This is a genomic window from Erythrobacter sp. QSSC1-22B, assembly GCF_001678665.1.
GTDB lineage: Bacteria > Pseudomonadota > Alphaproteobacteria > Sphingomonadales > Sphingomonadaceae > Qipengyuania.
Genome location: NZ_LZRP01000002.1, coordinates 340,064 through 434,651, shown reverse-complemented (window position 1 = coordinate 434,651; position 94,588 = coordinate 340,064). Strand labels below are relative to the sequence as shown.

At 64.8% G+C, this 94,588-nt stretch carries 106 protein-coding genes and 1 tRNA gene; 50 read left to right on the top strand and 57 right to left on the bottom strand.

Annotated features, from left to right (window positions below):
* From A9995_RS05965 to A9995_RS05930, 7 genes are all read right to left on the bottom strand, one after another.
* The coding region (locus A9995_RS05965; RefSeq protein WP_199797218.1) for a glutathione S-transferase N-terminal domain-containing protein at positions 1-219 on the bottom strand (219 nt) is incomplete at its 3' end.
* Between the two features lie 225 nt (positions 220-444).
* Entirely contained in the window at positions 445-1,089 is a 645-nt protein-coding gene (locus A9995_RS05960) for a dioxygenase (protein ID WP_067610283.1), read from the bottom strand.
* A gap of 595 nt (positions 1,090-1,684) precedes the next feature.
* Complete coding sequence (locus A9995_RS17525; protein ID WP_082992504.1) at positions 1,685-2,569, bottom strand: DMT family transporter; 885 nt, start codon at positions 2,567-2,569, stop codon at positions 1,685-1,687.
* Positions 2,570-2,937: 368 nt separating this feature from the next.
* Entirely contained in the window at positions 2,938-3,282 is a 345-nt protein-coding gene (locus tag A9995_RS17205; protein ID WP_233998110.1) for a peroxiredoxin, read from the bottom strand.
* Between the two features lie 228 nt (positions 3,283-3,510).
* Positions 3,511-4,227 (bottom strand): MOSC domain-containing protein, encoded by a 717-nt coding sequence (locus tag A9995_RS05940; protein WP_067610276.1) that lies wholly within the window; start codon positions 4,225-4,227, stop codon positions 3,511-3,513.
* Positions 4,224-4,928 (bottom strand): glutamine amidotransferase, encoded by a 705-nt coding sequence (locus A9995_RS05935; RefSeq protein WP_067610273.1) that lies wholly within the window; start codon positions 4,926-4,928, stop codon positions 4,224-4,226. The genes A9995_RS05940 and A9995_RS05935 overlap by 4 nt, the downstream gene beginning before the upstream one ends.
* 26 nt (positions 4,929-4,954) lie before the next feature.
* Positions 4,955-5,191: a thioredoxin family protein gene (locus A9995_RS05930; RefSeq protein ID WP_067610390.1), complete on the bottom strand. Its 237-nt coding sequence runs from the start codon at positions 5,189-5,191 to the stop codon at positions 4,955-4,957.
* 115 nt (positions 5,192-5,306) lie between these two features.
* On the opposite strand from A9995_RS05930, the gene A9995_RS05925 reads away from it, so the two are divergent.
* Positions 5,307-6,746, top strand: a complete 1,440-nt coding sequence (locus A9995_RS05925) for a PLP-dependent aminotransferase family protein (RefSeq protein ID WP_067610271.1) — start codon at positions 5,307-5,309, stop codon at positions 6,744-6,746.
* 55 nt (positions 6,747-6,801) lie between these two features.
* On the opposite strand, the gene A9995_RS05920 is transcribed toward A9995_RS05925, so the two are convergent.
* Positions 6,802-8,310: a PLP-dependent aminotransferase family protein gene (locus A9995_RS05920; protein WP_145916820.1), complete on the bottom strand. Its 1,509-nt coding sequence runs from the start codon at positions 8,308-8,310 to the stop codon at positions 6,802-6,804.
* Between A9995_RS05920 and A9995_RS05915 the strand changes: the two genes are divergently transcribed.
* On the top strand, positions 8,309-8,983 hold the full coding sequence (locus A9995_RS05915; RefSeq protein WP_067610268.1) for a YitT family protein: 675 nt from the start codon (positions 8,309-8,311) through the stop codon (positions 8,981-8,983). The genes A9995_RS05920 and A9995_RS05915 overlap by 2 nt on opposite strands.
* On the opposite strand, the gene A9995_RS05910 is transcribed toward A9995_RS05915, so the two are convergent.
* Positions 8,984-9,060: transfer RNA gene (locus tag A9995_RS05910), tRNA-Arg, on the bottom strand.
* 305 nt (positions 9,061-9,365) lie between these two features.
* On the opposite strand from A9995_RS05910, the gene A9995_RS05900 reads away from it, so the two are divergent.
* The 10 genes from A9995_RS05900 to A9995_RS05855 all read left to right on the top strand — a co-directional run bounded on the left by A9995_RS05900 (position 9,366) and on the right by A9995_RS05855 (position 18,833).
* Positions 9,366-9,797, top strand: a complete 432-nt coding sequence (locus A9995_RS05900) for a hypothetical protein (RefSeq protein WP_233998101.1) — start codon at positions 9,366-9,368, stop codon at positions 9,795-9,797.
* A gap of 80 nt (positions 9,798-9,877) precedes the next feature.
* A complete protein-coding gene (locus tag A9995_RS05895; protein ID WP_067610266.1) occupies positions 9,878-10,396 on the top strand; it encodes an MmcB family DNA repair protein in 519 nt (172 codons plus the stop codon).
* An 88-nt stretch (positions 10,397-10,484) separates the two neighbouring features.
* A complete protein-coding gene (locus A9995_RS05890; RefSeq protein ID WP_067610264.1) occupies positions 10,485-11,201 on the top strand; it encodes a sterol desaturase family protein in 717 nt (238 codons plus the stop codon).
* On the top strand, positions 11,198-11,647 hold the full coding sequence (locus A9995_RS05885; RefSeq protein WP_145916819.1) for a DUF2141 domain-containing protein: 450 nt from the start codon (positions 11,198-11,200) through the stop codon (positions 11,645-11,647). The genes A9995_RS05890 and A9995_RS05885 overlap by 4 nt, the downstream gene beginning before the upstream one ends.
* Before the next feature lie 119 nt (positions 11,648-11,766).
* On the top strand, positions 11,767-13,629 hold the full coding sequence (locus tag A9995_RS05880) for a hypothetical protein (RefSeq protein ID WP_067610263.1): 1,863 nt from the start codon (positions 11,767-11,769) through the stop codon (positions 13,627-13,629).
* A gap of 53 nt (positions 13,630-13,682) precedes the next feature.
* Positions 13,683-14,810 (top strand): phosphatase domain-containing protein, encoded by a 1,128-nt coding sequence (locus A9995_RS05875; RefSeq protein ID WP_067610261.1) that lies wholly within the window; start codon positions 13,683-13,685, stop codon positions 14,808-14,810.
* A gap of 5 nt (positions 14,811-14,815) precedes the next feature.
* The gene (locus tag A9995_RS05870) at positions 14,816-15,733 is read left to right on the top strand and encodes an alpha/beta hydrolase (protein ID WP_082992521.1); all 918 of its coding nucleotides are present in this window, start codon (positions 14,816-14,818) and stop codon (positions 15,731-15,733) included.
* A gap of 10 nt (positions 15,734-15,743) precedes the next feature.
* On the top strand, positions 15,744-17,111 hold the full coding sequence (locus A9995_RS05865; RefSeq protein ID WP_067610258.1) for a M48 family metalloprotease: 1,368 nt from the start codon (positions 15,744-15,746) through the stop codon (positions 17,109-17,111).
* Positions 17,112-17,130: 19 nt separating this feature from the next.
* Positions 17,131-17,823, top strand: a complete 693-nt coding sequence (locus A9995_RS05860; protein WP_067610256.1) for a DsbA family protein — start codon at positions 17,131-17,133, stop codon at positions 17,821-17,823.
* Positions 17,820-18,833: a hypothetical protein gene (locus tag A9995_RS05855; protein WP_199797217.1), complete on the top strand. Its 1,014-nt coding sequence runs from the start codon at positions 17,820-17,822 to the stop codon at positions 18,831-18,833. Before A9995_RS05860 ends, A9995_RS05855 begins: the two co-directional genes overlap by 4 nt.
* On the opposite strand, the gene A9995_RS05850 is transcribed toward A9995_RS05855, so the two are convergent.
* The gene (locus A9995_RS05850) at positions 18,830-19,390 is read right to left on the bottom strand and encodes an HD domain-containing protein (protein WP_369815807.1); all 561 of its coding nucleotides are present in this window, start codon (positions 19,388-19,390) and stop codon (positions 18,830-18,832) included. The two genes, A9995_RS05855 and A9995_RS05850, sit on opposite strands and share 4 nt — an antisense overlap.
* A gap of 140 nt (positions 19,391-19,530) precedes the next feature.
* Here A9995_RS05850 and A9995_RS05845 point away from each other — a divergent pair, with 140 nt between their 5' ends.
* The 7 genes from A9995_RS05845 (at position 19,531) to A9995_RS05825 (ending at position 26,801) form a co-directional block, all read left to right on the top strand.
* On the top strand, positions 19,531-20,736 hold the full coding sequence (locus tag A9995_RS05845) for a sensor histidine kinase (protein WP_067610253.1): 1,206 nt from the start codon (positions 19,531-19,533) through the stop codon (positions 20,734-20,736).
* A 6-nt stretch (positions 20,737-20,742) separates the two neighbouring features.
* Positions 20,743-21,540, top strand: coding sequence for a LytTR family DNA-binding domain-containing protein (locus tag A9995_RS05840; protein ID WP_067610247.1), 798 nt, complete (start codon positions 20,743-20,745; stop codon positions 21,538-21,540).
* 666 nt (positions 21,541-22,206) lie between these two features.
* Complete coding sequence (gene rsgA / locus A9995_RS05835) at positions 22,207-23,037, top strand: ribosome small subunit-dependent GTPase A (RefSeq protein WP_067610382.1); 831 nt, start codon at positions 22,207-22,209, stop codon at positions 23,035-23,037.
* A gap of 65 nt (positions 23,038-23,102) precedes the next feature.
* Positions 23,103-23,231, top strand: a complete 129-nt coding sequence (locus tag A9995_RS17520; protein ID WP_255360151.1) for a hypothetical protein — start codon at positions 23,103-23,105, stop codon at positions 23,229-23,231.
* A gap of 847 nt (positions 23,232-24,078) precedes the next feature.
* Positions 24,079-24,588 carry a hypothetical protein gene (locus A9995_RS16555; RefSeq protein WP_145916818.1) on the top strand — a complete coding sequence of 170 codons (510 nt, stop codon included), beginning with the start codon at positions 24,079-24,081 and terminating at the stop codon, positions 24,586-24,588.
* A gap of 640 nt (positions 24,589-25,228) precedes the next feature.
* A complete protein-coding gene (gene nadC / locus A9995_RS05830; protein WP_067610245.1) occupies positions 25,229-26,092 on the top strand; it encodes a carboxylating nicotinate-nucleotide diphosphorylase in 864 nt (287 codons plus the stop codon).
* 10 nt (positions 26,093-26,102) lie between these two features.
* Positions 26,103-26,801, top strand: a complete 699-nt coding sequence (locus tag A9995_RS05825; RefSeq protein WP_067610243.1) for a ribonuclease T — start codon at positions 26,103-26,105, stop codon at positions 26,799-26,801.
* Here A9995_RS05825 and A9995_RS05820 read toward each other — a convergent pair whose 3' ends face one another.
* Together A9995_RS05820 and A9995_RS05815 are read right to left on the bottom strand one after the other, a co-directional pair.
* On the bottom strand, positions 26,802-27,230 hold the full coding sequence (locus A9995_RS05820; protein WP_067610241.1) for a nucleoside deaminase: 429 nt from the start codon (positions 27,228-27,230) through the stop codon (positions 26,802-26,804). It abuts the gene before it with no gap.
* Between the two features lie 64 nt (positions 27,231-27,294).
* Positions 27,295-27,543 (bottom strand): hypothetical protein, encoded by a 249-nt coding sequence (locus A9995_RS05815; RefSeq protein ID WP_199797216.1) that lies wholly within the window; start codon positions 27,541-27,543, stop codon positions 27,295-27,297.
* A 177-nt stretch (positions 27,544-27,720) separates the two neighbouring features.
* On the opposite strand from A9995_RS05815, the gene rpmB reads away from it, so the two are divergent.
* Complete coding sequence (rpmB, locus tag A9995_RS05810) at positions 27,721-28,020, top strand: 50S ribosomal protein L28 (RefSeq protein ID WP_067610237.1); 300 nt, start codon at positions 27,721-27,723, stop codon at positions 28,018-28,020.
* A gap of 83 nt (positions 28,021-28,103) precedes the next feature.
* Here rpmB and A9995_RS05805 read toward each other — a convergent pair whose 3' ends face one another.
* Genes A9995_RS05805 through xseA form a run of 4 tightly spaced genes read right to left on the bottom strand, consistent with a single transcriptional unit; the run spans position 28,104 to position 31,722 of the window.
* Positions 28,104-29,054: an esterase-like activity of phytase family protein gene (locus A9995_RS05805; RefSeq protein ID WP_145916817.1), complete on the bottom strand. Its 951-nt coding sequence runs from the start codon at positions 29,052-29,054 to the stop codon at positions 28,104-28,106.
* Between the two features lie 38 nt (positions 29,055-29,092).
* Positions 29,093-30,016 (bottom strand): M23 family metallopeptidase, encoded by a 924-nt coding sequence (locus A9995_RS05800; protein ID WP_067610234.1) that lies wholly within the window; start codon positions 30,014-30,016, stop codon positions 29,093-29,095.
* Positions 30,013-30,219 (bottom strand): DUF2093 domain-containing protein, encoded by a 207-nt coding sequence (locus tag A9995_RS05795; RefSeq protein ID WP_067610233.1) that lies wholly within the window; start codon positions 30,217-30,219, stop codon positions 30,013-30,015. The genes A9995_RS05800 and A9995_RS05795 overlap by 4 nt, the downstream gene beginning before the upstream one ends.
* A gap of 24 nt (positions 30,220-30,243) precedes the next feature.
* Entirely contained in the window at positions 30,244-31,722 is a 1,479-nt protein-coding gene (gene xseA, locus A9995_RS05790) for an exodeoxyribonuclease VII large subunit (RefSeq protein ID WP_067610230.1), read from the bottom strand.
* On the opposite strand from xseA, the gene purD reads away from it, so the two are divergent.
* The gene (gene purD / locus A9995_RS05785; protein WP_067610228.1) at positions 31,721-33,019 is read left to right on the top strand and encodes a phosphoribosylamine--glycine ligase; all 1,299 of its coding nucleotides are present in this window, start codon (positions 31,721-31,723) and stop codon (positions 33,017-33,019) included. The genes xseA and purD overlap by 2 nt on opposite strands.
* An 18-nt stretch (positions 33,020-33,037) precedes the next feature.
* Here the strand turns inward: purD and A9995_RS05780 are convergent, their stop codons facing one another.
* Positions 33,038-34,048 carry an adenosine kinase gene (locus tag A9995_RS05780; RefSeq protein ID WP_067610226.1) on the bottom strand — a complete coding sequence of 337 codons (1,011 nt, stop codon included), beginning with the start codon at positions 34,046-34,048 and terminating at the stop codon, positions 33,038-33,040.
* Positions 34,049-34,155: 107 nt separating this feature from the next.
* Between A9995_RS05780 and A9995_RS05775 the strand changes: the two genes are divergently transcribed.
* Both A9995_RS05775 and A9995_RS05770 read left to right on the top strand, forming a co-directional pair.
* Positions 34,156-34,839, top strand: coding sequence for an EI24 domain-containing protein (locus tag A9995_RS05775; RefSeq protein ID WP_067610221.1), 684 nt, complete (start codon positions 34,156-34,158; stop codon positions 34,837-34,839).
* Positions 34,832-35,266 (top strand): hypothetical protein, encoded by a 435-nt coding sequence (locus A9995_RS05770; RefSeq protein WP_067610220.1) that lies wholly within the window; start codon positions 34,832-34,834, stop codon positions 35,264-35,266. Before A9995_RS05775 ends, A9995_RS05770 begins: the two co-directional genes overlap by 8 nt.
* A gap of 22 nt (positions 35,267-35,288) precedes the next feature.
* Here the strand turns inward: A9995_RS05770 and A9995_RS05765 are convergent, their stop codons facing one another.
* The 10 genes from A9995_RS05765 to A9995_RS05720 form a co-directional block, all read right to left on the bottom strand.
* On the bottom strand, positions 35,289-35,645 hold the full coding sequence (locus A9995_RS05765; protein WP_067610219.1) for an iron-sulfur cluster assembly accessory protein: 357 nt from the start codon (positions 35,643-35,645) through the stop codon (positions 35,289-35,291).
* Positions 35,645-36,163, bottom strand: coding sequence for an SUF system Fe-S cluster assembly protein (locus A9995_RS05760; RefSeq protein ID WP_067610218.1), 519 nt, complete (start codon positions 36,161-36,163; stop codon positions 35,645-35,647). Before A9995_RS05760 ends, A9995_RS05765 begins: the two co-directional genes overlap by 1 nt.
* Before the next feature lie 10 nt (positions 36,164-36,173).
* On the bottom strand, positions 36,174-37,412 hold the full coding sequence (locus tag A9995_RS05755) for an aminotransferase class V-fold PLP-dependent enzyme (RefSeq protein WP_067610217.1): 1,239 nt from the start codon (positions 37,410-37,412) through the stop codon (positions 36,174-36,176).
* A complete protein-coding gene (locus A9995_RS05750; protein ID WP_067610215.1) occupies positions 37,409-38,176 on the bottom strand; it encodes a SufD family Fe-S cluster assembly protein in 768 nt (255 codons plus the stop codon). Before A9995_RS05750 ends, A9995_RS05755 begins: the two co-directional genes overlap by 4 nt.
* Positions 38,173-38,919, bottom strand: coding sequence for a Fe-S cluster assembly ATPase SufC (gene sufC / locus A9995_RS05745; RefSeq protein WP_067610207.1), 747 nt, complete (start codon positions 38,917-38,919; stop codon positions 38,173-38,175). Before sufC ends, A9995_RS05750 begins: the two co-directional genes overlap by 4 nt.
* Positions 38,920-38,968: 49 nt before the next feature.
* Complete coding sequence (locus A9995_RS05740) at positions 38,969-39,442, bottom strand: DUF559 domain-containing protein (protein WP_067610205.1); 474 nt, start codon at positions 39,440-39,442, stop codon at positions 38,969-38,971.
* Entirely contained in the window at positions 39,439-40,938 is a 1,500-nt protein-coding gene (gene sufB / locus A9995_RS05735; RefSeq protein ID WP_369815805.1) for a Fe-S cluster assembly protein SufB, read from the bottom strand. The genes A9995_RS05740 and sufB overlap by 4 nt, the downstream gene beginning before the upstream one ends.
* Positions 40,938-41,408, bottom strand: a complete 471-nt coding sequence (locus tag A9995_RS05730; RefSeq protein ID WP_067610203.1) for an SUF system Fe-S cluster assembly regulator — start codon at positions 41,406-41,408, stop codon at positions 40,938-40,940. Before A9995_RS05730 ends, sufB begins: the two co-directional genes overlap by 1 nt.
* Before the next feature lie 69 nt (positions 41,409-41,477).
* Positions 41,478-42,428 carry a helix-turn-helix domain-containing protein gene (locus A9995_RS05725; protein WP_067610201.1) on the bottom strand — a complete coding sequence of 317 codons (951 nt, stop codon included), beginning with the start codon at positions 42,426-42,428 and terminating at the stop codon, positions 41,478-41,480.
* 10 nt (positions 42,429-42,438) lie between these two features.
* Positions 42,439-44,148: a DUF885 family protein gene (locus tag A9995_RS05720; protein ID WP_233998100.1), complete on the bottom strand. Its 1,710-nt coding sequence runs from the start codon at positions 44,146-44,148 to the stop codon at positions 42,439-42,441.
* 461 nt (positions 44,149-44,609) lie between these two features.
* Between A9995_RS05720 and A9995_RS05715 the strand changes: the two genes are divergently transcribed.
* The 3 genes from A9995_RS05715 (at position 44,610) to A9995_RS05705 (ending at position 49,309) form a co-directional block, all read left to right on the top strand.
* Positions 44,610-45,650 (top strand): quinone-dependent dihydroorotate dehydrogenase, encoded by a 1,041-nt coding sequence (locus tag A9995_RS05715; RefSeq protein ID WP_067610197.1) that lies wholly within the window; start codon positions 44,610-44,612, stop codon positions 45,648-45,650.
* Positions 45,651-45,660: 10 nt separating this feature from the next.
* Positions 45,661-47,403 (top strand): gamma-glutamyltransferase, encoded by a 1,743-nt coding sequence (ggt, locus tag A9995_RS05710; protein ID WP_067610195.1) that lies wholly within the window; start codon positions 45,661-45,663, stop codon positions 47,401-47,403.
* A 103-nt stretch (positions 47,404-47,506) separates the two neighbouring features.
* Complete coding sequence (locus A9995_RS05705) at positions 47,507-49,309, top strand: long-chain fatty acid--CoA ligase (RefSeq protein WP_067610193.1); 1,803 nt, start codon at positions 47,507-47,509, stop codon at positions 49,307-49,309.
* 11 nt (positions 49,310-49,320) lie between these two features.
* On the opposite strand, the gene A9995_RS05700 is transcribed toward A9995_RS05705, so the two are convergent.
* The 4 genes from A9995_RS05700 to A9995_RS05685 all read right to left on the bottom strand — a co-directional run bounded on the left by A9995_RS05700 (position 49,321) and on the right by A9995_RS05685 (position 51,728).
* Positions 49,321-49,848: a hypothetical protein gene (locus tag A9995_RS05700; protein WP_067610191.1), complete on the bottom strand. Its 528-nt coding sequence runs from the start codon at positions 49,846-49,848 to the stop codon at positions 49,321-49,323.
* A 168-nt stretch (positions 49,849-50,016) separates the two neighbouring features.
* Complete coding sequence (locus A9995_RS05695) at positions 50,017-50,199, bottom strand: CsbD family protein (RefSeq protein ID WP_067610189.1); 183 nt, start codon at positions 50,197-50,199, stop codon at positions 50,017-50,019.
* A gap of 145 nt (positions 50,200-50,344) precedes the next feature.
* Positions 50,345-51,334, bottom strand: a complete 990-nt coding sequence (thiS, locus tag A9995_RS05690; protein WP_082992503.1) for a sulfur carrier protein ThiS — start codon at positions 51,332-51,334, stop codon at positions 50,345-50,347.
* Between the two features lie 19 nt (positions 51,335-51,353).
* Positions 51,354-51,728, bottom strand: a complete 375-nt coding sequence (locus A9995_RS05685) for a MerC domain-containing protein (protein ID WP_067610187.1) — start codon at positions 51,726-51,728, stop codon at positions 51,354-51,356.
* A gap of 141 nt (positions 51,729-51,869) precedes the next feature.
* Here A9995_RS05685 and A9995_RS05680 point away from each other — a divergent pair, with 141 nt between their 5' ends.
* From A9995_RS05680 to rpsI, 3 genes are all read left to right on the top strand, one after another.
* The gene (locus A9995_RS05680) at positions 51,870-52,904 is read left to right on the top strand and encodes a COX15/CtaA family protein (RefSeq protein ID WP_067610185.1); all 1,035 of its coding nucleotides are present in this window, start codon (positions 51,870-51,872) and stop codon (positions 52,902-52,904) included.
* A 162-nt stretch (positions 52,905-53,066) separates the two neighbouring features.
* Positions 53,067-53,546 (top strand): 50S ribosomal protein L13, encoded by a 480-nt coding sequence (rplM, locus tag A9995_RS05675; protein ID WP_067610183.1) that lies wholly within the window; start codon positions 53,067-53,069, stop codon positions 53,544-53,546.
* A gap of 218 nt (positions 53,547-53,764) precedes the next feature.
* Positions 53,765-54,235 (top strand): 30S ribosomal protein S9, encoded by a 471-nt coding sequence (gene rpsI / locus A9995_RS05670; RefSeq protein WP_233998108.1) that lies wholly within the window; start codon positions 53,765-53,767, stop codon positions 54,233-54,235.
* Positions 54,236-54,365: 130 nt separating this feature from the next.
* On the opposite strand, the gene A9995_RS05665 is transcribed toward rpsI, so the two are convergent.
* From A9995_RS05665 to A9995_RS05655, 3 genes are read right to left on the bottom strand one after another with little or no spacing between them, the layout of a single operon-like run.
* A complete protein-coding gene (locus A9995_RS05665; RefSeq protein WP_067610182.1) occupies positions 54,366-55,226 on the bottom strand; it encodes a metallophosphoesterase in 861 nt (286 codons plus the stop codon).
* Positions 55,216-56,070: a diacylglycerol kinase family protein gene (locus tag A9995_RS05660; RefSeq protein ID WP_067610181.1), complete on the bottom strand. Its 855-nt coding sequence runs from the start codon at positions 56,068-56,070 to the stop codon at positions 55,216-55,218. The genes A9995_RS05665 and A9995_RS05660 overlap by 11 nt, the downstream gene beginning before the upstream one ends.
* A 55-nt stretch (positions 56,071-56,125) precedes the next feature.
* Entirely contained in the window at positions 56,126-56,392 is a 267-nt protein-coding gene (locus A9995_RS05655) for a hypothetical protein (protein ID WP_067610179.1), read from the bottom strand.
* A gap of 188 nt (positions 56,393-56,580) precedes the next feature.
* Here A9995_RS05655 and A9995_RS05650 point away from each other — a divergent pair, with 188 nt between their 5' ends.
* Positions 56,581-56,874, top strand: coding sequence for a UrcA family protein (locus tag A9995_RS05650; protein ID WP_067610176.1), 294 nt, complete (start codon positions 56,581-56,583; stop codon positions 56,872-56,874).
* 103 nt (positions 56,875-56,977) lie between these two features.
* Here the strand turns inward: A9995_RS05650 and A9995_RS05645 are convergent, their stop codons facing one another.
* The 3 genes from A9995_RS05645 to A9995_RS05635 form a co-directional block, all read right to left on the bottom strand.
* Entirely contained in the window at positions 56,978-57,715 is a 738-nt protein-coding gene (locus A9995_RS05645; protein WP_067610174.1) for a LytTR family DNA-binding domain-containing protein, read from the bottom strand.
* Positions 57,708-58,958 carry a sensor histidine kinase gene (locus A9995_RS05640; protein ID WP_233998099.1) on the bottom strand — a complete coding sequence of 417 codons (1,251 nt, stop codon included), beginning with the start codon at positions 58,956-58,958 and terminating at the stop codon, positions 57,708-57,710. The genes A9995_RS05645 and A9995_RS05640 overlap by 8 nt, the downstream gene beginning before the upstream one ends.
* 96 nt (positions 58,959-59,054) lie before the next feature.
* Positions 59,055-60,566: a fumarate hydratase gene (locus tag A9995_RS05635; protein WP_082992519.1), complete on the bottom strand. Its 1,512-nt coding sequence runs from the start codon at positions 60,564-60,566 to the stop codon at positions 59,055-59,057.
* A gap of 167 nt (positions 60,567-60,733) precedes the next feature.
* Between A9995_RS05635 and A9995_RS05630 the strand changes: the two genes are divergently transcribed.
* The 5 genes from A9995_RS05630 (at position 60,734) to A9995_RS05610 (ending at position 66,009) form a co-directional block, all read left to right on the top strand.
* Entirely contained in the window at positions 60,734-61,336 is a 603-nt protein-coding gene (locus A9995_RS05630) for a protein-L-isoaspartate O-methyltransferase (protein WP_067610172.1), read from the top strand.
* Complete coding sequence (locus A9995_RS05625) at positions 61,336-62,826, top strand: TolC family outer membrane protein (protein ID WP_067610171.1); 1,491 nt, start codon at positions 61,336-61,338, stop codon at positions 62,824-62,826. The genes A9995_RS05630 and A9995_RS05625 overlap by 1 nt, the downstream gene beginning before the upstream one ends.
* Positions 62,827-62,898: 72 nt before the next feature.
* A complete protein-coding gene (locus A9995_RS05620; RefSeq protein WP_067610170.1) occupies positions 62,899-63,402 on the top strand; it encodes a DUF2497 domain-containing protein in 504 nt (167 codons plus the stop codon).
* Positions 63,403-63,458: 56 nt separating this feature from the next.
* On the top strand, positions 63,459-65,627 hold the full coding sequence (locus A9995_RS05615; protein WP_067610168.1) for a S9 family peptidase: 2,169 nt from the start codon (positions 63,459-63,461) through the stop codon (positions 65,625-65,627).
* A complete protein-coding gene (locus A9995_RS05610) occupies positions 65,620-66,009 on the top strand; it encodes a ferredoxin (RefSeq protein WP_067610166.1) in 390 nt (129 codons plus the stop codon). Before A9995_RS05615 ends, A9995_RS05610 begins: the two co-directional genes overlap by 8 nt.
* 6 nt (positions 66,010-66,015) lie before the next feature.
* Here A9995_RS05610 and A9995_RS05605 read toward each other — a convergent pair whose 3' ends face one another.
* A complete protein-coding gene (locus A9995_RS05605) occupies positions 66,016-66,300 on the bottom strand; it encodes a hypothetical protein (protein WP_067610372.1) in 285 nt (94 codons plus the stop codon).
* A 143-nt stretch (positions 66,301-66,443) separates the two neighbouring features.
* Here A9995_RS05605 and A9995_RS05600 point away from each other — a divergent pair, with 143 nt between their 5' ends.
* Genes A9995_RS05600 through xth form a run of 3 tightly spaced genes read left to right on the top strand, consistent with a single transcriptional unit; the run spans position 66,444 to position 68,048 of the window.
* Positions 66,444-66,875 (top strand): CBS domain-containing protein, encoded by a 432-nt coding sequence (locus A9995_RS05600; protein ID WP_067610164.1) that lies wholly within the window; start codon positions 66,444-66,446, stop codon positions 66,873-66,875.
* 31 nt (positions 66,876-66,906) lie between these two features.
* On the top strand, positions 66,907-67,236 hold the full coding sequence (locus tag A9995_RS05595) for an iron-sulfur cluster assembly accessory protein (protein ID WP_067610160.1): 330 nt from the start codon (positions 66,907-66,909) through the stop codon (positions 67,234-67,236).
* Positions 67,237-67,274: 38 nt separating this feature from the next.
* Positions 67,275-68,048, top strand: coding sequence for an exodeoxyribonuclease III (xth, locus tag A9995_RS05590; protein ID WP_067610158.1), 774 nt, complete (start codon positions 67,275-67,277; stop codon positions 68,046-68,048).
* Between the two features lie 30 nt (positions 68,049-68,078).
* On the opposite strand, the gene A9995_RS05585 is transcribed toward xth, so the two are convergent.
* The 9 genes from A9995_RS05585 to A9995_RS05545 form a co-directional block, all read right to left on the bottom strand.
* A complete protein-coding gene (locus A9995_RS05585) occupies positions 68,079-68,735 on the bottom strand; it encodes a cell wall hydrolase (RefSeq protein WP_233998098.1) in 657 nt (218 codons plus the stop codon).
* Positions 68,736-68,950: 215 nt separating this feature from the next.
* Entirely contained in the window at positions 68,951-69,286 is a 336-nt protein-coding gene (locus A9995_RS05580) for a DUF1491 family protein (RefSeq protein ID WP_067610154.1), read from the bottom strand.
* Positions 69,287-69,289: 3 nt separating this feature from the next.
* Positions 69,290-69,742, bottom strand: a complete 453-nt coding sequence (locus tag A9995_RS05575; RefSeq protein WP_067610369.1) for a PaaI family thioesterase — start codon at positions 69,740-69,742, stop codon at positions 69,290-69,292.
* 40 nt (positions 69,743-69,782) lie between these two features.
* Positions 69,783-70,349, bottom strand: a complete 567-nt coding sequence (gene hpf / locus A9995_RS05570) for a ribosome hibernation-promoting factor, HPF/YfiA family (protein ID WP_067610152.1) — start codon at positions 70,347-70,349, stop codon at positions 69,783-69,785.
* A 75-nt stretch (positions 70,350-70,424) separates the two neighbouring features.
* The gene (dnaQ, locus tag A9995_RS05565; RefSeq protein WP_067610150.1) at positions 70,425-71,120 is read right to left on the bottom strand and encodes a DNA polymerase III subunit epsilon; all 696 of its coding nucleotides are present in this window, start codon (positions 71,118-71,120) and stop codon (positions 70,425-70,427) included.
* 49 nt (positions 71,121-71,169) lie between these two features.
* Positions 71,170-71,778, bottom strand: coding sequence for a dephospho-CoA kinase (coaE, locus tag A9995_RS05560; protein WP_067610148.1), 609 nt, complete (start codon positions 71,776-71,778; stop codon positions 71,170-71,172).
* Positions 71,775-72,632, bottom strand: coding sequence for a shikimate dehydrogenase (locus tag A9995_RS05555; RefSeq protein ID WP_067610146.1), 858 nt, complete (start codon positions 72,630-72,632; stop codon positions 71,775-71,777). The genes coaE and A9995_RS05555 overlap by 4 nt, the downstream gene beginning before the upstream one ends.
* Entirely contained in the window at positions 72,629-73,261 is a 633-nt protein-coding gene (locus tag A9995_RS05550) for a nucleoside triphosphate pyrophosphatase (protein WP_233998097.1), read from the bottom strand. Before A9995_RS05550 ends, A9995_RS05555 begins: the two co-directional genes overlap by 4 nt.
* A complete protein-coding gene (locus A9995_RS05545; protein WP_067610144.1) occupies positions 73,258-74,103 on the bottom strand; it encodes a pyruvate, water dikinase regulatory protein in 846 nt (281 codons plus the stop codon). The genes A9995_RS05550 and A9995_RS05545 overlap by 4 nt, the downstream gene beginning before the upstream one ends.
* Positions 74,104-74,419: 316 nt before the next feature.
* On the opposite strand from A9995_RS05545, the gene hemE reads away from it, so the two are divergent.
* The 4 genes from hemE (at position 74,420) to A9995_RS05525 (ending at position 77,896) form a co-directional block, all read left to right on the top strand.
* Positions 74,420-75,436, top strand: a complete 1,017-nt coding sequence (gene hemE / locus A9995_RS05540; protein ID WP_067610142.1) for a uroporphyrinogen decarboxylase — start codon at positions 74,420-74,422, stop codon at positions 75,434-75,436.
* A gap of 33 nt (positions 75,437-75,469) precedes the next feature.
* The gene (locus tag A9995_RS05535; protein WP_067610139.1) at positions 75,470-75,913 is read left to right on the top strand and encodes a CopD family protein; all 444 of its coding nucleotides are present in this window, start codon (positions 75,470-75,472) and stop codon (positions 75,911-75,913) included.
* Positions 75,914-76,116: 203 nt separating this feature from the next.
* A complete protein-coding gene (gene rho, locus A9995_RS05530; protein ID WP_067610137.1) occupies positions 76,117-77,382 on the top strand; it encodes a transcription termination factor Rho in 1,266 nt (421 codons plus the stop codon).
* A gap of 100 nt (positions 77,383-77,482) precedes the next feature.
* Positions 77,483-77,896, top strand: a complete 414-nt coding sequence (locus A9995_RS05525; protein WP_067610135.1) for a BLUF domain-containing protein — start codon at positions 77,483-77,485, stop codon at positions 77,894-77,896.
* On the opposite strand, the gene A9995_RS05520 is transcribed toward A9995_RS05525, so the two are convergent.
* From A9995_RS05520 to A9995_RS05510, 3 genes are read right to left on the bottom strand one after another with little or no spacing between them, the layout of a single operon-like run.
* Entirely contained in the window at positions 77,893-78,291 is a 399-nt protein-coding gene (locus A9995_RS05520; RefSeq protein ID WP_067610134.1) for a nuclear transport factor 2 family protein, read from the bottom strand. The two genes, A9995_RS05525 and A9995_RS05520, sit on opposite strands and share 4 nt — an antisense overlap.
* The gene (locus tag A9995_RS05515) at positions 78,288-79,877 is read right to left on the bottom strand and encodes an FMN-binding glutamate synthase family protein (protein WP_067610131.1); all 1,590 of its coding nucleotides are present in this window, start codon (positions 79,875-79,877) and stop codon (positions 78,288-78,290) included. The genes A9995_RS05520 and A9995_RS05515 overlap by 4 nt, the downstream gene beginning before the upstream one ends.
* Before the next feature lie 13 nt (positions 79,878-79,890).
* A complete protein-coding gene (locus A9995_RS05510; RefSeq protein ID WP_067610129.1) occupies positions 79,891-80,589 on the bottom strand; it encodes a dienelactone hydrolase family protein in 699 nt (232 codons plus the stop codon).
* A gap of 93 nt (positions 80,590-80,682) precedes the next feature.
* On the opposite strand from A9995_RS05510, the gene A9995_RS05505 reads away from it, so the two are divergent.
* Genes A9995_RS05505 through A9995_RS05480 form a run of 6 tightly spaced genes read left to right on the top strand, consistent with a single transcriptional unit; the run spans position 80,683 to position 86,545 of the window.
* Complete coding sequence (locus tag A9995_RS05505; protein WP_067610128.1) at positions 80,683-80,949, top strand: DUF6489 family protein; 267 nt, start codon at positions 80,683-80,685, stop codon at positions 80,947-80,949.
* Between the two features lie 14 nt (positions 80,950-80,963).
* Positions 80,964-82,244 (top strand): tRNA uridine-5-carboxymethylaminomethyl(34) synthesis GTPase MnmE, encoded by a 1,281-nt coding sequence (gene mnmE / locus A9995_RS05500; RefSeq protein WP_067610124.1) that lies wholly within the window; start codon positions 80,964-80,966, stop codon positions 82,242-82,244.
* Between the two features lie 59 nt (positions 82,245-82,303).
* Complete coding sequence (gene mnmG / locus A9995_RS05495) at positions 82,304-84,160, top strand: tRNA uridine-5-carboxymethylaminomethyl(34) synthesis enzyme MnmG (RefSeq protein WP_067610121.1); 1,857 nt, start codon at positions 82,304-82,306, stop codon at positions 84,158-84,160.
* Positions 84,161-84,213: 53 nt separating this feature from the next.
* Positions 84,214-84,786: a 16S rRNA (guanine(527)-N(7))-methyltransferase RsmG gene (gene rsmG / locus A9995_RS05490; RefSeq protein ID WP_233998096.1), complete on the top strand. Its 573-nt coding sequence runs from the start codon at positions 84,214-84,216 to the stop codon at positions 84,784-84,786.
* Positions 84,783-85,574 carry a ParA family protein gene (locus A9995_RS05485; protein ID WP_067610117.1) on the top strand — a complete coding sequence of 264 codons (792 nt, stop codon included), beginning with the start codon at positions 84,783-84,785 and terminating at the stop codon, positions 85,572-85,574. The genes rsmG and A9995_RS05485 overlap by 4 nt, the downstream gene beginning before the upstream one ends.
* Complete coding sequence (locus tag A9995_RS05480; protein ID WP_067610115.1) at positions 85,571-86,545, top strand: ParB/RepB/Spo0J family partition protein; 975 nt, start codon at positions 85,571-85,573, stop codon at positions 86,543-86,545. The genes A9995_RS05485 and A9995_RS05480 overlap by 4 nt, the downstream gene beginning before the upstream one ends.
* A gap of 176 nt (positions 86,546-86,721) precedes the next feature.
* On the opposite strand, the gene A9995_RS17325 is transcribed toward A9995_RS05480, so the two are convergent.
* The 3 genes from A9995_RS17325 to A9995_RS05465 form a co-directional block, all read right to left on the bottom strand.
* Positions 86,722-86,982 carry a glycine zipper domain-containing protein gene (locus A9995_RS17325; protein WP_067610113.1) on the bottom strand — a complete coding sequence of 87 codons (261 nt, stop codon included), beginning with the start codon at positions 86,980-86,982 and terminating at the stop codon, positions 86,722-86,724.
* A gap of 242 nt (positions 86,983-87,224) precedes the next feature.
* On the bottom strand, positions 87,225-87,554 hold the full coding sequence (locus tag A9995_RS05470) for a hypothetical protein (protein ID WP_067610111.1): 330 nt from the start codon (positions 87,552-87,554) through the stop codon (positions 87,225-87,227).
* Between the two features lie 124 nt (positions 87,555-87,678).
* Complete coding sequence (locus A9995_RS05465) at positions 87,679-88,161, bottom strand: GAF domain-containing protein (RefSeq protein ID WP_067610109.1); 483 nt, start codon at positions 88,159-88,161, stop codon at positions 87,679-87,681.
* A gap of 65 nt (positions 88,162-88,226) precedes the next feature.
* On the opposite strand from A9995_RS05465, the gene A9995_RS05460 reads away from it, so the two are divergent.
* Complete coding sequence (locus A9995_RS05460) at positions 88,227-89,705, top strand: sorbosone dehydrogenase family protein (RefSeq protein WP_067610107.1); 1,479 nt, start codon at positions 88,227-88,229, stop codon at positions 89,703-89,705.
* A 3-nt stretch (positions 89,706-89,708) separates the two neighbouring features.
* Here the strand turns inward: A9995_RS05460 and A9995_RS05455 are convergent, their stop codons facing one another.
* Entirely contained in the window at positions 89,709-91,448 is a 1,740-nt protein-coding gene (locus A9995_RS05455; RefSeq protein WP_067610105.1) for an acyl-CoA dehydrogenase, read from the bottom strand.
* 51 nt (positions 91,449-91,499) lie between these two features.
* Between A9995_RS05455 and A9995_RS05450 the strand changes: the two genes are divergently transcribed.
* Positions 91,500-92,432, top strand: coding sequence for an L-threonylcarbamoyladenylate synthase (locus tag A9995_RS05450; RefSeq protein ID WP_067610103.1), 933 nt, complete (start codon positions 91,500-91,502; stop codon positions 92,430-92,432).
* Between the two features lie 12 nt (positions 92,433-92,444).
* Here A9995_RS05450 and A9995_RS05445 read toward each other — a convergent pair whose 3' ends face one another.
* The 3 genes from A9995_RS05445 to A9995_RS05435 all read right to left on the bottom strand — a co-directional run bounded on the left by A9995_RS05445 (position 92,445) and on the right by A9995_RS05435 (position 94,380).
* Positions 92,445-92,777: a hypothetical protein gene (locus tag A9995_RS05445; RefSeq protein ID WP_067610102.1), complete on the bottom strand. Its 333-nt coding sequence runs from the start codon at positions 92,775-92,777 to the stop codon at positions 92,445-92,447.
* A 62-nt stretch (positions 92,778-92,839) separates the two neighbouring features.
* Positions 92,840-93,643 carry a head GIN domain-containing protein gene (locus tag A9995_RS05440; RefSeq protein ID WP_233998095.1) on the bottom strand — a complete coding sequence of 268 codons (804 nt, stop codon included), beginning with the start codon at positions 93,641-93,643 and terminating at the stop codon, positions 92,840-92,842.
* 200 nt (positions 93,644-93,843) lie between these two features.
* The gene (locus tag A9995_RS05435; RefSeq protein WP_067610100.1) at positions 93,844-94,380 is read right to left on the bottom strand and encodes a CarD family transcriptional regulator; all 537 of its coding nucleotides are present in this window, start codon (positions 94,378-94,380) and stop codon (positions 93,844-93,846) included.
* Positions 94,381-94,588 lie beyond the last annotated feature (208 nt).

The following is a 94,588-nucleotide window of genomic DNA, read 5'->3' as shown; positions in this document are numbered from 1 at the left end:
GGCCAGGTAGACGAGAATGGCTTGAGAGTCGCGCAGCAGAACATCGCCATCGACCAGCACGGGTATCTCCCCGAACGGGTTCCGAGCTATGAAGTCCTTGGTCCTGTGCTCGCCGTCAAGGAAGGCAACTGGGCGCAGAGTGTAGGGTTGTCCGATCAGCGCGAGGAATAGACGGACCTTGTAGCAATTTCCGGACAGTTCGAGATCATAGAGTTGCATAAATCAAACCCCTTTTTTGGATTGTCCCGAACGATCGGTACATAGCTTCTGCGTGGATGTCGAGGGCATTTCAAAGGCAAAGGGCCCTTCTGGTAAACTGACTGCGATTTCAGGAAATCGGCCGGAAACGCCGGCAGCAAGGCTGCACAGGCTTGCCGGCGTCGCGCCAACATCGTGCCGAACCATGACCAATGAGGTTCCGGATCAGAAGCAGCGCGTCGAGGATCAGAGGGCGTGTTCGACGTTCCTGTCTTGGAGGGCGCCCAGCTGCTCGCGCCCGCCAAACCCGAACACGTCCATGGCAAGGACGCCGTAAGTCGTGCTCTGGTGCAGTCGCAGGCTGCCGAGGGGGGAATCGCCCGCCCCCAGCGCGACGAACAGCGGGTGAATATGATCCATTGTAGGATGATTTCGCCGTCCAGATGGGCCGGTGTTGACCGCCCGGAGCACGGCATCCACATCGCCTTCCCTAATCTTTCGAGCAATCCATTCCGCAAAGTCGCTGACCCAACCTTCGCGCGGAGCATTTAGGCGGAAACCGCTACGAAAAAATTCTGAAAGTTTGTGCGTCAGGTTACCCGATCCGATAATCAGCACATTCTTCTCCCGCAAAGATGCCAGCATCTCACCCAACTGGAAATGCCAGCGCGGGCTTTCACGCATGCTGATGGAAACCTGGACCACCGGAATATCGGCTGCCGGATAGATCAGGTGCAGCGGTATCCATGCGCCATGGTCGAAACCGCGGTTCTCCTGCAAGCCAGCTTCGAAGCCATTTTCATGTGCGAGTTCGACGATCTCGGCTGCGAGAGCAGAGCTACCCGGCGCCGGGTATGGCACATCGATGCCGCCGGGGGGCGTCCACCCCATCACCCTATTCTGTTGAAAAACTCTGAAGGCCACTCTGTCGGATCATAATCGAACCCTTAACGCCGTACGAACGGCAAGAAGCTGCCCGTTAAGATAAAGCGCTTCACGTCGGCGACGGGACGATCGCCCCCGAGATTGAGGCGGTGCTGCCGCTCGCCGACGGTGCGGAGGCCCATCGTCGCATCGAGGCCCCGGGGCTCACGCACAAGTTTGTCCGCGACCATCAATCCTGATTTGTCGTCCCCCGGAGTTCAAACATGCCTCATGCTCGCGACAGTACCGTCAACCTCGCGTACGACGTGATGGCGAAGGCTCACCGTTACTCGTCATCGTCGGCACCTCCGCCGATCGGGGCCTCTGGAGCCAGGTTCGTGGAACGCTCGCCGGCCAGTTTCGTACGATCGCCGTTGACATTCGCGATTACGGGCAAAGCAGCCTCGCGACCGAGCCCCAAGGGGCAAATAAGATCTTATTTGCGAGAAGCGACATTTTCGAAGCGCAGGTTGAGAGAACCGCGCCAACGGCCGGTTTCGGCATGCGCGCCGCAGGCATGAAGGGCATCGTTCACAGCAAAAGTGGCTATCGAAATAAGGTGCTAATGTGCGGGGGTTTTGATCCGCGCGCGGGTTCCTACCGCGACGGCTATGATGACAAACGCACCGAACGTGATTACCTCGCCGTCCCAGGTCTCGCCGAATAGCGTCGTCGCAAAGCCGATCGTCAAGAACAGCTGGAGCAGTTGCACCTGCGAGGCCCGGGCAATCCCGGCTAGAGCCAGTCCGCGGTAAAAGGCGAAGAACCCTACGAGTTGAGAGATCACGGCGAGATAGGCGAAGGCTGCAAGGGCGGGAATCGGTGTGCCCAGCGGAGGCGAGGGCACCAGGAAGCCAAGAGGTATAAGGATGGGTAGGCTCACCACGAGGGCCCAGCAAGCGACGGACCAGCCCTTAAGCGTACGTGCAGCCAGTCCCCCATAGGCGTATCCTATCGCTGCCGCGATGATGGCAAGCAGCAGCCAGACGTGCCCGAAGGCCAGCCCTTCTTCTGCCTGCCGCAGCACAAACACGAGTGTCAGTACGGTGCCCGCGACCGCCGCAGCCCAGAACACCAAGGATGGTCGCTCGTTGCCTATTACGACGCCGCAGACGGCTGTAGCCAGAGGCAAAAGGCCAACAACGACCGCCCCGTGACTGGCCGACACGCTCTGCATGCCTAGAGTTGTAAAGAATGGAAATCCAAACACGGTCCCCATGGCACAGGCGGCTATATATGCCCATTGCCCTCCTTGGGGGCGAGAGGGCCTGAAGGCTACGAGGATGGTCGTGGCAAGTGCGGCGGCCACGAGGACGCGCCAAAGCGCGACCTGTGCCGGTTCGAGCGCTGTGATCGCCAAACGCGTCATCGGCAGTGTGAGGCTGAACGCGAGCACGCCAAGGAATGTCAGGCCAAGCCCGGGAATGAGGTCTCGCCGCGTCGTCACCGAGGCGAGTCCAGAACAAACTCGCGTACGAAGCCGCGCACGTCAAGTTCAGCTTCGGGTCCGACGAGGGGTGCGAGCCCAACGAACTGCCGTAGCCCTACCTGACCTGCAGTTCCGGTTTCTGGCAGGACCACCCGCTCCAACAGGTCACCGAGAGCGTGTTCTATACTAAGCTTGATCTGGGTTGCATCGTCCCATGCTTCCAAGGCCAGAGCCACGTTGCATCGTGGCACTAGGTCGATATCGTTCACAAATAAGCCCCTACCGTCGCGAAGACGGTCGATGTAGTTCCGGTGAAGGACGCGGAAGACTTCCACTTCCAGCTGTTCGTTGAAACGCAATTCGACGCTGCACAGAGATCAAGGGCATCAGTCAGCTTGCCGTAACCAATCTACAACCTCGTCGGCGCTTTGATCCGGCGGGAAAACTGGATAGAAAACATGCTCGATTGCGCCGCCACGCGCGATGAGCGTGAGACGCTTGATAAGCTCCATTCCCGCGACTTCGAATGTTGGAAGATCGAGGGCTTGGGCAAAACGAAGGTTCTGGTCGCTGAGAACTTCGAACGGAAGGTGCAATCGTGTCACCATCTCGCGTTGATAGTCTGAAGACTGCGTGCTGATCCCGAACACGCCCGCTCCAAGTGCCTTAAGTTCGGCGCGATGGTTTCGAAAGGAACAGGATTGCGGCGTGCAACCGCATGCACCGGGAATGGCGTCCCACCATCTGATAGTGGCTTATCTGGCATCCCGGTCATGGGGTAGCAATAGATGATGGTGCGGCCCGGTGGTAAATCGTGCAACCCGACCAAGCGGCCAGCGGTCGATGGGAGGCATATGGTCGGCAAAACCCTCCCTTGGAGTCCATCGCAAGCTCCGTCATCAATGGGAAGTGGCAAGTTCGCAGGAAGGTCGGTCAAAGAATTCAAATCGAGCCCCCTTTCATGGTTCGTCAATAGCTGGCTCAGCGCCAGCGGAGTCCCCTTTGAGCCGCCGCGACCAATCCTCGACGGTCCGGGTTTCCAGGCGCCGTTCCGCATAGTGCCGCCAGTTCTCGGGTAGATGGGCGAGCGCCGCCATCGCGGCGAGTTCGTCATGGTTGAGGGGATCGACATAAAGCGTGCGCCACAAACGGCGGAGCGGCCATTCCGGCGAGCGGCGATCGATGAGACGCAATTCGTCGCCAGGCGCGACGCTGCCTTCTTCCAACACCCTATAATACCAGCCGGTGCGGCCCGTCTTCTGCACCCGTATCGCCATGTCGGGAACGCCAAACCGGGCGTTGAGCTTCCAGCAGGGCTGACGCCCCTGCGACACCTCGATCAGGGCATCGCCGAGCCCGAAGATATCGCCGATCGCGACCTTGGCCTCGTCCAGGCCGGTAGTGGACATGTTTTCTCCGAACGCTCCAGGCCGGGCAAGGAGAGGAACATCGCCGATCTCCTCGCGCCAGAACGGATAATGCTCGAACGGATAGTGGTGAACGGCCTTGTCCGGTCCGCCATGGTGTTTTCTGTCACCCTGGGCGTCGCCTTCAAGGCCTTCCCGGCCCAGCAACAGTCGCCCGTCGACGCAATGCTTGTCGATGCCGCTCGGCGCGCCCCGATCGCCGAGCGGCGCGACCTGACCGATCAGCAGATGATCGAGGTGGACGGTCATCGCTCGAGTCCATCCAGCCATTCAGAGAACATGCGCCGTGCTGCCTCGCGAAGCGCGGGACCGACGCGAGCACAATCGTCGCGCAGGTTGCGCGGATCAATACCGGCGGCGGCAAGCTCGACAGTATGGCCGATGAACCAGCGTTCCAGACCGGTGCAAGCGTTGACCTCGGGGTGGAACTGAACGGCGAGAATGTTGGAACCAAGCGCGAATGCCTGATTTCGGCAATGCGGCGTCGCCGCGAGAGCCTCCGCCCCTTCCGGCATTGCGAAAGTGTCGCCATGCCAGTGCAGCACCGGCACGTCACTCAAATGACGCAGCGGGCTTTTGCGTCCGGACTCGGTTAACGAAAGTTCTGAAAAGCCGATCTCCTTTTCGGCCATCGGAGAGACTCCTGCGTCCAGCGCGATTGCAATCTGTTGCGCACCAAGACAGATGCCAAGAGTCGGACGATTCTCGGCAAGACGGGTTCGCAAAAGATTGATTTCCTCGGCGAGGAACGGATAGGCACTCGTCTCATAAACACCGATCGGCCCCCCGAGCACGATAAGCAATTCAGTCAGGAGCGGGTCGAGCGTCCAGAGATCATGCACGCCCACATCGTAATAGTGGATCTTGTAACCGGCGCTCGCCAAAACGGCTTCAAAGGTGCCCAGATCCTCGAAATCAATGTGCCGTATCGCAACTGCCGTTTTCAGCAAAAGTCTTTCCCCGCCTTGGCACCCGGTCAGCGCAGCGCCGACAAATCGGCACCGTGATTGATGTGATAGGCCGCTCCGTCGATAACCATGGCGGGAACGGACTTGACACCCGCTTTCTCGGCTTCACCGATGCGGCCTTTATCCTCGCCGAGGTGGACCACTTCGACATCGTACTTGCCGGCATCCAGTGCCTCCGCGAAGCGGCGCTCCGCATCGACGCAGACCGGGCAACCTGCGTGGTAGAAAATTGCTTTCTTGGCCATCTCGAATACTCCTTCATTCCTCCGCCGCAGCGGGATCGCTGCAAGGCGCACACTATGAAATACCCGTCATCCGGCCTATTAAAAAGAGCCAGTTATAAGAATCATGGTAGGCCGGATGGGCAAGGGCAGCAAAATCACTATCGAATTGTCGGAGGACGGCGGACAGCCGGTCTTCATCAATCTTGCGTCTTCCATCATACGCGATATCGAGCGTGGTCGGTTGAAACCTGGAGACGCCCTGCCGGGCACGCGATCGCTCGCCAAGAGTTTGAAACTCAACCGTAACACCGTCGATGCGGCCTATCAGGAGCTGACGCTGCAGGGCTGGCTTGTCGCCAAGCCGTCGCGAGGAACCTTCGTTGCCGACGATCTTTCTGAATCCAAACCATCGTACGGCAAGAGACATATCCGCGCCCCGGCCGATAGCGGTGCATCAGAAGCGACGACACGGCCACTACTGCACCTTTCCGATGGTCTTCCGGACCCAAGGATCATGCCGGGTGTTGAACTCGCGCGCGCCTTTCGCCGGGCGCTAATATCGCCCTCCTTTCTCTCCGGCTCCGGCTATGGCGATCCCCGCGGAAGCATCGCTCTGAGGACGTCTCTTGCCGACTATCTGATGCAGGAACGCGGATTGACCGCCGCTCCGGAGAATGTGCTGGTGACGCGCGGCAGCCAGATGGCGCTCTTTCTGGCTGCCGGTGCCGTTCTCGAACCGGGTCAGGCGATCGCGGTCGAGGAGCCCGGCTATCCGCTCGCCTGGTCCGCTTTCCGCGCAGCCGGTGCGCGAGTGATCGGCGTACCGGTCGGCGCTCAGGGTCTGGATGTCGAGCATCTCGCCCGCCTCGCCGAACGCGAGCCAGCCCTCAAGGCTGTTTATCTCACGCCGCATCATCAATACCCGACGACAGTAACACTGGGTGCGGGCCGGCGTCTTAGGCTCCTGCAAATCGCCCGTCAGCACGGCTTGGCAATTCTTGAAGACGATTACGACCACGAATGCCGTTTCGAGGGCCGCCCGGTATTGCCCCTCGCGGCGCGCGCCGATCCCGAACTGTCCGTCGTCTATGTCGGCTCCCTATCCAAGCTGCTCGCCCCGGCCGTGCGGATTGGCTATGCGGTGGCAAAGCCAGCTCTCCTTGAGCGAATGGCGGATCATCGTGAGGCGATCGACCGACAAGGTGATCTCCCGCTGGAACAGGCGCTGGCCAATCTGATCGACGACGGCGAACTGCGCCGCCATGCTCGCAAAGCCAGAAGAATTTACAAGGCGCGGCGCGATTTCCTTGCCGTCGAACTCGACCAGCAGCTCGGCGAAGCGGTTTCGTTCGACATCCCAGCCGGCGGCTTGGCGATCTGGTTGAGGCTGGGCGACGATCTCAGCGCCGAAACGTGGGCGGGCAAAGCGGCGCAGGCCGGCCTGGCGGTCGCACCGGGAACGCGCTTCGTGCTCGATACAGCGATCGCCCCCGAAGCCTTTCGCGTGGGCTATGCCAGTCTGGATGATACCGATCTGCGTCGGGCGGTTACATTGCTCAGACAAACTCGGCCTTGAACCCGCTTTATCCGCGCCCTTGCTTGATGTCCCACTCGGTCACTCCGCGGGCTGATCAATAGAAGTCCGCGACATCTCTTGACCTATTTCGATAGTTGGGTCGTCCGGTGGAATGGTCGGGGCGGTAGACATTGGCGAGAATGGAGACGGCGCGGGCCATCTCCTTTCCTGGTAGGGTGAAGGGAAGCCGAATAAACCGCTCGAACGCTCCGCCAATCCCGAAGCGCGGTCCGGCTGCCAGATGCAAGCCCAGCTCTCCGCACTTATCGCCAAGCCCTGTGGCGATCGGCCGAGGCAATTCGGCCCACAAAGAGAGCCCTCCCTCCGGCCGATGGGCCCGCCAGCTCGGTAGCGCATCTCTCACAATCCCTAGCAGGTAATCGCAGCGGCCGCGCAACAGCGTGCGGCGCGCGTCCAGCGCTCCACCGTCGTCGAGTAGTAACTCCGCGGCCGCGAGCTGCTCGAGTATCGGTACACCGAGATCGAGCGAAGCGCGGGCCTCTACCAGCTTTTTGATCAGATCGGGATGCGCTCTGATCCAGCCAATCCTCAGTCCGCCCCAGAAACTCTTGCTCATCGATCCAAGTCTAACAATGTGATGCGCATCTTGCGGTTTCGGGAAACCTGGCTCGTTGCCCAGCCACAGATCCCGCATCGTTTCATCATAAACGATGATCGTGTCGCTCCCTGTCGCTTGGGTCGTCAGACGTTGGCGGGTAGTAGCCTGCATCACCAGACCCGTGGGATTATGGTGGTCTGCGATGATATAGGCCAGCCTGGGCGCTTCACCGCGCATCGCCGCCATGATCGCTTCGTCGTCCCATCCCGATGGCGTCAGGGGCACCGGCAGCGGACGACAGCCTGCTGCAAGGATGGCGTCGATGGCATTCGGATAAGTGGGATGGTCGATGAGCACGCGGTCGAGGGGACGCACGAATGTTCGAAGCAACAACGCCAGGCCGTTCTGTGCGCCGTGGGTTGCCATCACATGGTTGCAGGAGGTGGCGAGTCCTTCACGGCGATAACGCTCCGCCACCGCTTCACGGAACTCTCGGCAACCCAAAGGTTCGTAGCCATGTCCCGGGAAATACGCGGGCAGCGCGGCGAGCGCCTTGGCGTAAGCGGCGTGAACCTGCGGTCCGGCGGGCATGGTGGCGGTCGCAAAGTCGATCACCCCGCTTTCCCGGTCGTGGGTCAGCAGGGCGCCGCCGCGCGACGATGCCGAAGGCAGCGCAGTCAGCGCGCCCGAGCGTTCATGCTTTTGCACAAAGCCGTCATTTTCGAGCTGCGCGAACGCCGCGCTGACCGTGGTACGGCTGATCCCCAGCGCTTTCGCGAGGCTGCGCTCGCCTGGCAATCGCACCGCAAGCGGCAGGCGGCCATCGAGGATGAGCAGACGCAACCCCACCGCCAGAGCTTGGTAAGCCGGGCCTACAGTCGCCTGTCGCCAAGAGCCGAGACGCCGCAACAGGGAAGATGCGCTGATGATGCGTGTAGCCATGAGGCCAGCATCGTCTAACTGGCTATGGAATTCAATGCCAGAAGGAAGCATTCGCAGGTGCATGATCCGGCGGCTTATCCAGCTCTATCTTGGCCTCATCGCCTATGGCCTTTCACTCGCTCTGATGGTGCGCGCTGATCTCGGACTCGATCCATGGGACGTCTTTCATCAGGGATTGGCCCAGCACAGCGCCTTGAGCTTTGGGATGATCGTCAACGCAGTCGGCGTTCTCGTCTTGCTGCTATGGATTCCGCTGCGTGAGAAACCTGGGATTGGAACGATCAGCAACGTAATCGTCATCGGTACGGTCGCCGATATTTGTCTCGCGCTTTTGCCGCCGATGAGTTCGCTGCCGCTGCGTCTGTCGATGCTGGTTTTCGCTATAATACTCAATGGCGCGGCGAGCGGCGCCTATATTGGCGCGGGACTGGGTCCGGGACCCCGGGACGGACTGATGACCGGCCTTGTCAAGCGGACCGGCTGGGCTGTGCGATGGGTCCGCGGTGGAATCGAGGCGATCGTGCTCGCGGGGGGCTGGCTGCTCGGCGGGACCGTAGGATTGGGGACTGTCGTATATGCACTCGCGATCGGACCATTGATACAATTCTTCCTGCCGATCTTGACCGTCGGTAAGGGCGCGTCATCGTCGTCACGAAACGCGGCCGATCAGGCAGCATGTCCGGACAACACACCGCGTCGCTTCTGTAGCTGTGCAACGTGTGAGGACAAAGAATAATGGTGCACCCGACTGGATTCGAACCAGTGGCCTTCGCCTTCGGAGGGCGACGCTCTATCCAGCTGAGCTACGGGTGCATACCTTGGTGCAACTGCTTACGTGGTGCTTACGTGAGGAATATCAGCTTTCCAAGCACTTCGGACCGATCATAGTAAGTCGTTGTTTATTCTTCCTCTTTCGTCGTTCCTTTTTCAACACCCACCCTTGACATCAGCCTTCGGAGGGCAGCGCTCTATCCAGCTGAGCTACGGGTGCATGCTGGCCAGACGGTGGAGCGGCGCTCTAGCAAAGCGTATCCGCTCGCGCCAGCGCTTATCGCGGGGTTACCCCGCGGTCAGCGTTAGCGATTTGGCAAGCTTGCGGGGCTAGCCCTGCAAGGGTGATGAACGCGCTCCGCCATGAATTCGACCTCGCCCACGCCACCATGCTGCCGCCGCTCGGCGACGCAGGACAGGCGGCGGTGCAGGGACCGCCCGCCGACGAGCTCGCCCAGCATCTCGCTGCGCGCTGGGATGCGCTGCACGACGCCGCCGATGCGGTGGCGCAGCTTGCCCAGCTGGCCCACGAAAACCCCGTCGGCGCGATCGCCTCGCTTCCGGCGCGCGCGGCACAAACCGGGGGCTGGCGCTGCGATGCGGTGGCCAACGGGATCGACGACCTGACGCTGGTGATGCAGACCGGCCTGCGCGCGTTGATCGCCGCCGCCGACGAGGGGCGCGACACCACCGCCGCGGCGCTGACGCTGTGGCGCGAATTCCACGTCGCGCGGCAGGCGATCTGCGCCTTCGTCGAGCCCGAGCTGGCCGCCGCCTAAGCGCCCGGCTGAAGGGCCCGTAGCCGCGGGCCAGCTCCCGCGAGCTTGACGAAGTTGCCTTTTTGTTCCAGCGCTGCGGCATGGCCGAATCGCTTGCCCCCGCACTCACCCGCTCGCCAACCCCCGCCCTCGACACCGAGGCCGCGACCGCCAAATCGGTGTGTCGCGGAATCGCGCGGCTGTTCGCGCGCAACGACATCTGGTGCCTGCCCGAAATGCCGCTGCGCAATGGCCGGCACGCCGATCTGATGGGGGTCGACCCCAAGGGCCGCGTGATCATCGTCGAGATCAAGGTCCAGCGCGGCGATCTGCTGGGCGATGGCAAATGGCCCGATTATCTCGACCATTGCGACCGCTTCTACTGGGGGGTGCCACCCGCGCTGGATCGCGGACCGCTCGAGAGCGCGGATTACCGCCCCGATTGCTGCGGGATCATCGTTGCCGATGGCTATGACGCCGAAATCCTGCGCCCCGCCCCGCTGAACCCGCTTGCCGCAGCACGGCGCAAGGTCGAGGTCGAACGGCTGGCGCGCGCCGCGCTGCGACGTCTGACCGTGGGGGGTGATCCCGATTGCGCGCCCTGGGGCCAGAGCGAGTAGCCGCAGCGAAGGGGCTCCGTGAGCAACCGGCTCGGGCACCACTAAACCCTGTCCTGCCCGGGTGGATTGCGGCATAGGCGGGGCCGCCATGCTCGCCGCCATCCTTCTCTCCACCGTCGCAATGACGCTGATCGTCGCGCTGCGCTATCTCGCGACCAGCGGGTTCTTCGCCTGGGTGACCACACGGCGGATGCCCGAATACCACGCCAAGCTCGGCCCGCAGATGCGCCGCGAGATCCTCTGGTCGCTGGCATCGGCGGCGATCTACGGGATTCCTGCCGGGATAGTCGGCTGGGGCTGGCAGGAGCGCGGCTGGACGCAGATCTACAGCGGCTCGCAGGACCTGCCGCTGTGGTACCTGCCGCTCTCGGTGCTGCTCTATCTGTTCGCGCACGACACCTGGTTCTATTGGTCGCACCGCTGGATGCACCGTCCGCGGCTGTTCCGCTCGATGCACGCGGTCCACCACGCCAGCCGTCCGCCGACCGCCTGGGCGGCGATGAGCTTCCACCCCTACGAGGCGCTGACCGGGGCCTTCGTGATACCGCTGCTGGTGTTCGTGATCCCGATCCATGTCGCCATGCTGGGCCTCGTGCTCGGGATCATGACGGTGATGGGGGTGACCAATCACATGGGCTGGGAGATGTTTCCGCGCCGGCTGGTTCATTCGGGGTTCGGAGGTTGGCTGATAACCGCCAGCCACCATCAGCGGCATCACGAAGAATACCGCTGCAATTACGGGCTCTATTTCCGCTTCTGGGACAGGGTCTGCGGCACCGACAAGGGTTTGAGCAACGCCATATGAAAATTGCCGGTATCCTGCTTGTGCTGCCGATGGCAGCGCTGGCCAGCGCCGCGGGACATCCCCACTCGGGGACCGATGTCACCGTCACCGTCACTCAGGTGCGCAGCGCCAACGGGCTGGTTCGCGCCTGTATGACCGGCGATCCGGCGCGCTTTCCGCAGTGTCGCACGGGGACGCTATCGTATCGCGCAGTGGTCGATGCGCATCCGGGCCAGGTCACCGTGACCTTCCCCGATGTCGCCCCGGGGCGCTATGCGATCGCGCTGCTCCACGACGAAAACGGCAATGGCAAGGCCGATCGCGCGCTGGGCATGATGCCCAAGGAAGGCTTCGGCTTCTCGCGCGATGCCAAGGTCCGGATGGGGCCGCCGCGCTTCGATGAAGCGGTCTTCGAGGTCGCCGATAGCCCCAAGTCGATGGCCATCAAGATGCGCTACATGCTCTGACTGCCCGCCGCGGGACAATGGCGCCCGACGGTTAGCGATATGTTTACCACGGCCCGTCACAACCGAAGCTGCAGACCACCCATGCCTTCAAGGCAAGCTTTTCAGGGGCAGCAGCGACGATGGACAGGCTAGGCGGTATTTTCGGCTCGCGCGGAGCGTATGACGACGAGCCCGACTATTCCGGTCCCGACTTTTCGGGCGAGGATACGTCCGGCCCCGACTTCCATGACGATGAGGATACCATCGATGCGTCGCCGCCCTCGCCCGTCGGGCAGGACGAGCGCCGCATGCAGGTGCGCGCCTACAACCACTGGGCAAGCCTGCTGGCCGATCGCAATTTTCCCTCGATCGAGGATCTCGATCCCGCCTCGCTGAAGGACTTCGGGCCCTATTCGGTGCTGCTCGATTTCACCCAGGGGGTAGACGATCCAGCGATCCAGTATCTGGGCGAGCAACTGGCGCAGGAATGCAGCGCCCAGGATGCGCGCCATGCGATCGACGCGGTCTCCGAAATCCCCGCGCGCTCGCTGCTGAGCCGCATCACCGACCATTACATGCAGATCCTCGCCAATCAGGCGCCGATCGGTTTCGAGGCCGAATTCGTCAACCAGCGCGGCGCCACCGCGCTCTATCGCGGCATCCTGCTGCCCTATTCGAGCGACGACGAGACGATCGATTTCATCTTCGGGGTGATCAACTGGAAGGAAGTCGCCGACCAGCAGACCGCCGACGAATTGCTGCTCGAGATCGGCCAGGCGCTCCAGGCCGACGCCGCGGCGGATGCCGAGGACGATGACGCCGAGGAAGAACGCCACACGATCGCGCATGACGTGCTCGTCCTGAAACAACCGGTCCTGTTGCATCGCGAAGCCGACCAACTGCCCGTTCCCGCGTTCGGTGGCGCTGCCGCCAGCGACTGGCCCACGCAGGAGTGGGACGACGAAGAGGGCGAGGATGAGGATGAGGGTCCGGCCCAGAGCGAATGGAACCGCACCGCCATCGGCGAAACCGCGCGGGACTACGGTCTCGACGATGATTACGACGAACCCGAGCCCGAGGATGTCGATGACGTCGTCGATCCGCTTGCCGACGACAGCGTCGGGGTCGGGCTGTCCGCGCTGATCGGACGCGGGACCAAGCCGCGCCCGACGCTCGAAATGCCCTCGGCCTATCCCGGGGAAGACGAGTCTGCGGTGCCGCAGGCCTACGAGCCCGAAGAGCCGCAACCCGAAGTCAGCTTCGTCCCAGCTGCACCGCTTCCCACCGCCAGCGATTCTGCGGGAGATGGCAATTCCGATAGCGCCGCATTCGCCACCGATCACGGCGACGACGAACCTGAATCGGCGCCCGCGACCACGCCCGAGAGTCCGGGCGAGGCCGCAGGTCTCTACGACTGCCTCGCCGAAGCGCGCGAACTGGCGCTGGTCGCGAGCTCGAGCGAGGACCGCAGCCGCGATGCGCTCTACCGCGCGGTCGGCCGCGCCTATGATTTCAGCATCGAGGCGGTCGCCGATCCCGAGGGCTTCCAGGAGCTCGTCGCCGACAGCGGGCTCAAGGTCCAGGAACGCGCGCCGATGACCCCGGTGGTCAAGCTCGTGTTCGGCGCCGATTACGACAAGACCCGGGTGACCGAATACGCCGCGGTGCTGAGCCATGCGCATCGCCTGCAGGTGGAGCGCGGTTCACTCGCGCGCTATCTCGGCGAGGCCGAGGGCGGGCTCAAGGGCGTGGTCCAGGCCGAACGCCGCGCGCGCCGCGAGGAAGCGGGCGAGAAGGTCGACGACGCCGCAAGCGTGCGCGAATCGCTGGCCAAGAAGCTGCGCGCGATCGAACCGCTCGCCTTCGACGACCTCGCCCCCGAAGGCTGCGAGTTCGCGCTGGTGATGGTCCGCCGCACCGAGGAGGGCGAATTGCTGGTGGTGGGCGAGATTCCCGAGGATGTCCCGCTGCTCGAACGCGCCGCGCGCAAGCTGCTGGGCTGAACGATCCGAGGTCGGGGCTATCCAGCCGCGAATCGCCAAGCTAGCGCGCTGCGATGGCCCTGTTTCCGACCAAACCCGTCCGCATCCAGCCCTATTTCGGCTATCGCAACCGCCACCGGCTGATGATCTCGGCCCGCGCGCTGCGTGCTCCGCGGCCCGGCTTCGAGCGAAGCGGCCGCCTGCGCGCGGTGCGCACCATGCTGGCGCAATTCGCCTCGCACGAAGTGGCCGACCTGCCGGTCGAGCTGGAGCTCCAGCATCGCGACGGGCGTCGCTTCCAACACCGGGGCGTGACCGATCACGAGGGCTTCGTTCATTTCGACGTGCCGCTCGAGCCCGCATGGGAGCTCAATGCGAACAGCCAGTGGGAGGTGGTCACCTTCCGCTGGAACAATGGCGAAGGCCGGCAAAGCGTCGAGGGGCACATTCTGGCGCCGGGCAGCCATGCATCGCTCGGCGTCATCTCCGATATCGACGACACCATCATCGAGACCGGGATCACCGGGAGTTGGCGCAAGATCGCGCGCAACTGGCGCCGGGTGGTGATGGAACTGCCCGACGACCGGCTGCTCGTCCCCGGCGCGGATGTGTTCTACAACGCGCTGGGTGGCGGCGCCGTGCTCGACGCCGGCGAGACGCATACCGGCGACCGGCTGGCCGCGACGCACCATCCCTTCTTCTATGTCTCCTCGAGCCCGTGGAACCTGTTCTCCTATCTGGTCGCCTTCCAGAAGAGCCGTGGCCTGCCGCTAGGCCCGCTGATGCTGCGCGACTGGGGACTGAATCGCGAAACCTTCGGCAGCGGCAGCCACGGCGCGCACAAGATCGCGGCGATCGCCGGCATCATCGAGACCTATGAGTCGATGCAGTTCGCGCTGATCGGCGATGATTCGCAGGGCGATCTGACCGCCTTTGCCGATGTGGTCGCAAGCCATCCCGGGCGGGTGCGCGCGGTCTTCATCCGCCGCGCGGGCGACCCGCTCAGCCCCGAGGAGCTGGCCGCGCGGGCGGTGATCGAGGCAGCGAGCGTCCCGCTGTGGCTGGGCGACTGCTTTACGGCCGGACAGCAGTTCCTGGACGCAATCGGCCTTTCGCACGATGGCGAGGCCGAGCGCATCGTCGAGGTCGTCGAGAAGCCGAACCATGGTGCGCCCGCCGCGCAGCGACAGGCGGAGGCGTGACCCGCATGGTGGCATGGACGCTGAGCGGGATCGCGGCGCTGCTGGCGCTGGCAGGGATCGGCTTCTGGATCGCGCTGCAGGTCAACAGCGTGGCGGTGCTCGACACGGTCGACCGGGTAACGGGGGGCGATCCCGGGGTGGAGCGTGTCGCCCACGTGCGGCTGGGCGAGGCGCCGACGCAGACGCTCTCGCTCTATCGCGCGCGCCAGACCGCCGAGCCCGCACCGGTGCTGTTGTTCGTCCATGGCGGCAGCTGGGACTGGGGCGATCCGAAGGATTACGGCTTCGTCGCCCGCTCGCTCGCGCCCGAGGGCTTCGTCGTCGCGCTGGCGGGCTATCGGCTGGGCGAGGAAGGACGCTATCCCGCCATGCTCGAGGACACCGCGCAAGCGATTCGCTGGCTGCGCGACAATGCCGCGCGCCATGGCGGCGATCCCGAGCGGATCTATCTCGCGGGTCATTCGGCGGGCGCCTACAATGTCGTCCAGGTGGCGCTCGAACCGCGCTGGCTTGCCGCCGAGGGCGTATCGACGGCGGCGATTCGCGGGGTCGTCGGCATGGCCGGGCCCTACGACTTCTTCCCCTTCGACAAGGATTCGACCCGTGCGGCCTTCGGCGACGCAACGGACCCCGAAGCCACCCAGCCGATCAACCATGTCCGTCCCGACGCTCCGCCGATGCTGCTTTTGACCGGGACCGAGGACACGACGGTCAAGCCGCGCAACACGCGCGCGCTTGCGGCGGCTCTCGAGCAGGCCGGGGTTCCGGTCGAAACGCGGTACTATGACGGGTTGGACCACAGCGATGTGCTGGTCATGCTTGCCAGCCCGTGGCGGCGCAAGCCTGAGGTCCGCGACGACATCCTGAGGTTTCTCGCGCGCGTCGAGCAGGCTTCAGTTCCGGTTCAGGGCGAAACCCGCTAGCAGGGTCGCAATGCGCCTTCTCGCCCACGTCTTTGCCTTTTGCGCGCTGCTGGCCCTCGGGGTCCAGCCGATCGCTGCGCAATCGATCCTGCGCGATGCCGAGACCGAGGATTTCCTCAAGGAAATCTCCGCGCCGCTGGTCGAGGTTGCCGGTCTCGAACCCGGCAATGTCGATATCGTCCTCATCAACGACCCCTCGATCAACGCCTTCGTAACCGCGGGCCAGACGGTCTATCTGCACAGCGGACTGATCGACGCCGCCGACACCGCCAACGAGGTCCAGGGCGTGATTGCGCACGAGCTGGGCCACATCACCGGTGGCCATGTCAGCCGCCGGGGCGAGGGAATGGCGGCGGCGAACCGCATCTCGATCCTTTCGCTGATCGCCGGGCTGGGCGCCGCGCTCGCCGGGGCGGGCGATGCCGCGATGGGGGTGATGATGGCGGGCCAGCGCGCCGCGCTCGGCGCGGCCCTGGCCTACAACCGCGGCGAGGAATCCTCCGCCGATGCCGCGGGCGCGCAATATCTTTCCGACGCGGGGATCTCGGGGCGCGGTTCGATCGCCTTCTTCAAGAAGCTGCAGAACCAGGAGTTTCGCTACGGCTACAGCCAGAGCGGCGAGGCCGCATTCACCCGCACCCACCCGCTTTCGGGCGACCGGATCGCCCGGTTGCGCGACACCTATCAGGCCGATCCGGCTTGGGAAGCGCCCGACAATGCGCGGGTCGAGCAGCGCTTCCGGCGGATCAAGGCCAAGCTCTCGGGCTATCTCGAGGAGCCGCGGCGGACGCTCAACAGCTTTCCCGCGAGCGATACCAGCGTCCCCGCGCGCTATGCCCGCGCCTATGCCTATCACAAGGACGCCCGCGTCGAGCTGGCGCTGGCGGAAACCGCAAGCCTGATCGCTCAGGACCCCGACGACCCCTACTTTCTCGAACTGCGCGGCCAGGTGCTGCTCGAATCGGGTCGCGCCGACGAAGCGCTGGTGTCGCTTCGACGCGCGACCGAAATGACCCGCGCCGAACCGCTGATCGCTTCCCTGTTCGGCCACGCGCTGATCGCGACCGAGAACAAGGAAAATTACGCCGAGGCCGAAGAGGTGCTGCGCGCCGCGGTTGCGCGCGATCGCTACAATCCCTTCGCCTGGTACCAGTTGGGCGTGGTCTATGCCGCGCGCGGCGATTTGCCACGGGCCCGGCTCGCCAGCGCCGAACAGCAGGTGATGAACCGCGAATATGCGATGGCGCTGCGCAGCGCGCAGGCCGCCGAGGCAGGGTTGCCCGAAAACACCCCGGACTGGTTGCGGGCGCAGGATATCGGGATGCAGGCTCGCGCGCTGATCGAGCAGCAAAGCGACCGCAATGGCGGACGACGCTGACGTTTCGGGGGCACGAGCAATGAAAAACCATCTTCTTACTGCGCTGCTGGCGCTGGTGTTCGGCTTTGCGGGCGCGGCGGCGTGGTCGTTCAGCGGGTTGGGCCATGCACAGACCCGCGACTATCTGGTCGCCAACCCCGAAGTGCTTCCCGAAATGGCCGGGGCGCTGCAGCAGCGCGAGACCGAGGGGCGGCTGGCCGAGGTCGCGGACGAAGTCGAGACGCCCTTCCCCGGCGCGGTGCTGGGCAATCCGCAGGGCAGCCGCACGCTGGTCAAGTTCACCGATTACGGCTGCACCTATTGCCGCGCCGCCGAAGCCGATGTCCAGAAGCTGATCGCCGGGGACCCCGAGCTGCGCGTGGTGGTGCGCGAATGGCCAATCTTCGACGGCAGCGAGGGCGCGGCGCGGATGGCACTCGCCGCAGCGAATCAGGGCAAATATCCGCAATTCTACGCCGCGATGTTCGAGCTGGGTCCGCCCACGCCCGAAACGGTCGATGCGGCGGCGCAAGTTGCCGGGCTCGATCTGGCGCAAGCACGCCGCTTTGCCCAAAGCGACGCGGTCACCCGCGAGCTGGCACAGAACATGGGCCTGTCGCAGCAGCTGGGCTTCACCGGCACCCCGAGCTGGGTGAGCGGAGCGCAGATCTTCCAGGGCGCGGTGGGTTACGACGCGCTGGCGAAGGCTGTCGCCGCCGACGATCCGGCGTGATCGGGCGGAGCGCGTTTGCCGCCCTGGCGCTGATGGCGGGGCTCGCCAGCGCCGCGCCGCTGGCTGCGCAAGCCATCCCGCTCCCCGCCACCGCCCCCGCGCAAGACGAACCACCGACCGAACTCTCCGACCTGCAGACGCGCGATGCGCGGTTGTTCGCAGCCGGCTGGCGGCTGGTCACCGCCAACGCACCGTTCTGCGGGGATGTCATCCCGGCGACCGGACTGCTGCTCCACGATGCGGCGGGTTATGGCGAACCGGCACAGGTCCGCGGCGAGTTCGGACTGAGCGGCGATATCGGGGTACTGGCGGTCGCGCCGGGCTCGCCTGCAGCGTTGGCGGGCATCGCCGCCAACGATACGCTGCACTCGCTCGACGACCGGGTGCTGGACGAGGCCTTCCCGCCATCCGATCCCGCCTGGCAGCGGCTGGTGGATATCAACGATACGCTCGATGGCGCGATGGCAGCGGGGCTGGTCGCGCTCGAATGGAGCCGTCCGGGCGCGGTTCCGGCGCAATCATTGGTTGCCAGCATTCCTGCCTGCGCCAGCCGCTTCGAGGTGCTGGCCAGCGGCTCGCGCGCTGTGGCCGACGGCTCGCGCGTGTTGCTGGGCCGCGACTTCCCCGGCTTCGCCTATCCCGAGGACGAATTCGGCGCCGCGGTCGCGCACGAACTGGCGCACAATCTGCTGCGCCATCGTGCATTGCTCGAGCCGCTGGGGCGCCCGCGGGCGCTGGTGCGGTTGACCGAGCGCGATGCCGACCGGCTGATGCCCTGGCTGCTCGCCAACGCCGGCTACGATCCGCACGCCGCCGCGCGGTTCATGAGCCGCTGGGGCCCGCGCCACGGCGGCGGGCTGTTGCGCAGCCGCACGCACGACGGCTGGGACGAGCGGCTCGAATTCATCGAGACCGAGATCGCGCAGGTCGAACGGCTGATAGCGGAGCAGGGGAGCGCCGACTGGTCGCGCCATTTCGCCCCCCAGGCCACGCAAGCTGCAGCGGATTAGGCGGCTTTCTCGTCGAGTGCCTTGGCGTATTGGCTAGCCAGCGGCCTTGCCATCACCCGGCGCACCATCGGCTCGAAGAATTCCAGCGGCTCGCTCTGATAATCGGGATCGAACGCGGCCTGATCGTATTTCTCGCAGAATTCGCGGCAGGCCTCGTAATGCGGGTGCCCCTCGAAAACATCGCGCGCGTTGCGGTCCATGCCCAGATGGTGGAAATAGTAATAGCCCTGGAAGGCACCATGGTTCTGGCAGATCCAGTGCAATTCCTCGCTGACGAAAGGCTTGATGATCGCGGCTGCGACCTCGGGGTGATTGTAGCTGCCCAGCGTGTCGCCCATGTCGTGGAGCAGCGCCATCACCACATAGCGCTCGTCGCGCCCGTCGCGATGCGCGCGGGTGGCGGTCTGCCGCGAATGCTCGAGCCGGCACACCGGAAAGCCGCCGAAATCGCCGTCGAGCAGCTTGAGATGGTCGAGCACGCGATCCGCCACGCCCTTGGCGAAAGCGCGGTATTCGCCGCCGATGATCGCCCAGTCTTCCTTGGTGCCCTGCTTCATTTCGCGAAATTTCGCGCGTTCGGCGACCCCGTGGATCGTCTGTTCGCTCACATCCATTGCATCTCTCTCCAGGTCCCGCGTCGAGCCTATAGCGTAGCGACTGGCCTAGCCAGCCGCAAATGGGCTAAGGGCTGAACACAATGGCGGTCCTGCCCATCCAACCGACGCCCTTCTTCGCCAATAAGAACCGGGCCTTCTGGTACCTGCAGCTGGGCGGGTGGGGCGGCGCCTTCCTGCTGCGCGCGATCTCGGCCTTCGCCAACACCCAGCCGCTCGACTTCCTCGTCATCATCCTGATCCAGGCGGTGACCGGCTTCTCGCTCAGCCTGGTGCTGTCGGTTATCTACCGCCAGCTGATCAACCGTCGCCCGCTGGTGACCTGGAGCTCGACCGCGCTCGCGCTGGTAGTGGCGGTGGGCATCAACGCCTTCGTCGACAGCTGGGTGCTCGATCTGGCACGCCCCAGCGGTGAGACCGATTTCGTGCGATTGTTCGTCGGGATCTATTTCTACGATCTCACCGTGCTGGGCGCATGGTCGGCGCTTTATTACGCGATCAATTATTTCCTCCAGGTCGAGGAACAGGCCGACCGGCTCGAGCGGCTCGAGATGCAGGCCACCAGCGCCCAGCTCGAGATGCTGCGCTACCAGCTCAACCCGCATTTCCTGTTCAACACGCTCAATTCGATCAGCACTCTGGTGCTGCTCAAGCAGACCGAGCCTGCCAATGCGATGCTCACCCGGCTCTCCAGTTTCCTGCGCCACACGCTGGTCAACCAGCCGGGCAGCAAGGTGACGATGGCGGAGGAGGTCGAGACGCTGATGCTCTATCTCGATATCGAGCGGATGCGTTTCGAGGAGCGGTTGCAGACCGAATTCCAGGTCGATCCCGTCGCGACTCACGCCTGCATCCCCTCGATGCTGCTCCAGCCGCTGGTCGAGAACGCGATCAAATACGGGGTCAGCCCGCAGGAAGAAGGCGCGACGATCAGCCTGGTGGCGCAAATCGTCGGGCCCAGATTGCGGGTGACGGTGTCCGACACCGGACCGGGCATCAACCAGGGCGGATCGGAAGAGCTCCCGCCGGCGCTGATCGGCTCGCTGCGGCGCAGCACCTCCACGGGCGTCGGTCTGGCCAATATCCGCAACCGGCTGGCGCAGGCCTATGGCGATGATCACCGTTTCGAGATTCGGTCTCCCGACAGCGGCGGGTTCACCGTGCTGATCGAAATCCCCCACGAACCGGCCAGGTCCGCAATGGACCAGCCGGGGACGTTTCCACTGCAAGGACGGCAACCGGGCGAGGCTTCGTCCGTTGTCCCAGTGGCATTGCCGGAAAGGGCATAGGAAAACATGACTATCCGCACCATCCTCGTCGACGACGAGAAGCTCGCTATCCAGGGCCTGCAATTGCGGCTCGCAAAGCACGAGGACGTCGAGATCATCGACACCTGCCAGAACGGCCGCGAGGCGATCCGCGCGATCAAGACGCTGCGCCCCGATCTGGTGTTCCTCGATATCCAGATGCCCGGTTTCGACGGGTTCTCCGTGGTCCAGGGGGTGATGGAGATCGATCCGCCGCTGTTCGTCTTCGTCACCGCCTATCAGGAGCACGCGATCCGCGCCTTCGAGGCGAATGCGGTCAACTATCTGATGAAACCGGTCGACGAGGACAAGCTGGCCGACACGATCGAGCGGGTGCGCAACCGCCTCGCCGAGAAGAAATCGACCGAGGAAGCCGAGAAGCTGATGAACGTGCTATCCGAGGTCGCGCCGGGCGCCGCCGAGGAGTTTACGCAAAGCGAGGACGATGCCGCCTCGCGCTACGAAAAGCTGCTCAACATCAAGGATCGCGGCCAAATCTTCCGCGTCGAGGTCCACACGATCGAGCATATCGAGGCCGCGGGCGATTACATGTGCATCTACACCGGCGACAATTCGCTGATCCTGCGCGAGACGATGAAGGATCTCGAACGCCGCCTCGACCCGCGCAAGTTCCAGCGCGTCCACCGCTCGACCATCGTCAATCTCGACCAGGTCCGGCAGGTCAAGCCGCACACCAACGGCGAATGCTTCCTGGTGCTCGACAGCGGCGCCGAGGTGAAGGTGAGCCGCAGCTACCGCGATGTGGTGGCGCGCTTCGTGCATTGATCTGGTTCGCAGGCCCATCCGGGCCTGCGTCCTCGGTGCTGGTCCCTCGGCCGCGCTGCGGGGCACCTGCGGGCGGCCCGTCGGCCTTGCGGCCCGCCGGTCGCGGACCGGATCGGCGGTTTCCCGTGCCTGCGCAAGGCGCGGCACCGCCGCTAAATTTCAAACTGAGACACTACCAAAAATTGGGACCGTTTGACGCGAGCTGCCGTGTAGGAGGCTGAACTCAGGGGGCACTTCGGATTCCGCTTCGCGTTTTGCATGAGATCAGCTTTAGGAGACCTATATGCCGCGCAAAACAAATTACGAATTCGAACGCCGGTAGCGTGAGAAAAACAAGGCAGCAGAATCTGTCAAAAAGGCGCAAGCGAAGGCTGACAAGAGGTCTTCCGAGCACACGCCGTCGAACCTAGATTGAGGAATTGCCCCATAAAGAATAGCTTACCCGTTCCCGCTGAAGCTCCGTTCGAAGGCCTAAACTCCGCGCTTGCCCAGCTCGGCTGGAAGCCATTCTTTCGCGACCAGGTCACCTCCGAAGAGCGTCGCAGGTGCCAGTCCGTTCGCGTGATGTCGGTTCATCGCGGAATGGTTACTGTATCAGGTGAGGGGCTCGCGGAGTCGATTTCATCCATCGTACCAGCGCCGGATGGCCCGGAGAATCGACCCACCGTGGGCGACTGGTTGTTGATCGAGCGAGGTAGCCTGGCCATCGAGCGTATTCTGCGGCGTACAAGTTTGTTCAAGAGGCCCGCTCCCGGGGACGACAATCGGCTCCAGCTTATAGCTGCGAACGTCGATACGCTCTTCATTGTCACATCCTGCGACCAAGACTTCAACGTTGCACGCCTGGAGCGCTACCTCGTCCTTGCGCACGACGTGGGCGTGCGCCCGGTCGTGGTGCTCACGAAAGCTGACCTTGCGGTTGATGCGGCGGCATACGTCGCAGCGGCGAAGGCGCTACACCCGGCGCTTTATGTCGAGCTCGTCAACGGTCGTGATGCCAAGAGCGTCTCTGCTCTCGCGGCCTTCTGTGGAGCGGGGGAGACGGTGGCGCTGGTTGGTTCTTCCGGAGTCGGCAAGTCCACCTTGGTCAACTCCTTGAAGGGGTCAGATAGCATCGCGACCCAAGCTGTCCGTGAAAGTGACGGCAGGGGTCTCCACACAACCACCGTTCGCGAAATGCACCGGCTCGGCGTCGGGCCCGGCGGGGGCGGTTGGCTTGTGGACACTCCGGGCATGCGCGAACTGAAGATGTCAGAGGTGGGTGCTGGGGTCACTGAAGTGTTTGACGACATCGTGGAAATTACACTCAATTGCCGGTTTACCAATTGCAGTCATGTCGACGAGCCAGGCTGCGCCATCCGAGCCGGTATCGCAGACCGGACGCTCGATCCTGCACGCGTTGTACGCTGGCGAAAACTACGCGACGAGGATGTAGCCAGCACCGCGAACGCAGCGGTCCAGCGCAGCCGGCGGGCAAGGTCGAGCAAAGCGAAATGATTGGTCTGCGATCTTATAGACCCGACAATCAACTCTGAGGGTGAATCCGTGCCTGGTGGACTGGTATGATTACCGATGAAGCAGAGGATTTTGGGGTCACGCTCGCAGTTGTGCCGCTCTTAGGTTTGACGGGAAAGGACGGCGTGCTCGACCAGCTGGAGGCCTGCGGATTCCGTATCGGAGGGCCGGACTAGCACTGATTGTTAACATTTGTCGGAACCTATCGAACCTAGATAAGCTGCAACGTCGGCAATTGGGCCGTTTGCCGACCGTCCGCTTTTAGCTTGCTGCTATCGAAAACCGCCATTCCGCTAACGATCCAATCAAAGACACTCTATGGATACGGTCTTCGGCAAATCGCTATGATATTTGCCATCGGGAGTGCCAACAGCGCCGCACCCCTGAGGCTTATCGACCCAGATCAGTTTTCCCCCTTGCATCAAAGGAGGCTCAAGGGGGAACTGGCAGCTTTTTACTCGAAGAAACGGTCGCCAACGGCCTTGGCCGTCCGTTCCAACGGCGAGAAACACAGGGTCTCTCAATCGGGCAAACCCTAATGAAGCCAGCAAGCCGCCGAGTAGTATTAGCCCTCCTGATACTCCCACCAGTAAAGGAAGATGCGTCGCAAGCGGCACCTTGCAAAAATGGGCTAAAACGATCAGGATAGCTAAGCCCAGAATGCCAATGCCAAAGCCGCAATGATTGCTCGTCGAAGGCGTTGAGGATCATGACGGGCCTCAAACGGTAGATGCATTCTCGTCATCGCAGATAGACCTCACGGTGGATGAGCACGGCTTAGCGCGGCCACGCGGATCGGCAAAGACAACCTAAGCAATAGTCCGCTAACCACCCCAATTCACGCCGTTCCCAGTGGCTCGCCACGATCCTGAGACTGGTCAGGCTGCTATCGCCTGAGTTTTTATCCGAAGCTGCCTGTCGCGTAACGACCCAAAATCTTGCCCTTCTTGAGAGATGGCCTGAACCATTAGCACTCGAGCTGTCGCCGGACCGGTTACAGTTATCGGCGTCCGCAACCAAATATTGCTCACCAAACGGCTTTATTTGGTTGATATGTCGTTTGTGCGCAGAACCGTGCTGATAATTCATGTCGGGATCTTGTTTTCATCTGCGCCTGCTCTCGCGCAGTCTGGCGATACGGAAGACTCAGCTGATAAAGACGGAGCGGCGGCCGAGACCGGTTTTGTCTTCGATCTTTCTCCAGTCGAGCGCACCTGTTCAAATTCCGACTTGAATGCTACCATTTCCACTGAGATTATCGTCTGCGCGCAGGTCGAAGATCCGGGAGATTTTGTGCTGCGATGCCGCGAGGAAGCACGAAATAATTATGCCGCCCGCACCATGGATGTCGGCAATCCCCAAGCACCTGATTTGTCTCCGCCCCCCTGTGTGCCGAGCGTGATCTCTTTCTGTCCGAAGCTTGGGGCACCTGTGCCACGGTCAATCGAAACTGATTTTAGCAAACTGCCTGAGACGCCAACCGGATCGGATGCGGACAGGATATCGAAAAGCCTCGCGCCCCACGGTATTTGATCGATTTAGAGAGGACTGTGCCCTTCCGAATTCGCACTAGCTGTCGAACAACCGGTACTTCAGCTTCCCACCCCATCTCAGACCATGAATCCATTACGATCGCCTCCTGAGAGCGGTCCTTCGGCTTTTAGGCTGTTCGACACTGGATTCGAAAATCCGAGGTTTGAGCGCAATGGGGCCAGAGGTCACATCCGTGCGTTGAATGGTCATGAACAAGACTATCGAGGATCTCCAAGGCGAAGGGAAGCGGCGGCGCGCGCTCTCGATTTCGAGGAGGCACGGCGAATTCGTGACCGCATCCATCTGATGCGAGGCGGAGCAAATGCTGCAGAGGTTGCACAGGCCGACACGTCGGGGCTGGTTCGCCAGCAGCCGGGCGCCATGGGGCTTGGCACAAGCCGGCAACAGCCGGTTCCGCCGCCAGGTTGGAAACCACCGCCGAAGCCCGATCTCAACACATCCGGTCGGAAACGTAAGTCAGGATTGGCGTCGAAGGCCCGTTGCTGGCCCGGCTCGCCGAACGTGAGGCGGAAGAAAGCCAAGCCTTTGGCAATCCCTCGAAGCCGCCAGTCGACAAGACCTGCAGGCCCACCCCCTCGCCGCACTTGAGCCCGCCGCCAATCTGCGCCACTCCGCGCCTATGACCGCCTTTACCCTCCCCGGCTTCGATCTGGCCGCATTCGTTCGCTCCACCCTGGCCGAGGATCTGGGCGAGGGGCTGCCCGGCGTCGGGCGGGACGTTACCAGCGAGAGCGTGATCCCCGTCGATGCGCGCTTTTCGGGGGTGATGGACAGCCGCGATGGAATCGTCGTCGCGGGCCTGCCGATTGCCGCGGCCTTTTTTCGCGCGCTCGACCCGGAGATGGCAATCGAGTTGCTGGTCGATGAGGGCGACGAGGTGCCTGCGGGCAGCGAACTGATGCATTTGTCCGGCAATGCCCGCGCGATGCTCACCGCCGAACGCGCCGCGCTCAACACCGTCCAGCACCTCTCGGGCGTGGCCAGCATGGTGCGCGACTATGTCCGCGCGATGGACAATCCCGGCTGCACGCTGCTCGACACCCGCAAGACTTTGCCGGGGCTCCGCTATCTCGAGAAATACGCAACGCGGCTGGGCGGCGCGGCGAATCATCGCATGGGGCTATGGGATGCGGCGATGATCAAGGACAACCACGTTGCGGTTGCGGGTTCGGTGGGCGAGGCGGTACGCCGCGCGGTCGCCGCCGGGGTCGGGGAAATCATCTGCGAGGTCGATCGGCTCGACCAGATCGAGCCGGCGCTCGAAGCGGGCGCGACGCGGCTGCTGCTCGACAATATGGACCCCGCGGCTCTGCGCGAGGCGGTGGCGCTGGTCGCGGGCCGGGTCCCGACCGAAGCCAGCGGCGGGATCGATCTGACGACGATTCACGCCAAGGCCGCGACCGGGGTCGATTACGTCTCGGTCGGGCGGCTCACCCAGAGCGCGCCCGCCGCGGATATCGGGCTGGATTTCACTCCCTTGTGATGCGCGCGCTGTGATCCGCACGGCGGCGCCCCTGCTGCTGCTCGCCTGCGCCAGCCCGCTCGCCGCGCAGGCCTATCAGTGCCGCGCTCCGGCCACCGCCACAGCACCGGAAATTCGCCCCGACGGCCCGGTCCGCACCACGACCGTCACCGGCTATACGATGGCGCTGAGCTGGTCGCCCGAGTTCTGCAAGCCGCGCGAGGGCCAGCGCAGCCATGCGCGGCAATGTTCGCGGCGCGACGGACGGTTTGGCTTCGTGCTGCACGGGTTGTGGCCGCAGAGTGCGCGTCTCTGGCCGCAATGGTGCCCGACGTCCGCGCGACCCACCGGGGCGCAGCTCGCGGCGCAGCTGTGCCGGAGCCCCTCGGCGCGGTTGGTGGCGCGGCAATGGGCCAAGCACGGCGCCTGCATGGCGCGCACCCCGCGGACCTATTTCCGGGTGAGCAATATCCTGTTCGATCCGCTGCGCTGGCCCGATCTCGACCGATTGTCGCGCAAGGAGGCGCTGACCGCGGGCGATCTGCGCGAGGTTTTCGTCGCGGCGAATCGCGGCTGGCGCAAGGATGCAGTGGGCATCAAGTCGAACGAGCGCGGCTGGCTCGAGGAAATACGGCTGTGTTACGACCGGCGGTTCCGGCCCCAGACCTGCGATGCCGCGCGTTTCGGGCCGCCGGACGATGCTGCATTGAGCATCTGGCGCGGGCTCTAGCTAGCGCCGCTCCCTGAAGAAATCCCGCAGCAGCTGCGCTGCCTCCTGCTCGGCCATGCCCGAATAGACCTCGGGGCGGTGCAGGCATTGCGGGTGGTCAAACACCCGCGCGCCATGTTCGACCCCGCCGCCCTTGGGATCGGGGGCGGCGTAATAGAGCCGCGCGATCCGGGCATGGGCGATGGCCCCGGCGCACATCGCGCAAGGCTCGAGCGTCACCCACAATTCGCAGTCGGTCAGCCGTTCCTGGCCAAGGTGGGCGGCGGCTGCACGAATCGCCACGATCTCCGCATGTGCGGTCGGATCGTGGTCAGTGCGCGGACTGTTGCCGCCCCGACCGATGATGCGGCCGTCCTTGACGACGACCGCACCGATCGGAACTTCGCCGGTGAGGCCGGCGGCGCGCGCCATTTCAAGCGCGCGATCCATATGCTGCCGGCCGAACACCGCGGGCCTTGCGTTTGTAGGGCCGGGTGTCGGGCTGGCGACAGGCTTACTCGTCGCCGGTGGCCGGCTCGCCTGCAGCGTCGTCCTGCGTCACGTCGACATCGACGGTCGGGACTTCGACGGTGCTGGTCCCGGTCTCGACCTGGACGTCCACGGGCTCGACGTCGTATTCGGGCATGTTGCCTTCCTCGACGCTTACTTCGGGCATGCTGCCTTCTTCGGTCTGGTCGACATCGCAGGCTGCGAGGCTCAGCGCCGAACCGGCGAGAATTGCTACGGAAAAGAACTTGTTCATCAGACTCTCCTTGGTGTCGAATATCGGCTAGAGCCGCATTTGAGCATTGGCAACATCAAAGCCCAGCTTGACGATTCGCGCACCCGGCGTTAAGCGCGCCGCTTTCCGGGACAGGCCGGTTCTGTACAGTCACCGCGGGCCCCGGCCCAGCGGCAACATTCGAATGAGAGATTTATCATGTCGCGCATCTGCGAACTGACGGGCAAGGGCCGACAGGTCGGCCACAATGTGAGCCACGCCAACAACAAGACCAAGAGAGTCTTCCTGCCCAACCTCCAGAACGTCACGCTGATGAGCGAGAAGCTGGAGCGCAGCTTCAAGTTCCGCGTCTCGACGCAGGGCCTGCGTTCGGTCGAGCACAATGGCGGGCTCGACAACTGGTTGCTCAAGACCAGCGACATCAAGCTGAGCGACCGCGCGCTCAAGGTGAAGCGCGAGCTGAAGAAGTCGGCTTCCGCCACCGCCGAAGCCGCCTAAGCGACTTCGTTTCGATTTGGTTGTGCTGAAAGGCGTGCGGAGCTTCCGCGCGCCTTTTCGCGTCGGTCTTTCCGCGTGGTCGGCTATCCGCGCCAGTCGAGCGCGACCAGCAGGGTGCGCTGGAAGCCGCTGACATTGTCGTCCGAGATCAGCCACAGGCGCGATGCGCCACCGGCCCCGGGCTCGACCGCCAGCCCCTCGTAATTCTCCTGCGGCACCGCCTCGGGCAGCGGAATCACGCGTTCGGGGCGCCACAGCGCGCCCGGTTCAATCCCCACAGGATCAAGTACCGCGATCGCGCTGGCAAAACGCGGCGGGAAATACCATTCGACGCTGCGCACCAGCACCAGCACCGTGCCATCGGCCAGCTGGGTCATGTCGACCGGCCGCATGCCCTCGGGCGCGGCGAAGCCAAAGGACACGCCTTCGTCGCCGAGAGTCGGATCGCGCGGAAAAAGCACCGCACGGTGGCCGGGCGTCGAATCGAACCGCACTTCGGCAAGGACGACGAACCGCCCATCGGCCAGCCGCACCATCGCTTCGGGCCCGCCATTCCCGCGCGAGCGACGCATTTTCGTCGGCTTCACCCGCGCCAGTCGCTGGAGCCCGGGCGAATAGCGTTCGATCGCATTGCTGCTCTCATAGGCGCCCCAGATGGTCCCGGTCGTGCGATCCAGCGTCAGGGCTTCGAGATCGGCATCGCGCTTGGCACGCCCTTCGGTGACCGCGAGTTCGGGATAGCTCCCGGCCATCGTCGCGGTCCCGGGATGCTCGATCATCAGCAGCGTTCCGGTGTCGCTGCCAGCAAGCAGCGATCCGTCGGCCAGCGCGATCAGCGCCGAATAGCCACCGAAATCGCGCGTCGCGCTCTCGAGATGCCACACCCCTATTAGGCTCAGCGGCGAATCGGGCGCGCCCACATCGGTGCTGCCCTGCGCCACCAGTTCTGCGGTCACGGGCGCCGTGGGATCGATCGGCAGGATGTCGGCGCGCCACCAAGTGAGCACCAGCATCCCTGCCGAAAATGCGCTCACCAATATCGTGCGCCGCAGCGACGCCAAACGGACGGAAATCAGCCTTCGCCGATGAACAGCAGCGGGTCGAGCCGCGAATCACGCCAGGTCAGCCCCCAGTGGAGATGCGGCCCGGTCGCCCGGCCCGAAGCGCCGATATCGCCGATATGCTGACCCTGCCGGACCCGTTCGCCTTCGCTGACCAGAATGCGTGAGCAATGCAGGAAGGCGCTATTGAGCCCCTGCCCGTGATCTATGATCAGCAGCTGGCCCTCGAGGCTGAAATTGTCGACCGCCAGCACCACCACTCCGTCGGCGGGCGCCACGAACGGGGTGCCGCTCTCGCCGGTCGCGATATCGAGACCCGTATGATAGCTTCCGGGCTCGCCGCGATAAATCCGCTGCGAGCCGAAACGTCCGGAGATACGCCCCTTTACCGGCCAGACGAAATCCTGCTGCCACCCTCGCGCCCCGGTTTCCTGCTGGCGCGAAAGGTAAATCCGTTCGAGCTCGGGCGCGCGGCGTTGGCGGAAGGCCGCCGACGAGCCGCCGGGCCGCAGCGCGACATCGACGCGCTCGAGGTTCCAGTCGCGCGGCGAAACCGCGACCGGGCTGCGGATCACCCGACCGTCATCGAGGGTCGCGGCGAGCACCGCCTGGCGGTCGGCATCGCGGTCGAAAGCGGCGAAGAAATAGCCCTCGTCGTCGAGCGCCAGCGCGGTTTCGTCGAGCATGGCGGACACCGTACCCGGAGGCGCCCGACCGCGAATCCAGCCGCCCTGCGTCAGCTCGCCCGAAAAGGTGAATATCTCGGCGCGCGTCGGGGTCGGTGGTGGAGGGGGCTGCACTTCCGCGCGGACCGGCTGCACCACGCTGGTCTGCGCCGGCTGCGATTCGGCGCGGGCAGGCCCTTCATCCGGGGTCGTGCAGGCGGCTAGGCCGAGAGTCGCAAGCAGCGCCGCACCCGCACGGCGCAGGATCAAGGCTTCAACCGTTCGGTCGCCAGCTCGGCGGTGGCATAGGGTTCCTGATAGTGGACGCTCCAGTAGCGCAATTCCTCGAGTGGGATCGCCTGCCCGCTGAGCGCGCACAACACGTGCTGGCCGGTGCGCAGCACGCGAAAGCCGTTGGGCCCGTAATGCAGCTTGGCTTCGCTGCCCGAATTTCGTTCCGATGACATCAACATGGGGCGCTCCCTAGCAAGCTGCGGTCACTCGAACAAATCGGTTTGTCGTTTGGGCGGTTCCGGAGGCCGCTTGGCGCGCGCCGGTTTGGGTTTGGGTCCCGGTGAGGCAGCCGGCGCTGCGGCGCCATCAGGGGTCGCGCCCAGTTCGCCATCGTCGAACTTGAGCACCAGCCGCGCCTGCTCGGCGGCATCGGCGCGGCGGGTCAAAGTCCGCCCCTCGCCATCCATAACCCGCACATAGCCGCGCTTCAGCGGACGGTCGGGGTGCAATTGCTCAGCCAGCCGCGCCAGCGCATCGAGCGCCGCGCGCCGCTCGGAAACAGGCCGGAGGACGAGCGCCGGATCGAGCCGCTGGCGGGCAAGCGCCAGCCGCGCATCGCGAAAGCCGCGCTGGAGCATCGCGGGCGAGAGCCGCAGCAGCCCGAGCGCCTCGCGGCCCTTGCCCGCCCGATCCCTCAGCGCGCGGCGGAGTCGCTCGCCTTCGTCGTCGAGCCTTTGCGCGGGTCCCTGCAGCAGCGCCTCGGGTCGGGGCAGACGGCCCACTCGCGCCTCCAGCCGCTCGCGCCCCAGCGCCACCGGGCGCAGGGCGCATTGCCGCTGCCGGTGGGCGAGGTCCTCCAGCGTCGCGGCAAGCTCGGCGCGCACCGGAACCGCCAGTTCGGCGGCGGCGGTGGGGGTCGGCGCGCGGCGATCGGCGGCATAATCGGCGAGCGTGGTATCGGTTTCGTGGCCGACCGCGCTGATCGTCGGGATCGTGCATTCGGCGATGGCGCGGACCACCACTTCCTCGTTGAAGCTCCACAGATCCTCGATCGAGCCGCCGCCGCGCGCAATGATGACGAGATCGGGACGGTCGGGATCATCCGCAGCCATGGCAGAGAAGCCACGCACCGCCGCGGCCACCTGATCCGCCGAGCCCTGCCCCTGCACCAGCACCGGCCAGACGATCACCCGGCTGGGAAAGCGGTCCGCCAATCGGTGGAGGATGTCGCGGATCACCGCGCCGGTGGGCGAGGTCACCACCCCGATCGTGCGCGGCAGATAGGGCAGCGCGCGCTTGCGGTCGGCTGCGAACAGCCCCTCGGCTTCGAGCCGCGCCTTGGTCCGTTCGAGCAGCGCCAGCAGCGCGCCCTCGCCCGCCAGTTCCATCCGCTCGATCACGATCTGGTATTTGGAGCGCCCGGGATAGGTGGTCAGCTTGCCGGTGGCGATGACTTCCAGCCCGTCCTCGGGGGTGAACGGCAGCCGCTGGCAATTGCCGCGCCACATCACCGCATCGAGTACCGCCTTGTCGTCCTTGAGCGTGGCGTAGAGATGCCCCGAGGCGGCGCGCTTGACCCCCGACAGCTCGCCGCGCAGCCGCACGAAGCCGAAGCGGTCCTCGACCGTCCGCTTGAGCAGCGCCGAAATCTCGCTGATCGAATAGGGCTGCGCGTTGTCGCCATCGCTCGTGCGCGCTACGAGCCCCGCATTCGTATCGTCATCCGGAGAATCGCTCGCCATGAATATCCTTCTGCTGGGTTCGGGCGGGCGCGAGCATGCGCTGGCGTGGAAGCTGGCGCAATCCCGCCTGCTGGCCGCTGCGGGGGACAGTTTCTACGCCGCGCCGGGCAACCCGGGAATCGCCGACCACGCCCAATGCGTCGAACTAGATGCCGCGGATCATGACGCGGTTGGCGCCTTCTGCCGCGACAAGGATATCGGGCTGGTGGTGATCGGGCCCGAGGCGCCGCTGGTCGCCGGGCTGGCCGATCATCTGCGCGCGCAGGGTGTGGCAGTGTTCGGCCCGTCGCAAGCCGCGGCGCAGCTCGAAGGCAGCAAGGGTTTTACCAAGGATTTGTGCATCCGCGCCGGCATCCCGACCGCGCGCTACACCCGCGCGACCTCGCTCGAGCAGGCCTGGGGCGCGCTCAAGAGCTTCGATGCGCCCTTCGTGCTCAAGGCCGATGGGCTGGCTGCAGGCAAGGGCGTGGTGATCGCGGAAACCCGCGAGGAAGCGCAGGAAGCGCTTTCGGACATGTTCGGCGGCCAGTTCGGCAGCGCCGGGTCCGAGGTGGTGATCGAGCAGTTCCTGACCGGCGAGGAAGCGAGTTTCTTCGCGCTGACCGATGGCACCACGATCGTCCCCTTCGGCAGCGCACAGGATCACAAGCGCGTCGGCGAGGGCGACACCGGCCCCAACACCGGCGGAATGGGCGCCTATTCGCCCGCCCCGGTGCTCGACGAGCGGCTCCAGTCGCGGGTGATGGCCGATATCATCGAGCCGACGGTGGCGGCGATGCGCGCCGAGGGGATGCCCTATTCGGGTGTGCTCTACGCCGGGCTGATGCTCTCGCCCGATGGCCCGCAGCTGATCGAATACAATGCCCGATTCGGCGATCCCGAATGCCAGGTGCTGATGATGCGGCTGGAGAGCGATCTGGGCGAATTGATGCTCGCCTGCGCGCAAGGGAAGCTGGCCGAGGCACCTGCGCCCGAATTCGCGGAGGATTACGCCCTGACCGTGGTGATGGCGGCCGAGGGCTATCCGGCGACCCCGAAGAAGGGCGGCGCGATCGCGCTGGGCGAGGCCGAGGAGCGCGGCGCCAAGGTATTCCACGCGGGGACCGCTTTGCGCGATAGCGGACTGGTTGCAACCGGCGGTCGGGTGCTCACCGTCACCGCGCGCGGTCCATCGGTCACCGAGGCGCAGGCCGCCGCCTATCGGGCGGTCGCTACGATCGACTTCCCCGAAGGCTTCTGCCGCCGCGACATCGGCTGGCGCGAGGTCAGGCGCGAGGCGAGCCGGTCCGCCGAATAGCGCGGTAGGCGCTCCGCCTCAGACGATTCCCGCCTCGACCAGCGCCTTGAGGTCCGCCTCGGGCCGAGCGCCGTAATGGCTGATCACCTCGGCAGCGCAGATCGCGCCCATTCGCAGGCAGGTTTCGAGCGGTTCGCCACGCGCGTGCCCGGTGAGGAAGCCCGCGGCGAACAGATCGCCCGCGCCGGTGGTGTCGACCACACGCTCGACCGGCTCGGCCTTGGTTTCGGCGCGGACCCCGTCGGCGATGGCGATCGCGCCATCGGGGCCGCGCGTTGCGACCAGCACCGGGACCTTGTCCTTGAGCGCGGCGACGCCGGCCTCGAATGTCTCCTCGCCGGTCAGGGTCGCCAGCTCGCCCTCGTTGACGAACAGGATGTCGATCATCCCGTCTTCGATCAATTGGCGGAAATCGTCGCCATGGCGCTCGATCACGAAGCTCTCGCTGGCGGTGAAGGCGACCTTGCGCCCGGCACGGCGTGCGACCTCGATCGCGCGGCGCATCGCGCGGCGCGGTTCCTCGGGGTCCCAAAGATAGCCCTCGAGATAGAGGATCGCGGCGCTGGCGATGGTCTCGTCGTCGAGCGCGGCGGGGGGCAGGAACTGGCTGGCACCGAGAAAGGTGTTCATCGTCCGTTCGCCATCGGGGGTGACGAAGATCAGGCAGCGCGCGGTCGGCGGATCGGTCTCGTCGTTGTTTGTTGGGCGCACAGGGGTGTCGAAATCGATCCCGCCGGCGCGGATGTCGTGCCCGAATATCTGCCCCAGCTGGTCGTCGGCGACCTGGCCGATAAAGGCGCATTGCGCGCCCAGCGCCGACATCCCCGCGAGCGTGTTGGCGGCCGAACCGCCCGAGATTTCCCGCGCAGGACCCATCGCGTCGTAGAGCTCGGTGGCGCGCGCTGTGTCGACCAGCGTCATCCCGCCGCGGTTGAGCCCGAGTTCCTCGATCAGCGCATCCTCGCAAGGGGCCATCACATCGACGATGGCGTTGCCGATGGCGATTACGTCGTAACGGGGTTCGGTCATGGAGGCTCCGGGATATTGCGTTTCGTCGTGGCCCGTTAGCGGCTCGGCCCCGGCGCGCCAAGCGCGGCGTTGACTTGCACGGGCCGCATGCGCAAGCGCTGACCCCGATGACCTCGCTCCCCCGCGCCCTTGCCCTGTCGATCGGCCAATTGGGCGACCCCGCGATCCTGCGCATTCTCGGCAAGAGTCTGGCGCTGACGCTGGCGATCTTCGCGGCGTTGGGCTGGGGCGCGAGCTTTGCTTTCGATGCCGCTCTGGAATCGCTGGGCGTGGCAAAGGGATCGGGCTTCGGGACGCTGCTCGCCGTGCTGGCGGTGCTGATCGCCGGTTGGCTGCTGTTCCGCCTGGTGGCTCTGGCGGTGCTGCAGTTCTTCGCCGAGGATGTGGTCCGCGCGGTCGAGGCGCGGCACTATCCCGCCGCCGCCGCGGTGCCCGAACTGTCCTTCGGCACGGCGCTGCGCAACAGCGCCCGCTCGACCGGGCGCGCGCTGCTGGTCAATCTGGCGGTCTCGCCGATCGCGCTGGTGCTGCTGTTCACCGGGGTGGGTGCGGCGCTGGTGTTCTGGCTTGCCAACGCCGTGCTGCTGGGGCGCGAATTGCAGGACATGGTCTGGCTGCGCCACCGACAGGCCCTCGATGATACCGCTCCCATCGGCGCGCCGACCCGCTTCGTGCTCGGCGGGCTGGTGGCGGCGCTGCTGGCGGAGCCGTTCGTCAATTTCCTCGCTCCCGTGCTCGGCGCGGCGAGCGCCACCCATCTCGTCCATCGCGGAAGACCAGATCATGCTTAGAACCGGAGCCTCGCTCCTCGCCCTCACGCTACTGGCCGGCTGTGTCACCGCGCCCGCCACCACGCCGCAATCCCCGCGCGCCCCGGTGCGCGGCGAGGCGCCGCCGCCGATGACACCGGCGAGGCCGCAGGTCGCGCCGAGCACCGGCGGCTTCGTCGCGCCGCGGATCATGCAATTGCCGGGGCTCGAGGGGGTGATCGGCCAGAATGGCACCGCGCTGGCCAACAGCTTCGGGCCTCCGCGGCTCGAAGTGCGCGAGGGCGATGCGCTCAAGCTGCAGTTCAGCGGCGAGGCCTGCGTCCTCGATATCTATCTCTATCCGCTCCGTCCGGGCGCGGAGCCGAGCGCGACCTATGTCGATGCGCGGCGGGCTAGCGACGGGATCGATGTCGATCGCGCCGCCTGCGTCGCCGCCCTGAGACGCTAGCGCGAAACGCTAGCTCTTGGCGCTAGACCATGAAGCTTTCGCCGCAGCCGCAGGCACCCTTGGCGTTGGGGTTTGCGAACACGAACCCGGCGGTGAAATCATCCTCGACCCAGTCCATGATGCTGCCGACCAGATAGAGCACGCTCGCCCCGTCGATGTATAATACGCCGCCGGGGGTTTCGATCTTCTCGTCGAAAGCCACTTCCTCGGTGACGTAGTCGACCGAATAGGCGAGGCCCGAGCAGCCGCGGCGCGGGGTCGACAGCTTGACCCCGATCGCATCCGCAGGCGCCTTGGCCATCAGATCGGCGACGCGCGCCTCGGCCCCTTGCGTCAGTTCGACCGCGGCGGGGCGTTTCTTGAGCGTGGATTGGGCCATTACAGCATCCCCAGTTCGAGCCGTGCCTCGTCGGTCATCTTGTCCGGGCCCCACGGTGGGTGCCAGACCAGGTTGACCTGCGCATCGCGCACGCCGGGCACGCTGGCGGCGCGCAATTCGACCTCGCCGGGCATGGTCTCGGCGACCGGACAATTCGGAGTGGTCAGCGTCATGTTGACGACGACGTCGTTGTCGGCGGAAACCTCGACGCCGTAGATCAGCCCGAGATCGTAGATGTTCACGGGGATTTCCGGATCGTAGATCTCGCGGATCGCCGCGACCACCGCTTCGTAAAGCTCGCCGCCCGGCTCGCCTGCCTGCATGGCTTCGGGCTGCTGCTTGAGGAAGCCATCGAGATAGTCGCGCTTGCGCTCCAGTGTCTGGCGCGGCGCTTCGGCAGCGGGAGCAAGGTCGGGATCGATCGCATCCTCGACCCGCGCGCGCGGCGGCTTTTGCAGCACCTGCTCGTTCGGTGCAGGGGCGGCGATGAAATCCTGGTCGTCGCTGGGCTTGTTCATACCATCTTTCCTAGGCGAAAATCTTGAGCGTGCGTTCGATCCCGCGGGCGAGGGCGGCGATATCGGCTTCGTCCGAATATAGGCCGAAGCTGGCTCGCGCGGTGGCCGGAACCCCGAGATGCTCCATCAGCGGCTGCGCGCAATGGTGCCCGGCGCGGATCGCGACGTTCTCTTCATCCAATATGGTACCCAGATCGTGCGGGTGAACCCCCTCCATCGCGAAAGAGACGATTCCCGCCGAATCCTCGGGGCCGAACAGGCGCACCGAATTGAAACCCCGGAGCATGTCGCGGGTCTGGCGCGCGAGCGCGGATTCATGCGCGAACAATTGCTCCAGATCGAACTGGGCGAGATAGTCGATCGCCGCGGCCAGCGCGATCGCTTCGGTAATCATCGGCGTGCCCGCCTCGAAGCGCTGCGGCGGCGGGGCGTAGGTGGTGCGCGCGAAGCTGACTTGGTCGATCATCGCGCCGCCGCCCTGCCACGGCGGCATCGCCTCGAGCAGGCTCTCGCGTGCCCAGAGGACCCCGATCCCGGTGGGACCGTAGAGCTTGTGCCCCGAAAACACGTAGAAATCGCAATCGAGCGCGGCCATGTCGAGCACCATACGCGGAGCGGCCTGGCAGCCGTCGAGCAGCAGTTTCGCACCGACGGCATGCGCCAGATCGGCGGCGCGCCGTGCGTCGAGCACCGAACCCAGAACGTTCGAGAGATGCGCCAGCGCGACCATCTTGTGACGCGGTGTCAGCATGGTCTCAAGCGCGTCGCAATCGATCCGCCCGTCCTCGGTCAGCGGGCAGACGTCGATGACGGCACCGGTCCGTTCGGCAACCATCTGCCATGGCACGATGTTGGAATGATGCTCCAGTTGCGAGAGCATGATCCGGTCGCCTTCCTGCAAGTGCGACAGGCCCCAGCTTTGCGCGACCAAATTGATGCCTTCGGTCGCGCCGCGCACGAAGACGATCTCGTTCTCGCTGGCGGCCCGCATGAACCTGGCCACCTTCCGGCGTGCGGTCTCGTAACCCAGCGTCATTTGCGCGCTGCGCCCGTAGATGCCGCGGTGGACGGTGGCGTAGTCCCTGCCCAGTGCGTTGCTCATCGCGTCGATCACGGCCTGCGGTTTCTGCGCGGTGGCGGCGGTATCGAGATAGTGCCACGGCGCGCCATCGCGGGTGACCATGCCCGGGAAATCGGCCTTCTGGCCGGGATCGGCTGTGCCGATATCGAGAAGTGCAGCTTGGGTCATAGGTGCTTGTCCAGCTTGTCGAGCGCGACCCGCATCAGCCGCTCGCGCGTGTCGTCGTCCGAAAGCCCGACCAGCGCATCGCCGATAAAGGCCTGGACCAGCAGCCGCCGCGACAGTTCGGGCGGGATGCCGCGCGCGGCCATATAGTAGCGCGCGGTCTCGTCGAGCTGGCCGACGGTGGCGCCATGCGCGCATTTGACGTCGTCGGCGAAGATTTCGAGTTGCGGCACCGCGTTGACGCTGGCGCCGCGGTCGAGCAGCAGGCCCTTGAAATCCTGCGCCGCGTCGGTCTTCTGCGCATCGCGCACCACATCGATGCTACCGAGGAAATTGCCCGTGCCCTTGCCCCAGTGGACGGAGCGGACGGTCTGGTTGCTGGTCGCCTCGGGCTCGGCATGGACGACGCGGGTGACGAATTCGCGCACCGTGTCGCGCCCGCCGACCGTGATCCCGCCCATCTCGAAATGCGCACCGCGGCCCATCCGGACTTCGATCTCGATCCGCGCGTATTCGGCCGCGGCCGCAATAGCGAATATGGCGCAGCGCGCGCCCGCGCCGATATCGATCCGCAAGCGGCGCAATTCGGTAGCGGCGGTATCCGCGCCGTCCTCGATCACCAGGCATTCGCTCCAGCTCTCGCCCGGCGCGATCGTGATGTCGCGCCAGACATCGAGATCGACGCCTTCGAGCGCCTCGACCGCAGAATAGCGCCAGGCTTCATCTCTCCGGGTGGGGCGGGTGGGGTGCGTTGCGAGTTCGCTCATGCGGCCATCACCTTGTCGTAGCCTTCGGCCTCGAGCTGGTTGGCCAGATCGGCGCTGCCGGTCTTCGCGATCCGCCCTTGGCTGAGGATGTGGACATAGTCGGGTTGCACCACCTGGAGCAGGCGCTGGTAATGGGTGATCAGCAGCACGCCCTTGCCGGGCTGGCGCATGATCGCGTTGATGCCATCGCCGACCACGCGCAGCGAATCGATGTCGAGCCCGCTGTCGGTCTCGTCGAGCACCGCGAAACTGGGATCGAGAATGCCCATCTGGACCATCTCGGCGCGCTTCTTCTCGCCGCCCGAGAAGCCGACATTCACATGGCGTTTGAGCATGTCCATATCGAGCTTGAGCAGCGCGGCCTTTTCCTTGGCCAGCTTGAGGAACTCGCCGCCGTTCAGCGGCTCCTCGCCGCGGTGCTTGCGCTGGGCGTTGAGCGCCTCGCGCAGGAACTGGACGTTGGAGACCCCGGGAATCTCGACCGGGTACTGGAACCCGAGGAACATGCCCGCCGCGGCGCGCTCGTGCGGCTCCATGTCGAGCAGATCCTTGCCATCGAAGCGCACGCTGCCGCCGGTCACTTCGTAGCCGGGGCGCCCGCCCAGCACATAGGCGAGCGTCGATTTCCCCGCGCCATTGGGGCCCATGATCGCATGCACCTCGCCCGCCCCCACGCTGAGCGAGAGGCCGTCGAGGATCTTGGTGCCACCGATTTCGGCGGAGAGGTTTTCAATCTGGAGCATTGGCTGGGGCATAGGGCTTTCGTTCATTGGTATGATGAGAGGTTCGGCGTCAGCGGCGTTCGCGCCGCACGCTCTGTTTTTCCGCGATCCGCTTGCGCATGGCGTCGCCGATGGCGGCGGTGACCGCGTCGAGATCGGCGAGGATATCGGCGGCGGGGATGTGCATCACGCGGATGCCGACCGCCGCAAGGCTCTTGTCGCGCCGCGTGGCGAGCGCTTCGCTGGTGTCGTCCTCGTCGATCGCGATCGCGAGGCCGAGCGTGTGGCAGTTGAAATCGACGATCGCCGAGCCGACCACCGCGTGGCGGGTGAATTTGTGGCGCCCGAAATCGGCCATGGCGAAGCGCTCGGCCAGCGCCTTGTGCGCTTCCGAGGAATGCCGCTTCATCTCGCGCGCGCGGTCATGCAGCACATCGAGCCTTGTGTCCGAAATCTTCCACCCGCGGCCCTTCTTGTTGAGCGTAGGCGCGGCGTCGTCCTGCTCGGAAGGCGAGCGGAGATTGAGGGTTTTGCGTTCGGTCACCCCACGCTTCCTTCGAGCGAAATCGCCAGCAGCTTCTGCGCCTCGACCGCGAATTCCATCGGCAATTGCTTCATCACGTCCTTGGCGAAGCCGTTGACGATCAACGCGATCGCCTCTTCCTCGTCGAGCCCGCGCTGCTGCGCGTAGAACAGCTGGTCGTCGGAAATCTTGCTGGTGGTCGCCTCGTGCTCGATCTGCGCGCTGGGGTTCCTGACCTCAATGTAGGGCACGGTGTGCGCGCCGCATTGCGAGCCGATCAGCAGGCTGTCGCATTCGGTGCGGTTGCGCACGTTCTCGGCATTGGCGCCGACGCGGACCAGCCCGCGATAGGTGTTGCTGCTCTTGCCCGCGCTGATGCCCTTGGAGATGATCGTCGAGCGGGTGCCCGAGCCATTGTGGATCATCTTGGTCCCGGTGTCGGCCTGCTGGTGATTGTTGGTCACCGCGACCGAGTAGAACTCGCCCACGCTGTCTTCGCCGTTGAGCACGCAGGAGGGGTATTTCCACGTCACCGCGCTGCCGGTCTCGACCTGGGTCCAGGAAATCTTGCTGCGCGCGCCCTGGCACAATCCGCGCTTGGTGACGAAATTGTAGATCCCACCCACACCCTCGGAGTTACCGGGGTACCAGTTCTGGACCGTGGAATATTTGATCTCGGCATCGTCCATCGCCACCAGCTCGACCACTGCCGCGTGAAGCTGGTTCTCGTCGCGCATCGGCGCGGTGCAGCCCTCGAGATAGCTAACGTAGGAGCCCTTCTCGGCGATGATCAGCGTGCGTTCGAACTGGCCGGTGTTCTCGGCGTTGATGCGGAAATAGGTGCTGAGCTCCATCGGGCAGCGCACGCCTTCGGGGATGTAGACGAAGGTGCCGTCGGAAAAGACCGCGCAATTGAGCGTGGCGAAGTAATTGTCGCGCTGCGGCACGATCTTGCCCAGCCACTGCTTCACCAGCTCGGGATATTCGCGGATCGCCTCGGAGATCGAACGGAAGATCACGCCTGCGCTTTCCAGCTCCTTGCGGAAGGTGGTGGCGACGCTGACCGAGTCGAACACCGCATCCACCGCGACCTTGCGCGCACCCTCGACCCCGGCGAGCACTTCCTGCTCGGCGATCGGGATGCCCAGCTTTTCGTAAACGCGCAGGATTTCTGGATCGACCTCGTCGAGCGAGCCCAGCTTGGGCTTGGCGCGCGGTTCGGCGTAATAATAGGCGTCCTGGTAGTCGATCTTCGGATAGCCGATCTTGGCCCAGTCGGGCTCTTCCATGTCCTGCCACAGGCGGAAGGCCTTGAGCCGCCAGTCGAGCATCCATTGCGGCTCGTTCTTCTTGGCCGAGATGAAGCGGACGGTGTCCTCGTTCAGCCCCTTGGGGGCGAAATCCTGTTCGATATCCGACGACCAGCCGTGCTCGTAATCCGCCGCGCGGGCGGCGGCATCATGGGCGTCCTGATCCTGGAGTTCGAGGCTGTCGGTCATGGTGGGGCTTTCGGTCATTAGAGTGCTCGCGGCATGGTGCACGGATCGGCGCGAAGCGCTGCGCTTCGTGGCGAGGGAATGGTCTTCGCGGGCTGTCCAGCGAGCTGCGTCAGCGGGATGCTCGCCAGCGTCCCGCGCAGGGCTTCGTTGATCATCGGCCAGTGCGGGCGGACGCTGCACAGAGCATCGACGCTGCATTCGCCACCATCGGCGCAGGCGGTCAGCGCGATGGGTCCTTCGACAGCCTCGACGATATCGGCGACGCTGATCGAGGCGGCGGGACGCGCGAGTTGCAGACCGCCGCCCGAGCCGCGCGTCGAGCGCAGCAGCCCGGCCGCCGAAAGCTTGCTAACCAGCTTCTGCACGGTCGGGACCGGGAGACCGGTTTCCGCCGCCAGCGCGGCCGCACTCGTGCGCCCGCCGCCACAATGGCGCGCCGCGGCGCACATAGTGACCACGGCGTAATCGGCTAGGTTGGAGAGGCGCATCGTCAAACTGTTTTCTCAAATCGGACCATTTTGTTCCGATTGAGCATCTATGGTCGCAAAGTCGCGCTTTCAAGCCATTTTCGACTCTTGCGAGTCGTTAGCATCCTCGTCCATAGCGATGGGCAGGCCGACCTGACGCAGGTTCTTCTTGTTGAGCATCTCGGTCAGATAGGGCGAGCTCGGATCGACGATCCGCGCCGGGGTCCGCCCCGCGAACAGCCGGATCTCGCGGATCATATGCGGCTGGTCGTAGAAGGCCTGGCCGATCTGCGCCTCGTATTCCATCGTCAGGCTGGGCAGCGAGAGCAGCGTCGCAGCGCGCAGCGCGCGGTATTTGCGCCGCAGCGCCACCGGCGAGAGCCCGAAATAGCGCTCGACCAGCCGCTGGGTCTGGCGCCGCGAATAGGGCGAAGCGGCATAGAGCACGTCGATCTCCGGGAGGAAATCGCCCGCCAGCCAGGCATTGGTGGCGGCGATCAGCTCCGGGTGGCCGGGTTTGAGCGGCTGCATTGCCGCCAGCATCGCGGGCCCCAGTTCGGCCACGCATTGCTCCGCGTCCTTCTGGCCAGCGCGGTAGGCGGTGCACAGCGCGTGGCCGGTCTCGAACAGCGCGGAGTCGAGCCAGTCGTCGGCGCGATAGAGCCGGTTGCCATGGGTCTTGGCGCACAGGCCGGTGAGGGCAGCCCAGCCCAGCGGGCTGAGCGCGGCGCCGATCGCGTGGAACGGCCCATCGACGCGGAACGGCACGGCGCGCGAGAACGGGGTCAAGAGATTGACCCGGTGCGAGGGATCGATGCCGCCCTCGGGCAAGACCATCTCGCCCTCCCCGAATGGGAACAGGCTCAGATGGCCGATCGCCGCGGGCTGGATGTCGCTGACCTTCTCGTCATCGCAACGGAAGTGATAGAAGGTCGTGACGTAGTCGCTCAGTTCTGGCGACACGCCCAGATAATCGATGGCAAAACGGTTGGCGGGGGTGAGTTGCCCCTGCTCGCCTTTTGCTCCCCTTGGCCCCGCCATTCAGCCTTCCTTATCCCGCCCCAACCTCGGCGATCCAGGTATCGACATTCTCCTCCATGATCGAGAGCGGCACCGGTCCGCTCGTCAGGATCACGTCGTGGAAGGCGCGAATATCGAACCGGTCGCCCAATTGCGTGCGCGCCCGATCGCGCAGTTCCATGATCTTGAGCTTGCCGATCATATAGGCGGTCGCCTGGCCCGGATAGACGATGTAGCGCTCGATCGCCTTGCGGATATCGCCATCGGGATTGGGGGTGTTGTCGGTGAGATACTGGATCGCTTCCTCGCGGCTCCAGCGCTTGTGGTGCAGCCCGGTGTCGACCACCAGCCGCGCGGCCCGCCACAGTTCCATCCCCAGCCGGCCGAAGTCGGAATAGGGATCGGTGTAGAAGCCCATGTCCTTGCCCAGTTCCTCGGTATAGAGGCCCCAGCCCTCGCTGTAGGCGGTCACTCCGCCGAAGCGGCGGAACGGCGGGACGTCGCCCAGCTGGGTCTGGATCGACAGCTGGAGGTGATGGCCGGGCAGGCCTTCGTGGTAGGCCAGCGCCTCGAGCTCGTTCTTGCTCATGTCCCGAAGGTTGTAGAGATTGACGTAATAGGTACCCGGGCGCGAGCCGTCGGGTGCCGGGCGCTGGTAAAAGGCCTTGCCCGCGCTCTTTTCGCGGAAGGCCTCGACCGGCTTGATTACCAGCGGATCGGTGGGCAATGTCGAGAAGTACTCGGGCAGGCGCTCTTCCATCGCATCGAGCTTGGCTTCGGCATCGGCGAGATAGGCCTCGCGGTTGTCGTAATAGAAGCGTTCGTCGGTGCGGGTGAACTCGAAGAATTCCTGCAGCGTGCCTTCGAACCCGACCTCGTCCATGATGCTGCGCATCTCGTCATGGATGCGCTCGACGTTGTCGAGCCCGATCTGGTGGATCTGGTCTGGGGTGAGATCGGTGGTGGTGTAATTGGCGAGCAGCGCTTTGTAATATTGCGCGCCCTGCGGGAACCGCCAGATGCCGTCCTGCGTCGGCGCGATGGCCTGCTGGCGTTTCATCTCGGCGAGCAGCCGCTGGTAGGCGGGGCGGGCATTGGCGTTCCAGGCGCGCGTCCCGGCGCCCTGCACGATCCCATTGCTTTCGGCACTGTCGAGCGCGGCGACCTTCTTGCGATAATCCTCGAGAATCGCATTGTCGTCGCCCGCAGCAAGCAGGTTCTCGATGTCCGAGATGACATAGGGATAGACCCAATCGGGCGGCATCACCCCGGCGGCGGCGCGCTCGCGCGATTCGGCGGTCAGCGTGTCGATCACCGTGCCCAGGCCTTCGATCCGGCTGACGTAGGCCTGTGCGCTCTCGGCGCTGTCGACGCGGTGGATGTTGATCAGGAATGCGGGCAGCTGGCTCTGCGCGCCGCGCATCTGGTCGAAGACATAGCCAGAGTCGCGGAACGGGTACAAAGCGGCGCTGCGCTCGGCCATGGCGTCGAACAACCGGTAGCTAAGCGCATCCTCGCGTGACAGATCGGCAAGATCGTAATTGGCGCGCATCGTCGCAGCGGTGGATTGCAACAGGTCCTCTTCGCGCTCCTCGGCAGCGGCGGAGAAATCGCCCCAGCGGCTGTAATCCTCGTCGCGGATGCCGCGATAGGCCTTGGACAGCGGCGAAAGCGCGAGTTGCTGCGCATCGTAGGTTTCGAACAGCTGGCCCAAATCTTCGTCGGGCTGCGGTGCGGTCATCGCAGCACCGTCGCTAACACCCGCTCCTTGGCCCGCTCCTTGAGTGGTGGCGCAGGAGGCCAGTGCCAGTGCCGCTATCGAAATTCCCACCTGTCTGAAACGCATCGCTCAATCCCCATGTCGTATTTGTACAAGGGGCATGGGGCAAAACCTAAGCGATTGCCAGCCTTGGCGAAATCGCCGCGCCGAATCCGGGCATATCGCGATGGCGTGTGGTCGACTGCGCGTCTGGTCGAGATGAGATCGGGCGAAAAAAGCGGGCGGCCCCCGAAGAGACCGCCCTTTCAGTAGAGGAACCCGCCGCAACGGCGTCGGGTCCTTCGGGTCGCAAGAAGACTGTTACGCCAGAACGGATGTTTCCGATTGTATGCAAACGACAGCGGCTCTCCGCCTGCAATATCCGTAGGCGCCCGGTCCGCGCCTGCTCGACACCGCGCATCGCTTTGCCCATAGGCGGCGCCATGCTGTTCGACCTCGTCCGCCCGGCCATCTTCGCGCTCGATCCCGAGCGCGCCCACCGCCTCACGGTTGCGGCGCTCAGGGCCATGCCGCGCCGCGCGCCTGCCGCCGCCGGGCCGCTGGCGACCACCTTGGCCGGGTTGCGCTTTCCCAACCCGGTGGGGCTCGCTGCAGGCTTCGACAAGAATGGCGAAGTGCCCGATGCGCTGCTCGGTCTGGGGTTCGGTTTCGCAGAAGTCGGCTCGATCACCCCGCTTCCGCAGGCGGGAAACCCCACCCCGCGGCTGTTCCGGCTGGTCCAGGATCGCGCCGTGATCAACCGGATGGGGTTCAACAACGAGGGCGGCGATGCCCTCGCCCGCCGGCTCGAGGGCCGTCGTGACCGCGCCGGGATCGTGGGCGTCAACATCGGTGCCAACAAGGACAGCGCCGACCGGATTGCCGACTATGCGCAGCTGACCCGGCTGCTGGCGCCGCTGGCCAGCTATCTGGCGGTCAATATTTCCAGCCCCAACACGCCCGGCCTGCGCGCGCTGCAGGACGAGGGCGCGCTGACCGGGCTGCTCGACGCGGTGCTCGAGGCCCGGAGCGAAGTGTGCGGCGAAGCTGGCCCGCCGATCTTCCTCAAGGTCGCGCCCGATCTGGAACCGGCGGACATCGATGCCATCTCGCGCATCGCGCTCGACCGGCGACTGGCGGCGCTGATCGTCTCGAACACCACCATCGTCCGCACCGGTCTGCGCTCGCGCCATGGCGGCGAGACCGGCGGGCTCTCCGGCGCGCCCTTGCGCGACCTTGCATTGCAGCGCTTGCGCGATTTCCGCAGCGCCAGCGGCGGGGCGATCCCGCTGGTCGGGGTCGGCGGGATCGCGAGTGCGGAAGACGCCTGGACGCGGATCCGCGCAGGCGCGAGCCTCGTCCAGCTCTACTCGGCGCTGGTCTATCAGGGACCCGGGCTCGCGCGGAGGATCGTGCGCGGCATGGAGCGGCTGATGCGGCGTGACGGTTTTGGCACGATTGCGGAAGCCGTCGGGAGCGAATAGCAGGGCGGGTATGATCACCCGCCTTCTCGCCACATTCGCCCTGCCGCTCTCGCTTGCGAGCGGCGCCCTCGCCCAATCTCCCGACCCGGCCCCGGCCTCGGCTCCGGTCCAACCCCCCTCGACAGCCCAACTGCCCTTCGTCGGCAGCGTCAGCGCCGCCGACCCGCGCGCGCAAGCGGCCGGCATGGCCATGCTCTGGCAAGGCGGCAGCGCCACCGACGCTGCGCTCGCGACCATGCTGGCGCTAACCGTGGTCGAGCCGCAAAGCTCGGGCATCGGTGGCGGTGGTTTCTACGTTCGCGGAACCGCGGATGGGGGGATCGAGACGATCGACGGGCGCGAAACCGCACCATCTGGCGCGACCCCCGACTGGTTCCTCGCCGAGGATGGCAGCGTGCCGCCTTTCATGCAGAGCGTGATGAGCGGGTCGAGCGTGGGGGTGCCGGGCAATATCGCGCTCGCCGCCGAGGCGCATGCCCGATACGGCAAACTGCCCTGGGCCGCGCTGTTCGCCCCCGCGATCGAATTGGCGCGCGAAGGTTTTGCCATCAACATACGGCTCGCTTCCTATCTCGAGCGGATGCCGGAGCGGGCGGGCGCGGTTCCCGCCACGCAAGCGCTGTTCTACGACGATGGTGGCCAGCCGCATCCCGCCGGGCATATCGTTCGCAACGAGCCGCTCGCGCAGACGCTGGAGCGGATTGCGGCTGAGGGGGCGGCGGCATTCTACACCGGGGCCCTCGCGCAGGAGATCGCCGGGACGGTCGCCGGCAAGACCCCGCGCGACACTGCGATGACACCGGCGGATATTGCCGACTATCGCGCTGTCGATCGCGATGGCGTGTGCGGTTCCTATCGCGGCTATCGGGTCTGCGGAATGGGGCCGCCATCATCGGGCGGGATCGCGGTGCTGCAGATCCTCGGCCAGCTCGAGCGCTTCGATCTGGCCGGGCTGGGTCTCTACAATCCGCAGACCTGGCACCTGTTCGTCGAATCGCAGCGGCTCGCCTATGCCGATCGCGAATTGTATATTGCCGACAGCGATTTTGTGGCGGTTCCCGTCGCGGGGCTGATCGATCCGGCCTACATCGTCCGCCGCAGCGAGCTCATCTCGATCAAGACGAGTCTCGCGGCGGTCGCGCCCGGCCGTCCTGCGGGCGCGGACACCGCGCTCGCCGATGGCAACGAACCCGAGGAACGCGGCACCTCGCATATCGCGGCGGTCGATCCCACGGGAACGATGATCAGCTACACCTCCACTATCGAGGGGGTGTTCGGCTCCGGCATGATGGCGGGCGGGTTCTACCTCAACAACGAGCTTACCGATTTCAGCCGCAGCCCGACCGTCGATGGCCTGCCGGTCGCCAATCGGGTGGAAGGCGGCAAGCGTCCGCGCAGCTCGATGGCACCGACCGTCGTGTGGGACCCTGAGGGACGCCCGGTGCTGGTGATCGGCGCGGCGGGCGGCCCCACCATCCCGGTGCAGACCGCGCGCGGCATCATCGGGGTGATCGATTTCGGGCTTTTCGCGAAAGAGGCGCTCGGCCTGCCATTCATCATGGGTTTCGGCGACACAGTGATGGTCGAGGAAGGGACCTGGCTCGAAACCGCCATCCCCGCATTGCAGGAGCTCGGCCATTCCGAGGTGGTCCCACGCGAGGTGGGACTGAAGGCCGGCGCGATCAAGCGCGAGGGCACGATCTGGGAAGCCGCGCGCGATCCGCGGATCGATCTCGGGGTCACGGTTCCCTGAACGGACGCGGCTTTCTCGCCCACTTGCCGTAGGTCAGCCAGCCTCCTAAGCCACGCGACGCAGTTGATCTGCCAATAGAAAAGACAAGAGGGAGCCAGGCCGGATGCTGTCCGATATCGATGCTGCGAACAGTCTCGTTGAGCTGTTTCTCAAACGAGCCGACGAACGCGGAGACGCGCCCTTTCTGGGCGCGAAATCCACAGGCGAGTGGCGCACCATCAGCTGGTCCGAAGCGGCCGACCAGGTCTGCCTGTTGGCAGAAAGCCTGCGCAAGATGGGGCTCGATGCCGGCGACCGAGTCTGCCTCGTCAGCGAAAACCGGCCCGAATGGTGCATTTCCGATCTCGCAATCATGGCGGCGGGATGCGTCACCGTCCCAACCTACATCACCAACACCGAGCGCGATCACGCGCATATCCTCGACAATTCGGGCGCGCGCGCGGTCATCGTCTCGACCGAGAAGCTGTCGCAGCCGCTGCTGCCCGCTATGATGCGGACCGGGCTGGCCGAGCACATCATTTCCTTCGATGGCATCCGGCAATATCAAGCAGGCGATCTCCGGGCGCATAGCTGGAGCGACCTGGTCCGCGGCGATGCTGCGGCCGCCCGCGCCGCAGTCGACCGGCGCATCGCCGCGATCGGTCGCGGCGACACCGCCTGCATCATCTACACCAGCGGTACCGGCGGTGCTCCGCGCGGTGTGCGCCAGCATCATGGCGCGATCTTGTGCAATATCGCCGGGGCGGCAGAAATCCTCATCGAGGACTTCGGTCTCGGCAAGGAGGAGCGCTTTTTGTCCTTCCTGCCGCTGTCGCACGCCTATGAGCATACCGGCGGGCAATATCTGCCGATCTCGGTTGGCGCGCAGATCTACTATTCGGAAGGGCTCGACAAGCTGGCCGCCAATATCGAGGAGACGCGCCCGACCGTGATGGTCGTCGTGCCGCGCCTGTTCGAAGTCCTGCGCACCCGGATCATGAAGCAGGTCGCCAAGCAGGGTGGCCTGGCCGCGCGGCTGATGGACAGCGCGCTGGCGCTGGGCGAGCGCCGCGTGACAGGTCGCAGAAAATTCGGCGATGGCGGGCGCGACTTCGTGCTGGAGAAACTGCTGCGACCAAAGATCCGCCAGCGCTTCGGCGGGCGATTGAAGGCGATGGTGTCAGGCGGGGCGCCGCTCAACCCGGAGGTCGGGACCTTCTTCAGCTCGATGGGTCTGACCGTGCTCCAGGGCTACGGCCAGACCGAGGCCGGCCCGATCATCAGTTGCAACCGCCCCGCGGCCGGGATCGCGATGGACAGCGTCGGGCCGCCGATGCGCGGCGTCGATGTCCGCATCGCCGAGGATGGCGAAATCCTGTGCCGCGGCGAATTGGTGATGCACGGCTATTGGCAGAACAAGGCCGAGACCGAGCGGACGATACAGGACGGCTGGCTGCACACCGGCGATATCGGCCATATCGACGATCATGGCAGGATCGTGATTACCGATCGCAAGAAGGACATGATCGTCAACGACAAGGGCGACAATGTTGCGCCGCAGAAGGTCGAAGGGATGCTCACGCTCCAGCCCGAGATCGCGCAGGCGATGGTGACCGGCGACAAGCGCCCCTACATCGTCGGGCTGATAGTCCCCGATGCCGAATGGTCGCTCGAGTGGGCCACCGCACAGGGCAAGGCGTTCGACTTCAAATCGTTGCAGGACGATCCCGGGTTCCGGGCCGCGGTGCGCGACGCGCTAGATCGGGTCAATCGCGAGCTGTCGGTGGTCGAGAAGGTGCGCCAGTTCGCCTTCGCCGACGAGGCCTTCACTATCGAGAACGAGGAAATGACCCCGAGCCTGAAAATCCGGCGGCACAAGATCAAGGACCGCTACCAGCAGCGGCTCAACAGCCTGTACAAGAGCTAACCGAGGAAGGCCTAAGCGGCGATTTCTTCGATATATTCGGGGAAGAAGCGAGGCGGCCGGTCGGACCAGCCCGGGGCGGTCGCGGCGGCTTCGCTGAGTGACTGAAGCAGCAGCTTGCGGCGTTGCGGCTGGATCTGCGGGAGTGCGGCGGCGGCGCAGAAGGCGCTGGGCAGCCAGGGCCGCGAATCGGCGCCGAGCAGGCGTTCGTAGAGGAAGCGGAAGGCGGAGAAGCAGTCGATCCGCTCCTGCGCCAGATCGAAGGCGGCGACACGGGTCAGCTTGCCGACGAAGCCCTCGACCGCGTCGAAGCCGGTCGCCGTCGGGATCGACTGGCGCAACGCTTTCAGCTCCTGATAGGCGACATACTGACTGCGGATCGCGGCGTTTTCACCCGCATTCCGGCCCCAGATGCGGAACGCGTCGCAGCGCCCGAGCCCGATATCGAGGCTGCGGCGGATATAGCGCTGCTCGGCGGCGGTGAAGCCCGCGAATTCGCGCATTTCCGCAATGGTACCCGATGCCGTCGCTGCAATGGCCATGTCGGCCCTCCCTTGTTGCCGGACGGTCTATCGGCCAAGATGGTTAACACCTGGTTTGCGCTGAGCGATTTGCCGGGCGATTGGCGATGCCGGGCGATGCTGGCTGGTCCCGACACACAAAAAGGCCCGCGGTTTCCCGCGGGCCTTTCGCTTGTATCGTGCCTGGGATCAGACCTTGTCGCCGAGTGCACCCTTGACTTCACCCTTGAGGTTCTGGGCTTCGCCCTTGCGCTCCTGGGCCTTGCCTTCGGCCTTCATCGAATGATCATTGGTCGCATCGCCGACCGCCTGCTTGGTATTGCCGGCGGCTTCGTTGGCGATGCCCTTGGTCTTGTCTGTCATCTCGCCCATGTTTGTTCTCCTGCATAAGTGAGCCGGTCGATCGGAATGGGTCCTTTCGGCGGCAAGCCGCAGGAAAAGCGGCTATGGAATTACAGCGCGCGAACCGGGGTTCGGGTTCCGCTGGTTGCGGCGAAACGCCCGGAATTGCAGGCGGTTAGATGAGTCCGGCGAGCGGGCTGCTGGGATCGGCAAATTTGCGCGTCCCCATCCGCCCGGCGAGATAGGCATCGCGCCCGGCCTGCACCGCAAGCTTCATCGCCCGCGCCATGCGGATAGGATCCTTCGCCTCGGCGATGGCGGTGTTCATCAGCACGCCGTCGCAGCCAAGTTCCATCGCCACGGCGGCATCGCTTGCGGTGCCGACCCCGGCATCGACCAGCACCGGCACGCTCGCGCCCTCGACGATCAGGCGGATGGTTACGCGGTTCTGGATCCCGAGCCCCGAGCCGATCGGTGCTCCCAGAGGCATGACCGCGACCGCACCGGCCTCTTCGAGCTGCTTGGCGGCGATCGGATCGTCGGTGCAATAGACCATCGGGAGGAATCCTTCCTTGGCGAGGATCTCGGTTGCCCTGAGCGTTTCGCGCATGTCGGGATAGAGCGTTCGCGCCTCGCCGAGCACCTCGAGTTTGACCAGGTCCCAGCCACCCGCCTCGCGCGCCAGCCGCAACGTGCGCACGGCCTCGTCGCCGGTAAAGCAGCCCGCGGTGTTGGGCAGGTAGGTCACCTTTTTGGGGTCGATGAAATCGGTCAGCATCGGCGCCTTGGGATCGCTGACATTGACCCGCCGCACGGCGACGGTGACGATTTCGGCGCCGCTGGCCTCGAGCGCGGCGGCGTTCCGGGCGAAATCGACATATTTTCCCGTACCGACGATCAGGCGGGAGCGGAAAGTGCGCCCGGCCACGCTCCAGGTGTCGTCGCTACCCGCAGCGCTGCCGCCGCCGACGAAGTGGACGATCTCGAGCCTGTCGCCATCGGCGACGGGATGGGTTGCCAGTTCGCTGCGCGGCGCGATGGTCCCATTGCGCTCGACCGCGACCTTGGCCGGGTCGAGATCGAGCTCGCGGACGAGATCGGCGATGGTGGTTGCTGAGGTACGGCGGGTTTCGCCGTTGACGGTCAGGGTGATGGGTGCGGTCATGATCCGCGCGAGATAGCGGTCAAACCACTTTGCGCAAGTTCAGCACGTGTCCGAGCGAGACCAGTGCCACGCCGATGATGGTCAGCACCGCTTCCTCGAAGCCGTGCGGCACCGCGAGCGCGCCACCCATGAAGCTGAGCCCGGTCATCGCCACCACGAAGGGCGCCGCGCGGCGGTGGCGCAGCGCGCCCCAGCCGATCGCGACCGCGGCGATCAACACCGCGATGGCCAGACCGATACGGTGGATGTCGGGGTGGAAAAAGAACTGTCCGCCCAGCCCGAGACCCGAGACGATCACGATACTGGCCAGGCAATGCAGCGCGCACAGGCCCGACAACACGATCCCGCTGCGATCGAGACGGCGACGAATCGGAGAGATGGTGCGCTGAAGCATCGCGTGACCATCTATGTGATAGTGTAACATTATACAAGCGCCGAGCGGATATTTAGTTCGGTTTTCGTATTGCGCGGCCTGCCCTCACACTTGCCCGATTTGCACTTGCGCGCCCGTTGCCGGGCCATCAAACAGCCGAGCATGACCCATCCCGTTCTCCTGCCCGCCTCGGTAAGGCCGGTCGCGATCGCCAACTGGCTGTTGTTCGTCGCGCTGCTGGTGATCGTGATGGTCGCGGTCGGCGGGATCACCCGGCTGACCGAGAGCGGGTTGTCGATCACGCAATGGCAACCGGTGACCGGGACGATCCCGCCGCTGACCGAGGCTGACTGGCTCGCCGAGTTCGAGCTCTATCAGCAGACCGGCCAGTATCGCCAGATCACCGGCCCCGCCGGGATGGATCTCGCCGGGTTCAAGTTCATCTTCTTTTGGGAATGGTTCCATCGCCTGCTCGGGCGCGTGATCGGTCTCGCCTTCGCGGTGCCGCTGGCCTGGTTCTGGCTGCGCGGCGCGATCCCGGCCGGTTACAAATGGCGGCTCGTTGCGCTGCTCGCGCTCGGCGGGATGCAGGGCGTATTCGGCTGGTTCATGGTCCGCTCGGGCCTGTCGGTCGAGATGACCTCGGTGAGCCATTTCTGGCTTTCGATCCATCTGCTGACCGCGCTGGTGACGCTGGCGGGGCTGGTCTGGACCGCGCTCGACCTGCGCCGCCTGGCACGCGGCGGAAATCCGCCTGCGCGCTGGACCGCGATCGCAAGCTGGGTCGGTGCCGTCCTGTTCCTCCAGCTGCTGCTCGGTGCCTGGGTCGCCGGGCTTAACGCGGGTCATGCCTCGGACAGCTGGCCGCTGATGCAGGGGCGGCTGATTCCCGAATACGATACCTCGCGCGGGCTGTTCTGGGCAGTGACGCACGATCCCTTCCTGATCCACTTCCTCCACCGCTGGTGGGCCTGGGCAGCGGTGATCGCGCTGGTGGTGATGGCGCGGCGGGTCAAACCGCTCGAACGCGGCGCCTCGCTCGCCATCCATGCCGGCTTCGGCACGCAGATCCTGCTCGGCATTGCTACCGTGCTGACAGGCGTGTCGCTGTGGATTGCGGTGGCGCACCAGCTGTTCGGCGCTCTGCTGGTGGTGGCCTTTGCCTGGGGCGCGCACGCACTGGGCCGCCGCACCTAGCAGGAAACCGACCTCCGATGCTTTGTGGTATTATTATACCCCATCGGTAACACGCGGAATTGCTTGACTTGCGCCCGGTCCGACGCCATTCGCCGCCCGCGTCGCTAGTCCGGAAACGGTCGGATTCGCGCAACCACACACTAACAACGGAATTCCAAAGCCATGAAGGCTCTCAGCAAAATGACCCGGTCGATCAAACCGGCCGAGGTCGAAAAGGACTGGCACATCATCGACGCCGACGGTCTCGTCGTCGGTCGTGTAGCCACGATCATCGCCAAAATCCTGCGCGGCAAGCACAAGCCAAGCTTCACCCCGCATGTCGATTGCGGCGATCACGTCATCGTTATCAACGCCGAGAAGGTGAAGTTCACCGGGCGCAAGATGACCGACAAGATCTATTACCGCCACACCGGCCACCCCGGTGGCATCAAGGAAACGACTCCTGCCAAGGTGCTCGAAGGCCGCTTCCCCGAGCGCGTGCTCGAGAAGGCCGTCCAGCGCATGATCCCGCGCGGACCGCTGGGCCGCGACCAGATGCGCGCGCTGCATCTCTATGCCGGCACCGAGCATCCGCACGATGGCCAGCAGCCCAAGACGCTCGACGTCGCCTCGATGAACCGCAAGAACAAGGCAAGCAGCTAATGGTCGCCGACAACACCAGCGAAACCCCCGCCGACGAGACCAAGGTCGACGCCGCGCCGGAAGCCAACACCGAAACCGCGACCGAAGCCAAGTCCGAAGCTCCTGCCGAAGACGCCGCCGAAGCGAAGACCGAAGCTGCACCCGCAGCCGCTCCCGAGGAAAAGGCCGAGACCGAGACCAAGACCGATTTGGTCTCCGATCTGGCCGATCTCAAGAGCATCGCGGGCGACGCGCCCGAAGGCGATTCGGCCGAGATCGCTCGGACCGCCAGCGTGCCGCTGCGCGAGCAAGAGCTCGACGCCCAGGGCCGTGCCTATGCCACCGGCCGCCGCAAGGATGCCAAGGCGCGCGTCTGGATCAAGCCCGGCAGCGGCAAGATCACCGTCAACGGCCGCGATCAGGAAACCTATTTCGCGCGTCCGACGCTGCGGCTGATCCTCAACCAGCCCTTCGCCATCACCGATCGCGAAGGTCAGTACGACGTGATCTGCACCGTTCGCGGCGGCGGGCTTTCGGGCCAGGCCGGCGCGGTCAAGCATGGCATCAGCCAGGCGCTCACGAAGTACGAGCCCACGCTGCGGTCGACGGTCAAGGCCGCCGGCTTCCTCACCCGCGACAGCCGCGTGGTAGAGCGCAAGAAGTACGGCCGTGCCAAGGCGCGCAAGAGCTTCCAGTTCTCGAAGCGTTAAACGCTGGCCGACCGGGTATTCCGGTTGGAAGAAACTATCGGATAAGGGCGGTCCCGCGAGGGGCCGCCCTTTCTCGTGGGGCCCTTTCTCGTTGGGCGGCGACGGGGTTTGTAGCGGGCTTCGCGGCGAGCTAGTGGACCGGTGGATCGGTCCGCGGGACCTGATGCACCGGCGCGACCGGTTCGCCCGGATGGCGCGGCGGCATCGCATCCTCGGGCACGTCGTCGATCATCATGTCCGAACTCTCGACGTTCTGCAGATTGCGGACGCAGACCGTCAGCGTTTCTCCATCCCAGCGCAGCTCGTTGAAGCTGGGCGGGGTGGAACGGGTGCGTTTCGACAGCGTGCCCGCTCCGATCATCCGCACCGGGCCCTCGGCGGTTTGCTCCATAATGTCGAAGGCATCGTGGACATGGCCGCTGATGACCGCCTCGACCGGGCGTTTGGCCAGCGCACGCAGCGCCTTGCCGCCATTCATAGTCAGCGCGGTACCCTCCGTCCCCACTTCGCGCAGCGGGTGATGCACCGCAACCAGCGCCCGCGCACCGCGGGGCAGCACATCGATCGCCGCAAGGCATTTCTTCAGCGCCGCCTCGGTCACCCAGCCTTTTGACCAGTTGAATCGCGGCTGCGCACGCACCGCGGTCTTGAGCGGGACGATCGCCAGACCCGGCAGGTCGATCTCGCGTTCGACGTGCTCCGCCATTCCGTGAAACCGCTTGTAGGGTTTGAAGAACCGCTCGAGCAGGTTGAAATAGGGCATGTCGTGATTGCCTACCTCGACCGTGACCGGAACATCGAGCGACTGGATCCAGTGCGTCGCCGCGGCGAATTCGGCATGGCGTGCGCGCATAGTGAGATCGCCGGTGATCGCCACCGCATCGGGACGCTGCTCGGCGATCTCCTGCCTCACCCAGTCGATCGCCTCATTGTCCTCGAGACCGAAATGGATGTCGCTGAGATGGAACAGGAGCTTGCCGTCAGTAGCCATGGTGGGACGCTAGCAGATCGACTTCGCAGGGGGCCAGACCGAATTCGGCGCGGCTGCCAAGGCTGGCTGGTTCGCCGTCGATCAGGATGCCGAGCGGCTCGCCTTCGCAATTTTCCACCACCAGCCTGTCGACGAGGCCGAGCAGATCGTGCGGCCCTTCGCGAAAGCTGCGCCGCAGCAACGCCCAGCCCTGCTTCGCCAGTTCGGCAGGCGTATCGGCGTGGAAAGCATCGACCTGCATCCCGCGATGGCTCGGGGTCATCTCGATCAGCGGATAGCCTTCGCGGCGACCCAGTCGGGGTTCGGCGCAGCGCACCCGGGCACCCTCGGTGGTCTCGGTCATCGCCGCACTCGCCTTGGCGGTGGTTTCGGCCATATCGCCATCGCGCATCGCCTCGCGCACATTTGCCCAGGCCGTACCGGGGCCGATCAGCAGTCCGGCGAGCGCATCGCCCGCGTCGCAGCGCGCGACCTGCGGTCGCCAGCGCCGCATCGCGCCGCGCCGGTAGCGCTCGATGATGGTGGCCAGCTCGCTTTCCCCATGCATCCGGATGCTGAGCAGGTTCATCGTCCCGCCCGGCAGGACCAGCACCGCACCCGACCAGCCGTAGAGGCTCGTGATGGCGGCATTGAGCGTTCCGTCGCCGGTGAATACCGCCAAACAATCGATCCCCGCCGCATCCAGCTCGCTGGCGGTTGGGATATCCTCGTCGGGAAACCGGATGGTACGTTCGATCGACAGACCGGCGGTGCCGCAATGGCCCTGCAATTCGTCGAGCGCCGCTTCGCTGTTGCTGCCGCTCTTGGCGTTGGTCAGCAACCAAATTTTGTCGGGGAGGGTCATGGTGCCACAGCGCTGCTGCTGCCCATCCGGTTCCCGGACGATGGCGCAGCGCTCGTCATATCCTCCCGGTGAGGACCGCCCAGGCCGAGAAGGCGTTCAATGCGCTGTAGATCACATAGACCAGCGCCAGCCCCGGCCATCCATTGGCGACGAACAGCAGCGTCGACAGCAGGATCGCGAATTCCATCACCAGCGAGATCGGCACGGTCGAGCCGGGGCGCATCCATCCGATCCGCTCGATCATCGGATGCCCGCTCTCGAGCACTGCCTTGTGCATGGCGAAATTTGCGATTCCGAGCAGGAAGAGAACGATCAGGATCATCGACGGGCGTTCTCGCGCGTCCTTCGCCGATTGCCAAGACCCGTTCGTCAGCCAGTTCGCGTCTTTGGTCAGAAGGCCGCAATTTTCGTCGACGGAGAGGTGCGTCGACAAATGTAATCGGTCAAAACCGGTTCTGCGACGTACTCCTTTCCCCCCGAAGGAGGCGGTCGCGAGAAGGAGGAATTGAGATGAAACCGATCCTTTGCCTAGCGGCCGCCATCGGCCTCGCGATCCCCGCAGCGCCGGCGCTTGCGGGTGAAATCACCGTGAAATACGACGATCTGGCGCTTTCGACCCCCGAAGGTCAACGCACGCTCGACCAGCGGATCCATGCCGCGGCCCGCAAGGCCTGCCAGGCCAACATGCCGACGACCGGCACGCGGATCAAGAGCAGCGACGCGCAACGCTGCGTGGCAGAAGCCAAGCGTCAGGTAAGCCGTCAGGTCGCGGTCATCATGGAGCAACAGCGTTTGGGCGGCTGATTTCCCCAAGGTCAGCAACCCAGGGCCCCGGTCGATCCAGTCCGCGACCGGGGTCCTTATTTTGTGGCTGGATGCGTGTTCCGGGACACCGGTGGTCGGACGTTTAGCGTCCGGCCATCGCCTTGACCTTGGGCAGATAGGTCCGCCCGATCCGCAGTGCCTCGCCATCGTCGAGTTCGACCGACCACACCCCCAGCCCGTCGTGCCGCAATCCCTTGATCCGATCGCGGCGCAGGATGGTCGAACGGTGGATCCGGATGAACTGCGCGGGGTCGAGCCGCTCTTCCAGTCCGGCGATCGTCTGGAGCAGGAGGTAGGAGCGATCCTCTACATGCAGCCGGACGTAGTCGCGCTCGGCATCGATCCGGAAGACCTGTGCGGTTTCGATCCGGACCAGCTCGGAGCGATGCGGGATCCACAATTCGTCGAGCCAGTCGCTCTTCCTTCGCGTCCCCGCATCGCGCCGCGAGAGCGCGCGCTGAATGGCGCGCTCGAGCCGTTCGCTTTTCACCGGCTTGAGGACGTAATCGACGGCGTCGAGATCGAAAGCCTCGACCGCGTAATTGTCGTGCGCGGTCACGAATACGATGGCGGCGGGGCGGTCCTGCCTGGCCAGTTCGCGCGCCACCGACAGCCCGTCGACTTCGGGCATGGTCATGTCGAGCAGCACCAGATCGGGATGCAGCGCCTCGATCAGCCGCAGCGCCGCCGCCCCGTCGCTGGCGGTGCCTACCACCGACAGGTCGTCGATCCGGGCGCAGAGCACCTGCATCCGCTCGACCGCCAGCGGCTCGTCATCGACGATCAGCGTCCGCAGTTTCTCGTTTTCCGTCTCAGCCATGGGTCACCAGCGGTAGCCTAAGTTGGGTTTCGTAACCGTCGAGCGTCGCGCCCGAGACGATGCTCGCCTGCTCTCCGAAGCGCGCCATCAGCCGGTCGCGAACATTCGCGAGCCCGATGCCGAAGCCGCTCGCAGCGCCCGCCTTGCCGGGGCCGTCATCGGTCACGGTCAGCACCAGCCGACCATATTCCTCGCGCGCCGAGATCGTGACCGTCACCGGGCGGCGGCTGGCCGAAACGCCGTATTTGACCGAGTTCTCCACCAGCGGCTGGAGGATCATGCCGGGAACGCGATAGCCGCTGAGGTCGTCGGGCAATTCGAGCCGCGTCCGCAGCCGGTCGGGGAAGCGGGTGGTCTCGATCTCGAGATAGTGGCGCTGGAGATCGAATTCGTCCGCCAGCGGCAGGTCGGCGGTGGGGTCGTCTGCGAGGCTGTGCCGATAGAAGGCGGAGAGCGTCTGGATCATTTCCTCGGCCCGGTCGGCGCGCCCGGTCATGACCAGCGCGGAGAGCGAATTGAGCGCGTTGAACAGGAAGTGGGGGTTCACCTGATAGCGCAGACTGCGCAGCTCGGCGGCCTTCGCGGCGGTGCGGAAGCGTTCCTCGCGGCGCTGCGCCGCCTGCGCCTGCGCTCCCGCCAGCAGCGCGAGATAAAGCGCCGCCCAGGCGAGCAAAAGGAAATAGCGACCCAACGCGATATCTGTCAGCTGCTGCCAGCGATCCATCCCCGTCGGCGCTGGCGCCAGCACGAGCGTGCGCGGCGGCGCAACCGAGCCGGCCTCGCTCGCGCCCTGATCCCCCGCACGCTGATCGAGCGCCACGGGCGCTACGGCAGGCACATCCACGAGCAGGTTTCCGGCGTCGTCGCGATAGATGGCAACGCCCTGATCCTCGCCGATCTTCTTGGCCACCTGATCCTGAACCGCATCGAACATAACGCGGTTGACCTGCGCGATCGCCAGCGAGGCGGGCAGGGCAGCGATCAGTGCGACCGCGATTTTCACGGCAAGCGGCCTGGCTTCGACCAGCCGGATGACCAGCCACAAGAGCAGGGTGATCGCGGCACCCGCGAGGCACACGACGCCCCGGCGCCAGACCAGTTCGCCCTGCATCGGCAGATCGACCACCGATCCGCGCAGCGTGATCAGCAGGAAGTAGCACAGCCACAGCCCGAGGATCGACGCCAGGACGATGCGGAAGGGCACTCGGGTGATGCGCGCGGACAGAGCTGTTTCTTCGTTCACTGCCTGCCCCACTAGCCGCTCGGGGCTCCTGCAGGCCAGCGCGATGATCGAAGGGATCGTGCGGTTGGTCGATGGACTACCCGGAGGGGCCGCCAATCAGCCGAGCAGGTTTTCCTTCGCGATCCGTTCCTTCCACATCGCCGGCGCGAGCGTGTGGACGTTGTTGCCGCGCGCATCCACCGCCACGGTGACGGGCATGTTCTCGACCGTGAATTCGTAGATCGCCTCCATCCCCAGATCCTCGAAGGCGACGATCTGGGAGGCCTTGATCGCGCGGGCGACCAGATAGGCCGCCCCCCCGGTGGCCATCAGATAGGCGACCTTGAAGCGGCTGATGACCTCGACCGCATCCGCGCCGCGTTCGGCCTTGCCGATCATCGCCAGCAGCCCCTGATCGAGCATGGTCTCGGTGAACTTGTCCATCCGCGTCGCGGTGGTGGGGCCCGCAGGCCCGACGACCTCGCCCATCACCGGATCGACCGGCCCGACATAATAGATCGCCCGCCCGCGGAAATCGACCGGGAGCTCCTCGCCCTTGCGCAGCATCTCGTCGATCCGCTTGTGCGCCGCGTCGCGCCCGGTGAGCATTTTGCCCGACAGCAGCAGGCGATCGCCATGCTCCCAGCCGGCAACTTCCTCGGGTGTGAGATGGTCGAGATCGACCCGCTTGGCCGCGGCATCGGGCTGCCAGTTCACATCGGGCCAGGCATCGAGATCGGGCTTTTCGAGATAGGTCGGCCCCGAGCCGTCGAGCGTGAAATGAGCGTGGCGGGTGGCGGCGCAATTGGGGATCATTCCGACCGGCTTGCCCGCCGCGTGGCAGGGCCAGTCGAGGATCTTGACGTCGAGCACGGTCGAAAGCCCGCCCAACCCCTGCGCGCCGATACCTTGCGCGTTCACCGCATCGAAAATGTCGATCCGCAATTGCTCGAGATCGCTTTGCGCACCGCGCTGTTTGAGCTGCGCCATGTCGATCGGCTCCATCAGCGACTGTTTGGCGAGCTTGAGGCAATGCTCCGCCGTGCCGCCGATGCCGATCCCGAGCATCCCCGGCGGACACCAGCCCGCGCCCATCGAGGGGATCTGCTCGACCACCCAGTCGACGATATTGTCCGACGGGTTCATCATCTTGAACTTGGACTTGTTCTCGCTGCCGCCGCCCTTGGCCGCGACATCGATACCGACTCGGTCACCCGGCACCATCTCGACCGAGAGGACGCAAGGGGTGTTGTCGCGGGTGTTGCGGCGGGTGAAGGCCGGATCGGCGAGGATCGACGCGCGCAGCTTGTTCTCTGAATGGTTGTAGGCCCGCCGCACGCCTTCATCGACGACTTCCTGCAGGCTGAGCCGGGAATCGAGCCGGCAATCCTGCCCCCATTTGATGAAGACGTTGACGATGCCGGTGTCCTGGCAGATCGGGCGGTGCCCCTCGGCGCACATCCGCGAATTGGTGAGGATCTGCGCGATCGCGTCCTTTGCCGCCGGGCCCTGCTCGGCCTCGTAGGCATCGCCCAATGCACGGATGTAATCCATCGGGTGGTAGTAGGATATGAATTGCAGCGCATCGGCCACGCTTTCGATCAGGTCGTCCTCGCGGATCACTATCATGTCGCTCATCGCCCCTTTGCTCCGTTTCGCAGATTTGCCGTGGTCCTTGGCGGGGAAATCCCGATTGTCAAAGCGCTTGGCCGCAAAGGGCGTTCCGCCTACAGCATCAGGGCATTGCCCCGCCGTGTTATCTATGCAATACAGTACGCGAGCTCTTGGATAGAATCATGACCACCACACTCGACCGTCCCGCCGATTTTTCCGCCGCCCGTCGCGCGATGATCGACGGCCAGCTGCGCACCAGCGGCGTCAACGAACGCTTCGTGCTCGAACGCATGGGCGCCGTCGCGCGCGAGGATTTCGTCCCCGATCAGGCCCGCGGCACCGCCTATATGGACCGCGCGATCAGGCTGCCCGATGGCGGCTTTCTGCCCGCGCCGGTGTTCCATGGCACGATGCTCGAGGAAGCGCGTCCGCGGCTCACCGACAATGTGCTGATCGTCGATGGCGGTAGCGGGTATCTCGCCGAGCTTATCCGTCCGCTCGTCGCTTCGGTCGAATCGATTTCCGCCACGCAGGGTGCGCAGGGCAAGGCCGAGCTCGAAGCCGCCGATCTGCTGCTGATCGATGGCGCCATCGAACACCTGCCGCCAGAACTCGCCAGCCGCATCGTCGAGGATGGCCGGATCGTCACCGGCCTGATCGACCGCGGGGTCTCCCGCCTCGCCACCGGACGCAAGATCGGCCAGTCATTGAGCCTGCTACCGCTCGCCGAGATGGGCATACCGCGCCTCGGCCAGTTCGACCGTCCGGCGAGCTGGAGCTTCTGATGCAACGCTGGGGGGTGGCTCGTATCGGCCTGTCCGGCGCAGCGCTGGCGCTCGTGCTGGCTGCACCCGCGAATGCCGATACGCTCCAGGAGGCTTTGACGCAGGCCTATTTCAGCAATCCGACGCTGGCGGGCGCACGCGCGCAGCAACGCGCCACCGACGAGAACGTAGCGATCGAACGCGCCGCCGGACGCCCCGGCGTGACCGCCACCGGCAGCTATTTCGAGTTCGTGAAGCGCAATTCGACCAGCTTCACCGCGCCGGAACGCGCCTTCTCGGTCGGTGCCGATCTGTCGGTGCCAATCTATTCCGGCGGTGCCGTGAAGAACGCCATCCGCGCCGCCGAAACGCGCGTCGGTGCGGGTCGCGCGGATTTGCGCGGAACGCAAAGCGCGCTCTTCAGCCAGGTCGTCGCTGCCTATATGGATGTCTTGCGCAACGAGGCCGTCCTGGGCCTCACCGCCAATCAGGTCGAAGTGCTAGGCGTCAATTTTCAGGCGACCAGCGACCGGTTCGAGATCGGCGACCTTACTCGTACCGATGTGGCGCAATCGCAGGCCCGGCTGGCGCTGGCCCAAGGCGATTTCCGCGGGGCGCAAGCCAATCTGATCGCGGCGCGCGAAACCTACATTCAATTGGTCGGCGCGGCGCCCGACGATCTCCAGCCGCCGCCACCGCTTCCCGGGCTTCCCGATTCGGTGGCCGTGGCCGTGGACGTGGCACTGGAGAACAATCCCGATCTGATCGCAGCCCGCGAGCGCGCGGATGCCTCCGCGCTCGATATCGACGTTGCCGGTGCAGGGCGCCTGCCGCGGGTTTCGGTCGTCTTCGGCGGCGACTACCAGAACTTCGCCGGGACCCTGGGCGGAGTGGTCGCTCCCGGCGAGGTCGCCATTCCCCAGACCACGACGGCCGCGCAGGCCGGGATCCAGCTCTCGATACCGATCTTTCAGGGTGGCCGTCCCGCCGCGCTCCAGCGTCAGGCGCAGGCCCGTTCTGCCGGAGCGCTTGAACAGGTCATTGCGGTCGAGCGCGATGTGATCGCACAGGTCCGCGCCGCCTATTCGAGCTGGCAGGCTTCGCTCGCGATCATCGAGAGCTCGTTGACTGCGGTCTCTGCCGCCGAACTCAGCCTCGAAGGCGTTCGCGCGGAAAATTCCATCGGCAACCGCACGATCCTCGAAGTGCTCAACGCCGAGCAGGAACTGCTCAATGTCCGGGTCGAACTGGTGACCGCGCGGCGCAACGCCTATGTAGCGGGTTTCAGCCTGCTGGCGGCGATGGGACGCGCCGAAGCGCGCGATCTGGGCCTCGCCGAGGAGGGCGTGCTCTACGATCCGGTGGTCAATTACGACCGGGTGCAGGGCAAATGGTGGGACTGGTCCCGGGATCCCGACCCGGTGGTGGAAAGCACCAGCACCGCGGACCTTCCCGCCGCGACCGCGGAAATAGGCCCGGTCGACGATCGCGAGAGCGATTCCATTTATTAACCTCGTTCCACGATGCTATGCGCCGATTCGCGACGTTGCGAAGGCACAGGCGGCAAGCAGGGGCGAATGACTATGCATCAACCGGGTGAACCGTCGGTCGAAGAGATCCTCGACTCGATCAAGAAGGTGATCGCGCGCGACAACCGCGCGGGTGCCATGACGACCCGGCGCGAGCGCACGCGCGCGCCAGTGGGGGGCGCCAAAATGGAAGCCTCCGATGCAGGCGAAGCCGAGGAAGTTCTCGAGCTCGGTGAAGAGGCCATGGTTGCGCAAGGATCAGAGTCGGCACAATCCGATGTCGATGATTTAGCCGAGGACTCCTACGAGGATGACGACGCGCCGCTGACCACCGACACAGTGCGCGCATCGATGCAGCAGAATTTCGAGGCACTGGCGATGATCTCGCGGCCCGGCAAGCAGCCGCAGATTGTGCGTTCGGGCGAAACCTCGCTCGAGGCGCTGACCCGTGAGTTGCTGCGCCCGATGCTGGCGCAATGGCTCGACGACAACCTGCCCGACATGGTCGAGGAACTGGTCAAGGCCGAAATCTCCCGGATCGCCGGCAAGCGCGACTAAACACCGCCCGCGCAATCGCGCTTAACTTTGCCGCGCGGCGCGGCTACGTCCGAGCCATGAACAAACGCTTCGGGCTCGCAACCCTCGCCGCCGGCGCCGCCTCGCTCTCGCTCGCAACCCCGCTCGCCGCGCAGGTGCAGCCTGCTCCGCAAGGACAGGAGCAGGGCCAGGACCAGCGCCCGGCGATGACCGCCGCCGATCTGGTCACCATGCCGCGGCTGGGCGCACCCAGCGTTTCGAAGGACGGCAATCTGGCGGTCTATCCGGTCACCAGAACCGATCCCGAGAGCTTCGCGCGCAACAGCGAATTCTATCTCCACAGTCTGGCCGTTCCCGGCGCTGCGCCCGTCCCGCTCGATCTCGGCGGTCCAGCCAACAGCGCAATGTTCGGCGCCGACGGCTGGCTCTATTTCCTCTCGGGCCGTCCGGTCTCCGAAGGCGGCGAGGAGCGCAGCCGGTTGTGGCGCATCCAGCTCGGGCCGCAGGGAATCGTCGGTACGCCGATGCTCGCCGCCGACCTTCCTTCGGGGATCGAAGGCTTCGCGCTCGCGCCCGAAAACGCCGCCGTGGCGGTCTGGGCGGAAATCGCGCGCGACTGCCCGACATTCGGCTGCGAGGGCGATGGCACTGCGCATCTGACCGGCCCCGGCGATGGCTTGCTCTATGAGGGCGACGCCGGTTTCATCCGTCACTGGGACAGCTGGGAAACCCCGGGCACCTTCAGCCGCGTGTTCGTCTTCGCCATGGAAGACGGCCGGGCGGCGGGCGAGGGCCGGGCGCTCGATGGCGCGGTCGGTGCAGGCGGTCCTACCGGCGACACTCCGACCAAGCCATTCGGCGGCGGCGAGGATGTGGCCTGGGCGCCGGATGGTTCAGGAATCTATTTCGTCGCCCGCGAAACCGGGGCGAGCGAGCCGACATCGACCAATCTCGATATCTGGTGGTATGATCTGTCGGGCGCGGCGCCGACCAATCTGACCCTGAGCAACGAGGCCAGCGATGCGCTGCCCACGCCTTCACCCGATGGCAAATACCTGGCCTATCTGGCGATGGCGCGACCGGGTTACGAATCGGATCGCATGGTCGTCCAGCTGCGCGATCTCGCGACGGGGCAGACCCGCGCACTGACGCCGGATTTCGACCGCAGCTTCTCGACGCTCGCCTGGACCCCCGATTCGCGCTTTATCGTCGCAACCGCGCAGGATGTGCTCGACACCCCCGCCTTCCGCATCGACCCGCGCGACGGTTCGGTCGAACGGCTCGACCTGATGGCGGGTCATGAAGCGCATATCGGCAATGCCACCCCGCTTGCGGGCGACCGGCTGCTGTTCACCCGCGATTCGATCGGCGCGCCGCCCGAGCTCTACCTGTCGAGCGGCTGGGAGCAGGCCGAACCGCTGACCGATGTCGCCTCGACGCGGGTAGGCCAGCTTGCCTCCATCGTTACCGAGCGCTTCAGCTTCGCCGGCGCCGAGGGCACCACGGTCTGGGGCCAGATCACCAAGCCCGAGAATACCCAAGGCCTGCTTCCAGCCATCCTCTACGTCCATGGCGGCCCGCAGGGTTCGTTCAACGATGGCTGGTCGACCCGCTGGAACCCGCGCGTGCTCGCCAGCCAGGGCTACGCGGTGATCTCGGTCGATTTCCACGGCAGCACCGGATACGGACAGGCCTTCACCGACGCCATAAACCGCGACTGGGGCGGCAAGCCGCTCGAGGACCTCCAGAAGGGCCTTGCCGCCGCTCTCGCGCTCGATTCGCAGATCGACGGGACACGCGCCTGTGCCATGGGCGCTTCCTACGGCGGCTACATGATGAACTGGATCGCCGGACAATGGCCCGACCGGTTCGACTGCCTGGTCCAGCACGACGGCTTGTTCGACATGCGCAGCTTCTATTACGCGACCGAGGAACTGTGGTTTCCGCGCTGGGATTTCGGCGGCAGTTATCAGGAACAGACCGAAACCTACGAGCGCTGGAACCCGGTCAATTTCGTCGACCGGTGGCAGACGCCGATGCTGGTGATCACCGGTCAGAAGGACTTCCGTGTCCCCTATACGCAGGGGATCCAGAGCTTCACCGCGCTGCAGGAACGCGGCATTCCCAGCCAGTTGCTGGTCTTCCCCGGCGAAAACCACTGGGTGCTGGCCGCCAAAAACTCGCTGCAATGGCACGACACCGTCTTCGCCTGGCTCGATCGCTGGCTGAAGCCCGACGGTGAATAGGCCCGACAAATCGGTCGAGAAAGCGCGCAGCGCGCTCGCCAAGGTGGCCGGGGACGGGATCGACCGACACATTTTCCTGTGCGCGCTGGCCGAGAAGCAGAAGTGCTGCTCGCGCGAGGAGGGCAAGCTTGCCTGGAGTTTTCTCAAGACCCGCCTCAAGCAATTGCGCCTTGCCGGGCCGCGCCGCGCCGATGGTTCGGGCGGCTTCCAGCGGACCAAGGCCGACTGCCTGCAGATCTGCGCAGGCGGACCCATCGCGCTCGTCTATCCCGATTACGTCTGGTACCATTCGTGCACGCCCGAGGTGCTCGAGCGGATCATCCAGGAGCATCTTATAGGGGGTGTTCCGGTGGAGGATTACCGGCTGCGCCCTCTGGGCTGAGCGGGATCAACCGTCGCGGGATTTGTCGTCGATCGAATCGTCGTGGCCCGTACCCGACGACAGAAACACCAGCCCCATCAGCGCGCCAGCCAGCAGCATGGTGAAGCCGATCCCCAGCGCGATCGCGATGTAGTAATGCACCGAGGCGGCGCTCTCGCCATCGTAGAGCAGCGCGATCGCGATTCCGACGACACCTATCGTCACCAGCAGCATGAAGCGCATCAGGCGCCGATAACGCGCCCAAGCGTAGGCGGCGGTCTGGGGATCGTCGAGCGGGGAATTGCGGGCCATGGCGCCCTCCATGCGCATGACAGGGTTCAAGTGCAAGGTTGGCGCGGCCTGCCGCTCCCGACGGGCGGGACTGCGATTCGCCTTTTGGGGCCGAAAGTGGCATTCTCATGCAAGAACCGGCAAACGGTCATGGGAGAGATGCGATGGATATTGCCAAACTGATCGAATGCCGCGCGAGTTCGGAAATCGTGACTTGCGATGTCGACATGCCCGTGCGCGATGTCGTCGCGCTGCTCGACAGTCGCAGGATCGGCGCCTTGCCGGTGATGAAGGCCGGAGAGGTAGTAGGCATCTTTTCAGAACGCGATGTCGTTCATCGCATGGCCAGCGAAGGCGCGGCCTTTCTCGAACAGGTCGTGGGCGATGTGATGACCTCTCCCGCGATTACGGTCGAGCGCGGGACCAAGGTCGACGATGCCCTGGCGTTGATGACACACCGCCGGATCCGCCATCTGCCCGTGCTCGACGGGGCCACCATGTGCGGGTTCGTTTCGATCGGCGATCTGGTGAAATCGCGGATCGACGAGATCGAGATTGAGGCCGCGCAGATGCGGCAATATATCAGCACCGCTTGAGTGCGGCCCTCGGGCCTCCTACATCAGGGACATGGCCGATATGCTCACCTTGACCCCTTCCGCTGCGAAACGCGTTGCCGCGATCGCTCAAAAGCAGGCCAAGCCTGCGATCCTGCGGCTCTCGGTCGAAGGTGGCGGCTGTTCGGGCTTCCAGTACAAATTCGGCCTGACCGATGGCGCCGATGGCGACGACATGGTCAGCGAGACCGAGGGCGTAAGGCTGGTGGTCGATCCGGTCAGCCTTGATCTGGTGGCTGGCAGCACGGTCGATTTCGTCGAATCGCTTGGCGGGGCGGCCTTCAAGGTCGAGAATCCCCAGGCAGCGGCAGGTTGCGGCTGCGGTTCCAGCTTCGGGATTTGAATTAGACCGCTGCGGTGCTTTGCGGCACAAGCCCCGCCATGAAAATTGCCACATTCAACATCAACGGGATCAAGGCCCGGCTGCCCCGTCTCAAGGAGTGGCTCGAGGAAACGCGCCCGACGGTCGCCTGCCTGCAGGAGATCAAGACTCAGGACGAGGGCTTCCCCGCCGACGAGTTCGAAGCGATCGGCTACAAGGCGATCTGGCACGGGCAGAAGGGCTTCAACGGCGTCGCGATCCTGGCCGACGGGATCGAACCGGTCGAGACGCAGCGCGGGCTGCCGGGCGATCCGGACGACGAACACGCGCGCTATCTCGAGGCCGATGTCGGCGGGGTGCGGGTGGCGTCGATCTACCTGCCCAACGGCAATCCGCAGCCGGGCCCAAAATTCGACTACAAGCTGGCGTGGATGGAGCGGCTGCGCGCGCACGCCGCCTCGCTGTGGGCGCAGGAAATTCCCACCGCGCTTGTCGGCGATTTCAATGTCATCCCCGAGGACAAGGATGTCTGGTCACCTCGGGCGATGGCGAATGACGCTCTCATGCAAACCGAATCGCGCGACGCCTACGCCCGGCTTCTTGCCGACGGCTGGACCGATGCGGTGGATACGCTCAATCCGCGCGGCGGGGTGTGGACCTTCTGGGACTATCAGGCAGGCGCCTGGCAGCGAGACCATGGCTTCCGCATCGACCATCTGCTGCTGTCGCCCGAACTGGCCGACCGGCTGTCGGCCGTGGGCGTCGACAAGGAACACCGCGGCCGCGAGAAGGCCAGCGACCACGCCCCGGTCTGGGTGCAACTCAAGGACTAGCGGCCGCCCCCAAAAGGGGCAGTCGCTCCGTCAGCGATAGAAGATATGCGTGTTGATCCGCGCGCGGGCCTGCTTGCTGCGGCTCCAGCTCGGGCGGACGTAATTGGCATGGAAATACAGCGAATCATCTGCTTCGCTTTCCCACATGCCCTGATGCGCGATCCGCGCGATCGCCTTGGCGCGTTGCCAGGCCGACGAACCCTGGCGGATGCTCGGCATGCGACCGTTCTTCACGAAAGAAAATTGCGAGCGCTGGTGGACGACACCGCAATAGCTCGCCGGAAACTGACGCGATTCGCTGCGGTTGATGATAACCTGCGCCACCGCGAGCTGGCCGGTAAGCGGTTCGCCGCGCGATTCGAAATAGACCGCGCCGGCTAGGCAATGCAGCTCTTCGGAGAGCGCGCCGTCGGTCGGGGTCACGGAAACAAGCGCATGAAGCGTGGTCGCGCTCGGGATCTCATCCGCAGCCAAAGAGTCTGATCGGGTGGAGGGTTCGTCGCTGAGATCGTCTTCGGCCGGGATCGGCTGGACCACCGGTTTGGCGACGAACACCGGCATCACCTCTTCGGTGAGTTCGGTCGATTCGGATGCGGATTCCGATTCTTGCGCAAATGCGCCGGAGGTTTCGGCTCCGGCGAAGGTAAGTACAGTGCCAGCGGCTACGGCCGCCACAGTGGCAGTCATCGTCTTGCGAACCATTATTTTGCAATACTGTGCGGTGGACGGACCCGTCGCAGGCTGGAACCGGACGCCGGATAACGGGCGCCTTCAAAATCGGTTCGTCACGGGCCTGCCGGCCATCCCCCGTCTGCGCGCTTGCCAATCGACCCTATTGCCGCACCAGCCGCCTGCGCTCACGAAGTCGGCGGGCAAATAGTCTCAATTGTAATCATGTCAAGCTAAGCGGGCAACGATGCGACAAAGCGGTCTGCATCGTCGATATCTAGCTCGATGATCCAGCAATCGGGGTCCTGGGTGCTCCGGCGGACGATGTATTCTTGAATTTTACTCGGATTTTCAATATCTTCTGCGTTGGTTACTTCGAAACTGCGGCTCCCGTCTAGCTGCGGCATCCGTTCCCACAACCGCAGATTTCCGCCACGTTGCAGAGTTAACAGCAAGATCGTTCCCGCATCCCGTTCGCCGCGCGCAACCACGGTTCCGAAGCCTCCGTCGGACTGCGCCATCCGCAGAATGGCTGAAACCTCGAGATGGGCCGGAAGCCGCGCGCCCATCGCTCAGTCCTCGCCGGACGAATAGCCGGGCAGGCTGGAGAGAGCGATTCGCGAGCGCATGAAGGTGCCCGTTCCCCGCCCGATCTCCTCGCCGGTACCATCGACCAACCGCGCTTCCGCCACCAGCACCCGCCTCCGGCCGCTGATCCAGCGCCCTTCCGCCACCACCCGACCCGCGCGCACCGGCTTGGTGAAATGAAGGTTGAACGAAGTGGTCAGCAGAAAGCGGTCGGTCGCCAGCGTGTTCGCCGCATAGAACGCCGCATCGTCGAGCATCTTGAAATAGATCGTCCCGTGGGCGGCACCGGCTGCGTGATAGCTCGCTTCCGTAACATCGAAGGTGATCCGCGCGCTGCCTTCGCCGAGAATGTCGAGCGAGGAGGCGAATTTCGCGTTGATCGGCGCCGCGCCGTACAGCCGCTCCAGTGCGCGGTAATGCGTATCGGCGCCGCTCATCGAAACCCTGCCCTTGTCCCTCTTGTTCGACCCGCGCGGATCAGCGCGGCTCAACCCAGCCGATCGTTCCATCGCGGCGGCGATAGACCATGTTGTGGCGCCCGCTGGCGGCGTTCTTGAAGAACAGCGCTCCGGTGTCGCGCAAATCGAGCATCATCACCGCATCGGCGACGCTCGCTTCGGGGATATCCGCCGTGGTTTCCGCGACAACCGCGGGCGCATCGTCCTGTTCGGTTTCTTCCTCGACCTGGGACCCGGCGAAGATCGTGTAGTCGGCCTGCTCTCCGATTTCAGCGGGGGTGGACTGGGCGTGATGATCCTGGACCCGGCGCTTGTAGCGGCGCAGCTGCTTTTCCATCTTGCCCGCCGCCTGGTCGAAGGACTGGTGGACATCATGCGCCTCGGCATGCGCCTTGAGGATCAGACCCTTGCTCACATGGGTGATGATATCGCTGCTGAAGGCTCCGCCAGCCGCCTTGCCGAAGGTGACATTGGCGGAATGCGCGCGGTTGAAATACTTCTCGACCATACCGTTGAGCCGGTCGGTGACGTAATCCCGCAGCGCGCTGCCGGTGTCGATCTGGTGCCCAGAGACGCGGATATCCATAGCAATCGTTCTCCTCATTCTTCCGTGCAGATCCCGATCCGGCTTCGTCCATCGGAATGTCTGTTTCCGGTGCGACTACCGCTGCCAGAGAGGCTGCTGCATCTGTGATAGAAAGGCTGCATGACGTGCCAGTTCCTCGCCCGAGGCCGAATGCGGGCGCGGTGCACGGTATTCGCCGGTCGGAGCACGGCGGATGCGCGCCTCGCTCAGGCCAGGGGTGACACGCGCTTCAACCTCGGCGGCGAGCGCCAGCCCGATCTGTCGCCCGCCTTTTAGCTCGACGTAGACTTGCGCGAGCAGTTCGGCGTCGAGCAGCGCGCCGTGCTTGACCCGGTGGCTGCGATCGATCCCGTAACGCGAGCACAGCGCGTCGAGCGACAGCTTGGCGCCCGGATGGCGCTTCTTCGCCAGCGAGACGGTGTCGATCATCCGCGTAAGGCAGACCGCCTCAAGCCCGCACAGTCCGAGCTCGGCATTGAGAAAACCGAAATCGAACCCGGCATTGTGCGCCACCAACGGGGAATCGCCGATGAAATCGAGCAGCGCGGATGCACCGTCGCGGAACAGCGGCTTGTCCGACAGGAAGGTCGCGGACAGCCCGTGAACAGCCTCGGCCCCTGCGGGCATGTCGCGTTCGGGATTGTAATAGGCGTGGAAGCTCTCGCCGGTCGGCACGAGATCCACCATCTCGACACAGCCGATCTCCACCATCCTGTCACCGGTTTTCGGGTCCAGTCCGGTCGTTTCGGTGTCGAAGACGATTTCGCGCATTGCTGAGCCTATCGACCCGTTTTGCCGCAGATTCAAGGGGACGAAAGCTTCAAGACGACTGGGCGCGATCCTCGCGCAAGCGCTCGATCAGGGCGCGGACCTGCGCTTCTGTCTCCGCGAGCGGTACGCCGGTGGGGATCATATGGTCTGCAGCAGCGCGCTTGTCGGCATCGGGAGTCTGGAGCGAGAGGATATGCGCAAATTTGTCCTCGGTCATACCCGGGCGCGCCAGCACGCGGCGGCGCTGGACATCGGCGGGCGCGGAAACCACGATCACACTGTCGACCTGGCTCACGCCGCCTTTCTCGAACAACAGCGGAATATCGAAGACCACCATCGGGGCGCCGCCGTGCTCGATCAGGAATTCGACCCGGCGCGCGGCCACCGCCGGATGGACGATCGCTTCCAGACGCGCGAGCGCTGCCTTGTCGCCAAACACATGTTCTCCAAGCACGTCGCGTTTGACACCTTCGGGTCCGGTGCTGCCGGGAAATGCCGCCTCGATCGCGCCGACCAGTTCCCCGCGGGGACCCTGCATCGACCGCACCACCGCATCGGCATCGAACACCGGCACGCCGGCGCTTTCGAACATCGCGGCGACGGTCGATTTGCCCATGCCGATCAAGCCGGTGAGCCCGAGGATCAAGGGGCGAGTCACGCTGTGAGTCTTTCGCGCAGCTGGGCATCATGTTCGCGCGGTGGGGGCGCGCCGAAAAAATGCTCGAACGCGGTGGCCGCCTGGCCGATCAGCATGGCGAGCCCGTCGATGGTCGCAAACCCGATCCGCTCGGCACCGCGCAGGAAGGCGGTGTCGAGCGGATCGGTGACGATATCATAGGCGATGCTTCCGGGCGGGGCATGGCTCCAGTCGAAGGCGAGCGGCGGCTGCCCCCGCATCCCGAGCGGGCTGGCGTTGATCACCAGATCGCAACACCTCGCGCGGTCGTCGAAAGGGAAATCGGTTGTGCCCTCGAAGGCCGCCAGTGAGACGGGATGATGCTCGCCGTCGGGCGCCAGCTCCTCGAGCAGCGCGCGCGCCTTGTCGGGATCGCGACCGGCGAGGACCAGCGTAAATCCTCTGTCCGCAAGGCCCACCACGATCGCGCGTGCCGCCCCGCCGGTGCCGATCACCCGCGCCATGCGGAACAGGTGTTGCTCGTCCAGATGGTCCGCAAGCGGCTCGAGAAAGCCGCCGACATCGGTGTTGCGGCCGACCAGCGCGCCATCCCTGGCACAGTGGACGGTGTTGACCGCGCCCACCCGGCTGGCAAGCGGTTCGACCCGGTCGAGCAGCGGTATCGCCGTCTGCTTGTGAGGCATGGTGATGTTGCACCCGCGCCAGTCCGGATCACCGCGCCGCTTGGCAAAGTATGCGGCGAGACCATCTGGCGCGACGCGGGTAGCGCGATACTCGCCCGCGATCCCGAGCTTATCCAGCCAGAAATTATGAATCGCAGGCGATTTGGATTGCGCGATCGGGTCGCCGATCACTTCGGCATAGGGTACGCTCATTCGGGCAGGATTCCCTGTTCGCGCAGCGTGGCAAGCACCTGCAACAGGGGCATGCCAAGCACGGTGAATTGGTCGCCCATCACGCTATCGAACAATTGCACCCCGGGACCTTCGATCCGGAACACCCCGACACAATAGGAAACCGCAGGCCATTCCGCATCGAGATAGGCGGCGATAAACTCGTCACTCAGTGCCCGAACGCGGAGCCGCGCGAAGTCCGACCCGACCCACAAAATCCGTCCGTCCTGTGCCAGTGCGGCGGCGCTGTCTAGGGTCATGCTCTTGCCCGAAAAGAACCGCAGGTGCTCGGCGGCCTGTTCGCGGCTGGCGGGCTTGTCGAAGCGGCGCCCCTCGACCTCGACCAGCGAATCGCTGCCCAACACGGGAGCGCCGGGGTGCAGAACGGATACTGCCACAGCCTTCGCAGCCGACAGCGCCTGGGCGATCTCTTCGGGCTCGGCGCCCTCCATTTCGGTTTCGAGCGCGCGCTCGTCCACATCAGGGGCTTCGACCTCGAAGCGCACACCGGCGGCCTCCAGCATCGCCTTGCGCGACGCGCTGCCCGAGGCGAGAATCAGCCCGCTTCCTCCCAAGCCACCGCCCATACCAACGCTCGCACCAACGCTCATATCGGCTTGACCCCTTCGAAAGACGTATCGTCGCGCCGCTCGCGGTCGCCCAGCAGCTTGACGATCGCGGCGGCGGTTTCCTCGATCGAGCGGCGGGTGACATCGATTACCGGCCAGCCATTGTCCGCGAACATGCGGCGGGCGAATTGCACCTCGGAGGTCACGTGCTCGGAATCGACATAGGAAGTCTGGCTGCGCTCGTTGAGCGTCAGCAGGCGATTGCGCCGGATCTGCACCAGCCGCTCGGGTGCGCTGGTCAGCCCCACCACCAGCGGATGACGCAGGTTGAATAGCGATGGCGGCGGCGGGCTTTCGACCACCAGCGGAATGTTAGCGACCTTGTAGCCGCGATTGGCGAGATAAATGCTGGTCGGGGTCTTGGACGAGCGCGACACGCCCACGAGCAGGATATCGGCCTCTTCCCAATTCTCCCAACCGATCCCGTCGTCATGCGCGATGGTGAACTGGATCGCCTCGACCCGGTCGAAATAGGCCTGGTCCATCAGATGCTGGCGCCCGGGCCGCCCCTGCGCCTCGCGCCCCAGCGCACCCTCGAGCGCTGCGGTGACCCCGTCGAGGACCGCAACGGCGGTGAGCGATAGGGTGCGGCAATGCTCCTCCAGCCGGCCGCGCGTTTCAGGATTGACCAGAGTGTAGAGGACGATACCCGGGTTGGCCGAGAGCTCGGGGACGATCCGGTCGAGATGCTGGCGCGAGCGCACCATGGGCCAGAAATGACGCTCGACCTCGGCGTCCTCGAACTGGGCGATCGCCGCCTTGGCGATCATCTCCAGAGTCTCTCCTGTGGAGTCCGAAACGAGGTGGAGATGGATACGGCTCACTGTGGCTCCTGGCCCTGTGGAGAAGCTCCGGCATAAACCACGGGACAGGCCTGACGACAAGTTGGGAGCCGATTCCATACCCACTGCGAGTCCTTTCCTCCCGTCGCTTGTCGACAGCACGAGAGGGATGTGAACAGGCTGGGGACAGCAGGCATAAGTATGACTCGACTCCATCACGACAGCGAGTCGGATCGGTTGGCGAGCCTTTGCATCGCGGGAGAAATCGGGCAGGAACCCGCTATGCCCGATGTCCACAGGGCCAACTGACTCCATCAATCTATATATAAATCTAATTTTTTTGGATTGGACTCGCACGATGCCCGGTCTCCTGCTCGACACTCTTGCCGGCAAGCGCTCGGCTAAGCCCCCCGTATGGCTGATGCGCCAGGCGGGTCGCTATCTGCCCGAATACCGCGCGCTTCGTGCCGAAAAAGGCGGTTTCCTCGATCTTGTGTACGACAGTCCCGCAGCGATGGAGGTTACGCTCCAGCCGATCGAACGCTTCGGTTTCGATGGCGCGATCCTGTTTTCGGATATTCTGATCGTTCCGCATGCCATGGGCCAGCATCTCGAGTTCCTGGCGGGCGAGGGACCCAAGCTGTCACCCACGCTGGTCGATACAGATCTTGAGGCTCTGCAGGCCGATCCAAGCCGCTACGAGCCGGTCTACGAGACGGTGCGGCTGTGCCGGGCGCGGCTGAGCGACCAGGTGACCATGCTCGGCTTTGCCGGGAGCCCCTGGACGGTCGCGACCTACATGGTCGCCGGGGAGGGCAGCCGCGACCAGCACGATGCGCGCGCACTGGCCTATCGCGATCCGGGCGCGATGCAGGCGATCATCGATGCCATCGCCGATCAGACGATCGGTTATCTTTGCGGCCAGGTCGAAGCGGGCGCCGAGGCGGTCCAGCTGTTCGACAGCTGGTCGGGCAGTCTGGCGCCGAGCGAGTTCGAGCGCTGGGTCATTGCTCCCAATGCGCGGATCACCGCGGCATTGCGGGCGCGCTTCCCCGAGCTGCCGGTAATCGGTTTCCCCAAGGGTGCGGGCGAAAAACTGCCGGCCTATGCCCGCGAAACCGGGGTTCAGGCGGTCGGGGTGGACGAAACGATCGATCCCGTCTGGGCGGCGCGCGAATTGCCCGAAGGCATGCCGGTGCAGGGCAATCTTGATCCGCTGTTGCTGCTGGCGGGCAGCGATGAACTGGAGAAGCGCTGCCGGGTGATCCTCGATGCCTTTGCCGACCGGCCGCATGTGTTCAATCTTGGGCATGGCATCGACCGCCGGACGCCGATTGCCCATGTGGATCGGCTGCTGGCCTGCGTCAGGGGGTGACGCGGGCGTGCATGCTGCCTAGATGGGCTGGCGATGCAGGATATTCTCTCGATGACCTATTACTGGCTCAAAGCCGGTCACCTGATTTTCGTGATCTTCTGGATGGCGGGGCTGTTCATGCTGCCGCGCTTTTTCGTCTATCATCAGGAGGCGCCCGCCGGATCGGACGAGGCTGCGCGCTGGGTTGATCGCGAGAGCAGGCTGCTCAAGATCATCCTGACGCCGTCGCTGGTGGTGGTGTGGATTCTGGGGCTGGCGCTGGTCGTCACGACAGGTGCCCACACCCAGGGCTGGTTTATCGCCAAACTGGTGCTGGTGCTGGCCCTGTCGGGTTATCACGGCTGGATGAGCGCCTATGCCAAAAAGCTGGCGCGCGGCGATTATGCGCTCAGCGGGCGCAATCTGCGGCTGCTCAACGAGGTCCCCGGGCTTGCCGCTGCGCTGATCGTGGTGCTCGCGGTGATCAAACCCTTCTGACCGGCTGATCAGTCTGCGCGCGCATTGCCGATTGACGCAGGCGCAGCGCGGTCCTAATTCCGCAACCACTTCACCGGTTACAGGTCCCGCGTTCCGCCGGGTCCGGGTCCGCTTTCCCCAAGCACGTCCTGCGCATCGTCTCAGGGCACAAAGACCTCCCGGCCATTCCCCTATTGCAGCCCCTCAATTGTTCGAGACACTCCATGCATCTCAAGGATCTGAAAGAAAAACCGCCGGCCGACTTGGTCGCGATGGCCGAGGAACTCGGTGTCGAGGGCGCGTCGACGATGCGCCGGCAAGATCTGATGTTCTGCATCCTGCGCGAGCTCGCCGAGGATGAGGAATACGACGAGAAGATCATGGGGATCGGCACCATCGAGGTGCTGCAGGATGGCTTTGGCTTCCTGCGCAGCCCCGAGGCCAATTACCTCGCCGGGCCCGACGATATCTATGTGTCCCCCAATCAGGTCCGCAAATGGGGCCTGCGCACCGGCGACACGGTCGAAGGCGAGATCCGCGCACCCCGCGAAGGCGAGCGCTATTTCGCGGTGACCAAGCTGACGCAGGTCAATTACGAAGACCCCGACCAGGTCCGCCATCGCACCAATTTCGACAATCTCACGCCGCTCTATCCCGACGAGAAGCTCTCGCTCGACACGCTCGATCCGACCGTGCTCGACAAGTCGGCGCGGGTGATCGACATCATCTCGCCGCAGGGCAAGGGCCAGCGCGCGTTGATCGTGGCGCCGCCGCGCGTCGGCAAGACCGTGCTGTTGCAGAACATGGCCAAGGCCATCACCGACAACCACCCCGAGGTGTTCCTGATCGTCCTGCTGATCGACGAGCGGCCTGAGGAAGTCACCGACATGCAGCGTTCGGTGAAGGGTGAGGTCATCGCCTCGACCTTCGACGAACCCGCCAACCGCCACGTCCAGGTCGCCGAAATGGTGATCGAAAAAGCCAAGCGGCTGGTCGAGCACAAGAAGGATGTCGTCATCCTGCTCGATTCGATCACCCGGCTGGGCCGCGCCTACAACACCGTGGTGCCCAGTTCGGGCAAGGTGCTGACCGGCGGTGTCGATGCCAATGCCCTGCAGCGCCCAAAGCGTTTTTTCGGCGCCGCACGCAACATCGAAGAGGGTGGCTCGCTCTCGATCATCGCCACCGCGCTGATCGACACCGGCAGCCGGATGGACGAGGTCATCTTCGAGGAATTCAAGGGCACGGGTAACTCGGAAATCGTCCTCGACCGCAAGGTTGCCGACAAGCGCATCTTCCCCGCGCTCGATGTCGGCAAGTCCGGCACCCGCAAGGAAGAGCTGCTGGTCGAGAAGGACAAGCTCTCCAAGATGTGGGTGCTGCGCCGCATCCTCATGCAGATGGGCACGATCGATTCGATGGAATTCCTGCTCGACAAGATGAAGGATTCCAAGACCAACGAAGACTTCTTCGAGACGATGAACCAGTAGGCCGCGGATCGCTTCGCCGGCGGGATGCGGGCGAGGCGATCACGGTTAACCGGTTGCTAGGGAAAGCTGTGCAAGTGACTGGCGCATAAAGGAATACGCCATGGAACGCATGTTATACACCAGCCGCGCGTGTACGGTTCTCGCGAGCGACGATGTCTTCCGGATCATCGAGACCTCGGCGCGGAACAATCCTTCGCGCAATGTGACCGGTTTCCTGATCTTTCATCAGGGCCGGTTTCTGCAGTTGGTGGAAGGCGAGGCACAGGCGCTCGACGGGTTGCTCGAGGTCCTGAAGCGCGATCCGCGCCATTACGGCCTCACCGTCCATTACCGCGAGCCCGCGCTGACACGGTGCTTTCCCAATTGGCGAATGCGGCGACTTGGGTCATCGGCGCAAGCGGGAGAGGAAATCCTCGGAACGCTGGCTCGCCACCCAATCGGCCCGCACTGCATGAATTTGGTGAGTGAATTCCTGACCTACGGCCAGCTTGGCTCGCTGAAACGGTCCGCCTAGGCTTTTATTTGCGCCAATTGCGCGGCCATCATTCCCCAGACCTTGTTCACCGCCTTGAGCGGCCGGATCATCACTTTGAAATCGGTAATCATCCCGTCCTCGTCGAAGCGGATGATGTCGACGCCATTGACTGCGATCCCCTCCATCTCGGTGGTGAATTCGAGCATGGCGTTCTCGCCGTCGACCAGTTCGCGGACATAGCCGAAGCTGTCGTTGGCAAGCGTCTGTCCGGCGGCTGCGAGATAGGCCACCACCAGATCGCGCCCGCGCTGCGGGGTGTGGACCACGGGAGAGTGGAACACTGCCTCGGGATGGATGATCGTTGCGAGGTCTGCGGGCGAGCTACCCTCGGCCATCACTCTGTGCCACCGCTCCAGGCCCTTGTGTGCGCTCATTCCGCTCTCCTGAAGCTGTTTGCGCGGGCGGCCTGCCAATGGCGCGCCAGCGGGGTATCATCCGCGTTGTGCAACAGGCTGCCGGCTTCGACAAAGGTGTAAATCCGGTCCACCGCGTCGGAACGGGCGCCGTTGAGCCTTTCGCGCATGTCATGCGGGCCGATATCCCATGGCGATTCGAGCCCCATGGCGACCACGATCTCGCGCAGCGAGTGGAGCGTCGCCTTGTGGAAACGTGCGACGCGCGGGGCCTTTTCCTCGATCACCAGGCCGCGCTGGCGCCATTCTTCCTGCGTCGCGACCCCGGTGGGGCAGTGGCCGGTGTGGCAATTCATCGATTGGACGCAGCCCAGCGCGAACATGAAAGGCCGCGCAGCGTTGCACCAGTCCGCTCCCAGCGCGAAGGATTTGGCCATCTGCGCGCCCGAATGGATCTTGCCCGCCGCGGCGATCTTGACCCGGTCGCGAAAATTGGTGCCCACCAACATGTTGCGAACGAATATCTGCCCTTCGCGGAGCGGCATGCCGACTGAATTGCTCAATTCGAGCGGTGCCGCACCGGTACCCCCTTCCGCACCGTCGACGGTGATGAAATCGGGATGCAGGCCGGTTTCAACCATCGCCTTGCCGACGGCGAAGATCTCGTGTGGTTGGCCGACGCATAATTTGATGCCCACCGGCTTGCCGCCGGAGAGCTCGCGCAGCCGGGTAAGGAATTCGAGCAATTCGATCGGGGTTGAGAAGGCCGGATGCGCCGCAGGCGAGATCACCGTCTCGCCGACGGGCACCCCGCGTGCCTCCGCGATTTCCTTCGTGACCTTGGCCCCCGGCAGGACGCCGCCATGGCCAGGTTTGGCGCCCTGGCTCAGCTTGACCTCAATCATCTTTACCTGATCGGGAGCGGCATTGTCGCGGAATTGCTCGGGGTCGAAGGAGCCATCCGGCTGGCGACAGCCGAAATAGCCGCTTCCCAACTCCCAGATCAGATCGCCGCCGGGCTTGCGGTGATAACGGCTGATGCTCCCTTCGCCGGTGTTGTGCGCGAAACCACCAAGCTTCGCGCCCTGATTGAGCGCTTCGATCGCCCGCGCCGAAAGCGATCCGAAGCTCATTGCCGAAATATTGAGCAGCGAGGAGGCGTAGGGTTTGGAACAGGATCCCGCGCCCACCTCAACGCTCCAGTTTTCCGGAATCTCGGCGCGCGGGACGATCGAATGGCCGAGCCACTCGTATTCATCGGAATAGACGTCGAGCTCTGTCCCCATCGGATGCGAATCGAGATCGCCCTTGGCGCGAGCATAGACCAGCGAGCGCTCCTGGTGGCTGAAGGGGCGCCCTTCGAGATCGCTCTCCACCAGATAGGCCTGCGCGAAGGGGCGCATATCCTCCATGAGCCAGCGAATTCGCGCGAACAGGGGGTAGTTGCGGCGCAGTGTGTGTCGCCGCTGGACTGCGTCCCACAGGGCGATGACGGTCATGGGCACGAGCAGCCAGAGGGCTGGGTTGAGCGGTACCGACAGCCACGCCAGCGCGGTCAGCGCCAGCAGCAGCGCGGGGATGACATAACGTGCCGGGAGCCGATGCAAGGCGTCGCGTCTCCTAGACCAGATGCTCCGTGAAGAACTCCGCGGTGCGCTTGTCGGCCAATTGCGCTGCTTCTTCCGTACGACGCTTTCCGAATTCGGTAGCGAAACCGTGATCCAGTCCCTCGTAATCGTGGAGCGTTACCTTCGGGTGGTCGTCGAGCCCCTCGTGCATCGCCTTTTGCGTATCCTTGTCGACGAAACCGTCCTCGGTCGGGATATGCAGCATCAGCGGATGTGCGATAGCGTCTTTTTCGCGCAGCAAGCCGTCGATCCCGACACCGTAATAGCCGACTGTGGCGTTCACATCGGTGCGCGCTGCGGTCATGTAGGCAAGCCTTCCGCCCAGACAGTAGCCGACGCAGCCGACGCTCTTGCCGCCGCTTTCGCTACGCGCCCATTTGATCGCGGCTTCGATATCGCGGATGCCCTCGTCCTGATCGAATTTTCCCATCAGTTCGAGCGCGCGCTGGAACTCGGGTTCGACATCGGGATCGAGTTCGATCCCGGGTTCGAGCCGCCAGAACAGGTCGGGGGCGATGGCGAGATAGCCTTCCTCGGCCAGCCGGTCGCATTTGCGGCGGATCCCGGCATTGACCCCGAAAATCTCCTGGATCACCACGATGGCGGCCTTGGGGTCGCCAGCAGGGCGCGCGACATAGGTGGTGAATTTGTCGTCGCCGGACAGGGTCGAAATCGAAACGGTCTCGCTCATCGTGTGGTCTCCCTCGGGGAATTTCGCGGTGCGCTTGTGTCGCGCGCTTTGCAGACCCAGATAGGCTGCACAAGAACTAACGGAGGAAGCCCGATGAAGGTCCAGATCGAAATCGATTGTACGCCCGAGGAGGCGCGCAGCTTTATGGGGCTGCCCGATGTCGGCAAGGCCAATGCGGTCTATGTCGACATGATGGCCGGCGCCATGAAGGGCGTTTCCGACACCGACAAGCTGCAGGAATACGCGCGTCAGCTGGCTCCGATGGGGCAGGCGGGATTCAAGCTGTTTCAAAGCTTCATGGAAGGGACGAACGCCAACAAGCCTTCGGCCAAGCCGGCTTCGGACGAACCCAAGACATAAGGGCGGGAAGCCGTTTGCCCAGCGATACCATCTTTGCCGTCTCGAGTGGTGCGCCGCCCGCTGCGATCGGGATCGTGCGGGTCAGCGGGGTTTGTGCTGGCGCGGCGGTCGAGACTCTGGCGGGCGGCCTTCCCAAGGCGCGCCAGGCCTCGCTGCGGACCCTGCGGGACTCGACGGGCGATGTGCTCGATCGCGCGCTGGTGCTGTGGTTTCCCGGCCCCGCGACCGCCACCGGCGAGGATTTGGCCGAGTTCCATTGTCACGGGGGAAGGGCGGTGCTTGCGGCGGTAGAGCGCGTGCTTTCGGAGCTCGAAGGCTTGCGCATGGCGGAGCCAGGCGAGTTCACTCGCCGCGCTTTTGCCAATGGACGGATCGATCTGGCCGAGGCCGAGGCGCTGGCGGATCTGGTTTCCGCTGAAACCGAATTGCAGCGCCGGTCGGCACAGGCGGCACTGGGCGGGGCGATCTCGGGGCAGGTCGAGCAATGGCGGGTCGAGATTCTCCGCCTCGGCGCGCAGGTGGAGGCCAGTCTCGACTTTTCCGACGAGGACGATGTCGAGGACTTGCCCCCGGCCTTTTACGAGGATGTGGCGCGGTTGCGGTCCGAAATGGACGACTGGCTCGCACGCCCTGGAGCGGAGCGTCTTCGCGACGGAATCAGAGTGGTGCTCGCTGGCCCACCCAACAGCGGTAAATCGACGCTTTTCAATACTTTGATCCGAGATTCGGCGGCCATCACCTCACCCGAGGCGGGGACGACGCGCGATGTTATCGAGCGACCCGTTGCGTTTGGCGGGGTACCGTTCCTGCTGGTCGATACCGCAGGGCTTCACGAGGCCGGAAGCGACGCAATCGAGGTGATCGGCATGGATCGTGCGCGCGAACAGCTGGAGCGTGCCGATATCGTGCTGTGGCTGGGTCGCGAGAAGGAGGGTCCGGCAGGTGCCTTGGAGATTCAGCCACGGGCCGATGAGGCCAATGCGCCGGTCAAGCAGGCTCCGCGGCATATAGTTTCGGCGGTAACTGGTGCCGGTGTGGCTGCACTGGAGGCGGATCTGATCGAGCGCGCGCGGCAATTGCTCCCCAAACCCGGCGCAGCGGCGCTCGGCGCACAGCAGCGCAGCAGGGTGGGGGAGGCCGCTTCGGCGCTGCAAGCCATCGTTGCAGGTACCGATCTTCTGATCATCGGCGAAAACCTCCGCCAAGCCCGCGTCGCTTTCGACCGGCTGCTCGGACGAACCTCCACCGAGGACATGCTCGACGCGCTCTTCGGACGGTTTTGTATCGGCAAGTGATGTTTCACGTGAAACACGCGCTTTGACCTGAGGCTTCTGCTCGACTAATCCGCACGCCAATGGCGCAGTTCGATATCATCGTGGTTGGCGGCGGGCACGCCGGGGTCGAGGCGGCAGCAGTCGCGGCGCGGATGGGTGCGCGGGTAGCGCTGGTCAATTTCGACCTCGACACCATTGGCGCGATGAGCTGCAATCCGGCGATCGGTGGGATCGGCAAGGGCCATTTGGTGCGGGAAATCGACGCACTCGACGGTTTGATGGCACGCGCTGCGGATGCCGCGGCGATCCACTACCGCATGCTCAACCGCTCGAAGGGGAGCGCAGTCTGGGGCCCTCGGGTCCAGGCCGACCGGAAGCTGTTCCGCGCGGCCGTCCAGCGACTGTTGCCCACGCAGGGCGATCTCGAATTGATTGCAGGCGAAGTCGCAGCGTTGCGGTTCGACGGCGGAAGAGTTGCCGGAATCGATCTCGCCGATGGCAGGGCACTGGCTTCGCAGCGCGTGATCCTGTGCACCGGTACTTTCCTCGGCGGCATCCTCTATCGTGGCGAGGTCCGCGTTGAAGGGGGACGGGTCGGCGAAGCGTCGGCGCAGCGGCTGGCCGAGCAATTGCGCGAAGCCGCGTTGCCGATGGCACGGCTCAAGACCGGCACTCCACCGCGGCTCGATGGCCGATCGATCGACTGGTCGCGGCTCGAAGAGCAACCGTCGGATGGAGAGGAGTGGACGATGTCCGCGCTCACCCCGGATCGCGCCAACCCGCAAATATTCTGTGCCATCACCCGTACCAACGCTCGCAGTCACGAGATCATTGCGGCCAATCTGGACCGATCTCCGCTGTTCTCCGGCGCGATCGGCGCGCAAGGTCCGCGCTATTGCCCCTCGATCGAGGACAAGATCCATCGCTTCGCCGACCGCGACGGCCACCAGGTGTTCCTCGAGCCCGAGGGGCTCGACAGCGCGATGATCTATCCCAACGGCATCAGCACCTCGCTCCCCGAGGACGTTCAGCTGGCGATGCTGCGCAGCATGGAGGGGCTCGAACGGGTCGAGATGGTGGTGCCGGGCTACGCGGTCGAATACGACCATATCGATCCGCGGGCGCTGGGTTCGGACCTGCAGGTGAAGGGGGTACCCGGGCTTTATTGCGCCGGCCAGATCAACGGGACAACCGGCTACGAAGAAGCGGGGGCGCAGGGACTGGTCGCGGGAATGCATGCAGCGGCAGACGCGCTCGGCCGCGAAGCGCCCAGGCTCGACCGCGCCAATTCCTACATGGCAGTAATGGTCGACGATCTGGTGCTCCAGGGAGTCAGCGAACCTTACCGCATGCTCACCTCGCGCGCCGAATACCGACTGCGGCTCCGCGCCGGAAACGCTCCCTCTCGACTGACCCCGCTCGGGCTCGAACTCGGTTGCATCGGCAACGAACGCGCCGAGTGGTTCAGGCGACGCGAGGATGACCGGAAGGACTGGACCGAAGCGTTCGGCAGCAGGCTGGGGCCGAAGGATCTGGCGGGGCAGGGACTAGACATCAAATCCGACGCCGGTTCTCGTACGCTGAGTGAGTGGGTCCAGGGAGGAATCGTCACGCGGCAGGTTTTGCGCGGTTTTACGCCCGGCACCCTCACGTGGAACGAGGATCTCGCGACCGAGATGATCGAGGACGCGCAATACGCACCCTATCTGGCGCGGCAGGAAGGCGAATTGCGCGATCTGCGCGCCAGTGAAGCAATGCGGCTCCCGGCCAATTTCCCTTATGAAAAAGTGCCCGGTCTCTCCAACGAGATGGTCGAGCGCCTGACCTCGGCTACTCCGGCGACGCTCGGGGCTGCATCGCGCGTATCGGGAATTACCCCGGCAGCGCTTGCTGCAGTGCTGGTGCATGCCCGCAAGCTTGTCGGAGCGGATCAGTGATGGGTGAAGCGGAGGCCCGGGCATATGTTGCGGCTAGGTGTGACGAGGCGGCAATGGCGCGCCTGGACGAGTTTACCGCCTCCCTGATTGGGGAGAATGGGGTTCAAAACCTCATCGCCAAACCGACGGAAGCGACTGTTTGGCAAAGACACCTCGCGGATTCTGCACAATTGCTCGATCATGTTCCACGTGAAACAGCGGGGCTCTGGCTCGATCTTGGGGCAGGGGCAGGCTTTCCCGGGATCGTAGTTGCAATCATGCGCCCCGAATGGACCGTGCGCCTCGTCGAGTCCCGCAATCGTCGGATCGAATGGTTGCGGAGCATTACCGCCCAACTCAGGCTGACCAATTGCCAGATCGACGGAGAGCGCCTTGAGCTTCTCGATAGTTTCGAGGCTGCGGTTATCAGTGCGCGTGCCTTTGCCCCAATGCCGAAATTGCTCGACCTGTCGGCGCGCTTCTCCACAAGCGACACAATTTGGTTGTTGCCGAAGGGGCGGTCTGCGGCGCAAGAGGTCGAGAGCCTGCCCAGGCCGCTGCGCGCGATGTTCCACGTGGAACAGTCGGATACCGACGACAGTGCCGGTATTGTGGTAGGGACCGGCAAAGTGGAGCTGAAGCCATGATCACGATCGCGATCGCCAACCAGAAGGGCGGGGTGGGCAAGACCACCACCGCCATCAACATCGCTACCGCGATGGCTGCGACCGGATGGAAGACGCTGTTGATCGATCTCGACCCGCAGGGCAATGCTTCGACCGGTCTCGGGATCGACAACGCGCATCGCGAATACACCAGCTACGACCTTCTGCTCGAAGAAGCCACGCTCGACCAATGCGCGCAGGAAACCGACATCCCGGGTCTCGATATCGTCGCGGCCACGCAGGACCTTTCCGGAGCCGAGATCGAACTTGTCCAAGTGGAGGACCGTACCGCGCGGCTGCGTCGGGCTCTCGAGACCACAGGGAAGGGCGGTTTTTCGTCCTACGATGTCTGCTTCATCGACTGCCCTCCCTCGCTTGGCTTGCTGACGCTCAATGCAATGAGCGCGGCGGACACCATGATGGTCCCGCTGCAGTGTGAATTCTTTGCGCTCGAGGGGCTCAGCCAATTGCTGCAGACAGTCGAGCGTGTGCAACAACGATTCAATCCCGATCTCGGAATCGTCGGCGTGGTTTTGACGATGTTCGACCGCCGCAACCGTCTGACCGACCAGGTCGCCGACGATGTCCGAGACTGCCTTGGCCCGCTTGTGTTCGAATCGGTCATTCCCAGAAATGTCCGCTTATCCGAGGCGCCGAGCCACGGAATGCCGGCTCTGGTTTACGACCACCAATGCGTCGGCAGCCGCGCCTATATCGCGCTGGCGCGCGAGTTGATCGGCCGGTTGCCTGAAAAAAGGAAAGCCGCATGAGCGACGGGTCCGAAGCGACGAACAAAGGCGCGGCGCGCAAGCGCAAGCTGGGCCGTGGGCTCGGCGCGCTGATGGGCGAGGTTCAGCGCGAAGAGCCGCTGGTCCGCCGCGAAACTGCTGGTGGGTCGAACGATGCGCCGCAACAATCGAGTGGAGGATCAGACGATAACGGGCTGAGAAATCTCCCGATTGCCTCGATATCTCCGCTTCCCGGCCAGCCGCGCACGCATTTCGACGATGCCGCGCTTGGCGAGCTGGCCGCCTCCATCGCCGCGCGCGGGGTAATCCAGCCGATCATCGTCCGGCCAAAGGGCGATGGCAGCTATCAACTCGTCGCGGGCGAACGCCGTTGGCGGGCGGCGCAGAAAGCACGACTGCACGATATTCCTGCCATCGTCCGCACGCTCGATGATCGCGAGGTAATGGCGCTGGCGCTGATCGAAAACCTCCAGCGCGAGGATCTCAATCCGGTCGAGGAGGCGCGTGCCTATCACCGGCTCTCCGAGGAGGAGGAGATGACCCAGGCGGACATCGCCGAGATGGTCGACAAATCGCGCAGTCATGTCGCGAATATGCAGCGCCTGCTAGCGCTCCCGGACGAAATCCTCGGGCTGTTGGCGGATAGCGCGCTGTCGATGGGGCACGCCCGGGCCCTGATCGGTCACGACGATGCAGTCGCGCTCGCAAGGCGCGCGGTGAAGGAAAAGCTCTCGGTCCGTGAGGTCGAGAGGCTGGCGCGACACTCCGATGAGCCGAAACCGATCCCGACGAAGGGAACGTCGCGCGTCAGCGGTGGGCCGTCGACCGATGCCGATATCGTCGCGGTGCAGAACCATCTCGAGGAGTTCCTCGGGATGCCGGTGCGGATCACATCGGAAAGCGACACCTCCAAGGGGGCCGTATCGATCCGTTATCGCAGCCTAGACCAGCTCGACCTGCTGTGCCAGCGCCTGACCGGTGGCGAAATCTAGCGGTTTCAAGGGTTTAGATTCGGAACCTGCCATAAAGTCGCGCGGCGCAACCTGACGCCGAGGCAATTCGAGCCTCGACAAGCACCGACCGCCTGGCGGAACTACCGCGGCGGGGCGACGTCCTCGCGATAAACCGCCTGCTGCGCCACCGCGACCGATACGGGGACCAGCATATATTACTGGCCGGGCACGGTGGTCGTGGGTGCGGGGTTGTTGCTGGCGCGGTTCATGTAATCGTCGAGATAGACGCGGCATTCTTCATAACCGCGGCGTCGGCGGCGCGCATCATTGCGGTCGTCGATGGCATCGCCCACCGCGAGTCCCGCAAGTGCACCGGTTCCGGCGCCGATCAGCGTGCCGCCCAACCTGTCGCCGCGTCCGGCAACGCGATTGCCGATCAACCCGCCCGCGGCCGCGCCGAGCAATCCGCCCAGCACCTGGCCGCGGTCGCTGTCTTCATAGGTGGAGAGGCGCGCGCTGCATTCATCGAGCCAGGCATTGCGATCGAAGGCAACCAGCTGGCCGCCACCCGGGAGATAGCCAGACTGCGGAGCCGCCGGGGGATAGGCTGTGGCATAGCCATATTGCTGCGGGGCGGGCGCATAGCCGTAGCCATTGGCGGGTATCGAGCGCGAGGCGACGACATAACCGAGCTGGCTCTGCGGCGACTGCGAATAGATCAGCGGAGCGTAGGCGGGCTGCGCATAGGTCTCGCCTGCGGGGCGGGAAGGACGATCTGCGGCGCGGCCGCTCGAGCCTGCGGGGCGCGAGAAGGGATCACACGCTGCGCGCCAATCCGCGGCTCCTCCGGTTGATAGGCGCCCTCCCGGAAAATCACTCTGGGAGCATCGACCGACTGGTTCGCTACTTCATCCTGAGCCGTAGCCGGGGCAGCGATCGGGTAGAGATAATCGCCATCCTCGTAATAGATCTGCTGCGCTGCCACAGGCGATGCGGCCAACGCCGCTAACCCCAATGCTGCCGTGCCGGCGAGGAAACGAGCTGCCATGGAGAATACCTTTCGCGAATCCGGATGGATGGTTGATGAAAGGTTTATCACTTCCGCGGTTCTCCCGCAAAAGCCCTGACGCGACGCTGTCCCGCGACGGAGCGGTTTGCCCTGTCGGATCCGATCAGATCCGGCCGGAGAGCATCGCCGCTAGCGCTTCGATTCCGGACTGGTCCTCGGCGTCGAACCGCGCCAGATCGGGGCTGTCGAGATCGATCACCGCAACCACCGCACCATCGCTCATAACCGGGACGACCAGTTCGGACCGTGTGTCACCGTCGCAGGCGATATGTCCGGGGAAAGCATAGACATCCTGGACCAGTTGGGTCGCAGCGCTTCTGGCCGCAGCGCCGCAGACACCTTGACCCAGGGGGATCCGGATGCAGGCAGGTCGTCCGACGAACGGCCCCAGCACCAGTTCGCCTTCGACCATGCGGTAAAAGCCGGTCCAGTTCACCTGTGGGAGGAATTCCCACAACAACGCCGCGACATTGGCCATATTGGCTACGCCGTCGCGCTCACCGGCAGTCAGCGCCTCTGCGGCCTGAAGCAAGTCGTGATAGAGTTCGGGCTTGGCGGTTTCCGCAGCGGGTTTGAAATCATACATAGGGCTCGCTATTTAGGGCGCGATCCCATTGCCGCAAGCCGCGCGCTGCCATAGAACCTTGCAGCATGACCATCGGCAAGAAAATCCTCATCGCGATCCTCGTCCTGATCCTGTTGCTGTTCGTCGCAGCGGCCTTCCTGCTACGCGGCGATCGCGCCGACCTGTCGGTGGCGGCGGTTGCCGGCACCGACCCTACGCTGCAGGAGCCAGATGCCGAGGGTTTCCCGACGGTGCAGATCGCGGAACCGGTGGGCTGGGCTGCGGATGAAGTGCCGCAGGCGGCCGAAGGGCTGGCGGTCACGCGGTTCGCCGACGGGCTCGACCACCCGCGCACCATTCACACGCTACCCAATGGCGACGTTCTTGTAGCGTTGACGGGCAAGCCGGGCACCAAGCCCGAGGATGCCAATCCCGGGATCCTCGACAGCATCGAGAGTTTCATAGCAGGCCTGCTGATGGGTCAGGCCGGTGCCGGGGGCGATCCTGCCAATGAGATTGCCCTGCTGCGCGACACGGACGGCGATGGACGGGCAGAGGTTCGCGAGACGCTGCTGGACGGGCTCGATTCGCCATCGGGAATGGCCTGGCGCGACGGTACGCTCTACGTCGCCAATCACGACGCGGTGCTGGCCTACTCCTATGAACTCGGAGCGGCCCAGGTTTCGGGCGAGGCTCGCAAGCTCATGGATCTGTCGCCCGGCGGTGGCCACTGGATGCGCAATCTCGAACTTCATCCCCAAGAGGACCTGCTCTATGTGGCGGTCGGTTCGGTCTCGAACATCGGCGATCAGGGAATGGAGGCCGAAGAAGGCCGCGCGCTGATCTGGGAGTACAATCTCGCAACCGGGACCCGGCGCGTGTTCGGCGCCGGCCTGCGCAATCCCAACGGGCTGGATTTCAGTCCGTGGTCAGGCGAATTGTGGACCACCGTGAACGAGCGCGACATGCTCGGTTCCGATCTGGTACCCGATTATCTCACCAATGTGCCGGTGGGTGCGCAATACGGCTGGCCCTGGGTCTATTGGAAGAACAATTTCGACCGCCGCGTCGACGCGCCGATGCCCGCATACCTCAGCGAATATGCGCGCCGACCCGAATATGCGCTGGGCCCACATGTCGCGGCGCTCGGCTTCGTGTTCAGCGCTGAAGGATCGCGCATGGGCGAGCGCTTCGGACAGGGTGCCTTCATTGCGCAGCATGGCTCGTGGAACCGCAAACCAGCCTCCGGCTATGATGTCGTCTATGTCGCCTTCGACGAGCGCGGCAATCCGCAAGGACTGCCCGTCCCGGTGTTGAGCGGCTTTCTCCAGGACGATGGAACCACGCGCGGGCGACCGACCTGGGCCGAATGGGCAGGCGACGGCTCATTGCTGGTGAGCGACGACACCGCCGGGATCATCTGGCGTGTCATCGCTCCAGGCGCGGAGCCGGCGCCGGCGATCGATCGGTTGAATGCGGGCAGCCTCCCGCCGCAGCGCGAACTGACCGGCGGCTCGCGCGGCACCTTCCGCGAAGAATACGCGCGTCGGCAAGCCGCCGAGTAGGTTTCAGCCGAGCAGTGCCTCGGTGCTGACCGCGTAGAGCGATTCGGCACCGGCGATTGCACTGGATTTGAGCCCGCTCGCCTCGGGGACTATCCGGTCGAGGAAGAAGCGCACGGTACCGGGCTTGGTCGCGGCGAGCGATGGCGCCGCGCCACCTTCCACTGCGGCAACTTGCCTGGTCAACTGCCAGCCGGCGACGGTTACCGCCATCATGGTGCAGAACGCGACGCTGCCTGCGAGGCGGTCGTCGAGGCTGGCCTCTTCGCGCATCCAGCGCGCAACCGCGGCGCACTCGCCTGCCAGTGCGAACAGCGCGGGCTCATCGGCGCTGTCGCGGGCGATCTCCTCGAGCAGTCCGATCAACGCCTGGCCGTCTTCCAGCCCGAGTTTGCGGGTGACGAGATCGGCGGCCTGGATCCCGTTGGTGCCTTCGTAAATCGGAGCAATCCGCGCGTCGCGCCAGTGCTGCGCCGCGCCGGTTTCCTCGACAAAGCCCATCCCGCCGTGGATCTGGATGCCGAGGCTCGCAGCCTCGACCCCGACATCGGTGCCCCACGCCTTGAGCAGCGGCACCAGAACTTCGGCGCGCGCCGCAGCATCGGCCTGTCCGAGCGTGCCGCGATCGACCTGTCCGGCGGTATAATAGAGCAACGCGCGGACCGCCTCGGTCAGCGCTTTCATCCGCAACAGCATGCGGCGGACATCGGGATGCTCGAGGATCGCCACCGGGGTGCGATCGGGCGAACCCGCGCGTGCCGACTGGATGCGATCAGCAGCGTAATCCTGCGCCTGCTGCGTCGCGCGTTCGGCGATCTGGACCCCTTGCGTACCGACATTGATGCGCGCGTTGTTCATCATCGTGAACATCGCCATCAACCCGCGGTTCTCTGCGCCCACCAGTTCGCCGATGCAGTCGTCATCGTCGCCATAGCTCATCACGCAGGTCGGTGAGGCGTTGATCCCCAGCTTGTGCTCGAGGCTGACGCAGCGCAAATCGTTGCGCGCGCCCGGCGTGCCGTCGTCCGCGACATGATATTTGGGCACCACGAACAACGAGATGCCGCGGCTGCCCTCGGGCGCATCGGGCAGGCGCGCGAGGACGAGGTGGATGATATTCCTGGCGAGCTCGTGATCGCCCCAGGTGATGTAGATCTTCTGGCCCTTGATGCGGTATTTGCCCGCATGCTCGCCCTCGGTGATCGGCGTGGCGCTGGTCCGCAGCGCGCCGAGATCCGATCCTGCCTGCGGCTCGGTCAGGTTCATCGTCCCCGACCATTCGCCGCTCACCAGCAGCGGGAGGTATTTCGCCTGCAGCGACTCGCTGCCGTGATGCTCGAGCGCTTCGATCGCGCCAACGCTCAGCATCGGCAGCAGGTTGAAGGCCATGTTGGCGGTGCCGAGGTTTTCCAGCACATTGCAGGCGAGCGTGAAGGGCAGGCCATGACCGCCGAAATCGACCGGGCTGGCGATCGAATTCCAGCCCTGTTCGACATAATGCTCATAGGCGGCGGCGAAGCCTTCGGGCAGGCGGACAACGCCGTTCTCGAGCTTCGCGCCCTCCAGATCGCCGATCCGGTTGAGCGGCGCCCATTCTCCCGCGGCGAACTGGCCGACCCCCTCGACGATGGCTTCGACCATGTCAGGCTCGGCGGCGGCGAAGCGTTCGCTGCTCGCGAGTTCCTCGATTCCGGCGTTGACGCTTATGGCAAGGAGTTGGTCGGCGGTGGCAGGCGAATAGGTCACTTTTGGCGATGTCCTCTTGGCAATGTGGGCCAGCGAATATAGCGCTCAGCCATGCGCGGCAAGAACGCTACGGAACGGGTGCCCGCGGATGCGGACGGAATCGCGCTAGCTGCGCGAATCCTCAGCGAGGGCGGGCTGGTCGCGGTTCCTACCGAAACCGTCTACGGCCTCGCCGCGCGCGCCGACAGCGCCGATGCGGTGGCGCGGATCTACGCAGCAAAGGGGCGGCCAAGCTTCAACCCGCTGATCGTCCATGTGGCGGGGATCGACGCGGCGCAGCGGCTGGCGACTCTGGATGCCACCGCGCTTGCGCTGGCGGAGCGCTATTGGCCAGGTCCGCTGACGCTGGTTTGCCCGCTGCGCGCCGATGCGCGTCTCGCTCCGGCGGTCAGTGCGGGCCTGCCGACCGTGGCGCTGCGGCATCCGGCGCATCCGGCGATGGCTGCGCTGCTCGAGGCCGTCGAATTTCCGCTCGCGGCTCCTTCGGCCAACCGCAGCGGCTACGTCAGCCCGACCAGCGCGGATCATGTTCTTGCAACGCTCGACGGGCGGATCGATCTGGTGCTCGATGGCGGCGCATGCGTCAGCGGGCTCGAATCGACCATCGTCGCGGTCCGCCGCGACGGCCGGATCGAGACGCTGCGGCCCGGGCCGATCGCGATCCCCGGCGCGGAACCGGCACAAGCCGCGAGCGGTATTGAGGCTCCTGGCCAGACCCTGAGCCACTATGCTCCCGGCAAACCGGTCCGGCTCGATGCTCGCGCCCGCGAAAACGATGAATATCTGATCGGCTTCGGCGACATCGTCGGCGATTGCAGCCTGTCAAAGAGCGGCGATCTCGCCGAAGCGGCGGCACGACTTTATGCCTGTCTCCATCGCGCGGCGAAGGCGCCGCAGCCGCGTATAGCGGTGGCGCCGGTTCCGGATGAAGGCCTCGGTCTTGCGATCAACGACCGCCTGCGCCGGGCGGCTACGCCCGCCTAGACCCAACGATTCTCAGTTGTCGTTCGGCTGGTAGGGGATAGTCGGAATGATCTGCTGCATCTCGGCATAGGTCTTGCTGGCATCGCTGCAGGCGCGGCGGTCGCCATCCTCGCAACGGTCGAGCTGTTTTTCGTAGTCACGTTCGAGCTTGCCCAGCCGCTCTTCCTGGCGACGGATTTCGCGCCCGCGGTTCTCGTCGGCTTCGGACTGACTGGTGGTCGCCAGATCGACGCCCTTGCTGACCACCCGCACCGGGGCGGTGGCGATATCCAATGCGGTCTTGGCGAGACAACCGCCCAGCGCGACGGGCAGCAGGCTGACAAGCAGAAGGCGGTGAGGAATCATGGCGAAAATCCTTTCGCGCAATCCCTAGCGTCTTCCGCTTACCCAGTCGCGAACTGTCTGCTTCAGTTCTTTTCTTGCGACCGCTCGCCCGAACCCGCCGACGGCCCGTCGCGAGCGGCACTCGCGGTCGTTGTTTCGCGGCAGTTGAGCTTACCCGAGCCGACCGCGTTGATGGTGCAGGTCGCGCGCCCGATCACGGTCACTTCGCCAGAGCCGATGATACTGGCTTCGACCGTTCCGTCGGAAGCAAATTCGGCGGCGCCCGAGCCGGCGATGGTCACATCGGCGCTGCCGACCGTCAGATCGGCCATGTCGGAACGACCCGAGCCGACCAGCGACAATTCGAGAGTTTCGGCGCTGCCGCTGGCCTCATAATTGCCCGACCCCGCCACGGTCATGGTAAAATCGCCTGCCGCGACCTGCGCGGTGCGGACCGTTCCCGATCCGGCAATGGTGACATCGGCATCACCGGTCAGCGAGGCGGCTTCGACGGTTCCCGAGCCGGCCAGCACGATCGAGTTGAGCGACGGCATGGTAACCCTCACGGTCGCGCGCCCATCGATGTCGCGCGAATCATGCTCGCGCATTATGCCGAGCGCACCGTCCTCGATGTTGAACCGCATTGCTTCGATCGCCGCCGGATCTCCGGAAACGGCGATGTCGAGCGTCTGGCCCTGCGAGACGATCAGCGTGTCGGGGCTGGCCAGAACCACGCCGGTGGGCGCCGTGCCGCTGGTGTCGAGTTCGGCCAGCCGCACGCCGTCGCTGCCGCCGAACCGCATCTGCGTCCCGTCGCAGCCTGCGGTGAACGCGCCCATCGCCATGGCCACTGCTGGCGCAACGCGTTTGAATACCCTGAAAAACATGAAAGCCTCCTGCTGCGGTGCCCCCAGCACCAGTATGATCGGCAGTCCGTATTATTGACATAATACAGCCAAGAGGTGCCTTCAAGTGCGAAAGCGTGGCAGGGCCGACGGCCCGGAGGCTCCAGTGCGAACTCCGGACATGAAAAAGGGGCCGCCCGGCAAGGCGACCCCTCGTTCTTTCGGGTACCGAAGGTCTGGCCTCACGCCTCTTCGTCGGTGCCGTAATATTGCGGGGCGTGCTCGCGCAGCACCTCGAGGATTTTCTCCAGCGCCGCGGGTTCGTCGGTCTTCTCCATCGCCGCGAGCTCGCGGGCGAGGCGGCTGGAAGCCGCTTCGAAGATCTGCCGTTCGGAATAGCTCTGCTCGGGCTGGTCCTCGGGGCGGAACAGGTCGCGGGTCACTTCGGCGATCGACACCAGGTCGCCCGAATTGATCTTCGCTTCATATTCCTGCGCCCGGCGGCTCCACATGGTGCGCTTGACCTTGGGCTTGGCCTTGAGCGTCTCCATCGCCTCCTTGAGGGTCTTGTCGCTCGACAGCTTGCGCATGCCGATCGATTCAACCTTGTTCACCGGAACGCGCAGCGTCATGCGTTCCTTCTCGAAGCGGAGCACATAGAGTTCGAGCTGCATTCCGGCGATTTCCTCGCTCTGCAATTCGATCACACGGCCAACGCCGTGCTTGGGGTAGACAACGTAATCGCCAACGTCGAAGGTATCATCGGCTTTGCTAGCCATGCACAGATCCTTTCATCCCGGGCAGGTGGGTCGGGGAAACAGCATCGCGAAAACGGCTACTGCTGCGGATCGCATGACCGCAGACATGAACCGTTAAACGACGCTTTGGGGGTGTCCTGCCCTTTCGGTGTTTCGCACCTGGCGGGAGCATACCGCCAGGATTGTTGCATTATATAGCACACAACAGGCGGTATTGCGAGTCCGCGAA

Bases quoted from the DNA above. Each gene is read 5' to 3' on its own strand.
- A9995_RS05485 (WP_067610117.1), top strand. From the start codon at position 84,783: ATGATCACGATCGCGATCGCCAACCAGAAGGGCGGGGTGGGCAAGACC.
- A9995_RS05770 (WP_067610220.1), top strand. From the start codon at position 34,832: ATGCTTAGAACCGGAGCCTCGCTCCTCGCCCTCACGCTACTGGCCGGC.
- A9995_RS05580 (WP_067610154.1), bottom strand. From the start codon at position 69,286: ATGGGCGCGCGGCTTCCGGCCCATCTCGAGGTTTCAGCCATTCTGCGG.
- purD (WP_067610228.1), top strand. From the start codon at position 31,721: ATGAATATCCTTCTGCTGGGTTCGGGCGGGCGCGAGCATGCGCTGGCG.
- thiS (WP_082992503.1), bottom strand. From the start codon at position 51,334: ATGACCGCACCCATCACCCTGACCGTCAACGGCGAAACCCGCCGTACC.
- A9995_RS05795 (WP_067610233.1), bottom strand. From the start codon at position 30,219: ATGTTGATGTCATCGGAACGAAATTCGGGCAGCGAAGCCAAGCTGCAT.
- A9995_RS05715 (WP_067610197.1), top strand. From the start codon at position 44,610: ATGCTGTTCGACCTCGTCCGCCCGGCCATCTTCGCGCTCGATCCCGAG.
- sufC (WP_067610207.1), bottom strand. From the start codon at position 38,919: ATGCTCCAGATTGAAAACCTCTCCGCCGAAATCGGTGGCACCAAGATC.
- nadC (WP_067610245.1), top strand. From the start codon at position 25,229: ATGACCGCCTTTACCCTCCCCGGCTTCGATCTGGCCGCATTCGTTCGC.
- A9995_RS17520 (WP_255360151.1), top strand. From the start codon at position 23,103: ATGATTACCGATGAAGCAGAGGATTTTGGGGTCACGCTCGCAGTTGTG.
- A9995_RS05505 (WP_067610128.1), top strand. From the start codon at position 80,683: ATGAAGGTCCAGATCGAAATCGATTGTACGCCCGAGGAGGCGCGCAGC.
- A9995_RS05510 (WP_067610129.1), bottom strand. From the start codon at position 80,589: ATGAGCGAGACCGTTTCGATTTCGACCCTGTCCGGCGACGACAAATTC.
- A9995_RS05615 (WP_067610168.1), top strand. From the start codon at position 63,459: ATGAACAAACGCTTCGGGCTCGCAACCCTCGCCGCCGGCGCCGCCTCG.
- A9995_RS05870 (WP_082992521.1), top strand. From the start codon at position 14,816: ATGGTGGCATGGACGCTGAGCGGGATCGCGGCGCTGCTGGCGCTGGCA.
- xth (WP_067610158.1), top strand. From the start codon at position 67,275: ATGAAAATTGCCACATTCAACATCAACGGGATCAAGGCCCGGCTGCCC.
- xseA (WP_067610230.1), bottom strand. From the start codon at position 31,722: ATGGCGAGCGATTCTCCGGATGACGATACGAATGCGGGGCTCGTAGCG.
- A9995_RS05550 (WP_233998097.1), bottom strand. From the start codon at position 73,261: ATGAGCGTTGGTGCGAGCGTTGGTATGGGCGGTGGCTTGGGAGGAAGC.
- A9995_RS05720 (WP_233998100.1), bottom strand. From the start codon at position 44,148: ATGACCGCACCGCAGCCCGACGAAGATTTGGGCCAGCTGTTCGAAACC.
- rsmG (WP_233998096.1), top strand. From the start codon at position 84,214: ATGGCGCGCCTGGACGAGTTTACCGCCTCCCTGATTGGGGAGAATGGG.
- rpmB (WP_067610237.1), top strand. From the start codon at position 27,721: ATGTCGCGCATCTGCGAACTGACGGGCAAGGGCCGACAGGTCGGCCAC.
- hpf (WP_067610152.1), bottom strand. From the start codon at position 70,349: ATGGATATCCGCGTCTCTGGGCACCAGATCGACACCGGCAGCGCGCTG.
- A9995_RS05890 (WP_067610264.1), top strand. From the start codon at position 10,485: ATGCTCGCCGCCATCCTTCTCTCCACCGTCGCAATGACGCTGATCGTC.
- A9995_RS05820 (WP_067610241.1), bottom strand. From the start codon at position 27,230: ATGGATCGCGCGCTTGAAATGGCGCGCGCCGCCGGCCTCACCGGCGAA.
- A9995_RS05930 (WP_067610390.1), bottom strand. From the start codon at position 5,191: ATGGCCAAGAAAGCAATTTTCTACCACGCAGGTTGCCCGGTCTGCGTC.
- mnmG (WP_067610121.1), top strand. From the start codon at position 82,304: ATGGCGCAGTTCGATATCATCGTGGTTGGCGGCGGGCACGCCGGGGTC.
- A9995_RS05915 (WP_067610268.1), top strand. From the start codon at position 8,309: ATGATCCGGCGGCTTATCCAGCTCTATCTTGGCCTCATCGCCTATGGC.
- A9995_RS05865 (WP_067610258.1), top strand. From the start codon at position 15,744: ATGCGCCTTCTCGCCCACGTCTTTGCCTTTTGCGCGCTGCTGGCCCTC.
- A9995_RS05815 (WP_199797216.1), bottom strand. From the start codon at position 27,543: ATGAACAAGTTCTTTTCCGTAGCAATTCTCGCCGGTTCGGCGCTGAGC.
- A9995_RS05730 (WP_067610203.1), bottom strand. From the start codon at position 41,408: ATGCGCCTCTCCAACCTAGCCGATTACGCCGTGGTCACTATGTGCGCC.
- A9995_RS05680 (WP_067610185.1), top strand. From the start codon at position 51,870: ATGACCCATCCCGTTCTCCTGCCCGCCTCGGTAAGGCCGGTCGCGATC.
- A9995_RS05440 (WP_233998095.1), bottom strand. From the start codon at position 93,643: ATGTTTTTCAGGGTATTCAAACGCGTTGCGCCAGCAGTGGCCATGGCG.
- A9995_RS05760 (WP_067610218.1), bottom strand. From the start codon at position 36,163: ATGAACAAGCCCAGCGACGACCAGGATTTCATCGCCGCCCCTGCACCG.
- A9995_RS05840 (WP_067610247.1), top strand. From the start codon at position 20,743: ATGACTATCCGCACCATCCTCGTCGACGACGAGAAGCTCGCTATCCAG.
- A9995_RS05900 (WP_233998101.1), top strand. From the start codon at position 9,366: ATGAACGCGCTCCGCCATGAATTCGACCTCGCCCACGCCACCATGCTG.
- A9995_RS05895 (WP_067610266.1), top strand. From the start codon at position 9,878: ATGGCCGAATCGCTTGCCCCCGCACTCACCCGCTCGCCAACCCCCGCC.
- A9995_RS05765 (WP_067610219.1), bottom strand. From the start codon at position 35,645: ATGGCCCAATCCACGCTCAAGAAACGCCCCGCCGCGGTCGAACTGACG.
- A9995_RS05750 (WP_067610215.1), bottom strand. From the start codon at position 38,176: ATGAGCGAACTCGCAACGCACCCCACCCGCCCCACCCGGAGAGATGAA.
- A9995_RS05695 (WP_067610189.1), bottom strand. From the start codon at position 50,199: ATGGGCGAGATGACAGACAAGACCAAGGGCATCGCCAACGAAGCCGCC.
- rho (WP_067610137.1), top strand. From the start codon at position 76,117: ATGCATCTCAAGGATCTGAAAGAAAAACCGCCGGCCGACTTGGTCGCG.
- A9995_RS05655 (WP_067610179.1), bottom strand. From the start codon at position 56,392: ATGATCCTGATCGTTCTCTTCCTGCTCGGAATCGCAAATTTCGCCATG.
- A9995_RS05630 (WP_067610172.1), top strand. From the start codon at position 60,734: ATGACCACCACACTCGACCGTCCCGCCGATTTTTCCGCCGCCCGTCGC.
- A9995_RS05470 (WP_067610111.1), bottom strand. From the start codon at position 87,554: ATGGCAGCTCGTTTCCTCGCCGGCACGGCAGCATTGGGGTTAGCGGCG.
- A9995_RS05600 (WP_067610164.1), top strand. From the start codon at position 66,444: ATGGATATTGCCAAACTGATCGAATGCCGCGCGAGTTCGGAAATCGTG.
- A9995_RS05645 (WP_067610174.1), bottom strand. From the start codon at position 57,715: ATGGCTGAGACGGAAAACGAGAAACTGCGGACGCTGATCGTCGATGAC.
- A9995_RS05445 (WP_067610102.1), bottom strand. From the start codon at position 92,777: ATGATTCCTCACCGCCTTCTGCTTGTCAGCCTGCTGCCCGTCGCGCTG.
- A9995_RS05940 (WP_067610276.1), bottom strand. From the start codon at position 4,227: ATGACCGTCCACCTCGATCATCTGCTGATCGGTCAGGTCGCGCCGCTC.
- dnaQ (WP_067610150.1), bottom strand. From the start codon at position 71,120: ATGCGCGAAATCGTCTTCGACACCGAAACGACCGGACTGGACCCGAAA.
- A9995_RS05650 (WP_067610176.1), top strand. From the start codon at position 56,581: ATGAAACCGATCCTTTGCCTAGCGGCCGCCATCGGCCTCGCGATCCCC.
- A9995_RS05725 (WP_067610201.1), bottom strand. From the start codon at position 42,428: ATGGCGGGGCCAAGGGGAGCAAAAGGCGAGCAGGGGCAACTCACCCCC.
- A9995_RS05635 (WP_082992519.1), bottom strand. From the start codon at position 60,566: ATGATAGTGATCCGCGAGGACGACCTGATCGAAAGCGTGGCCGATGCG.
- ggt (WP_067610195.1), top strand. From the start codon at position 45,661: ATGATCACCCGCCTTCTCGCCACATTCGCCCTGCCGCTCTCGCTTGCG.
- A9995_RS05625 (WP_067610171.1), top strand. From the start codon at position 61,336: ATGCAACGCTGGGGGGTGGCTCGTATCGGCCTGTCCGGCGCAGCGCTG.
- A9995_RS05535 (WP_067610139.1), top strand. From the start codon at position 75,470: ATGCAGGATATTCTCTCGATGACCTATTACTGGCTCAAAGCCGGTCAC.
- A9995_RS05700 (WP_067610191.1), bottom strand. From the start codon at position 49,848: ATGGCCATTGCAGCGACGGCATCGGGTACCATTGCGGAAATGCGCGAA.
- A9995_RS05685 (WP_067610187.1), bottom strand. From the start codon at position 51,728: ATGCTTCAGCGCACCATCTCTCCGATTCGTCGCCGTCTCGATCGCAGC.
- A9995_RS05595 (WP_067610160.1), top strand. From the start codon at position 66,907: ATGGCCGATATGCTCACCTTGACCCCTTCCGCTGCGAAACGCGTTGCC.
- A9995_RS05885 (WP_145916819.1), top strand. From the start codon at position 11,198: ATGAAAATTGCCGGTATCCTGCTTGTGCTGCCGATGGCAGCGCTGGCC.
- A9995_RS05860 (WP_067610256.1), top strand. From the start codon at position 17,131: ATGAAAAACCATCTTCTTACTGCGCTGCTGGCGCTGGTGTTCGGCTTT.
- A9995_RS05620 (WP_067610170.1), top strand. From the start codon at position 62,899: ATGCATCAACCGGGTGAACCGTCGGTCGAAGAGATCCTCGACTCGATC.
- rplM (WP_067610183.1), top strand. From the start codon at position 53,067: ATGAAGGCTCTCAGCAAAATGACCCGGTCGATCAAACCGGCCGAGGTC.
- A9995_RS05880 (WP_067610263.1), top strand. From the start codon at position 11,767: ATGGACAGGCTAGGCGGTATTTTCGGCTCGCGCGGAGCGTATGACGAC.
- A9995_RS05525 (WP_067610135.1), top strand. From the start codon at position 77,483: ATGGAACGCATGTTATACACCAGCCGCGCGTGTACGGTTCTCGCGAGC.
- A9995_RS05450 (WP_067610103.1), top strand. From the start codon at position 91,500: ATGCGCGGCAAGAACGCTACGGAACGGGTGCCCGCGGATGCGGACGGA.
- A9995_RS05480 (WP_067610115.1), top strand. From the start codon at position 85,571: ATGAGCGACGGGTCCGAAGCGACGAACAAAGGCGCGGCGCGCAAGCGC.
- A9995_RS05585 (WP_233998098.1), bottom strand. From the start codon at position 68,735: ATGACTGCCACTGTGGCGGCCGTAGCCGCTGGCACTGTACTTACCTTC.
- A9995_RS05660 (WP_067610181.1), bottom strand. From the start codon at position 56,070: ATGACCCTCCCCGACAAAATTTGGTTGCTGACCAACGCCAAGAGCGGC.
- A9995_RS05845 (WP_067610253.1), top strand. From the start codon at position 19,531: ATGGCGGTCCTGCCCATCCAACCGACGCCCTTCTTCGCCAATAAGAAC.
- A9995_RS05705 (WP_067610193.1), top strand. From the start codon at position 47,507: ATGCTGTCCGATATCGATGCTGCGAACAGTCTCGTTGAGCTGTTTCTC.
- A9995_RS05850 (WP_369815807.1), bottom strand. From the start codon at position 19,390: ATGAAGCAGGGCACCAAGGAAGACTGGGCGATCATCGGCGGCGAATAC.
- A9995_RS05460 (WP_067610107.1), top strand. From the start codon at position 88,227: ATGACCATCGGCAAGAAAATCCTCATCGCGATCCTCGTCCTGATCCTG.
- sufB (WP_369815805.1), bottom strand. From the start codon at position 40,938: ATGACCGAAAGCCCCACCATGACCGACAGCCTCGAACTCCAGGATCAG.
- A9995_RS05775 (WP_067610221.1), top strand. From the start codon at position 34,156: ATGACCTCGCTCCCCCGCGCCCTTGCCCTGTCGATCGGCCAATTGGGC.
- A9995_RS05925 (WP_067610271.1), top strand. From the start codon at position 5,307: ATGGGCAAGGGCAGCAAAATCACTATCGAATTGTCGGAGGACGGCGGA.
- A9995_RS05780 (WP_067610226.1), bottom strand. From the start codon at position 34,048: ATGACCGAACCCCGTTACGACGTAATCGCCATCGGCAACGCCATCGTC.
- A9995_RS05435 (WP_067610100.1), bottom strand. From the start codon at position 94,380: ATGGCTAGCAAAGCCGATGATACCTTCGACGTTGGCGATTACGTTGTC.
- A9995_RS05575 (WP_067610369.1), bottom strand. From the start codon at position 69,742: ATGAGCGGCGCCGATACGCATTACCGCGCACTGGAGCGGCTGTACGGC.
- A9995_RS05465 (WP_067610109.1), bottom strand. From the start codon at position 88,161: ATGTATGATTTCAAACCCGCTGCGGAAACCGCCAAGCCCGAACTCTAT.
- A9995_RS05520 (WP_067610134.1), bottom strand. From the start codon at position 78,291: ATGAGCGCACACAAGGGCCTGGAGCGGTGGCACAGAGTGATGGCCGAG.
- A9995_RS05960 (WP_067610283.1), bottom strand. From the start codon at position 1,089: ATGGGGTGGACGCCCCCCGGCGGCATCGATGTGCCATACCCGGCGCCG.
- A9995_RS05665 (WP_067610182.1), bottom strand. From the start codon at position 55,226: ATGGCTACTGACGGCAAGCTCCTGTTCCATCTCAGCGACATCCATTTC.
- A9995_RS05755 (WP_067610217.1), bottom strand. From the start codon at position 37,412: ATGACCCAAGCTGCACTTCTCGATATCGGCACAGCCGATCCCGGCCAG.
- hemE (WP_067610142.1), top strand. From the start codon at position 74,420: ATGCCCGGTCTCCTGCTCGACACTCTTGCCGGCAAGCGCTCGGCTAAG.
- A9995_RS05920 (WP_145916820.1), bottom strand. From the start codon at position 8,310: ATGCACCTGCGAATGCTTCCTTCTGGCATTGAATTCCATAGCCAGTTA.
- A9995_RS05555 (WP_067610146.1), bottom strand. From the start codon at position 72,632: ATGAGCGTACCCTATGCCGAAGTGATCGGCGACCCGATCGCGCAATCC.
- A9995_RS05605 (WP_067610372.1), bottom strand. From the start codon at position 66,300: ATGGCCCGCAATTCCCCGCTCGACGATCCCCAGACCGCCGCCTACGCT.
- A9995_RS05875 (WP_067610261.1), top strand. From the start codon at position 13,683: ATGGCCCTGTTTCCGACCAAACCCGTCCGCATCCAGCCCTATTTCGGC.